General features: G+C 66.7%; 122 protein-coding genes, 5 tRNA genes and 1 riboswitch (1 of these 128 only partly in view). Of the genes, 58 read left to right on the top strand and 69 right to left on the bottom strand.

Annotated elements, in window-relative coordinates; translation table 11 throughout:
- Positions 1–5 precede the first annotated feature (5 nt).
- Complete coding sequence (locus CEX87_RS19300) at positions 6–458, top strand: hypothetical protein (RefSeq protein WP_416171921.1); 453 nt, start codon at positions 6–8, stop codon at positions 456–458.
- Between the two features lie 18 nt (positions 459–476).
- On the opposite strand, the gene CEX87_RS19305 is transcribed toward CEX87_RS19300, so the two are convergent.
- A complete protein-coding gene (locus CEX87_RS19305) occupies positions 477–1,469 on the bottom strand; it encodes an LLM class F420-dependent oxidoreductase (RefSeq protein WP_066810141.1) in 993 nt (330 codons plus the stop codon).
- A gap of 313 nt (positions 1,470–1,782) precedes the next feature.
- On the opposite strand from CEX87_RS19305, the gene CEX87_RS19310 reads away from it, so the two are divergent.
- On the top strand, positions 1,783–1,992 hold the full coding sequence (locus tag CEX87_RS19310; RefSeq protein WP_064417948.1) for a hypothetical protein: 210 nt from the start codon (positions 1,783–1,785) through the stop codon (positions 1,990–1,992).
- A 45-nt stretch (positions 1,993–2,037) separates the two neighbouring features.
- On the top strand, positions 2,038–2,463 hold the full coding sequence (locus CEX87_RS19315) for a pyridoxamine 5'-phosphate oxidase family protein (RefSeq protein ID WP_064397498.1): 426 nt from the start codon (positions 2,038–2,040) through the stop codon (positions 2,461–2,463).
- Here CEX87_RS19315 and CEX87_RS19320 read toward each other — a convergent pair.
- From CEX87_RS19320 to CEX87_RS19330, 3 genes are all read right to left on the bottom strand, one after another.
- Positions 2,460–3,941, bottom strand: a complete 1,482-nt coding sequence (locus tag CEX87_RS19320; RefSeq protein ID WP_094288800.1) for a class I adenylate-forming enzyme family protein — start codon at positions 3,939–3,941, stop codon at positions 2,460–2,462. The genes CEX87_RS19315 and CEX87_RS19320 overlap by 4 nt on opposite strands.
- A 102-nt stretch (positions 3,942–4,043) precedes the next feature.
- On the bottom strand, positions 4,044–6,188 hold the full coding sequence (locus CEX87_RS19325; RefSeq protein WP_094288716.1) for a 3-hydroxyacyl-CoA dehydrogenase NAD-binding domain-containing protein: 2,145 nt from the start codon (positions 6,186–6,188) through the stop codon (positions 4,044–4,046).
- A gap of 27 nt (positions 6,189–6,215) precedes the next feature.
- On the bottom strand, positions 6,216–7,427 hold the full coding sequence (locus tag CEX87_RS19330; RefSeq protein ID WP_064425002.1) for an acetyl-CoA C-acetyltransferase: 1,212 nt from the start codon (positions 7,425–7,427) through the stop codon (positions 6,216–6,218).
- Between the two features lie 196 nt (positions 7,428–7,623).
- On the opposite strand from CEX87_RS19330, the gene CEX87_RS19335 reads away from it, so the two are divergent.
- Positions 7,624–8,820 carry a pyridoxal phosphate-dependent aminotransferase gene (locus tag CEX87_RS19335; RefSeq protein WP_094288717.1) on the top strand — a complete coding sequence of 399 codons (1,197 nt, stop codon included), beginning with the start codon at positions 7,624–7,626 and terminating at the stop codon, positions 8,818–8,820.
- Here the strand turns inward: CEX87_RS19335 and CEX87_RS19340 are convergent.
- Genes CEX87_RS19340 through CEX87_RS19355 form a run of 4 tightly spaced genes read right to left on the bottom strand, consistent with a single transcriptional unit; the run spans position 8,813 to position 11,324 of the window.
- The gene (locus CEX87_RS19340; protein ID WP_064397507.1) at positions 8,813–9,253 is read right to left on the bottom strand and encodes an SRPBCC family protein; all 441 of its coding nucleotides are present in this window, start codon (positions 9,251–9,253) and stop codon (positions 8,813–8,815) included. The genes CEX87_RS19335 and CEX87_RS19340 overlap by 8 nt on opposite strands.
- Before the next feature lie 58 nt (positions 9,254–9,311).
- Positions 9,312–10,391: a CaiB/BaiF CoA transferase family protein gene (locus CEX87_RS19345; protein WP_082694226.1), complete on the bottom strand. Its 1,080-nt coding sequence runs from the start codon at positions 10,389–10,391 to the stop codon at positions 9,312–9,314.
- Between the two features lie 10 nt (positions 10,392–10,401).
- Positions 10,402–10,845, bottom strand: coding sequence for an SRPBCC family protein (locus CEX87_RS19350; protein WP_094288718.1), 444 nt, complete (start codon positions 10,843–10,845; stop codon positions 10,402–10,404).
- Between the two features lie 38 nt (positions 10,846–10,883).
- Positions 10,884–11,324 (bottom strand): SRPBCC family protein, encoded by a 441-nt coding sequence (locus CEX87_RS19355; protein WP_094288719.1) that lies wholly within the window; start codon positions 11,322–11,324, stop codon positions 10,884–10,886.
- 32 nt (positions 11,325–11,356) lie between these two features.
- On the opposite strand from CEX87_RS19355, the gene CEX87_RS19360 reads away from it, so the two are divergent.
- Both CEX87_RS19360 and CEX87_RS19365 read left to right on the top strand, forming a co-directional pair.
- Positions 11,357–11,800, top strand: coding sequence for a nuclear transport factor 2 family protein (locus CEX87_RS19360; RefSeq protein WP_094288720.1), 444 nt, complete (start codon positions 11,357–11,359; stop codon positions 11,798–11,800).
- 247 nt (positions 11,801–12,047) lie between these two features.
- Positions 12,048–12,236, top strand: coding sequence for a hypothetical protein (locus tag CEX87_RS19365; RefSeq protein WP_064397517.1), 189 nt, complete (start codon positions 12,048–12,050; stop codon positions 12,234–12,236).
- 1 nt (position 12,237) lies between these two features.
- Here the strand turns inward: CEX87_RS19365 and CEX87_RS19370 are convergent, their stop codons facing one another.
- From CEX87_RS19370 to CEX87_RS19380, 3 genes are read right to left on the bottom strand one after another with little or no spacing between them, the layout of a single operon-like run.
- Complete coding sequence (locus CEX87_RS19370; protein WP_094288721.1) at positions 12,238–13,224, bottom strand: NAD-dependent epimerase/dehydratase family protein; 987 nt, start codon at positions 13,222–13,224, stop codon at positions 12,238–12,240.
- A gap of 39 nt (positions 13,225–13,263) precedes the next feature.
- Positions 13,264–14,826 carry a phytoene desaturase family protein gene (locus tag CEX87_RS19375; RefSeq protein ID WP_094288722.1) on the bottom strand — a complete coding sequence of 521 codons (1,563 nt, stop codon included), beginning with the start codon at positions 14,824–14,826 and terminating at the stop codon, positions 13,264–13,266.
- A gap of 48 nt (positions 14,827–14,874) precedes the next feature.
- Complete coding sequence (locus CEX87_RS19380) at positions 14,875–15,471, bottom strand: TetR/AcrR family transcriptional regulator (RefSeq protein WP_094288723.1); 597 nt, start codon at positions 15,469–15,471, stop codon at positions 14,875–14,877.
- 71 nt (positions 15,472–15,542) lie between these two features.
- Here CEX87_RS19380 and CEX87_RS19385 point away from each other — a divergent pair, with 71 nt between their 5' ends.
- The 3 genes from CEX87_RS19385 to CEX87_RS19395 are packed head-to-tail and all read left to right on the top strand — an operon-like array spanning position 15,543 to position 17,306.
- Positions 15,543–16,037: a DUF2834 domain-containing protein gene (locus CEX87_RS19385; RefSeq protein WP_064397526.1), complete on the top strand. Its 495-nt coding sequence runs from the start codon at positions 15,543–15,545 to the stop codon at positions 16,035–16,037.
- A gap of 25 nt (positions 16,038–16,062) precedes the next feature.
- Positions 16,063–16,521 carry an ester cyclase gene (locus CEX87_RS19390; RefSeq protein ID WP_064397528.1) on the top strand — a complete coding sequence of 153 codons (459 nt, stop codon included), beginning with the start codon at positions 16,063–16,065 and terminating at the stop codon, positions 16,519–16,521.
- On the top strand, positions 16,518–17,306 hold the full coding sequence (locus tag CEX87_RS19395; protein WP_094288724.1) for an MBL fold metallo-hydrolase: 789 nt from the start codon (positions 16,518–16,520) through the stop codon (positions 17,304–17,306). Before CEX87_RS19390 ends, CEX87_RS19395 begins: the two co-directional genes overlap by 4 nt.
- On the opposite strand, the gene CEX87_RS19400 is transcribed toward CEX87_RS19395, so the two are convergent.
- From CEX87_RS19400 to CEX87_RS19415, 4 genes are all read right to left on the bottom strand, one after another.
- On the bottom strand, positions 17,307–18,146 hold the full coding sequence (locus tag CEX87_RS19400; RefSeq protein ID WP_094288726.1) for an SDR family NAD(P)-dependent oxidoreductase: 840 nt from the start codon (positions 18,144–18,146) through the stop codon (positions 17,307–17,309).
- A 723-nt stretch (positions 18,147–18,869) separates the two neighbouring features.
- Positions 18,870–18,943: transfer RNA gene (locus CEX87_RS19405), tRNA-Phe, on the bottom strand.
- Positions 18,944–18,985: 42 nt separating this feature from the next.
- Positions 18,986–19,062 (bottom strand) — tRNA-Asp (locus tag CEX87_RS19410).
- A 33-nt stretch (positions 19,063–19,095) separates the two neighbouring features.
- Positions 19,096–19,168 (bottom strand) — tRNA-Glu (locus tag CEX87_RS19415).
- 122 nt (positions 19,169–19,290) lie between these two features.
- Between CEX87_RS19415 and CEX87_RS19420 the strand changes: the two genes are divergently transcribed.
- Positions 19,291–19,363, top strand: a tRNA-Lys gene (locus tag CEX87_RS19420).
- A 155-nt stretch (positions 19,364–19,518) separates the two neighbouring features.
- Here the strand turns inward: CEX87_RS19420 and CEX87_RS19425 are convergent.
- Together CEX87_RS19425 and CEX87_RS19430 are read right to left on the bottom strand one after the other, a co-directional pair.
- Positions 19,519–19,779: a hypothetical protein gene (locus tag CEX87_RS19425; protein WP_064397532.1), complete on the bottom strand. Its 261-nt coding sequence runs from the start codon at positions 19,777–19,779 to the stop codon at positions 19,519–19,521.
- A 46-nt stretch (positions 19,780–19,825) separates the two neighbouring features.
- The gene (locus CEX87_RS19430) at positions 19,826–20,860 is read right to left on the bottom strand and encodes an oxygenase MpaB family protein (protein WP_064428253.1); all 1,035 of its coding nucleotides are present in this window, start codon (positions 20,858–20,860) and stop codon (positions 19,826–19,828) included.
- Positions 20,861–20,930: 70 nt separating this feature from the next.
- Between CEX87_RS19430 and CEX87_RS19435 the strand changes: the two genes are divergently transcribed.
- A complete protein-coding gene (locus tag CEX87_RS19435; RefSeq protein ID WP_064397536.1) occupies positions 20,931–21,515 on the top strand; it encodes a TetR/AcrR family transcriptional regulator in 585 nt (194 codons plus the stop codon).
- Positions 21,516–21,521: 6 nt separating this feature from the next.
- Here the strand turns inward: CEX87_RS19435 and CEX87_RS19440 are convergent, their stop codons facing one another.
- Positions 21,522–21,938, bottom strand: coding sequence for a hypothetical protein (locus tag CEX87_RS19440; RefSeq protein ID WP_094288730.1), 417 nt, complete (start codon positions 21,936–21,938; stop codon positions 21,522–21,524).
- Positions 21,939–22,095: 157 nt separating this feature from the next.
- Entirely contained in the window at positions 22,096–22,413 is a 318-nt protein-coding gene (locus CEX87_RS19445) for a hypothetical protein (protein ID WP_332888966.1), read from the bottom strand.
- On the opposite strand from CEX87_RS19445, the gene CEX87_RS27685 reads away from it, so the two are divergent.
- Positions 22,412–22,558 carry a hypothetical protein gene (locus CEX87_RS27685; RefSeq protein WP_233151452.1) on the top strand — a complete coding sequence of 49 codons (147 nt, stop codon included), beginning with the start codon at positions 22,412–22,414 and terminating at the stop codon, positions 22,556–22,558. The genes CEX87_RS19445 and CEX87_RS27685 overlap by 2 nt on opposite strands.
- 82 nt (positions 22,559–22,640) lie before the next feature.
- Here CEX87_RS27685 and CEX87_RS19450 read toward each other — a convergent pair whose 3' ends face one another.
- Entirely contained in the window at positions 22,641–23,099 is a 459-nt protein-coding gene (locus tag CEX87_RS19450; protein WP_233151447.1) for a PASTA domain-containing protein, read from the bottom strand.
- A 212-nt stretch (positions 23,100–23,311) separates the two neighbouring features.
- Between CEX87_RS19450 and CEX87_RS19455 the strand changes: the two genes are divergently transcribed.
- The 4 genes from CEX87_RS19455 (at position 23,312) to phoU (ending at position 28,533) form a co-directional block, all read left to right on the top strand.
- A complete protein-coding gene (locus CEX87_RS19455; RefSeq protein WP_064348081.1) occupies positions 23,312–24,310 on the top strand; it encodes an acyl-ACP desaturase in 999 nt (332 codons plus the stop codon).
- Positions 24,307–25,467 (top strand): tRNA dihydrouridine synthase DusB, encoded by a 1,161-nt coding sequence (dusB, locus tag CEX87_RS19460; RefSeq protein ID WP_068198442.1) that lies wholly within the window; start codon positions 24,307–24,309, stop codon positions 25,465–25,467. The genes CEX87_RS19455 and dusB overlap by 4 nt, the downstream gene beginning before the upstream one ends.
- 185 nt (positions 25,468–25,652) lie before the next feature.
- Entirely contained in the window at positions 25,653–27,770 is a 2,118-nt protein-coding gene (locus CEX87_RS19465; protein WP_064424991.1) for an LCP family protein, read from the top strand.
- Between the two features lie 94 nt (positions 27,771–27,864).
- The gene (phoU, locus tag CEX87_RS19470) at positions 27,865–28,533 is read left to right on the top strand and encodes a phosphate signaling complex protein PhoU (RefSeq protein ID WP_064397546.1); all 669 of its coding nucleotides are present in this window, start codon (positions 27,865–27,867) and stop codon (positions 28,531–28,533) included.
- An 18-nt stretch (positions 28,534–28,551) separates the two neighbouring features.
- Here the strand turns inward: phoU and pstB are convergent, their stop codons facing one another.
- From pstB to CEX87_RS19500, 6 genes are all read right to left on the bottom strand, one after another.
- Positions 28,552–29,328, bottom strand: coding sequence for a phosphate ABC transporter ATP-binding protein PstB (pstB, locus tag CEX87_RS27690; protein WP_064397548.1), 777 nt, complete (start codon positions 29,326–29,328; stop codon positions 28,552–28,554).
- A gap of 9 nt (positions 29,329–29,337) precedes the next feature.
- A complete protein-coding gene (pstA, locus tag CEX87_RS27695) occupies positions 29,338–30,252 on the bottom strand; it encodes a phosphate ABC transporter permease PstA (protein ID WP_064397551.1) in 915 nt (304 codons plus the stop codon).
- A complete protein-coding gene (gene pstC, locus CEX87_RS19485; protein ID WP_094288734.1) occupies positions 30,249–31,292 on the bottom strand; it encodes a phosphate ABC transporter permease subunit PstC in 1,044 nt (347 codons plus the stop codon). The genes pstA and pstC overlap by 4 nt, the downstream gene beginning before the upstream one ends.
- A gap of 48 nt (positions 31,293–31,340) precedes the next feature.
- Positions 31,341–32,474, bottom strand: a complete 1,134-nt coding sequence (gene pstS / locus CEX87_RS19490) for a phosphate ABC transporter substrate-binding protein PstS (protein ID WP_198957260.1) — start codon at positions 32,472–32,474, stop codon at positions 31,341–31,343.
- 124 nt (positions 32,475–32,598) lie between these two features.
- A complete protein-coding gene (mshD, locus tag CEX87_RS19495) occupies positions 32,599–33,492 on the bottom strand; it encodes a mycothiol synthase (protein ID WP_094288736.1) in 894 nt (297 codons plus the stop codon).
- Positions 33,489–34,268, bottom strand: a complete 780-nt coding sequence (locus tag CEX87_RS19500) for a winged helix-turn-helix transcriptional regulator (protein WP_064397570.1) — start codon at positions 34,266–34,268, stop codon at positions 33,489–33,491. The genes mshD and CEX87_RS19500 overlap by 4 nt, the downstream gene beginning before the upstream one ends.
- Positions 34,269–34,428: 160 nt before the next feature.
- On the opposite strand from CEX87_RS19500, the gene lmeA reads away from it, so the two are divergent.
- From lmeA to CEX87_RS19540, 8 genes are all read left to right on the top strand, one after another.
- Entirely contained in the window at positions 34,429–35,244 is an 816-nt protein-coding gene (gene lmeA / locus CEX87_RS19505) for a mannan chain length control protein LmeA (protein ID WP_233151448.1), read from the top strand.
- Positions 35,241–35,663: a thioredoxin family protein gene (locus CEX87_RS19510; protein WP_094288738.1), complete on the top strand. Its 423-nt coding sequence runs from the start codon at positions 35,241–35,243 to the stop codon at positions 35,661–35,663. The genes lmeA and CEX87_RS19510 overlap by 4 nt, the downstream gene beginning before the upstream one ends.
- Positions 35,664–35,692: 29 nt before the next feature.
- Positions 35,693–35,785, top strand: coding sequence for an Ms5788A family Cys-rich leader peptide (locus CEX87_RS27995; RefSeq protein WP_353612127.1), 93 nt, complete (start codon positions 35,693–35,695; stop codon positions 35,783–35,785).
- A gap of 92 nt (positions 35,786–35,877) precedes the next feature.
- Positions 35,878–36,369, top strand: a complete 492-nt coding sequence (locus tag CEX87_RS19515; protein WP_064397559.1) for a DUF4395 domain-containing protein — start codon at positions 35,878–35,880, stop codon at positions 36,367–36,369.
- Positions 36,370–36,405: 36 nt separating this feature from the next.
- Positions 36,406–37,239, top strand: coding sequence for a sulfurtransferase (locus CEX87_RS19520; RefSeq protein WP_064397561.1), 834 nt, complete (start codon positions 36,406–36,408; stop codon positions 37,237–37,239).
- Between the two features lies 1 nt (position 37,240).
- Entirely contained in the window at positions 37,241–37,543 is a 303-nt protein-coding gene (locus CEX87_RS19525) for a DUF1416 domain-containing protein (RefSeq protein WP_059098314.1), read from the top strand.
- Positions 37,544–37,823: 280 nt separating this feature from the next.
- Positions 37,824–38,453 carry a heme-binding beta-barrel domain-containing protein gene (locus tag CEX87_RS19535; protein WP_064395230.1) on the top strand — a complete coding sequence of 210 codons (630 nt, stop codon included), beginning with the start codon at positions 37,824–37,826 and terminating at the stop codon, positions 38,451–38,453.
- Positions 38,453–38,761 carry a hypothetical protein gene (locus tag CEX87_RS19540; protein ID WP_064417924.1) on the top strand — a complete coding sequence of 103 codons (309 nt, stop codon included), beginning with the start codon at positions 38,453–38,455 and terminating at the stop codon, positions 38,759–38,761. Before CEX87_RS19535 ends, CEX87_RS19540 begins: the two co-directional genes overlap by 1 nt.
- Here CEX87_RS19540 and CEX87_RS19545 read toward each other — a convergent pair.
- Positions 38,758–39,603, bottom strand: a complete 846-nt coding sequence (locus tag CEX87_RS19545; RefSeq protein WP_094288804.1) for an ABC transporter substrate-binding protein — start codon at positions 39,601–39,603, stop codon at positions 38,758–38,760. The genes CEX87_RS19540 and CEX87_RS19545 overlap by 4 nt on opposite strands.
- Positions 39,604–39,934: 331 nt before the next feature.
- Positions 39,935–40,822, bottom strand: coding sequence for an aminodeoxychorismate lyase (locus CEX87_RS19550; RefSeq protein WP_094288742.1), 888 nt, complete (start codon positions 40,820–40,822; stop codon positions 39,935–39,937).
- Between the two features lie 51 nt (positions 40,823–40,873).
- Between CEX87_RS19550 and ygfZ the strand changes: the two genes are divergently transcribed.
- Together ygfZ and CEX87_RS19560 are read left to right on the top strand one after the other, a co-directional pair.
- On the top strand, positions 40,874–41,953 hold the full coding sequence (gene ygfZ / locus CEX87_RS19555; RefSeq protein ID WP_064395226.1) for a CAF17-like 4Fe-4S cluster assembly/insertion protein YgfZ: 1,080 nt from the start codon (positions 40,874–40,876) through the stop codon (positions 41,951–41,953).
- A gap of 122 nt (positions 41,954–42,075) precedes the next feature.
- A complete protein-coding gene (locus tag CEX87_RS19560; RefSeq protein WP_064395225.1) occupies positions 42,076–42,255 on the top strand; it encodes a DUF3073 domain-containing protein in 180 nt (59 codons plus the stop codon).
- A gap of 3 nt (positions 42,256–42,258) precedes the next feature.
- Here the strand turns inward: CEX87_RS19560 and purM are convergent, their stop codons facing one another.
- The gene (gene purM, locus CEX87_RS19565) at positions 42,259–43,332 is read right to left on the bottom strand and encodes a phosphoribosylformylglycinamidine cyclo-ligase (protein ID WP_064348066.1); all 1,074 of its coding nucleotides are present in this window, start codon (positions 43,330–43,332) and stop codon (positions 42,259–42,261) included.
- Between the two features lie 108 nt (positions 43,333–43,440).
- Between purM and CEX87_RS19570 the strand changes: the two genes are divergently transcribed.
- Positions 43,441–43,884 carry a cupin domain-containing protein gene (locus CEX87_RS19570; protein WP_064395224.1) on the top strand — a complete coding sequence of 148 codons (444 nt, stop codon included), beginning with the start codon at positions 43,441–43,443 and terminating at the stop codon, positions 43,882–43,884.
- Positions 43,885–43,909: 25 nt separating this feature from the next.
- Positions 43,910–44,866 (top strand): NAD(P)H-binding protein, encoded by a 957-nt coding sequence (locus tag CEX87_RS19575; RefSeq protein ID WP_094288806.1) that lies wholly within the window; start codon positions 43,910–43,912, stop codon positions 44,864–44,866.
- Positions 44,867–44,892: 26 nt separating this feature from the next.
- Here the strand turns inward: CEX87_RS19575 and purF are convergent, their stop codons facing one another.
- The gene (gene purF, locus CEX87_RS19580) at positions 44,893–46,422 is read right to left on the bottom strand and encodes an amidophosphoribosyltransferase (protein ID WP_064417921.1); all 1,530 of its coding nucleotides are present in this window, start codon (positions 46,420–46,422) and stop codon (positions 44,893–44,895) included.
- Positions 46,423–46,959: 537 nt separating this feature from the next.
- Complete coding sequence (locus CEX87_RS19585) at positions 46,960–47,346, bottom strand: sterol carrier family protein (protein ID WP_094288744.1); 387 nt, start codon at positions 47,344–47,346, stop codon at positions 46,960–46,962.
- 16 nt (positions 47,347–47,362) lie between these two features.
- On the opposite strand from CEX87_RS19585, the gene CEX87_RS19590 reads away from it, so the two are divergent.
- Positions 47,363–48,571, top strand: a complete 1,209-nt coding sequence (locus tag CEX87_RS19590; protein WP_094288746.1) for an MCE family protein — start codon at positions 47,363–47,365, stop codon at positions 48,569–48,571.
- 5 nt (positions 48,572–48,576) lie between these two features.
- On the opposite strand, the gene CEX87_RS19595 is transcribed toward CEX87_RS19590, so the two are convergent.
- The 7 genes from CEX87_RS19595 to CEX87_RS19625 form a co-directional block, all read right to left on the bottom strand.
- Entirely contained in the window at positions 48,577–49,368 is a 792-nt protein-coding gene (locus CEX87_RS19595) for an SDR family NAD(P)-dependent oxidoreductase (protein ID WP_064424985.1), read from the bottom strand.
- Positions 49,365–49,988 carry an Rv0804 family intramembrane glutamic endopeptidase gene (locus tag CEX87_RS19600; protein ID WP_094288748.1) on the bottom strand — a complete coding sequence of 208 codons (624 nt, stop codon included), beginning with the start codon at positions 49,986–49,988 and terminating at the stop codon, positions 49,365–49,367. The genes CEX87_RS19595 and CEX87_RS19600 overlap by 4 nt, the downstream gene beginning before the upstream one ends.
- Complete coding sequence (locus CEX87_RS19605; protein ID WP_198957261.1) at positions 49,988–51,712, bottom strand: alpha/beta hydrolase; 1,725 nt, start codon at positions 51,710–51,712, stop codon at positions 49,988–49,990. The genes CEX87_RS19600 and CEX87_RS19605 overlap by 1 nt, the downstream gene beginning before the upstream one ends.
- Positions 51,709–53,991, bottom strand: a complete 2,283-nt coding sequence (gene purL, locus CEX87_RS19610) for a phosphoribosylformylglycinamidine synthase subunit PurL (protein ID WP_198957264.1) — start codon at positions 53,989–53,991, stop codon at positions 51,709–51,711. Before purL ends, CEX87_RS19605 begins: the two co-directional genes overlap by 4 nt.
- Before the next feature lie 69 nt (positions 53,992–54,060).
- Positions 54,061–55,095: a serine hydrolase domain-containing protein gene (locus CEX87_RS19615; protein WP_094288810.1), complete on the bottom strand. Its 1,035-nt coding sequence runs from the start codon at positions 55,093–55,095 to the stop codon at positions 54,061–54,063.
- A gap of 123 nt (positions 55,096–55,218) precedes the next feature.
- The gene (locus CEX87_RS19620; protein ID WP_094288752.1) at positions 55,219–55,575 is read right to left on the bottom strand and encodes a VOC family protein; all 357 of its coding nucleotides are present in this window, start codon (positions 55,573–55,575) and stop codon (positions 55,219–55,221) included.
- 15 nt (positions 55,576–55,590) lie between these two features.
- Positions 55,591–56,862, bottom strand: a complete 1,272-nt coding sequence (locus CEX87_RS19625) for a M18 family aminopeptidase (RefSeq protein WP_064395214.1) — start codon at positions 56,860–56,862, stop codon at positions 55,591–55,593.
- Positions 56,863–56,911: 49 nt separating this feature from the next.
- On the opposite strand from CEX87_RS19625, the gene CEX87_RS19630 reads away from it, so the two are divergent.
- Both CEX87_RS19630 and CEX87_RS19635 read left to right on the top strand, forming a co-directional pair.
- On the top strand, positions 56,912–57,946 hold the full coding sequence (locus CEX87_RS19630; RefSeq protein ID WP_094288754.1) for a Dyp-type peroxidase: 1,035 nt from the start codon (positions 56,912–56,914) through the stop codon (positions 57,944–57,946).
- Positions 57,946–58,743, top strand: coding sequence for a family 1 encapsulin nanocompartment shell protein (locus tag CEX87_RS19635; RefSeq protein WP_094288756.1), 798 nt, complete (start codon positions 57,946–57,948; stop codon positions 58,741–58,743). Before CEX87_RS19630 ends, CEX87_RS19635 begins: the two co-directional genes overlap by 1 nt.
- 13 nt (positions 58,744–58,756) lie before the next feature.
- Here the strand turns inward: CEX87_RS19635 and purQ are convergent, their stop codons facing one another.
- From purQ to CEX87_RS19650, 3 genes are read right to left on the bottom strand one after another with little or no spacing between them, the layout of a single operon-like run.
- Complete coding sequence (purQ, locus tag CEX87_RS19640; RefSeq protein ID WP_064395211.1) at positions 58,757–59,431, bottom strand: phosphoribosylformylglycinamidine synthase subunit PurQ; 675 nt, start codon at positions 59,429–59,431, stop codon at positions 58,757–58,759.
- Positions 59,428–59,667 carry a phosphoribosylformylglycinamidine synthase subunit PurS gene (gene purS / locus CEX87_RS19645; RefSeq protein ID WP_064395210.1) on the bottom strand — a complete coding sequence of 80 codons (240 nt, stop codon included), beginning with the start codon at positions 59,665–59,667 and terminating at the stop codon, positions 59,428–59,430. Before purS ends, purQ begins: the two co-directional genes overlap by 4 nt.
- Positions 59,668–59,702: 35 nt before the next feature.
- The gene (locus CEX87_RS19650; protein ID WP_064395209.1) at positions 59,703–60,380 is read right to left on the bottom strand and encodes a hypothetical protein; all 678 of its coding nucleotides are present in this window, start codon (positions 60,378–60,380) and stop codon (positions 59,703–59,705) included.
- 46 nt (positions 60,381–60,426) lie between these two features.
- Here CEX87_RS19650 and CEX87_RS19655 point away from each other — a divergent pair, with 46 nt between their 5' ends.
- Positions 60,427–61,080 carry an MBL fold metallo-hydrolase gene (locus tag CEX87_RS19655; RefSeq protein WP_064395208.1) on the top strand — a complete coding sequence of 218 codons (654 nt, stop codon included), beginning with the start codon at positions 60,427–60,429 and terminating at the stop codon, positions 61,078–61,080.
- A 17-nt stretch (positions 61,081–61,097) separates the two neighbouring features.
- Here CEX87_RS19655 and CEX87_RS19660 read toward each other — a convergent pair whose 3' ends face one another.
- The 4 genes from CEX87_RS19660 to CEX87_RS19675 form a co-directional block, all read right to left on the bottom strand.
- The gene (locus tag CEX87_RS19660; protein WP_064425029.1) at positions 61,098–62,735 is read right to left on the bottom strand and encodes an FAD-binding dehydrogenase; all 1,638 of its coding nucleotides are present in this window, start codon (positions 62,733–62,735) and stop codon (positions 61,098–61,100) included.
- A gap of 24 nt (positions 62,736–62,759) precedes the next feature.
- The gene (locus tag CEX87_RS19665; RefSeq protein WP_094288758.1) at positions 62,760–63,464 is read right to left on the bottom strand and encodes a DUF2334 domain-containing protein; all 705 of its coding nucleotides are present in this window, start codon (positions 63,462–63,464) and stop codon (positions 62,760–62,762) included.
- A 69-nt stretch (positions 63,465–63,533) separates the two neighbouring features.
- Positions 63,534–64,031, bottom strand: a complete 498-nt coding sequence (locus CEX87_RS19670) for a glutathione peroxidase (RefSeq protein WP_064395206.1) — start codon at positions 64,029–64,031, stop codon at positions 63,534–63,536.
- Between the two features lie 9 nt (positions 64,032–64,040).
- Positions 64,041–64,598 (bottom strand): TetR/AcrR family transcriptional regulator, encoded by a 558-nt coding sequence (locus CEX87_RS19675; RefSeq protein WP_064395205.1) that lies wholly within the window; start codon positions 64,596–64,598, stop codon positions 64,041–64,043.
- Positions 64,599–64,681: 83 nt separating this feature from the next.
- Here CEX87_RS19675 and CEX87_RS19680 point away from each other — a divergent pair, with 83 nt between their 5' ends.
- Positions 64,682–65,131: a DoxX family protein gene (locus CEX87_RS19680; protein ID WP_064395239.1), complete on the top strand. Its 450-nt coding sequence runs from the start codon at positions 64,682–64,684 to the stop codon at positions 65,129–65,131.
- On the opposite strand, the gene CEX87_RS19685 is transcribed toward CEX87_RS19680, so the two are convergent.
- Positions 65,090–67,195, bottom strand: a complete 2,106-nt coding sequence (locus tag CEX87_RS19685) for a S9 family peptidase (RefSeq protein WP_094288812.1) — start codon at positions 67,193–67,195, stop codon at positions 65,090–65,092. The genes CEX87_RS19680 and CEX87_RS19685 overlap by 42 nt on opposite strands.
- Positions 67,196–67,224: 29 nt before the next feature.
- Positions 67,225–68,124 (bottom strand): phosphoribosylaminoimidazolesuccinocarboxamide synthase, encoded by a 900-nt coding sequence (locus CEX87_RS19690; protein ID WP_064395204.1) that lies wholly within the window; start codon positions 68,122–68,124, stop codon positions 67,225–67,227.
- Positions 68,125–68,155: 31 nt separating this feature from the next.
- Between CEX87_RS19690 and CEX87_RS19695 the strand changes: the two genes are divergently transcribed.
- Together CEX87_RS19695 and CEX87_RS19700 are read left to right on the top strand one after the other, a co-directional pair.
- Positions 68,156–68,773, top strand: coding sequence for a hypothetical protein (locus CEX87_RS19695; RefSeq protein ID WP_064395203.1), 618 nt, complete (start codon positions 68,156–68,158; stop codon positions 68,771–68,773).
- Between the two features lie 110 nt (positions 68,774–68,883).
- Complete coding sequence (locus tag CEX87_RS19700) at positions 68,884–69,741, top strand: type IV toxin-antitoxin system AbiEi family antitoxin domain-containing protein (protein ID WP_094288760.1); 858 nt, start codon at positions 68,884–68,886, stop codon at positions 69,739–69,741.
- 3 nt (positions 69,742–69,744) lie between these two features.
- On the opposite strand, the gene CEX87_RS19705 is transcribed toward CEX87_RS19700, so the two are convergent.
- From CEX87_RS19705 to purB, 4 genes are read right to left on the bottom strand one after another with little or no spacing between them, the layout of a single operon-like run.
- The gene (locus CEX87_RS19705; RefSeq protein ID WP_094288762.1) at positions 69,745–70,320 is read right to left on the bottom strand and encodes a DUF1707 SHOCT-like domain-containing protein; all 576 of its coding nucleotides are present in this window, start codon (positions 70,318–70,320) and stop codon (positions 69,745–69,747) included.
- Entirely contained in the window at positions 70,307–71,269 is a 963-nt protein-coding gene (locus CEX87_RS19710) for a tellurite resistance/C4-dicarboxylate transporter family protein (RefSeq protein WP_269845551.1), read from the bottom strand. The genes CEX87_RS19705 and CEX87_RS19710 overlap by 14 nt, the downstream gene beginning before the upstream one ends.
- Before the next feature lie 10 nt (positions 71,270–71,279).
- Complete coding sequence (locus CEX87_RS19715; RefSeq protein ID WP_198957262.1) at positions 71,280–72,497, bottom strand: cytochrome P450; 1,218 nt, start codon at positions 72,495–72,497, stop codon at positions 71,280–71,282.
- Positions 72,494–73,912 carry an adenylosuccinate lyase gene (purB, locus tag CEX87_RS19720; protein WP_094288766.1) on the bottom strand — a complete coding sequence of 473 codons (1,419 nt, stop codon included), beginning with the start codon at positions 73,910–73,912 and terminating at the stop codon, positions 72,494–72,496. The genes CEX87_RS19715 and purB overlap by 4 nt, the downstream gene beginning before the upstream one ends.
- Positions 73,913–73,952: 40 nt before the next feature.
- On the opposite strand from purB, the gene CEX87_RS19725 reads away from it, so the two are divergent.
- Positions 73,953–74,816, top strand: a complete 864-nt coding sequence (locus CEX87_RS19725) for a DUF429 domain-containing protein (RefSeq protein ID WP_094288768.1) — start codon at positions 73,953–73,955, stop codon at positions 74,814–74,816.
- On the opposite strand, the gene CEX87_RS19730 is transcribed toward CEX87_RS19725, so the two are convergent.
- The gene (locus CEX87_RS19730; protein WP_094288770.1) at positions 74,813–76,231 is read right to left on the bottom strand and encodes an APC family permease; all 1,419 of its coding nucleotides are present in this window, start codon (positions 76,229–76,231) and stop codon (positions 74,813–74,815) included. The two genes, CEX87_RS19725 and CEX87_RS19730, sit on opposite strands and share 4 nt — an antisense overlap.
- Positions 76,232–76,278: 47 nt before the next feature.
- Positions 76,279–76,908 (bottom strand): TetR/AcrR family transcriptional regulator, encoded by a 630-nt coding sequence (locus CEX87_RS19735; protein WP_064417903.1) that lies wholly within the window; start codon positions 76,906–76,908, stop codon positions 76,279–76,281.
- Between the two features lie 127 nt (positions 76,909–77,035).
- Between CEX87_RS19735 and CEX87_RS19740 the strand changes: the two genes are divergently transcribed.
- Positions 77,036–77,860 carry an alpha/beta hydrolase gene (locus CEX87_RS19740; RefSeq protein ID WP_174523643.1) on the top strand — a complete coding sequence of 275 codons (825 nt, stop codon included), beginning with the start codon at positions 77,036–77,038 and terminating at the stop codon, positions 77,858–77,860.
- On the opposite strand, the gene purD is transcribed toward CEX87_RS19740, so the two are convergent.
- Positions 77,857–79,125, bottom strand: a complete 1,269-nt coding sequence (gene purD / locus CEX87_RS19745; protein WP_064417901.1) for a phosphoribosylamine--glycine ligase — start codon at positions 79,123–79,125, stop codon at positions 77,857–77,859. The two genes, CEX87_RS19740 and purD, sit on opposite strands and share 4 nt — an antisense overlap.
- Before the next feature lie 91 nt (positions 79,126–79,216).
- Between purD and CEX87_RS19750 the strand changes: the two genes are divergently transcribed.
- Genes CEX87_RS19750 through CEX87_RS19760 form a run of 3 tightly spaced genes read left to right on the top strand, consistent with a single transcriptional unit; the run spans position 79,217 to position 81,635 of the window.
- Positions 79,217–80,446: a cytochrome P450 gene (locus tag CEX87_RS19750; RefSeq protein WP_064417952.1), complete on the top strand. Its 1,230-nt coding sequence runs from the start codon at positions 79,217–79,219 to the stop codon at positions 80,444–80,446.
- Between the two features lie 27 nt (positions 80,447–80,473).
- Positions 80,474–81,082: a TetR/AcrR family transcriptional regulator gene (locus CEX87_RS19755; protein WP_064395193.1), complete on the top strand. Its 609-nt coding sequence runs from the start codon at positions 80,474–80,476 to the stop codon at positions 81,080–81,082.
- A 52-nt stretch (positions 81,083–81,134) separates the two neighbouring features.
- Complete coding sequence (locus tag CEX87_RS19760; RefSeq protein ID WP_064417900.1) at positions 81,135–81,635, top strand: EspA/EspE family type VII secretion system effector; 501 nt, start codon at positions 81,135–81,137, stop codon at positions 81,633–81,635.
- A gap of 31 nt (positions 81,636–81,666) precedes the next feature.
- On the opposite strand, the gene CEX87_RS19765 is transcribed toward CEX87_RS19760, so the two are convergent.
- The 5 genes from CEX87_RS19765 to CEX87_RS19785 all read right to left on the bottom strand — a co-directional run bounded on the left by CEX87_RS19765 (position 81,667) and on the right by CEX87_RS19785 (position 86,478).
- Complete coding sequence (locus CEX87_RS19765) at positions 81,667–82,893, bottom strand: hypothetical protein (RefSeq protein ID WP_064417899.1); 1,227 nt, start codon at positions 82,891–82,893, stop codon at positions 81,667–81,669.
- Positions 82,883–83,314, bottom strand: a complete 432-nt coding sequence (locus CEX87_RS19770) for a carboxymuconolactone decarboxylase family protein (protein ID WP_064395190.1) — start codon at positions 83,312–83,314, stop codon at positions 82,883–82,885. The genes CEX87_RS19765 and CEX87_RS19770 overlap by 11 nt, the downstream gene beginning before the upstream one ends.
- A gap of 2 nt (positions 83,315–83,316) precedes the next feature.
- A complete protein-coding gene (locus CEX87_RS19775) occupies positions 83,317–84,168 on the bottom strand; it encodes an NAD(P)-dependent oxidoreductase (RefSeq protein ID WP_082694225.1) in 852 nt (283 codons plus the stop codon).
- Positions 84,165–84,926: an SDR family oxidoreductase gene (locus tag CEX87_RS19780; RefSeq protein WP_064417898.1), complete on the bottom strand. Its 762-nt coding sequence runs from the start codon at positions 84,924–84,926 to the stop codon at positions 84,165–84,167. The genes CEX87_RS19775 and CEX87_RS19780 overlap by 4 nt, the downstream gene beginning before the upstream one ends.
- 85 nt (positions 84,927–85,011) lie before the next feature.
- On the bottom strand, positions 85,012–86,478 hold the full coding sequence (locus CEX87_RS19785; RefSeq protein ID WP_094288772.1) for an aldehyde dehydrogenase: 1,467 nt from the start codon (positions 86,476–86,478) through the stop codon (positions 85,012–85,014).
- A 154-nt stretch (positions 86,479–86,632) separates the two neighbouring features.
- Here CEX87_RS19785 and CEX87_RS19790 point away from each other — a divergent pair, with 154 nt between their 5' ends.
- The 10 genes from CEX87_RS19790 to CEX87_RS19835 all read left to right on the top strand — a co-directional run bounded on the left by CEX87_RS19790 (position 86,633) and on the right by CEX87_RS19835 (position 95,025).
- Positions 86,633–87,226, top strand: coding sequence for a TetR/AcrR family transcriptional regulator (locus CEX87_RS19790; protein ID WP_416171922.1), 594 nt, complete (start codon positions 86,633–86,635; stop codon positions 87,224–87,226).
- On the top strand, positions 87,223–88,431 hold the full coding sequence (locus CEX87_RS19795; RefSeq protein WP_094288776.1) for a cytochrome P450: 1,209 nt from the start codon (positions 87,223–87,225) through the stop codon (positions 88,429–88,431). The genes CEX87_RS19790 and CEX87_RS19795 overlap by 4 nt, the downstream gene beginning before the upstream one ends.
- Positions 88,431–89,258, top strand: a complete 828-nt coding sequence (locus CEX87_RS19800; protein WP_064395185.1) for an SDR family oxidoreductase — start codon at positions 88,431–88,433, stop codon at positions 89,256–89,258. Before CEX87_RS19795 ends, CEX87_RS19800 begins: the two co-directional genes overlap by 1 nt.
- Positions 89,255–90,607 carry a cytochrome P450 gene (locus tag CEX87_RS19805; protein ID WP_064395184.1) on the top strand — a complete coding sequence of 451 codons (1,353 nt, stop codon included), beginning with the start codon at positions 89,255–89,257 and terminating at the stop codon, positions 90,605–90,607. The genes CEX87_RS19800 and CEX87_RS19805 overlap by 4 nt, the downstream gene beginning before the upstream one ends.
- 8 nt (positions 90,608–90,615) lie before the next feature.
- A complete protein-coding gene (locus tag CEX87_RS19810) occupies positions 90,616–90,825 on the top strand; it encodes a ferredoxin (protein ID WP_064395183.1) in 210 nt (69 codons plus the stop codon).
- A gap of 2 nt (positions 90,826–90,827) precedes the next feature.
- On the top strand, positions 90,828–91,373 hold the full coding sequence (locus CEX87_RS19815; RefSeq protein WP_064395182.1) for a nuclear transport factor 2-like protein: 546 nt from the start codon (positions 90,828–90,830) through the stop codon (positions 91,371–91,373).
- 91 nt (positions 91,374–91,464) lie between these two features.
- A complete protein-coding gene (locus tag CEX87_RS19820; protein ID WP_064395181.1) occupies positions 91,465–92,592 on the top strand; it encodes an NDMA-dependent alcohol dehydrogenase in 1,128 nt (375 codons plus the stop codon).
- Positions 92,593–92,597: 5 nt separating this feature from the next.
- Positions 92,598–93,044, top strand: coding sequence for a nuclear transport factor 2 family protein (locus CEX87_RS19825; RefSeq protein ID WP_064417893.1), 447 nt, complete (start codon positions 92,598–92,600; stop codon positions 93,042–93,044).
- Positions 93,034–93,912 (top strand): SDR family NAD(P)-dependent oxidoreductase, encoded by an 879-nt coding sequence (locus tag CEX87_RS19830; protein ID WP_094288778.1) that lies wholly within the window; start codon positions 93,034–93,036, stop codon positions 93,910–93,912. The genes CEX87_RS19825 and CEX87_RS19830 overlap by 11 nt, the downstream gene beginning before the upstream one ends.
- A gap of 708 nt (positions 93,913–94,620) precedes the next feature.
- Positions 94,621–95,025, top strand: coding sequence for an HIT family protein (locus CEX87_RS19835; protein WP_198957263.1), 405 nt, complete (start codon positions 94,621–94,623; stop codon positions 95,023–95,025).
- Here CEX87_RS19835 and CEX87_RS19840 read toward each other — a convergent pair.
- Both CEX87_RS19840 and CEX87_RS19845 read right to left on the bottom strand, forming a co-directional pair.
- Positions 95,013–96,431 carry a sensor histidine kinase gene (locus tag CEX87_RS19840; protein WP_064395178.1) on the bottom strand — a complete coding sequence of 473 codons (1,419 nt, stop codon included), beginning with the start codon at positions 96,429–96,431 and terminating at the stop codon, positions 95,013–95,015. The genes CEX87_RS19835 and CEX87_RS19840 overlap by 13 nt on opposite strands.
- 66 nt (positions 96,432–96,497) lie before the next feature.
- On the bottom strand, positions 96,498–97,211 hold the full coding sequence (locus CEX87_RS19845; protein ID WP_174522706.1) for a response regulator transcription factor: 714 nt from the start codon (positions 97,209–97,211) through the stop codon (positions 96,498–96,500).
- Positions 97,212–97,311: 100 nt separating this feature from the next.
- Here CEX87_RS19845 and CEX87_RS19850 point away from each other — a divergent pair, with 100 nt between their 5' ends.
- Positions 97,312–98,133 (top strand): hypothetical protein, encoded by an 822-nt coding sequence (locus CEX87_RS19850; protein WP_094288782.1) that lies wholly within the window; start codon positions 97,312–97,314, stop codon positions 98,131–98,133.
- 2 nt (positions 98,134–98,135) lie between these two features.
- Here CEX87_RS19850 and CEX87_RS19855 read toward each other — a convergent pair whose 3' ends face one another.
- The 4 genes from CEX87_RS19855 to CEX87_RS19870 all read right to left on the bottom strand — a co-directional run bounded on the left by CEX87_RS19855 (position 98,136) and on the right by CEX87_RS19870 (position 99,933).
- Positions 98,136–98,462, bottom strand: coding sequence for a hypothetical protein (locus CEX87_RS19855; protein WP_064395175.1), 327 nt, complete (start codon positions 98,460–98,462; stop codon positions 98,136–98,138).
- A gap of 48 nt (positions 98,463–98,510) precedes the next feature.
- Positions 98,511–98,918 carry an HNH endonuclease gene (locus tag CEX87_RS19860; protein WP_082694940.1) on the bottom strand — a complete coding sequence of 136 codons (408 nt, stop codon included), beginning with the start codon at positions 98,916–98,918 and terminating at the stop codon, positions 98,511–98,513.
- A 33-nt stretch (positions 98,919–98,951) separates the two neighbouring features.
- Positions 98,952–99,024, bottom strand: a tRNA-Thr gene (locus tag CEX87_RS19865).
- Positions 99,025–99,147: 123 nt separating this feature from the next.
- Positions 99,148–99,933 (bottom strand): SigB/SigF/SigG family RNA polymerase sigma factor, encoded by a 786-nt coding sequence (locus CEX87_RS19870; protein WP_082693676.1) that lies wholly within the window; start codon positions 99,931–99,933, stop codon positions 99,148–99,150.
- Between the two features lie 149 nt (positions 99,934–100,082).
- On the opposite strand from CEX87_RS19870, the gene CEX87_RS19875 reads away from it, so the two are divergent.
- On the top strand, positions 100,083–100,883 hold the full coding sequence (locus tag CEX87_RS19875; RefSeq protein WP_094288784.1) for an alpha/beta fold hydrolase: 801 nt from the start codon (positions 100,083–100,085) through the stop codon (positions 100,881–100,883).
- Complete coding sequence (locus CEX87_RS19880) at positions 100,880–102,040, top strand: SpoIIE family protein phosphatase (RefSeq protein ID WP_094288786.1); 1,161 nt, start codon at positions 100,880–100,882, stop codon at positions 102,038–102,040. The genes CEX87_RS19875 and CEX87_RS19880 overlap by 4 nt, the downstream gene beginning before the upstream one ends.
- Here the strand turns inward: CEX87_RS19880 and CEX87_RS27405 are convergent, their stop codons facing one another.
- Positions 102,041–102,196, bottom strand: a complete 156-nt coding sequence (locus tag CEX87_RS27405) for a hypothetical protein (protein WP_165595971.1) — start codon at positions 102,194–102,196, stop codon at positions 102,041–102,043. It abuts the gene before it with no gap.
- Between the two features lie 91 nt (positions 102,197–102,287).
- Between CEX87_RS27405 and CEX87_RS19885 the strand changes: the two genes are divergently transcribed.
- Both CEX87_RS19885 and CEX87_RS19890 read left to right on the top strand, forming a co-directional pair.
- Positions 102,288–102,788: a MarR family winged helix-turn-helix transcriptional regulator gene (locus CEX87_RS19885; RefSeq protein ID WP_094288788.1), complete on the top strand. Its 501-nt coding sequence runs from the start codon at positions 102,288–102,290 to the stop codon at positions 102,786–102,788.
- Between the two features lie 17 nt (positions 102,789–102,805).
- The gene (locus CEX87_RS19890; protein WP_064395170.1) at positions 102,806–103,222 is read left to right on the top strand and encodes a DUF5313 domain-containing protein; all 417 of its coding nucleotides are present in this window, start codon (positions 102,806–102,808) and stop codon (positions 103,220–103,222) included.
- Between the two features lie 29 nt (positions 103,223–103,251).
- Here CEX87_RS19890 and metE read toward each other — a convergent pair whose 3' ends face one another.
- Both metE and CEX87_RS19900 read right to left on the bottom strand, forming a co-directional pair.
- Entirely contained in the window at positions 103,252–105,513 is a 2,262-nt protein-coding gene (metE, locus tag CEX87_RS19895; RefSeq protein WP_198957265.1) for a 5-methyltetrahydropteroyltriglutamate--homocysteine S-methyltransferase, read from the bottom strand.
- A 133-nt stretch (positions 105,514–105,646) separates the two neighbouring features.
- Positions 105,647–105,830: riboswitch (cobalamin riboswitch) on the bottom strand.
- Positions 105,831–105,894: 64 nt separating this feature from the next.
- Positions 105,895–106,539 carry a GntR family transcriptional regulator gene (locus CEX87_RS19900; protein ID WP_064395168.1) on the bottom strand — a complete coding sequence of 215 codons (645 nt, stop codon included), beginning with the start codon at positions 106,537–106,539 and terminating at the stop codon, positions 105,895–105,897.
- A 68-nt stretch (positions 106,540–106,607) separates the two neighbouring features.
- Between CEX87_RS19900 and CEX87_RS19905 the strand changes: the two genes are divergently transcribed.
- The 3 genes from CEX87_RS19905 to CEX87_RS19915 are packed head-to-tail and all read left to right on the top strand — an operon-like array spanning position 106,608 to position 110,072.
- Complete coding sequence (locus tag CEX87_RS19905) at positions 106,608–107,960, top strand: LLM class flavin-dependent oxidoreductase (RefSeq protein ID WP_064395167.1); 1,353 nt, start codon at positions 106,608–106,610, stop codon at positions 107,958–107,960.
- Complete coding sequence (locus CEX87_RS19910) at positions 107,960–109,144, top strand: CaiB/BaiF CoA transferase family protein (protein ID WP_064417881.1); 1,185 nt, start codon at positions 107,960–107,962, stop codon at positions 109,142–109,144. Before CEX87_RS19905 ends, CEX87_RS19910 begins: the two co-directional genes overlap by 1 nt.
- Before the next feature lie 16 nt (positions 109,145–109,160).
- On the top strand, positions 109,161–110,072 hold the full coding sequence (locus CEX87_RS19915) for an HpcH/HpaI aldolase/citrate lyase family protein (RefSeq protein WP_094288792.1): 912 nt from the start codon (positions 109,161–109,163) through the stop codon (positions 110,070–110,072).
- An 8-nt stretch (positions 110,073–110,080) separates the two neighbouring features.
- Here CEX87_RS19915 and CEX87_RS19920 read toward each other — a convergent pair whose 3' ends face one another.
- Positions 110,081–110,532: the 3' end of a Dyp-type peroxidase gene (locus CEX87_RS19920; RefSeq protein WP_094288794.1), read on the bottom strand. It continues 760 nt past the right edge of the window; 452 of the gene's 1,212 nt are visible here — the last part of the coding sequence; its start codon lies beyond the right edge, outside the window; it ends in the stop codon at positions 110,081–110,083.

The raw sequence follows: 110,532 nt of genomic DNA on the forward strand, positions 1-110,532 counted from the left end.
GACGGGTGGAGGCGCGGGCGCCGGGCCAGCCCTACGCTGCCCCTGTGGCCCCGGGCGACCCGCCGCCCGCGCCTCCACCCGTCGGCGCGCCACCGGTGCCCGAGATTGCGAACCCTCAGTACGGGCAGGGTTCGAGTCCGGGTCCGCTGGGCTTCCTCCGCGATGCATGGCGCCAGGCCCAGGACCCGTACGGGTTCGCCGCACTGCCGCCCGGCCAGGCACCGGTCGGGGCGCCGCCACCGCCCGGCGCGGGACCCGCGCCGCAGCTACCGCCGGGATACACCTCGTTGAACGCCCCCGAGTCCAACGGCCCGCCGGTTGCACCGCCTGCCGAAGGCGGTCCACCGCTGCCGCCCGGGTACTACCCGCTGGACGGCCCCCCGCCGCCCGGGTATTACGACGCTCCCCCGCCGGGTCCGGCGATTCCCCCGGAGGGCCCGATTCCACCGACGCCGTGATCAGGTGTTCGCCGCGCCCTAGCTGAGGGCGGGAATGACCTGCTGCTCGAACATCTCGATACCCGAGCGGTCGTACGCGGCTTCCGGGAAGTAGAGGATGGCGTACTCGCAGCCCAGCTGCCGCATCTTGTCCAGCTTCTCGACGACCTGTTCGGGTGTGCCACTTGCTGCTTCGGGAGCGGACGCGGAGTTCAGCATCGCGTCGACCGCCGCCTCGTCGGCCTTGGCGACCTGTCGTGCGCGCAGCCGCGCCACGCGTTCCTTGACGTCGGACTCCGAATCGCCGATCACCGCGTTGAAGTTGGCCGAACGAACGATCGCGTCGTAGTCGGTGCCGACCTCACCGCAGTGGTCGGCCAGCACCTGTGACTTGTGGGTGAAACCTCCTGGCTCAGAGGTGAAGTTGGTGTACTGGGCGTATTTCGCCGCGATGCGCAGCGTCACCTTCTCCCCACCGCCGGCGATCCACAGTGGAATCCCGTTCTCCTGCAAGGGTTTCGGCTGTACAATCGCCCCGGCGACCTGGTAGTGCTCGCCGTCGAAACTCACCTTCCCGTCGCGCCATGCGTCGCGCATGATCTGCACACCCTCGTCGAGGCGCCCCAGCCGCACCCCGGCAGACGGGAATCCGTAACCGTAGGCACGCCATTCGTGTTCGTACCAGCCGCCACCGATACCCATCTGGATGCGACCACCGGAGATGATGTCGGCGGTGGCGGCGACCTTGGCCAGATAGACCGGGTTGCGGTAGCTCATCGCCGTGCACATCTGGCCGAGCTTGATGCGCGACGTCGTCGCGGCGTAGGCGGCCATCAAGGTCCACGCCTCGTGGGTGGCCTCCGTGGTGGGCACCGGCACGGTGTGGAAGTGGTCGTAGACCCACAGCGAGTCCCACGCGTCGCTGCCGTCGGCATACGCGGCGAGGTCGCGCATCACCGCCCACTGCTCGGCGGGAGGAATGTCGATCAAGTCGAGTCGCCAGCCCTGCGGGATGAACAGTCCGAAGCGCATGGAACCCGACTCTAGGCCTACCGGGCCGCCCGGGGTCAGCAGGTCGCAGAGCGCGTCGATTCGTAGCGTGCGGACCCCAGACGCGACGTCGTTACCGCATTGCCGCCGCGGCGCGAAAGGTATCAGTTAGCTCCGCTCACCATGAGTCCCGTACTGGGCGTTAGCCTCTCGCGCCGGAGAACGCGCGGTGCGCGGCATCGACAGAGGGACTCGAGAAGCTCGACACGCTTCGCTGACCGGCGTTTTCTGTTGTATGGTGTGGCTCACACGGAGCTGATCGTGTGATGTGAGACACAGCAATGAGGAGGCGGTCGTGGGTCGTGACCCGATTGACGGGTTCAAGGCGCATCCCGTGCGTCCCGGCGGCGCGGTGCATGTTCGGTGGTTCACTGTCCTGCTGCTGGCGGTCATCGCGATCGCTGCGGTGGCGGGAATCGTCAGCACGGCGGCGATGGGACAGACTCCAGTCGCGATCGCCATCGGCATCGTCACAATGGCGTTCTTCTCCAGAGTCGGGGCCTGAGCCGCGATTCCGAATTTCGTCGGTGGCCGGCGTTAGCCTGACGTCATGGCCCTGTCGAAGGACGAACGCGAACGATTTCTGGCTGAGCCCCACGTCGCCGCGTTGTCGGTCGGTGCGGGTGACAAGCGTGGCCCGCTGACCGTTCCCGTCTGGTACCAGTACGCGCCCGGTGGTGAACCGTGGGTGCTCACCGGGGACGGCTCACGCAAGCACCGACTCATCGAGAGCCAGGGCGAGTTCACGCTGATGGTCCAGCGCCTCGAGCCGACGGTCCGGTACGTGGCGGTCGACGGCCCGGTCAGCCGCATCGAGCCCGGCACCGACGAGCGACTCGTCGAGGTCACCAAACGCTATCTGCCGCCCGAAAAGGTCGATGCGTACCTCGAATACGCCCGCCGCGAGCACGGCGCCAGCGTGGTGGTTTTCATGAAGCCGCAACACTGGTTGTCGGCTGACCTCGGGGCGTTCTAGCGCGGCTCGAACAGCGCGGCGACGGCGGGCAGGCTCACCTTCAGCGCCGGGTTGCGCGGTAGTTCGTCGACGACCGTGAACGCCACCGGCACGTTGTACACGGGCAGCGAGCGCCGCACCAGGTCGGCAAGTTCGTCGTCAGAGGGCACCGGCATTCCCGGCGACACCTCGACGGCCGCGACCGGCACCTCGCCCAGGCGCGCGTCGCGCACGCCGACCACGCAGGCGTCGCGGACGGCGGGATGTGAGATCAGCACGCGCCGAACGGTTTCCGGCAGAACCTTGAAGCCACCGCGGTTGATCGCCCCGTCGGCCCTTCCATGCAGCGTGACGAACCCGTCGTCGTCCATCGAGGCAATGTCGGTGGTGCGGATCCAGTCCGGCCCGATCGGTGCGACCTTGGCCTCCAGCAGGCCTTGCTCGCCTGCCGCAAGCTTGCCTCCGGTGTCCGGGTCGACGATGCGCAACTCGACGTCGGGCAGGGCCCTGCCGACGCTATTGCGCTTGGCCGAACCGAAGTCGCGTTGCATCTCCGGAGTCCATGCGCACAGTGACCCCGCGAATTCCGTTGCGCCGTAGGCAAGCACGATTGGAATGCCGTATTTCGCCTCGAACTCGTCGCGGATCTCTGGGTCCAGCGGGCCGGACGCGCTGATCAGGAAGTCCAGCGACGCCAGATCTTCCTTCGCGACGTCGGCGTCCAGCAGCATCCGGATGACGGCGGGCTGCACACCCGAACGGGTGATGCGATGCCGTTTCACGAGGTCCACGTAGTCCTCGACGTTGAATCGCTCGAGCATCGCGATCCGCCTGCCGTTGTACACACCGGCGATCAGTTGGCAGACACCGATTCCGCCGAACTGCCAGTAGGCGAGTTCGGGCGGGGCGTCGGCCGGTGCGGTCTCGCCGCTGGTGACGCTGAACACCGTACGCTCGAGCACCGGGGTCTTGATCGACTGGCGCTTCGGCGGTCCCGTCGTGCCACTCGTCAGAATCTGCAGTGCGACACCGGGTTCGGGCTCAGCATGGGCGCGTCGCGGGTCCCGGCGTTCCAGCCCGGGCACCGCAGCGACGACCGGTTGGCGCGCCGATATCTCCACGCCCGCGCTGCCTGCCCGCCGAGCCGCGTCGATGACCGGCGGGGTCCAGTCCTCACCGTCGGCGACGACGGCCGAGAGTCCGAGCGCCTCGATGTCGCGGCCGACGGCCTCGGGCGACTGGAACGAGTAGATCATCGACACCGTGCGCCCCGCGGCGAGGAAGCCGATGATCGCCGCGGCGTGCGGGAACCGGTTCCTGACCACCAAACCGACCGGGGCATCGTCGGGCACACCCGCAGCCCGCAGCGCCTGCGCGATGGCATGGCCGTATGCCGTCACCTCGTCGCCGCTGTACCAGCGCCCCTCGAACTCGATACAGGGATTACCGCCGTAGCGGGCCAACCCGGCCGCGAACTCGTCGGTGAAGCTTTCCGGCACGGCGTCAATGTAGCGAATCACCCGACCCGTCAAAGCGGCGAGCGCTCACCGTTGAAACGAAATCCGTACAACGGTGAGCGCTCGGCCCGATGGAGTTGGACGTCAGGTCAGCGACGCCGGCGGGTTGAACCGCTCGCCGTACTTGGCCGCGAGTTCCTTGGCGCGGGCCACGAAGGCCTCCTTGCCGACGCCGCCAGGCCCCTGGTAGCCGACGATGAACTGCGCCGAACCACCGGTGTAGGGCGGGAAGCCGATACCCATGATCGAGCCGATGTTTGCGTCGGCGGTCGAGGTGAGCACGCCCTCGTCGAGGCACTTCTGGGTTTCCAGCGCCTCGGCGAACAGCATGCGATCGATCATGTCCTGCAACGGGATCGAGGTGCTGCCCGAGTTGAACGTGTCGGCCAGACCTGGCCACAGCCCGACGCGTTTGCCGTCGGCGTACTCGTAGAAGCCCGCGCCCTTCAGCCGCGACGGCCGTCCGATCTCGATCATCTTCTCGACGACCGCCTCGGCCGGGTGCGGCTCGTATGTGCCGCCCGTGCTCTCGACGCCCTTGCGGGTGGCGACGGCGATCTTGTGCATCAGCTCGAGGTTGAGCTCGTCGGACAGCTGCAGCGGCGGCGCCGGGTAGCCCGCCTGCGAGCCGGCCTGCTCGATGCTCGCCGCCGCAATGCCCTCACCGAGCATCGCCAGCGCCTCGTTGACGAACGTGCCGATGACGCGGCTGGTGAAGAAGCCGCGGCTGTCGTTCACCACGATCGGGGTCTTGCCGATGGCCAGCGTGTAGTCGAACACCCGGGCCAACGCCTCGTCAGAGGTCTTCTCGCCCTTGATGATCTCCACCAGTGGCATCTTGTCGACCGGCGAGAAGAAGTGGATGCCGATGAAGTCCTCCTGGCGCTTCACGCCGGTCGCCAAACCGGTGATCGGCAGCGTCGAGGTGTTCGATCCCAGCAGCGCATTGGGCTCGACGATGTCCTCGATCTCCTGGAACACCTTGTGCTTGAGGTCCTGATCTTCGAACACCGCCTCGACGACGAAGTCCACGCCCTTGAGGTCCTGCGGGTCCGCCGTCGGGGTGATCCGGGCCAGCAGCGCGTCGGAGCGCTCCTGGGTGGTCTTGCCCCGCTCGAGCGCCTTGGCCTCGAGCTTCTCCGAATAGCCCTTACCCTTCTGGGCGGCTTCGAGGCTGACGTCCTTGAGCACCACGTCGAACCCGGCCTTGGCCGATACATAGGCGATGCCGGCGCCCATCATGCCCGCGCCCAGCACGCCGATCTTGTTGATCTTGACGGGCTCGATGCCGTCGGGCCGCGACGCGCCGCCATTGATGGCCTGCAGGTCGAAGAAGAACGCCTGGATCATGTTCTTGGCCGTCTGGCCGGTGACCAGCTGGGTGAAGTAGCGGCTCTCGATGCGGCTGGCGGTGTCGAAGTCGACCTGCGCACCCTCGACGGCCGCGTTGAGGATCGCCCGCGGCGCCGGCATCGGCGCACCCTTGAGCTGCTTTTTCAGCAGCGCAGGGAACGAGGGCAGGATGCTGGCCAAGCCAGGCGATGTCGGCGTGCCGCCGGGCATCTTGTACCCCTTGGCATCCCAGGGCTGGGTGTGCGCGTCGGGGTTGGCTTTGATCCACGCCTTGGCTGCGGGCACCAACTCCTCCACCGTCGGCAGCACCTCGTCGACTAGGCCGAGCTCCTTGGCCTTACCCGGCTTGAACCGGGTGCCCTGGCTCAGCACCTCCATGAAGGCCTTCTGGATGCCGAACATCCGCACGCTGCGGGCGACACCGCCGCCGCCGGGCAGCAGACCCAGCGTCACCTCGGGGAAGCCGACGACGGCGCCCTTCACATCGGCGATGATCCGGTGGTGGCAGGCCAGCGCGATCTCCAGGCCGCCACCGAGCGCCGCGCCGTTGATGGCGGCAACGACCGGCTTGCCCAGCGTCTCGAGCTTGCGCAGGTCGGCTTTGATCGCCTCCGGGGTGGCGAACGCCTCCGCGGCGTCATCGGGGCCGAGGTTGATCATTCCCTTGAGGTCACCACCGGCGAAGAAGGTCTTCTTCGCGCTGGTGATGACGACGCCGGTGATCGAATCCTTCTCGGCGACAAGGCGTTCGACCGCATTGTGCATGGACTCGGTGTAGTGCTCGTTCATCACGTTGGCCGAACCGGTCGGATCATCGAGCGTCAGGGTGACGATGCCGTCGGCATCCTTGTCCCACTGAATGGTGTTCTCTGCCATGTTGTTTCCTTAAACCTCAGACTCGTGCTAGACGCGCTCGATGATGGTGGCCACGCCCATGCCGCCGCCGATGCACAGCGTGATCAGGGCACGCCGCGCGTTGCGACGCTCGAGCTCGTCGACCATGGTTCCGGTGATCATGGCGCCGGTGGCGCCCAGCGGGTGGCCCATCGCGATGGCGCCACCGTTGACGTTGAGCTTCTCGTCGGGGATGTCGAGGTCCTTCTGGAACTTCAGCACCACCGAGGCGAACGCCTCGTTCAGCTCGAACAGGTCGATGTCGTCGACCGTGAGGCCGGCACGGTCGAGCACCTTGCGAGTGGCCGGCGTCGGACCGGTGAGCATGATGACCGGATCGGCGCCACTGGTGGCGGTGGCCACGATGCGTGCCCGCGGGGTCAGGCCCTGCGACTGGCCCGCCTTCTCACTGCCGACGAGCACCAGCGCGGCGCCGTCGACGATGCCGGAGCTGTTGCCGCCGGTGTGAACGTGGTTGATCTTCTCGACGAAGTGATACTTCTGCAGCGCCACGTCGTCGAACCCGCCCATCGCGCCGACGCCGTCGAACGCGGTCTTGAGCTGACCGAGGCCCTCCAGCGTGGTGTCGGGGCGCATGTGCTCATCGTGATCGAGAATCACGAGGCCGTTCTGGTCGCGCACCGGCACGACGGACTTGGCGAAGTAGCCGCCCGACCAGGCCGCGGCGGCCTTCTCCTGGCTGCGCAGCGCGTAGCGGTCGACGTCCTCGCGGGAGAAGCCTTCGATCGTCGCGATCAGGTCGGCGCCGATGCCCTGCGGGACGAAGCCGATGCGATAGTTCGTCTCCGGATCCGAAGCCCATGCGCCGCCGTCGGAGCCCATCGGCACACGGCTCATCGACTCGACACCGCCGGCGAGCACCAGGTCATCCCAGCCGGACCGCACCTTCTGGGCGGCGGTGTTGACGGCCTCGAGACCCGAGGCGCAGAACCGGTTGAGCTGGAACCCGCCGGTGGTCTCGGGCAGCTTGGCCACCAGCGCCGCGGTCCGGGCGATGTCGCCGCCCTGGTCGCCGACGGGGGACACACAACCGAGGATGACGTCGCTGATCAGCGTCTCGTCGAGGTCGGGGTAGCGGCTGCGGATCTCCTCGATCAGGCCGACGACCAGGTTGACGGGCTTGACCTCGTTGAGCGCACCGTTCTTGTTCTTGCCGCGAGGCGTACGAATCGCCTCGTAGATGAAGGCTTCTTCAGACATGAAGATAATTCCTGTTCAGATTGGGTTGCGGGATGCCTGTCCATCCGGACGGTAGTCCTCTGTCCCGCAGCCTAACAGCCTCGGCCAACCTGTTGGTTGGGCAACCTGGTTCCGCCGAACGTGGGTTACCCGCACACCGAACTCGAAAATTGTGTGTCGGTAACGCACGTTCGCGCCGGCATTACGCTCGACAACCGTGACCGTCGAACGCCTCCAGCCGTACGCGGTGACGATCTTCGCCGAGATGTCGGCGCTCGCTGCGCGCATCGGCGCGGTCAACCTCGGGCAGGGCTTTCCCGACGAGGACGGCCCGCCAGCGATGCTCGAGATCGCCCAGCGCGCGATCGCCGACGGCACCAACCAGTATCCGCCCGGCCTCGGTATCGCACCGTTGCGTGAAGCGATCGCCGCCCAGCGCAAGCGCGCGTACGGAACCGAATACGACCCCGACACCGAGGTCCTGGTGACCGTCGGCGCCACCGAGGCGATCGCGGCCGCGGTCCTCGGGCTCGTCGAACCCGGTTCCGAGGTGCTGCTGATCGAGCCGTTCTACGACTCCTACTCCCCCGTCATCGCGATGGCGAGCTGCCAACGACGGGCCGTGCCGATGGTTCAGGACGGCCGCGGCTTCCGCATCGATGTCGATGGGCTGCGAAAGGCCGTCACATCCAACACCAAAGCGCTGATCGTCAACTCGCCGCACAACCCCACCGGAATGGTGGCCGGCGACAACGAAATGCGCACGCTGGCCGAACTGGCCGTCGAGGCCGACCTGCTCGTGATCACCGACGAGGTCTACGAGCACCTGGTGTACTCCGACTTCCCCGGCCGACAGCATCTGCCGCTGGCCAACTACCCCGGCATGGCCGAGCGCACGATCACGATCTCGAGCGCGGCCAAAATGTTCAACGTCACCGGCTGGAAGATCGGATGGGCATGCGGCCCAGCCGATCTCATCGCCGGTGTGCGCGCAGCCAAGCAGTATCTGTCCTACGTCGGCGGCGCACCGTTCCAGCCCGCGGTGGCACACGCCCTGAACAACGAGGACGCGTGGGTCGATTCGCTGCGGGAGTCCTTGCAGCGCAAACGGGACCGATTGGGTGGGGCGCTGTCCGACCTCGGCTTCGAGGTGCACGAGAGCTTCGGCACCTACTTCCTGTGCGCCGACCCGCGTCCGCTCGGATTCAGCGACAGCGCCGCGTTCTGCGCCGACCTGCCCCATCGTGCGGGTGTGGCGGCGATTCCGATGTCGGCGTTCTGCGACCCGGGCGCCGAGCACGCCGGTGCATGGAACCACCTGGTGCGCTTCGCCTTCTGCAAACGCGACGAGACCCTCGACGAGGCGATCCGTCGGCTCGAGGTGCTGCGAACGGACGGCCGAGAAACTACGTAACTGCGGCCATCACCCGACGCCGCAGATTCTCGGTCGCGACGTCGAGCACCATCTTTTTGGCGCGGCGAAGCAGGAACTCCGGAATCGGCGCCGCCAGGTCGATGATGATGTCGAAGCGAACCCGGGTGCGGTCCTCGCCGATGGGGGTGAGGTTGTACTCCCCGTGCTGCCCGCGTTGCTGCATCGTCGCCTTGGCGTCCCAGACCACCCAGTCCTCACCCCAGTGGTACTCGAGGAACTCCTTGTCGGTGACGCCCATGATTTTGAACGTCGCCTTGACGTGATGCGGGCGGCCGTCGGGATGACGGTCGAGCACCTCGGCGTGCTTGTGGACGGGCGACCACGTGGGCACGGCATCGATATCGGCGAGCGCGTCCATGATCGCGTCTTTGGGCGCCTCGAAGACCACTTCCCTCGATGCCTGCACAGCCATGCGGCAAATCGTAGCTAACTCCACTGCCTAGCGCATAGGCTTTTCCAGCAAATTAGTATTACCAGTCAATATCAATTAGGTCAGTGGCGTCCTGCGGAGGTGCCCCGACGGGACCGGCCGGGGTTCGCGAAAACCGAGGCGCCGGCGCGGCCTGGTCTACCCCGTTGGCCTGCACCAACGTTGACCGCGCACGCAAATGGTCGCTGCGCGCTGCCTCGGTCCACGTCAGCACCGGCGTGACGCACGCGTCGGTACCCGAAAAGATCGCCGTCCACTCGTCGCGGGTCTTGCGCGCAAAGCGCTCAGCGAACAGCCTGTGCATTTCTGGAAACGACTCGCGGTCCATTTGCGGTGGGAGCTCGTCGGCGCCGAGCCCGAGCCCGGTCAACAGTTGCGCGTAGAACTGCGGTTCGATCGCGCCGACTGCCATGTGCTTACCGTCGGCGGTCTCGTAGGTGCGGTAGAACGGGGCGCTGCCATCGAGCAGGAACGACTCACGTTCGTCGTCCAGCGCGCCGGTCGACTTCATCGTCCACGCGACCTGCGTCAGCACGGCCACGCCGTCGACCATCGCCGCGTCGACCACCTGACCCACACCGGAGTGCTCCCGTTCGTACAGCGCGGCCACGATGCCCACCAGCGCGAGCATGGAGCCGCCGCCGAAGTCGGCGACCAGGTTCAGCGGCACGACCGGCGGCCGGTCGCGGTATCCGATCGCCGACAGCGCACCGCTCTGCGACAGGTAATTGATGTCGTGACCCGCGGTCTGGGCCAGCGGTCCGTGCTGACCCCAACCCGTGATCCTGGCGAAGATCAGCCGAGGGTTGACCGCCGCGCAGTCGTGGGGTCCGATGCCGAGCCGCTCACACGTCCCGGGGCGAAACGCATCGATGAGGACGTCGGCCTTGGCGACGAGCTTCAGCAGCGTGGCCGGGTCCGCCTTCACATCCAGGTCGACGACACGCTTGCCGCGGTGCAACAGGTCGACGTTCTCCGGCGGCATCTGCAGCCCGCCGGGTCGGCGCACGCGCACCACGTCGGCGCCGAGATCGGCGAGCACCATTCCGGCGTGGGGTCCGGGGCCGATGCCGCCCAGTTCGATGACCTTCACTCCCGCAAGGGGTCCCGCAGTCGCCATGCGGGGCAGACTATCCGCGACTCTTGACCTGACGTACTCGTTTGCGCAGCCCGTCGGTGGCCGTCTCCATCAATCCTCTGGCGCCCTTCTTGATCAGGAAGCCGGGCAGCGGCACCAGCGGGTCGACCATGAGCTCGAAGTGAACCTTCGTCGTATCGCCGTCAGGGGTGAGCGTGTACCGACCTTGCTGCGCGCGTTGCTGTTTGGAACTCTCCAGACTCCAGCTGACGCCGTCGTCGTGGACGGTGTAGTTGAGCACCTGCTCATCGGAGACGCCGACGATCTTGACGACCTGACGTGACTTGCGGGGGCGGCCCTCGTCGTCGCGTTCGAGGACCTCGACCTTCTGATGCGCTGAGGACCACTCGGTCAGCGACTCGAGGTCGGTCAGAACGTCGAGGATCTCCTGCGGTGTCGCGTCGATGACGACCTCGCGAGTTTCGGTGACAGCCATGCCGGTTTCATTGCCAACCCGGCCGGCGTCGAAACCGGTCAGCTCCGCTTGAGCTTGAGGACCTGCTTGCGCAGACCGTCGGTCGCAGCCTCCAGACCGCCCTTCATCGCACGCTTCATCACGAACCCGGGAATCGGCACCGCGGGGTCGACGGTGATTTCGAAGCGGACCTTCGTCTTGTCGCCGTCGGGTGTGAGCGTGTACGTCGCGCTTTGCGTTTTCAGCTGGCTGGATTCCAGCAGTGTCCAGCCCGCCGTGTTCTCACCCCACGTGTACTGCACGACCTGCTCGTCGGAGATGCCCATGGTCTTCAACTTCAGCCGTACGCGGCCGGGCCGCCCGTCGGCGTCCCTGTCGAGAACCTCGGCGCCCTGGTGCTGGGGAGACCAGTCCGGCGCGGACTCGACGTCGGCGATGACGTCGAGAATTTCGGCCGGGCTCGCGTCGATCACGACCTCACGGGAATCGCTGGTAGCCATGGCGCGAGATTAGCCCCGTTACGGTTGACCGCATGGAACTTTGGGAGCTTTGCGCACGGGAACGCATCAGGGACACCCTGGCCCAGTACAACTGGTCGGGCGACGCACTGCGTCTGCCCGAACTTGCCGCCGCCTTCTGCGATGACGGTGTCCTCGAGGTGCGGGGCACCGAGCCTGCGCGGGGCCGTAGCGCGATCGTGGACTATCTGGGCGGTGCCGTCGCGGCGCCGAACGCGGCGGCATCCAAGTCGGACGTCAAGCGCATCGTGCGCCACAACGTAACAAACATCCGCTTCACCGAAGTGACGGTCGAAGAGGCGCGGGTCTCCTGTTATTTCACGGTGTTCACCGAGATCGGCCTCGACCACTACGGGCGCTACCGCGATGTGTTCGCTCCGGTCGGCGACGACTGGTTGATCCGCCACCGATTCGTCTCCACCGACTGGAGCGCACCGAATTCCACGATGGCGCGCTAGCCCGGCGGCGCCACCGCCCCACCGGCGGGGCGCGAAATCTGCAACAGGGCTGTAAAAGTTCGCCGATCACGACCCTGCCGCAGAAATCGACGTGCCTAAGAATTTCAACCCGACGGCACCGCTTTAGCACGCGAAATCTGCGGCGCGGCTGCGTATTCGCGCCGACCACTACCGCGGCGCAGAAATCGACGGGCTCGCCGCGCGCAAGCAGGGACTGAAACACCGGCTCGGCGGGTATATAGCGCCGGTGAGCGATGACAAGAAGGACAATCCCGGCACCGTCGAGACCGACGCCGGGCCCTCAAACGCCGACGACGACGTGCAGAGCGACCCGGCACGGGGCACCGACGCCACTGACGAGGAAGGCGTCGACTGGTCGGACGAAGGTGGTGCGACACCGACCGGCCCGGCCGACACCGGCGACCACACGCAGTGACTCAGCGCAGCGCGTCGGCCAACTCCGTGAGCGTCTGCGCGGAGGTGTATTTCGGCTCCCAGCCGAGCTGAGCCTTCGCCTTGCTCGTATCCATGACCACCGATGTGCGGCCGATGTGCAACCACTCCAGCGCCGACGGCACGAACGGCAGCCGGGCGACGACACCGGCCGCCGCGGTCACCGTGACCTTGGGCACCGGTATCGGTCGGGCACCCAGTTCGCGGGCGACGTCGGACACCGTGATCAGGCCGTCGCCCGCGATGTTGTAAGCGCCCGGCGGCGCCGACGTGGTGGTGGCCGCGGCGGCGATGGCGGCCGCGACATCGTCGTGATGCACCAGCTGCAACGGTATGCCGGGATCGGGCACCGGCACCTTGAGTAGTGGAAGCGCGTCGGACATGCGCTTGACCGGGCGGGGCAGATGCGTCCACGGCATGGCGTCGGCCAGCGCCGGCGCCTTGGGACCGGCGACGATGCAGGGCCGCAGCACGTACACCTCCAGCGATGTCCCGCCGACGATGTCGGCGAGCGCCGCTTCGCACTCGGCCTTCTGCGCGGAGTAGTAGTGCTCGGGTGACCCCCGCGGCGGCACGTCTTCGGTGAGCGGTACCGGGTTGTCGCTGTGATAGCCGTAAGCGGCGACCGACGACGTGTACACCAGCCGCCGCGTGCGGGCCGCGGCGACCGTCGCCTCGAAGACGTTGCGGGTGCCGGCCAGGTTGATGCGGGCGCTCTCCTCCCGCGAGCCCATGATGATGAACGCGAGATGGACCACGACGTCGGCGCGTCCGACGAGCGCGTCGACGGCCTCGCGGTCGAGGATGTCGCCCTGGAGATAGGTCGTCTTCGACCAGCCGTGCTCGGCCGGGTCGAAGGGGCGACGAGCCATTCCGATGATCTCGTCGACGTCCGCGATGCGTTCGAGCGCTTCTACTGCCGATTTGCCGATTTCCCCCGTGGGCCCTGTGACGGCCACCGTGATTCCCATGCAGGCCGCATTCCCGGTGCGGACCGGTGAGAAACGGGCTCAGCGCACATCGGCCAGCGCCTGCTTGGCCGCGTTGTAGCCGGGGACGAACGTGATGCCTGGGCCGCCGTGGCAACCGGCGCTGCCGAGGTACAGCCCATCGATCGGAATCGGTTGATCGACATAGCCTTTGGGGCCCGGCCGATTCGGCCCCATCTGGTCGGGGTGGATCAGCCCGTGGCAGTAGTCCCCACCCGGAGCGCCGAACATGGTGCCCATGTGTTTGGGCGTGAACGTCGTGTGCCGGATGATGAGGCTCTCGAAGTTCGGCGCCAGCCGAGTGATCTTGTCGATCACCCGCCGGCCCATTTCGACCTTCATCTCGCCGTAGCCGTGTTCGCCCTCTTGGATGGGGAACCACAGCGAGAACGCGGAGGCCGCATGCTTGCCCGGCGGCGCCAGCCCGGGGTCGTTCACCGACGGGATCTGCAACGCGATCGCCGGGTCCGCGGGCACGACGCCTCGCCTGGCGTCCTCCCACTGTTGTTGGAGTTCCTCAGGGGTGCTGAAGATTCCGATGTTGGACTGCATGGCGGGGTCGTTCAGCAGCTCGTAGGGCGGCGCGAACTCCGGAATGCCGTCGAGCGCGAAGTGCATCTGCAGATAGCTGCCCCGGTGGTCCAGCCGTGAGAAGCGGTCCCGCACATCTGCGGGTACCGCGTTGGGGTCGACGAGGCCGTTGACCGTCAAATCGGGCGCGACGCCGGAGATGACGATCGGGGCCGACAGCGATGTGCCGTCCTCGAGCCGCACCCCGGTGACCTTGCCGTCGGCGACGGTGACCTCCGCGACTTTGCTTCGCAACCGGAGTTCTCCGCCGTTGGCAGTGAACACCTCGCACAGATGCGACGTGAGGGCTCCGATGCCGCCTCGCAGCTTCTTGACCAACAACGCGTTCTCGTCGGGCACGGCGAAGCCGTAGGCGAGTGCGGCAGCCGTGCCCGGTGTGGCCGGCCCCCGGTAGGTGGTGTTGCATGCCAGCAGCGACAGCATGCCGCGCAACGCACCGTTCTTCTCCTTGTCCGGCAGGTAGCGGTCGAGTACGTCGGTGACCGAACCGAACAGCAGGTCGGTGATCGTCGATCGCTCGAATTCGTTTGTCGCGCAGGCATACATCTCGTCTAGTGACTTCGGGGGCTGGCCCGCGTCGAACCGGCCCAACGCCCGAGTGGGCGCCTGACACCACGCCATCAACCCGGCCATGCCGTTGACGGCTTCTGCGCCGTGCACCTCGTTGATGTGTGTCAGAAGCTTCACCGGGTCGGTGTAGTAGACCAACGGTTCGTCGCCCACGCCTCGCAGCGACACCGACATCACGTCGAGGTCGACTGTGGGCAGCGAGTCGAGTCCGAGTTCTCGGCTGACCACCGCCGAGGTCGGGATCTGGACCGAGCCGGCGATTTCGAACTTGAAGCCGTCGAACAACTCGACCGTGGACGCCATGCCTCCGGCGTAGAGCTTCGCGTCCAGGCAGAGCGTGCGCATACCGGCCTTCTGAAGCACGGTGGCCGCGGTCAATCCGTTGTGTCCCGCACCGATGACGATGGCGTCGAAGTCGCTCATGGGCTGAGGCTGACAGCTGTCCCAAGTTTTGTCAATAATGACAAAACGTCATCCGGTGATGCCTTCGGCCAGCGCGCGAAGGGCTTCGCCGGTGAGCCGGGACAGCTCGGGAAGCGAGCGCTCGTCACCGAGCATCCACACCTCCATCGCGCCGAACACCGCGGCGGCAATGCACCGGGCGGTGACCGTGATCCGCATCCGCTCGTCGGTCTTGGCGCCGGATGGAAGGGCCTCGGCGAGGTGTTCGGCGATCACCTCGGCGAAGTCGGCCTCCACCTGACGCATGTGCCGCACCACCCGCCCGGGTTCGAGCTCCTGCGCGCGCAGCGCGGCGGTTTGCGCAACAGCCCAGTCGTCGTACGGGCGGGCCATGATCGCGCTGTGCACCGCATCGACGATCGGCTCCTGGGGATCGCGGGCGGCCAGCGCCGAACGGAACCAGTCCAGTCCGGCGTAGTCGGCAAACAGCAGATCGTGTTTGGAGGCGAAGTGGCGATAGAAGGTCCGCAAGGACACACCGGCGTCGGCCGCGATCTGTTCGGCCGACGTGTCCTCGACTCCCTGCGCGAGGAACCGTACGACCGCCGCTTTCCGCAGCGCTTCGCGGGTGCGCTCGCTGCGCGCGGTCTGGGCCGGACGGGGCATGTGCTGAAAGTACCCGAAACAAGTTATGTCAATATTGACAAAACTTCGCCTTGGGGTGAGAAACTCCGATCATGGTTTCGTTGATCATTCACCTTGTCCTCGGGTTCGCGACGCTGGCCGTCATCGTCAAGGCGAATCCTGCGATCTTCGCGCGCTACGCCTCTGGTCCGCGCGTCACGAAGCTCGAGTTGTTTTACTACGTCGCCGGAATTGCCTCGGTCATCCTCGGCTACTACTTCAACAACCAGTTCGTGGCCGAGTACGCGCCGGCGGGTGGGCTGCACAACTTCGTATGGGGTCCGGGCAGCTGGTCGGAGTTCATCGCGCTCGGCTACGACAACCCGGCCGCCAGTTCCGCCAGCCAGGACTACACGATCATGAGCTTGCTGTTGTTCCCCGCGTGGTTGCTCGTCGACGGCCGCAGGCGCGACGTCAAACACGCCTGGCTGTACCTGGGCTTCATCCTGTTCGCCAGTTCGGCATTCGCCTGGGCGTTCTATCTCGCGACGATCGAGCGGCAGCACCGGCATCAGTCGATCGCCGCGGAGGTCACGTCACCGGCCTGACAACGCCCGGTCGTACAGTGCGTTCATGACCACCGACGCGCTGCGCAAACGCCGACTCGAGGTGATCCGTGTGCACATGGACACCGAGGTCACCAAGGAGTTCGACGCCACCCTCGCGACGTTCAAGAACGAGTCCGGGGGACGGCCTCACTACGAGATCATGGCCACCGGCCAAGTCTTCGACGGCGACGACGAGGTCATGGCCTACTACCGGAGCACGCGCACCGCGTTCCCCGATCAGCGCCACGACAACGTCCGGTTCCACGTCGCCGATGACGCCGTGATCGTCGAATTCGACTTGCTGGGAACGAATCTGGGCGAGTTCTACGGACTGCCGCCGACAGGTAGGGCCTTCCGCGTACCGGTGGCCGCGGTGTTCTTCTTCGAGGACGACCGCATCGTCAACGAGCGGATCTACTTCGACTCCGCGAGCCTCGTGACACAGATCGGCCGCACCGAGTTGCTCACCGGAGCCGCCCCATGAAGGTTCACCATCTCAACTGCGGATCGATGCATCCGTGGGGCGTCCCCGTCCTGGTCTGCCATGTGCTTCTCGTTGAGACCGACAACGGGCTGGTGCTCGTCGACAGTGGATACGGGTTGGCCGACTGTGCGGAGCCGGCGCGGCGCACCGGCCTCACCCGCCGCTTCTTCCGGCCGTTCTTCGACCCCGACGAGACCGCCGTGCGGCAGGTCGAACGGTTGGGCTTTCGCCGCGAAGACGTCCGCCACATCGTGGTCACGCATTTCGACATCGACCACATCGGCGGAATCTCCGACTTCCCTCACGCCGAAATCCACTGCACCGCCGCGGAAGTGCTCGGGGCAATGCACCCGCCGACTCGGGGTGAACGCTTCCGGTTCCGATCGGCCCAGTGGGAGCACGGTCCCAAGATCGTCGAGCACACTCCCACCGGCGAGAGATGGCGCGGGTTCGCCGCGGCCAAGGAGCTGACCGAAGTCTCGCCGGGCATCGTGCTGATGTCGTTGCCCGGCCACACCCGCGGGCATGCCTGCGTGGCCGTCGACGCGGGCCATCGCTGGCTTCTGCACTGTGGGGACGCCTTCTACCATCCCGACACCATCGGCGGCCCGCCGCGGATCCCACCGGCGCTCGGCGCGTTCGAGAAGGTTGCCGCGTTCGATCGTAAACAGGTGCGCGACAACCACGCTCGACTCGCCGAGTTGTACCGACGCGGCGAACCCGATCTGCTTTTGCTGTGCTCACATGATCCGGGGCTGCTGCAGTACGCGAAGGAGACCGCGTAACTACTTCGCGGCGCGCTTGCGCAGCGCGGCCTCCATGCGCTCGAGCACGTCGAAGTAGCGCGTCGGCGCGATCCGGGCCAGGGCGTCGAACATGTAAGCGTCCGGGCCGACGAGGATTCGGGACTTGCCCGCCTCTACGCCGCGATGGATGATCTCGGCCGCCTTGTCCGGCTGGGTTCTGGTCATCGCCGCGAACTCCGCGACCACCTGGTCCTTGGTGGGTCCGCCCGGCTCGTCGCGGAATCGACCGTTGCGCACGATGTTGGTGTTCACACCTCCGGGGTGCACGTTGACGGCGGACACGCCGGTCCCCCGCAACTCCTGGCGCAACGAGTCGGTGAACCCGCGGACCGCGAATTTCGCTGAGCAGTAGGCGCTTTGGCCCGGCATGCCGACCAAGCCGAAGACGCTCGAGGTATTGACAATCACGCCCTCGTCCTGCTCGACGAGAATGGGCAGGAACGCCCTGGTGCCGTTCACCACGCCGTGAAAGTTGATGTTCCACAACCAGTCGTCGTCGTCGACGACGGCGTCGAGCACCGTGGAGCCCAGCGCGACACCGGCGTTGTTGAACACCGCCCCGATCGGCCGGGGCGCCCACGCGCGCACCTCGGCGGCGAAGTCGCGTTGCGCCGAGCCATCGCTCACATCCAGGACCTTCAGCAGCGCCGGGCCCCGCAGCGACGCCTCGGTCTCCTTGAGCCCCTGTTCGTTGACGTCGGCGATGGCCACCGGGCAGCTGTACGACGAGAGCCGCTGCGCCAGTGCGCGTCCTATGCCGGATGCCGCGCCGGTGATGACCGCGGTACGACCGCTGATCGTCCTACGCTGCTTGCTCATGGCGACTCCCGCTCTGGTGGTACACGAAGGTACCGATACGGTACGCGTAGGTACCGCGGATGACAAGGGCTATTCAGTCCGCGCGCCTACATGCTGGGCGGCGTGCAGTACGCGGAAGGCCACGCGCTGCGCGGAGGCCCCGACGCGACGGTAAAGGTCGTGGAGACGGCGAGGAAGTTGTGGCTTCACGACCGACATTGCCGCCTTCGACTCAGCCGTTCATTCGCAAGATCGTCAACCGGGTGCGTATCCGGAGCCGAGTAACCCCAAGTTGCAGCGGTATTTCGACGGCCGGAACTGACCTCGGGCACCCCGCCTCGAGTAACCACGGGGTCGCCTCCGATCTGCGCCTTGCGCCGAGGTCGATGCGGAGTGTTGCCGGCGACGTCAGATTTTGTGTGGCGGGGATGGGTTTGTGGGTAGCCGACTGAGGGTGGCGGGTACGGGATCGGCTGCGTCGGGGGCCCGTCGCAAGGTGGTCGTCGGCGCAGCCGGGGCGTTGAGAACACAGCCCTCTGCCGATGATCGCCGGTTCCAGCCCGTCGGATTCCGTCTGGGTAAGAAAATCCCTCGGGGAGGGGCGTTTTCTCATCCGTCCCGACACCTCAGCTCGGAACCGGGCGAGATTCTGACTAAAGGCTTCAGCCCATGATCGTGAATCGTGGCCGAGTGCTCACCGAAGTAGCCGAGGCATTGGATCGAAGGCAGAAATAACCTCTGAGGTGGCCAGGGCCGGGATCGAACCGGCGACCTTCCGCTTTTCAGGCGGACGCTCGTACCAACTGAGCTACCTGGCCCGGAAGGCACCGCTCGGGCGTAACCCAGATGCCTCGCCGCAATGGCGACCCTGACGGGACTCGAACCCGCGACCTCCGCCGTGACAGGGCGGCGCGCTAACCAACTGCGCCACAGGGCCTTGCTTGCGTCCCATCGTACGGGTCGCTGCGTGTACCCCCTACGGGATTCGAACCCGCGCTACCGCCTTGAAAGGGCGGCGTCCTAGGCCGCTAGACGAAGGGGGCCCAGCCGAATCTCTCCGGGGTACTCGCAACGCGATGACGTTGGGAGCTTCGATAGCTTAGGTTATCGGCACCCGAATCCTCAAACGAGGCCGACGCGGGTCACCCAGTATCCTGTCCATCGCGCCCCTATAGCTCAGTTGGTAGAGCTACGGACTTTTAATCCGCAGGTCCCAGGTTCGAGCCCTGGTGGGGGCACTGTTGTCGGGTACTGAAGGTAGAACCGTAGCGTGACATCCAGCCGCTGTCCGCGCTGCCGCCAGGATCGCCCCGCGTTCAATGGCACGTATTGTCCCGACTGCCGACGCGAGTACAACCGGGCGTACTACCGGCGAACACCTGAAAAGAATCCGTCACGCCGCGACGGCAAACAGAAGGCGATCGCAGGCGCCAAGGCATACGTTCTGCAGTACTTGCTGACCCACCCGTGCGTCGATTGCGGTGAAGATGACGTCGTGGTGCTCGAGTTCGACCACGTGACAGGAAACAAGCTCCGTGACGTCGGAGCGATGGCGCGCGCCGGCTGGAACCTGGCCGCCATACAAGCCGAGATCGCGAAGTGTGAAGTTCGCTGCGCGAATTGCCATCGACGAATCACCGCGCGGCGTCGACATAACCGACCGGCCTGATCGGCAGCACTTCTCGCGCCTAATCGCCGAATCAGACCTGCGGGCAATAGAACTGCGGCTGACCCCGGTACTCGACTGGCGGGAGGTTGCGCGCCGGCGTCTCGACCAGCGGCGCGTCTGCAGGCAGCCGACCCGTGGCACGGTCCATCGCGGAACGCTTGCGCGGATGCATCAGCCACCGCTTGGGCAACACCTTGGTCGCCAGCGTCACAACATCGCAGAAGCGCCGGTGCAACCACTCCTGTCGAGGTGACCAGGTGTAACCCATCAGCTCCCGAACCGGCGGATCGTAGAGGGCGACGGTCATGAACGTCAGAAAGCGCTGCATCACTTTGAGGTTCAGCCGCCACAACGGATCCGGAACCCACTCCAGCGAAGGGTGTTTGGGCATCGTCGAGAGATCCATCACCTCGCGGGCGGCCCAGTTGTTCTCCAAGACGTTGTTGCACATGTGATCCCAGTACTCCTGGAATTCTTCCCACGTCTTGGGCACGGGCCGCATGCTCATCCCGTACATCCGGTACCAGGTGATGTGTTCGTCGAACAGCTGCCGCTTCTGGTCCTCGGTCAGCCCGCCGCCGAACTTCTCGGCGGCCAGCAGGGTCGACTTGAAGAACGTCGCGTGCGCCCAGTAGAAGACGTCGGGGTTGAGCGCGCTGTACCTTCGGCCGCGCTCGTCGGTGCCCTTGATGCCGATGTGGTAGTCGCGGACCTCCGCGCCTGTCCTCGGTGCGCGATCACCGTCGAACACCACGCCGCCGATGGGGTAGATCGAACGCAGCAGCCGCGGAATCCGCTCAAGGAAGAAGATCGAGTGCTCCTGCACCGCGGCGCCCAACTGCGGGTGCATGTTCTGCATAGAGCCCGCCCAGGTGCCCTGGAACAGGCCGGTCCACTGACCGAAGTACCGCCACGTCAGCGAGTCGGGGCCCAGCGGCAGCGGTGGCGCGTCGTAGCCGCCGGAGGTCACCGGACAGCCCGCAGCCAGCGAGGAAGAACCCTCCTGCCCTCCCGACGGGCGGCGCTCCCGGGACACGGGGCACGTTTCAGACGTATCTTGAGTCACTGGTGTACTTCCGTCCGGAGGTAGCAGGATTTCTGACTACGGGCGTTGTCATACCGAGCTTAGGAGGGATGTGCCTTCGGGTCAAAGACGGGGCCGATGGTCGGGCGTGCCCTTGCAGGACCGTCAGGTGCTTCGCCGCGACGAACTCATCGCCGCGGGAGTGGAGCTTCTCGGTGCCGCCGAGGGCCCGTCCCTCACCGTCCGCGCCGTATGCCGCGCGGCCGGGTTGACCGAGCGCTACTTCTACGAAAGTTTCACCGACCGCGACGAATTCGTCCGCGCCGTGTACGACGACGTCTGCGCAAAGGCCATGTCCACATTGACCTCGGCCGAAACCCCGCGCGACGCCGTCGAGCGGTTCGTCGCCTTGATGGTCGACGACCCGACCCGGGGCCGGGTGCTGCTGCTCGCGCCGGCAAGCGAACCGGTGCTGACGCGGTCGGGCGCCGAGTGGATGCCCAGCTTCATCGAGCTGCTGCAGCGCAAACTCACCCGCATCACCGATCCCGAACGGGCGGCGATGACCGCCACCGGGCTGATCGGGGCCCTGACCGCGCTGTTCACCGCCTACCTCAACGGCAGGCTGGCCGCCACGCGAGAGCACTTCATCGACTACTGCGTCGAGATGCTGCTCGGCCGGGTGTCGAGCTACTAGACCGGCCTACGCGTCGGGGGTGACCGGCGCTTCCAGCTCTTCCTGCTCCTCGTTGGCGGCTTCCTCTTCGGCCTTGGACTTGGCCTCCCGACCGAGCGGATTGGCAACCGACGCGCCGGGATTCGTCGCCGTCGCATAACCACCCGCGCAGTTCAGCGCGAGGTGAACCTGGCTGCCCGAGGCGTCGATGCGAAGAAACGACGCGTCCCAGGCGTTGGTGACGATGCACTCGCCTTGATCGAGTTTGTCCCCCACGCGGGCGGCGACCACCGCCGTGCCGCCCTTCTCCTCGATCGCCGAAACCGCGTCGGAGTAGGTCTGGCCCACGACGTCCGGGGCGGCTGCCGCCGTCGCCGTGCCGAACAGCGCCATCGCCGACACCGCCGCACCGACCGCGCTGATCCCCAACATTCGCATTCGCATCGTCTGCTCGCCTCCGTGAGTGTGCTCCGGAGCGGCGCTGACGGGTGCCGTCCACCCCGGGGCGTGGATTCCACGCCACCCTCACGGGGCGGTGTGAACGTCGCGATGCGTCGAGGTTGACGGCGGGTGAAAACAGTTGAGCTTTGTGAAGCCCGCGTTACTCGTCAGGCGTGACGGGCGCTTCCAGTTCGCTCAGTTCCTGCTTGGCAGCTTCCTGCTCGGCCTTGGACTTGGCCGCGCGTCCGAGCGGATTAGCAACGGAGGCACCGGGATTGGTGGCAGTCGCGTATTCGCCGGCGCAGTTCAACGCGACAGACATCTCGTTCGAGTCGGCCTGGCTGATCCGCAGGAACGACGAGTCCCAGATGTTGGTGACGATGCAATCGCCGAGGTCGAGCTTGTCGCCGACCCGGGAGGCGACCACTGCCGTCCCGCCGGCGTTCTCGATCTGTTGCTGAGCGTCGGAGTACTTCATGCCCACGACGCTGGGAGCGGCCGAGGCGGTGCCCGAGCCCAAAACGACAGCCGACGCCGCAACGCTCATCGCCGACATGAAGCCGATGGAGAGGATCTTCTTCACGTGCCCCAACCTCCGTGTCCGGGCGATGACCGCCGAGTAAACGCTGGTGGCAGTCTATTGCGGTTCGGTATACACCGCCACCGGAGCGAAGCGCCGGTTGTGGAGGTCAGACGGGCGAGAACTCAGTTGTCCGGCGTGACGGGAGCGGCCAGTTCCTGCTCTTCCAACCTCGCCGCCTCGCGCGCGGCTTTCGCCTGCTGACGTTGCTGCTCGGCCTTGGCGTCGCGGCCGACGGGGCTCATCGCGGAGTTGCCCGGCGCGCCGGGCGCGGCGACCGCGGCATTGCAGTTCAGGGCCACCATGACATCGCTGTTGGAGACCGGGCGCCCCCGCGAGTTCGGGCGGCGGACAGCGGCATCCCACGCGTTCGTCACCAGGCAGTTGCCTTCGTCGGCGCTGCTCCCCACCCGCGTCGCGACCACGGCGTTGCCGCCGTACTGCTGGATGATCTTCTTGGCGTCTTTATATGGCCGGTCGACGACGTCGGGAACCGCGTGGGCCTGGCCCGCTCCGACGAGCGCGGTACCCGCCGCTACCGCGGCGATGGCCGCGCCTGTCCACAGATGCCGCAACTTGAGCAACGCCCGCCCTCCGAGTCTCCTGTGATGCCGCATTCAGGGCGTAAGTGTTTGCCCGACGGGGATACTACATCGACGGATGGGTCTGGAGAGGCGGTTGTGAAACTGTTGCCAGGAACTTGATGTCACCGGGGGACACAGATATATTGAGTGCAACCAACGGGTACAGATATTTAATGGGTGGGGCTCTCGCACGCGAGAAGGAGCAAGGATCAATGCACGAGAATTTGACTGACCTACATCTGCTGCATGAGCTCGAACCTGTCGTCGAGAAGTACCTCAACCGGCACTTGTCGATGCGCAAGGACTGGAATCCGCACGACTACATCCCGTGGTCGGATGGCAAGAACTACTACGCACTGGGCGGCCAGGATTGGGATCCCGAGCAGTCGCAACTGTCGGAAGTCGCCCAGGTGGCGATGATCCAGAACCTGCTGACCGAGGACAACCTGCCGTCGTATCACCGCGAGATCGCGATGAACATGGGCATGGACGGCGCATGGGGCCAGTGGGTCAACCGGTGGACCGCCGAGGAGAACCGGCACGGCATCGCGCTGCGCGACTACCTCGTCGTCACCCGTTCGGTCGACCCCGTGCAGCTGGAGCAGCTGCGCGTCGAGCAGGTCACCCGCGGCTTCTCCCCCGGCCAGAACCAGCAGGGCGACCTCTTCGCGGAGAGCCTCTTCGACTCGGTCATCTACGTGACCTTCCAGGAGCTGGCGACCCGTGTCTCGCACCGCAACACCGGCAAGGCGTGCAACGAGACCGTGGCTGACCAGCTGCTGGCTCGGGTGTCGGCCGATGAGAATCTGCACATGATCTTCTACCGGGACGTTTCCGAAGCCGGCTTCGACATCGCGCCCGACCAGGCGATGCACTGTCTGCACCGCGTGCTGCGCAACTTCAAGATGCCCGGTTACACGGTTCCCGAGTTCCGCCGCAAGGCCGTCATCATCGCCGTCGGCGGTGTCTACGATCCGCGTATCCACCTCGACGATGTGGTGATGCCGGTGCTCAAGAAGTGGCGGATCTTCGAACGCGAAGACTTCACCGGTGAGGCCGCGCGCATGCGCGACGACCTCGGTGTGCTCGTCGAGGAGCTGGAGGAGGCCTCGCAGAAGTTCGAGGAATCCAAGCAGCGTCGCCTCGAGCGCGAGGCGCGCAAGGCCGAGAAGCTCTCCGCGAAGAAGGTTCTGGCCTCCTCGCCCTCATGACGGTCCTGGCCGACGAGCGCGAACTGCTGATCGGCCCGATACGACTCCGCAGCCCCGTCGTACTGGCGCCGATGGCCGGTGTGACCAACGTTGCGTTTCGCACCCTGTGCCGCGAACTCGAGCTGGCCAAAGCGGGCACGGTCAGCGGCTTATACGTGTGTGAGATGGTCACCGCGCGAGCTCTGGTCGAGCGGCATCCCGGGACCATGCACATGGTGACGTTTGCGCCCGACGAGACCCCGCGTTCGCTGCAGCTGTACTCGGTCGACCCTCAGAACACCTACGCCGCGGCGAAGATGATCGTCGACGAAGGTCTGGCCGACCACATCGACATGAACTTCGGCTGCCCGGTCCCCAAGGTCACCCGGCGCGGCGGGGGTGCTGCCCTGCCGTACAAGCGCAGGCTGTTCGGGCAGATCGTCGCCGCGGCGGTCCGCGCGACCGAGGGCACCGAGATCCCCGTGACGGTGAAGTTCCGCATCGGGATCGACGACGGGCACCGCACCCATCTGGACGCAGGCAGGATCGCCGCCGAGGAGGGCGCCGCAGCGGTGGCTCTGCACGCGCGGACCGCGGCTCAGCGTTATTCCGGCAAGGCGGACTGGGACCAGATCGCGGCGCTCAAAGCGCACGTCACGGGCGTACCCGTGCTGGGCAACGGGGACATCTTCGAAGCCTCCGACGCGTTGGCGATGATGTCGGCCACCGGATGCGACGGTGTGGTGATCGGTCGCGGCTGTCTGGGCAGACCCTGGTTGTTCGCCGAACTGTCGGCCGCGTTCACGGGGCGTCCCGCGCCCGCACCGCCCACGCTCGGCGAGGTGGCGTCGATCATCGTGCGTCACGGCGAACTGTTGGCAGCCCATTTCGGTGAGGACAAGGGCATGCGCGACATCCGCAAGCATGTCGCCTGGTATTTGCACGGTTTTCCCGCCGGCGCCGACCTGCGACGGGCGTTGGCGCTGGTCAAATCCCTTTCCGAGCTCGAGGAACTGCTCAGCAGGCTCGATGCCGACGTGCCCTTCCCCGACGCCGCGACCGGTCCACGCGGCCGCCAGGGGTCTGCTGCCTCGGTGGCACTGCCCGAGGGCTGGCTGGCCGATCCCGACGACTGCACGGTGCCCGCCGGTGCCGAGGTCATGCACTCCGGTGGGTAGCCGTCTCCCAGTCGTCTCCGTCCTGAGACGACTCTGACATCACATCTCTCAGGATGTCTCAGTACGATATGAGTCTCGTTCGTAATGCGCTCCCGTCGCGGAGTCACCCAGGTGTCGTTGCAATGGCGCGCGGTGCCGTGTTCGCCCCTGAGCTGCACATGTCGAGAGTCGGAGGCCGGTAGGACATGAGTGACGGCGATAACGCCACTCCTGGCCCTCCCGACCCCACCGACGGGGACAACCGGTGGCTGACCCGCAGCCAACGGCCCGCACCGGGCGCCGCGCCCTGGGAGCGTGCGGACCTCCCTCGCAGGCAGGAGCCGTCGGAGGCCGAAGCCGCCGAACCCGAGTCCACGGGTAACCACACCGACGGCGTGACCGTCGCCGACCTCATCGCCAAGTTGTCCGGTGACGGCGCGGTGCCCCCCGAACTGCGGCGTCGGCGCCGCCGCGCACCCGAACCTCCCGACCCGCCGGCACCGCCCACCGAGATCATCGCGGCGGTGCCCGACGCACCGGCGGGGCAGGACTCACCGGCTGACCTCGACGAACCAGCCGGACCGTACAAACCGGAGCCGCCCGCTTCCAGCGAGGACAACGACTGCGACACCGAAATCCTGCCGGTCATCCGCGCCGATGCGGAGCTGCCCGATCTGGCGCTCATTCGCAGGCCCAGCCGGGTGCCCGCGGCGCATGCGGCCACCGCGAGCAGGCCGGCGAAGCCCCGCAAGCGTCGGCGCCGCACGCTCATCGCCGGCCGCGCGATCGCCGCGCTCATCGCCGTGCTCGCACTCGCGATGACCGGCGGGGCGTGGCAGTGGCAGTCGGCGAAGAACAACATGATGAACCGGATCTCCGCGCTGGACCCCGACTCCCGCGACATCCTGGACCCCAACGCGCAATTCGGTGACGAGAACTTCCTGATCGTCGGCGTCGACAGCCGGCTCGGCGAGAACAGCGACATGGGCGCGGGCACCACCGAGGACGCCGCGGGCGCGCGCTCGGACACCGTCATGCTGGTGAACATTCCGGCGAACCGGGAACGTGTTGTGGCGGTGTCGTTTCCGCGGGACCTCGCGATCGAGCCGATGAAGTGCGAGCCGTGGGATCCCAAGACCGGCAACTACGGTCCGATCACCGACCCCGACTCGCCGATGTATGGCGCCGAGGAGGTTTACACCGAGTACAAGCTGAACTCGGCGTACGCCGTCGGTGGGCCCAAGTGTCTGGTCAAGGTCATCCAGAAGATGTCCGGCCTCTCGATAAACCGTTTCATGGCAGTGGATTTCGCGGGCTTCTCCAAAATGGTGGACGCCCTCGGCGGAGTCGAAGTGTGTAGCACAACGCCACTCGAGGACTACGAACTCGGAACGGTGCTCCCCCACGCCGGCCGGCAGATCGTCGACGGACACACGGCTCTTCAATACGTGCGCGCCCGCCAGGTGACCACCGAGACCAACGGCGACTACGGGCGGATCAAACGCCAGCAGCTGTTCTTGTCGTCGCTGATGCGCTCGATGATCTCCAAAGAGGTGTTCTTCTCGCTGTCCAAGCTCAACAACGTGGTCAACATGTTCATCAACGACAGCTATGTCGACAACATGGACACCAAGGATCTCGTCACGCTCGGCCAATCGATCCAGGGCATCGCCGCGGGCCGGATCACGTTCCTGACCGTCCCGACGACGGGCTACATGGACGAGTACGGCAACGAGCACCTGCGCGAGGAAGACACCCGGGCGATCTTCGACGCGATCATCAACGACGATCCGCTGCCTGAGGAGAAGAACGCCGACAACACCCCGGTGCCCGGGACGCCCGAGTCGTCGACCATCGCCCAGCCCGAGTCGGCCGCGCCGACCCATGACGCCGCGCCGTCGGGTGAGCTCGTGGACGCGATCACCACCGATCCGGCCGACATCACGGTCCAGGTATCGAACTCCACCGGGGAGAACGGTCTCGCCGCGACCGCGGCCAGCGAACTGCAGACCCACGGTTTCAACGTCACCTCCCCCGACGACTACCCGGGTCCGCTGGATTCGACGACGGTGTTCTTCTCACCGGGCAACGAAGAGGCGGCGGCGACGGTGGCGTCCTCGTTCGCCAACGCCAAGGTGGAGCGAACGACGGGGATGGGCGACACCGTGCGTGTGGTGTTGGGCAGCGACTTCCACACCGTGACCCCGCCGTCACCGAGCGGCTCCCCGGTCCAGGTGCACGTAGTGCGCGGATCCAGGAGCACCCCGACCCAGCTCCCGGAGGATCTCGCAGTCACGAACGCAGCCGACACCAGCTGCGAGTAATCGCGCCGGTCACAGCGTTTCAGCAGGTGGGGTTCACCTTTCGTTCACCGCTCGCTTCATGCCGTTTCGGTGGCGATGCCCGTAGGGTGGAGACATGCGTACTGCGTATCACGAGCAGTTGGAGGCTCTGACCACCCAGCTCGGAGAGATGTGCGGGCTGGCGGGCGCGGCGATGGAGCGCGCCACCCAGGCCCTGCTGCAAGCCGATCTCGTGCTGGCCGAACAGGTCATCACCGACCACGAACAGATCGCCGCGATGAGCGCACGGGCCGAGGAGTCGGCGTTCGTACTGCTCGCGCTGCAGGCGCCGGTGGCGGGCGACCTTCGGGCCATCGTCGGCTCGATCCAGATCGTCGCCGACGTGGACCGTATGGGTGCGCTCGCGCTGCACGTCGCCAAGATCGCCCGTCGCCGTCACCCCCAGCATGCGCTGCCCGAAGAGGTGAACGGATACTTCGCCGAAATGGGCCGTCTCGCTGTGGAATTGGGCAACAGCGCCCAGGAGGTGCTGGTAACCCGCGATCCGGAGAAAGCGGCCCGGATCAGCGAAGACGACGACGCGATGGACGATCTCCATCGGCATTTGTTCACGGTGCTGATGGACAAGGAATGGAAGCACGGTGTTGCCGCCGCGGTGGACGTGACCCTGCTCGGCCGCTTCTATGAGCGGTTCGCCGACCACGCCGTCGAGGTCGCTCGCCGGGTGATCTTCCAGGTCACCGGTAAGCACCCCACCGAAGTGGATATGCCCGCGTCGCGGTGAAGCGGGCGTTCGGGCGGCTCAGCCGAAGCGCCCCGAGATGTAGTCCTCGGTCGCCTTCTGGGACGGGTTCGAGAAGATCTTCTCGGTGTCGTCGATCTCGATGAGCCGGCCGGGTTTACCTGTGGCCTCGAGGTTGAAGAACGCGGTCTGATCGCTCACCCGTGCCGCCTGTTGCATGTTGTGCGTGACGATGACGATCGTGAACTCCTGTTTGAGGTTGGAGATCAGATCCTCGATCGCCAGCGTCGAGATCGGGTCGAGCGCCGAGCATGGCTCGTCCATCAGCAGCACGTCAGGCTCAACGGCGATCGCGCGAGCGATGCAGAGCCGCTGCTGCTGCCCACCGGACAGTCCGCCGCCGGGCTTGTCCAACCGGTCCTTGACCTCGTTCCACAGGTTGGCGCCGCGCAGCGACCGCTCGGCCACCTCGTCCAGTGTCTTCTTGTTACGCACCCCTTGAAGCTTGAGTCCGGCGACCACGTTGTCGCGAATCGACATGGTGGGGAAGGGGTTTGGTCGCTGGAACACCATACCGATGGTCTTGCGCACACCGACCGGGTCGACTCCCGCGCCGTAGATGTTCTCACCGTCGAGCAGCACCGAGCCCTCGACGCGCGCGCCCGGGATGACCTCGTGCATGCGATTCAGTGTTCGCAGCACAGTGGATTTACCGCAGCCCGACGGGCCGATGAAGGCGGTCACGTTGCGGGGCGGGACCGCCAGCGAGACATCGGCCACGGCGTGAAACGCACCGTAGAAGATGTTGACGTCCTTGAGATCTAAGCGCTTGGCCATCGAAATCTCCTAAACCTTTTTGGGGGCGAAGACCTTCGCGAGGAATCGCGCCCCGACGTTGAGTAAGGCGATCAGCAGGATCAAGGTCAGGGCGGCGCCCCACAACCGATCCGTGGGAACGGGATTCGCGCCCGCACCCGCCGAGGTCTGGTCGTACATCATGCCGGGCAGCGAGCCCATGAAGCCGTCGAACATGTCGAAGTTCATCGCCTGCGAGTAGCCGACGAGGACCAGCAGCGGTGCGGTCTCACCCATCACACGCGCCAGCGCCAACATGACTCCCGTGACGATTCCCGATAGTGCGGTTGGAATCACAATGCGGACAATGGTTTTCCACTTCGGCACGCCGAGGGCATAGCTAGCCTCACGCAGGTCCATCGGCACGATGCGCAGCATCTCCTCGGTCGCGCGCACGATGACCGGAATCATCAGCAGCACCAGGGACAGCGACACCGCGAAGCCGGACCGCGGGAAGCCGAACGTCGCCACCCACAGCGCGTAGATGAACAGCGCTGCGACGATCGACGGTACGCCGGTGAGGATGTCGACCATAAACGTGGTCACTTTGCCGAATCGTGTTCCGCCGCCGTACTCGACGAGATAAATCCCGACAAACACACCGATCGGAATAGAGATGGCTGCACACACCAAACCCTGCAGCAGCGTGCCCACGATGGCGTGGTACGCCCCTCCGCCCGCCTGGAACGCCGTCATACCCGCTTGTGAGTGCCAGAACCACTGCGGCGAGGTCAGTGAGTTGAAACCCTTGACGACCACCGAGTACAGCACCCACAGCAGGGGAACCAGGGCGATCAGAACGCTCAGTGTGACCAGAATCGTCGCGACGTTGTTGGTCATCTTGCGGCGAAGGCTGACCCCTTGGAAGGTGGTCGCCTTGACCGGCCGGTCCAGCGTCGACGTCACTTTTCACCCTTCCCGCCGACCGCCGCACGTGCCAGTGAGTTCACCACGAACGTCAGCACGAACAGCACCAGGCCGGCAGCGATGTAGGCGCCCGCCTTGTACTGGTCGTTGAATTCGCTTGCGGTGGCCGCGATCAGGCTCGCAAAGGTGTAGCCACCGTCGAACAGCGACCACCCGAACGCCTGCTGCGTCCCGCGCAGAATGATCAACAGCGCGATGGTCTCGCCCAGCGCCCGACCAAGGCCGAGCATGGCACCGCTGATGTAACCGGACATGCCGAACGGCAGTACGGTCGTGCGCACCACTTCCCAGCGGGTGGCACCGAGCGCCAGTGCGGCCTCGATCTGACCCCGCGGCGTCTGAATGAACACCTCGCGCGTGACCGCGGTAATGATCGGAAGGATCATCACCGCCAGCACGATTCCCGCCGTGAAGATCGTCCCGCCGCCTGCCACCGACGCCGTCCCGGTCTTGAAGAGGAACAGCCAGCCGAGGTTCTCGTTCAGCCACAACGCAACCGGTTTCAGCACCGGGGCCAAGACGTAAAGCCCCCACACGCCGTAGATGATCGACGGCACCGCGGCCAACAGGTCGACCATGTACGCCAGCGGACCCGCGACCCGGCGCGGCGCGTACTGGGTCAGAAAGATCGCGATGCCAAGGGCCACAGGCATCGCCAGAACGAGCGCGAACACCGACACGAATACCGTCACCTGCAGCAGATCGAGGATGCCGAAATGCATCGCCGACGTGTCGGTGGTCTTCCAGGTGCCGCCGTAGAGGAAGAAGTTCTCCTCGTTGCGCGCCAACGCCGGGATCGCCCGCCACAGCAGGAACGCCCCGATGGCCGCGATCAGTGCGACGATGAAGGCGCCCGAGCCCTCCGCCAGCCCGCGGAAGATCCGGTCGCCGACACGCTCTTTGGCGTTCCTCGACGGGTTGCTGCTTATCGGGGTCGGCTCGGAAAAGGGTGAAGCGAGCGCTTCACCCGATCCCGCGTCGGACGGATTAGGGATTGTCACCTCGAGCCTATCGGTCATCGGTCCCAGGACCCATCCTCACCGTATCCTCGGCAGCGCGCCACGAAACTAGGCAATCGCTTCGATGGATGTCAGGAGTCGTTCCTTGAAGCGGTCCGGCAGCGGCACATAGCCCGCGGGCGAGAGGTTCTGCTGGCCGTCGTTGGCGGAGATGGTGAGGAACGACTTGACCGCCGCGGCGGTTTCGGGGTCGTAGCCCTTCGAGCAGACGATCTCGTAAGTGGCGAGCACCAACGGGTAGGCGCCGGGCTCCTTCGTCCCGTACAACGAGTTCAAGTCGAGCGTCAGGTCGTTGCCTTCCGCGGCGAACGTCGCAACGTCGATCGCCTTCCTCGCGGACTCGTCGGTCAGCTCGACTGCGCCTGCGCCACTGTCGATTTGGGCGAACGGCACACCACCCTGTTCGGCGAAGCCCTTCTCCACGTAGCCGATCGATCCGCCGGTCGCCTGCACGGCCTGCACGACGCCTGCCGACTTCTGGGCGCCTTCGCCGGCACCGCCCTGGAACTCGCTGCCCTCGCCCCTGGTCCAACTCTGGGGAGCGGCGGCGGCGAGGTACTTCTGGAAGTTGTCGGTGGTACCGGAGGAGTCCGACCGGTAGATCGGCGTGATGTCGGTGTCCGGCAAGTTTGTCCCGCCGTTGAGCGCAGCGATCGCGGGATCGTTCCACTTGGTGATCTGTCCCTGGAAGATCTTCGCGAGCAGGTCGGCGTTGAGAACCAGCTTTTCGACACCATCGATGTTGTAGGCCAACGCGACTGGGCCGAAGACCAGCGGAAGGTTCCATGCCGGGTTGCCGTCGCAGCGCTGCGCGGCCTGCTGGACCTGAGGACCCGACAGAGCCGAATCCGATCCGGCGAAATCGACCTGACCGGCGATGAACTGCTCGCGTCCGGCGCCAGATCCGGTGGGGTTGTACGACAGGTTCTTACCCGCGCAGTGCTGACCCCAGACCTTGTTGAACTCGGCGATCGCGTTCTGTTGAGCCGTCGAACCCTCGGCCGTGACGGAGTTCTTGCCGCCACACTCGGCCGACGACGCCGCCCCGTCACCGCCCGTGGTCGCGGTGGTGCCGGCGTTGTTGTCGCTGCCACACGCGGACAGGGTCAACGCCGCGATCGCGGCCACCGAGAAGGTTGTCAGCAGCGGGCTGCAGGTGGTGTTGCCAAGGTTGAGCTTCACGAATCCCACTTTCGAATTGGACGGCTTGAACTCCCTGGCAACGTATGCGGCGCCGGTGGACGGATCGCGGATGAGAAGTGAACGGGCGGTGAACACGTTCAGTTAGTTGGCCGTGGTTTCCCAGCTAGCGGTCGGAACGCTGCGCATAAGCGGCATCGACGGAGAACACCGTGAAGCCGAGCTTTCGGTAGGTGTTCACCGCCGCGGAGTTATCTGCTTCCACGTAGAGCATCACGGCGGAATCCGCACTCCCCGACAGTCGCTCGGCGAGGTGATGGAGACCGGTCAAGGTCAGCACTGCGCCGAGGCCGCGACCCTGGGCCGCTGGATCGACGCCGAGGACATAGACCTCGCCGAGGTCGGCGCCGTGGATTTTCGTCCAGTGAAATCCGAGCAACTCATCGGTGTCCTCATCGACGGCCAGGAACAAACCCTCGGGGTCGAACCACGGTTCGCCGCGGCGCTCGTCGATGTCGGCCTCAGTCCATCCACCCTGCTCGGGATGCCATACGAAAGCGGCGTTGTTGACGCGCAGCAGCGCGGCATCGTCTGCCGGGCCCGAGTAGGTGGTGATGCGGACACCGTCGGGTGTCGGTGTCAGCGGCAGGTCGGTCAGCGGACGCCGCATCTGCAGGAGTTCGCGGACCACGGTCAGTCCGAGCGAGGCGGCCGTCGCGCGTGCCGCCTCCAGGTTGCCGTGCGCCCACACGCGGGCGTCGTGTCCGCCCTCGGTCAGGCCCGCCCGCACCAGCGCCGCGCCGATTCCGCGACGCCGGGAGCGCGGGTGCACGACCGCCTCTGCCATCGCGGAGTCGTCGTCCGCGGCAAGGTTCAGATAGCCGACGATGTCCTCATCGTCGCGGGCCACCAGGTGGCGGGTCCGATCGTGCGGCAGCTCCCGCAGCACCTGCTCGCCGACCGGGGCGACACCGTCCGCTGAGGCGGCGGCCTCGATCAGTTCATGAATGCGACGCTGCTCGTCGCCGGAGAGTTCGGTGCGCCAGAGAAGTTCCGTCACGGGCTTCGCAGCGGGTCGGCCAACGCTTCGGCGATACCGTCCGGCGTCTCGAGGTCCACTCCGTCGATGTCGTCGGGGATCGCGGCTTCGGGGGCGGACGCGCGTCCGCGCGCGGGTCGGACCGCCTTGTAGCCGACGTTGCGCACGGTGCCGATCAGCGATTCGTATTCGGGGCCGAGCTTGGCGCGCAACCGTCGCACGTGCACATCCACCGTCCGGGTGCCGCCGAAGAAGTCGTAACCCCAGACCTCCTGCAACAGCTGCGCGCGGGTGAAGACCCGGCCGGCGTGCTGGGCCAGGTACTTGAGCAACTCGAATTCCTTGTAGGTCAGGTCGAGGGGGCGACCGCGAAGGCGGGCGGTGTAGGTGCCCTCATCGATCACCAGTTCGCCAAGGCTGATCTTGCCGACGTTCTCCTGGTTGGCCACTCCGCCGCGGCGTCCGACGAGCAGCCGCAGCCGCGCGTCGATTTCGGCGGGCCCGGTGCTGGGCAGCAGGATCTCGTCAAGACCCCATTCGACGTTGACGGCCACCAGACCGCCTTCGTTGACGACGGCCACCACGGGCACCGAGGTGCCGGTCGTGCCCAGCAGCCTGCACAAGCCGCGAGCCGCGGCGAGGTCGGTGCGTGCGTCGACGATCGCGACGTCGGCGCTGCCGGCCTCCAGAAGCGACGACACCTCGGTCGGCGCGGTCCGCACCGTGTGAGCGAGAAGCGACAGCGACGGCAGCACAGACTCAGGGTGTGGGTCAACTGTCAGTAGCAGTAGATCCAACTGGCCCTCCAACAGCCATAGGGACCTCGCCTGGACATCTTTGTCGGTCGGTGACTTCCCAGATTCATGCTCGACATGCGCCCGTTACCGGGGCGATGGTTTTCTAACGATAGCGTGCAACCCGCTTATCAGCTGCGTCGAACGGAGCGTTGAGCCCGCCGTGAGCCAGAATGTGCGGGTGCGCAAGCTGCTGCTCGGGGTGTTGGCGACGGTGCTGGCGGTCGCCCTGTGCGCCGTCGGAGCCGATTTCGGCGCGGCGATCTACGCCGAATATCGGCTGGCCAGAAGCGTGCGCACCGCCGCTGACCTGCAACACGACCCGTCGGTGGCGATCCTCGGGTTCCCGTTCACCACCCAGGCGGCCGACCGTCACTACGACGAGGTCGAGATCAGGGCGAACGGCGTCGGCAACCGGGTGGTCGGCAAGGCGTCGTTGGAGGCGACGCTGCACGACATCGATCTGCCCGGCGATTCGTGGCTCGTCGAACCCGACGCCACGCTGCGGGTCGGCAAGGCCGAGAGCCGCATCATCATCGACTCGACGCATCTGGGCCGGTTCATGGACATCCCGGATCTGCTGGTCGAGGCGCCGACGGGAGAGAGCAACGACGCCACGGGCGGCACCACCGAATCGGGTATCTCCAGTAACAAGGGCGTGGTGTTCACGGGAACGCCGACGAAAGCCGACTTCCACGAGAGGGTGAGCATCGCAGTGGACCTCGAGGTCGCCGGCCCGGACCAGACGACGTTGGTGATGACGGCCACCGGCGTGCTGACCGGTCCCGGCACGGCCGATCAGGAGGTGCCCGACGACAAGGAGGACGCCGTGCTGGCCGCGTTCACCGCGAGCCTGCCCGGACAGAAGCTGCCGTTCGGGCTGGCGCCGACCGCGCAGGGTGCCCGAGGCTCCGACATCATCATCGAGGGCATCGCCGAGGGAGTATCCGTCGCGCTCACGGAGTTCCATCTGTCATGAGCTCTTCCTGGGTCTTGGCGATCACTGTGCTCATCGCGGCGCTCGGTGTCGCCTTCGTGATCGGGCGGCTGCTCACGCTTCGAGCGGGCTTGCGCGCGGCGAGCGAGGCCGCGGCCAACGTCGACACCAGCGATCTCGGCCTGTCGACGACCGGGCCGACCGTCGTGCACTTCTCCGCCGAGTGGTGCGGGCCGTGCGCCGCGGTGCGCAAGGTGGTCGACGAGGTCTGTGCGGAGCTACCCGCGGTCGCCCACCTCGAGATCGACATCGACGCCAACCCGGAGGCGGCGCGGCGTCTTTCGGTGCTCTCGCTTCCCACCACCATCCTGTTCGACAGGGACGGTCGGCCCCGTTATCGGACTCATGGTGTCCCCCAGGCCGCTGACCTGCGCTCGGCTCTGAAACCGCTGTTGGCTTGATCACCGTGTCGATTGGTAAGCTGTCCGGCGTGTCCGCCCGCCTCGAGCCGATGCTCACCAAGCGCCGCGCAGTCGATCTGTGCCGCGTTGCGGGTTCTTGCTGTTGTTGTTGCAGCTGCTGAGTAGCCGCGCCGTTCTTCGCGCCGCACTCGGGAGCGACCCCTGTGGTCCTTCCCAGCCCAGCCCAGCCCATGACCGCAACAGGAGCGCACGAATGCCAACGACAGATATGTCGACAACGCGAAGCCGGACACCTGACCAGGTGGACGTGCGCGGGCCGCGGTTCGCCGCGTGGCTCACGACCGTCGTGCTCGTGGCAACCCTGCTGCTGTGGCCGGTGAGCCCGGCGGCGTCGGCAATCGTGCTGGGCCTGCAAGCGGCCGTGTTCGCCCTCGGGGCATGGCGCGGGCCGCGTTCACATCCGTACGGCCTGATCTTCGCCCGGCTTATCGCCCCGCGGCTGGGGCCCGTCAGCGAGAAGGAGTCGGTGGCGCCGCTGAAGTTCGCGCAGTTCGTCGGGCTCGTCTTCGCGGTGGCCGGCGTCGCCGGGTTCGCGACCGGTTTCGGGCTGCTCGGTCTGATCGCCATCGGCCTCGCGCTGGTGGCGGTGTTCGTCAATGCGGCCTTCGGCATCTGCCTGGGCTGCCAGCTCTACCCGCTCGTCGCGCGCGTTCGAAGGAACACGAGCGCACCGTCACCCGCATAGAACTTCAAACCTGAAGCAACCGAAAGGATCTCCTCTATGGCACGCTCCGACGTCCTGGTCACGGCTGACTGGGCCGAGAGCAATCTCAACGCACCGAACATCGTGTTCGTCGAGGTCGACGAAGACACCAGCGCCTACGACGACGGCCACATCGAGGGCGCGGTCAAGATCGACTGGAAGACCGACCTCCAAGACCCGGTGCGCCGCGATTTCGTTGACCAGGAACAGTTTTCGAAGCTGCTGAGCGAGCGCGGCATCTCGAACGACGACACCGTGGTCCTGTACGGCGGCAACAACAACTGGTTCGCCGCGTACGCCTACTGGTACTTCAAGCTGTACGGGCACCAGGACGTCAAGCTGCTCGACGGCGGCCGCAAGAAGTGGGAGCTCGACGGACGTCCGCTGTCCACCGAGGTGGTCAAGCGACCCGCGACCAGCTATACGGCCAAGGCGCCCGACAACAGCATCCGGGCCTTCCGCGACGAGGTGATCGCGGCGATCGACAACAAGAACCTCGTCGACGTGCGCTCCCCCGACGAGTTCTCCGGCAAGATCCTGGCTCCTGCGCACCTGCCCCAGGAGCAGAGCCAGCGGCCCGGGCATATCCCCGGCGCCATCAACGTTCCGTGGAGCAAGGCGGCCAATGACGACGGCACCTTCAAATCCGATGAGGCGCTGGAGAAGCTGTACGCCGAGGCTGGGCTGGACGGTGAGAAGGAGACCATCGCTTACTGCCGAATCGGTGAGCGCTCGTCGCACACCTGGTTCGTGCTGCAGGAACTGCTCGGACACAAGAACGTCAAGAACTACGACGGCAGTTGGACCGAATACGGCTCCCTGGTGGGGGCCCCGATCGAGTTGGGAAATTGATATGTGCTCTGCCCCGAAACAAGGCCTGACATTGCCCGCCAGCGTCGACTTGGAGAAGGAGACGGTGATCACCGGCCGCGTCGTTGACGGGTCCGGACAGGCCGTCGGCGGTGCGTTCGTGCGCCTGCTGGACAGCTCTGACGAGTTCACCGCCGAGGTGGTTGCGTCGGCCACCGGTGACTTCCGGTTCTTCGCCGCGCCCGGCACGTGGACGCTGCGCGCACTGTCGAAGGTCGGCAACGGTGACGCCGTCGTCGCGCCCTCCGGCGCGGGCATCCACGAGGTCGACGTCAAGGTCGCCTGACGACGAGCGAGGCGAGGGACGAGCCGAGTAGGAGTCAGGCAATCGGGGTCGCCTGCGCGATTCAGCTCGAAACTGAACTTGTGTGCGATGATCCGCGCGGACTCGCACACAAGTTCAGTTTCGGCGCACGAGGCCATGCAGAGGCTGACGCACTCTGCCTTCGGCGGCCGACTAGACTCTTGCCCGTGGTGCTGTTCTTCGAACTTTTGCTCGTAGCCGCGACCCTGGTGATCACCTGGTTCGCGTTGTACGCGGTGTACCGGCTGATCACCGACGAGTCGTGACGTCCGGAGACGACGCAGTAGCGGCCGCCGCAGAACGAGCGAAAACGACCGCCGCGCGCAACATCCCGGCTTTCGGCGATCTTCCCGCACCTGCCGACACGGCCAATCTCCGCGAGGGCGCGAACCTCAACGACGCGCTGCTGGCGCTGCTGCCACTCGTCGGTGTCTGGCGCGGCGAAGGCGAGGGCCGCGGCGCCGACGGTGACTACCGGTTCGGCCAACAGATCGTGGCCTCCCACGACGGCGGCGACTACCTGATCTGGGAAGCGCGCTCGTGGCGGCTCAGCGAGTCCGGCGACTTCGAGGCGCACACGCTGCGCGAGTCCGGCTTCTGGCGTTTCGTCAACGACCCGGCCGACCCTTCTGAATCCCAGGCCATCGAACTGCTGCTGGCCCATTCCGCGGGCTATATCGAGTTGTTCTACGGCCGCCCTCTTTCCCAGTCGTCGTGGGAACTGGTCACCGATGCGTTGGCGCGCAGCAAGTCCGGGATGCTGGTCGGTGGCGCCAAACGGCTGTACGGCATCGTCGAGGGCGGTGATCTGGCCTACGTCGAGGAGCGTGTCGACGCCGACGGCGGCCTTGTCCCCCACCTATCGGCCCGGCTGTCGAGGTTCGCAGGCTGATGCGCGCGATCATGTTCGTCGCCGGCATCGCCGCGGCCGCAGCGCTGGCAGGTTGTGCGTCCGAACCACCGGACGAGCAGCAGCCCACCACCTCACAGGCCCCGGCCCAGACCACCACGTCCGAAGCCCCCGCCCAAACCACCGCGTCCCAGACCCCAGCCGGTCACGGTTCACTGGCGCAGTGTCTGAGCGACCACGGCGTACCCGCTGCGCCTGGACCTGCCGGCCCGCCACCCGGTGTCGACGCCGAGGCCTGGAACGAGGCCATGCAGGCGTGCGCCACGTTCGCGCCCGGGCCCGCCGGCTAAGCCAGTTGCGGGGCCTTACCCGCCTCGGCCAACCATTCACCGCGCAACTGCGCCAGCGTGCCGTCGTCGCGTAGCGAGTCCACGACCGAAGAGATGCAGGCGGTCAACCCGCTGCGTTTGGCGAGCACCAGGCCGAACTGCTCCGCGGCCTGGTCGCCTGCGGGCAGCTGGCCGACCATCATCCCGTCACGTAACTCGCCGACGATCGCGAACGCGGTCGGCAGATCGGCGATCAGCGCGTCGATCTCGCCGTCGGAGAGCGCCAGCTTCGCGTCGCCGTTGGTGTTGTACACCTCGACCGCGTCACGTTGGCCGACCGCCAGCGCGGCGGTGTGGCTGGTGCTGCCGACCTGGGCGCCCAGCCGCAGCTCTCTGAGGTCGCCGAGACTTTTCACGCCGGCCGCAGGCGAACCCTTGACGGTGACGACGGCTTGGTTCACGTCGAAGTACGGCGTCGAGAAGTCGACGGCGGCCCTGCGCTGTTCGGTGATGGAGAACTGGGTCAGGTTGGCGTCGAACGATTTCGCGCCCGCGGCGATGGCTTCTCCGAACGGCACCCGCACCCACCGCACGTCGGTGGCGGCGTATCCGAGCCGGTTCGCGATGGCGTACGCGAGCGCCGATTCGAAGCCTTCCCCGTTGGCCGGGTTGTCCCCCATGTACCACGGCGGGTACACCGGCCGATCGGTTCCGAAGGTGAAGATGCCCTTGTACAGGGTCGCCAGCTTGTCTTTGTGACAGTCCCGCGGGTCCGGCGAGCTGTAGGGCTCAGCGGTGGGCGCACAGGCCGTCACGGCCGCGAGGGCGGTCAGCAGCACGCCGAGCTTCTTGACGATGCGCATGGGCCGCATCATCGCCCGGCGCACGTCAGAACCGCGAGTCCAGGCGTGCAACGGTTCGCTACCGATTCGGCCATCAGATATGGGGCGGCCCCCGAGCCGTGTGTTCCTGGCGGACAAGACCGAGGGGCTCGGGGGCCGGGTGACTGCGGGGAATTCGCCAGCGCGCGCAGGACGCGAAGAGCCGTTAGCTCATTCCCCTGGCGCTGCTAGCTCGCAGCCACCTCACAAGTCCATAAGTCACTCAAAATTCCGGACCACCTCCTCTCCTGTGTACGAGCGACGCTACCCGCGCGCACAAGAGGCGACAACCGGATTACGGGCCATTCAGCGTTCAGCGATCGCACACGATCGCGGCGTCGACGAGTTCGGCGAACTCGGCCGCCAGCGGGCTTGGCGTCAGCGGCGTCCCGTCCAGGGTGTGCACCCGCGCGGTCAACGTGATGCTCGACACCAGCCAAACACCCTGTGCGGTATGCAGATCCGCTGGTCGCAGCAAGCGGTAGTCGCAGTCGTAACCCTTGTCACGGGCGACGTCGAACAGCGCCTGCTGCGTGGTGCCGCGCAGGATCGGGAACCACGGCGGTGGTGTGAACAACGCGATATCGCCCGCACCGGGCTCGGACTCCGCGGCGATCACGACCGTCGAGCGCGGACCCTCGAGGATGAATCCGTCGGTGCCGACGAAGATCACGTCGCCCGCGCCGCTGCGTTCGGCATGTCGCAACGCGGCCATGTTCACCACGTACGACAGCGTCTTGGCACCGGCGAGCAGCCACGGCATCTCATCCGCGCCGTCGGAGGCGAGTCCGCGCGCCAGCGTCAGCGCGGCAAGGCCGTCACGGCGCACATCGGTCACTCGCGCGGGTAACGACCCGACCGTCGCGAACGCCGTCGGGGGCGAACCGCCTTCCCGTCCCCTGCTGTACACCAACCGCAGCACGCCCTCCTCGCCCGTCTGCGACGTCCATTGGGCCACGGCGGCGGACACCGCGGAGCGCCAGCGCGGCAGGTCGGGGTCGGGCAGATCGATCATCCGCGCCGACTGGGTGAGCCGGGACAGGTGGGCTTCGAGCAGGCATGGCCGACCGTCGCGGATCAGCAGTGTCTCGAAGACGCCGTCGCCGCGCACTGCCGCGAGGTCGTCGGCGTGCAGCAGCGGCGCCGCGGGGTCGTGCAGTCGCCCGTCAAGGGTCACCACGACCCCGGGTTCGCCAGCCATGGGCCCACAGCGTAGCCGTGGGCCGTCGCGCGCCGAACGTAGAGTTGACCTGTGACAACTTCTGGACCCGCCGTCCCTGCTCCCGACACCGGACCCGATGCAGGCGCCGTATGGCATTACGGCGATCCGCTGGGTGAACAACGGGCCGCCGCCGACGCCGCCGTCGTGGTGGACCGCTCGAACCGCGCCGTGCTCACGCTCACGGGCGCTGACCGCAAGGCGTGGCTGCACAACCTCACCACCCAGCACGTCAGCGAGCTGGCCGACGGCGCGGTCACCGAGAATCTCAGCCTCGACGGGCAGGGCCGTGTCGAAGATCACTGGGTGCAGACCGAACTCGGCGACATCACCTATCTCGACACCGAACCGACGCGCGGCGAGCCGCTGCTGGGCTACCTGCGCAAGATGGTGTTCTGGTCCGACGTCGCCGTCGAAGCTGCCGATCTGGCGGTGTTGTCGCTGCTCGGCCCGCGATTGGGCGATGGTGGGGTGCTCGGCGCGCTGGGTGTCGATTCGCTTCCGGCGCAGCAGACGGCTGTCGCGCTCACCGAGGGCGGCTTTCTGCGTCGTCTCGGCGGTGACGGAGTCGAACTCGACCTGGTCGTCCCCCGTGACCAGGTGCAGCCGTGGCTGCGGCGGCTCACCGACGCCGGGGTCCGGCCCGCCGGGGTCTGGGCGTACGAGGCACACCGTGTCGCCGCGCTGCGGGCACGCCTGGGGGTGGACACCGATGAGCGCACGATCCCGCACGAGGTGGGCTGGATCGGCTCCGCCGTGCATTTGGACAAGGGCTGCTACCGCGGACAGGAGACGGTCGCGCGGGTGCACAACCTGGGTAAACCGCCCCGAATGCTGGTCCGGCTGCACCTCGACGGTTCCAGCGACCGACCGGCCACCGGCGACCCGGTGCTGGCCGGCGGCCGGACCGTCGGGCGTCTCGGCACCGTCGTCGACCACGTCGACGAGGGGCCGGTGGCGCTGGCGCTGCTCAAGCGCGGCCTGCCCGCGGACACCGAATTGACCGTCGACGGCGTGCCGGCCGTCATCGACGCGGACTCGCTTCCGCCACCCGACGTCGCAGGTGCCGGGCGGCGCGCGGTCGAGCAGCTGCGCGGCGGGGCGCGGCCGTGACGAGGCCCTGCCAGCGCCGCGAGGCCAAGCACGCTAAAGTGTTGGCAGGACGATAAAAAACAGATCAGATCGGAGCCGCCTACCAATTGGGCCGCTCCGTTATTGCGCGAGGGGGTCCCCCCATGGGCCGCGGCCGGGCGAAGGCAAAGCAGACCAAGGTTGCTCGTGAGCTTAAATACAGCTCACCACAGACCGACTTAAAGCGGCTTCAGCAAGAGCTGTCGGGCGCTTCCGAGAACGACCTGAACGGCACCGATCCGGTGGCCGACGAGTGGGTCGACGAGGACGACTGGCGTCGCTGACCCCTAAAAGCGCGGGTGCTGACCCACGAGTTCGGCTCGTGGGCCGTCCTTACCGCCCTTTTTGACCGTTCCCAGCGTCCAGCAGTTCAGGTGGCGCGCGGTCAGAATCGCCAGGGCGCGGTCGGTGTCTTCGGGCGCGACGATCGCGACCATGCCGACGCCCATGTTGAAGGTCCGCTCCATCTCGACGCGCTCGACCCGTCCGCGCTGCCCGATCATCGCGAACACCGGTGCCGGCGTCCACGTGCCACGGTCGATTTCGGCGACCAGACCGTGCGGGATCACGCGCTCGAGGTTGCCGGCCAACCCGCCGCCTGTGACATGGCAGAACGTGCGAACCTGGGTTTCGGCGGCCAGCGCCAGACAGTCCTTGGCATAGATCCGGGTCGGCTCCAGAAGCTCCTCGCCCAGAGTGCGGCCGAACTCTTCGACATGGCCTGCCAGGTTCATCCGGTCGATCTCGAGCAGCACCTTGCGCGCCAACGAGTATCCGTTTGAGTGCAAGCCCGTCGAGGCCATCGCGATCAGCACGTCGCCGGGCTTGACCCGGTCAGGGCCGAGCACGTCATCGGCCTCGACCACGCCCACCCCGGTCGCCGAGATGTCGTAATGGTCGGGCGCCATCAGACCGGGATGTTCGGCCGTCTCACCGCCGAGCAGTGCGCAACCGGCCTGCAGGCAGCCGTTGGCGATGCCTGCCACCAGTTCGCTGATCCGCTCGGGGACCGTGCGGCCCACCGCGATGTAGTCCTGTAGGAACAGCGGTTCGGCACCGCAGACGACCAGATCGTCGACGACCATCGCGACCAGGTCGATTCCGACGGTGTCGTGCTTGTCCATGGCCTGGGCCACCGCCAGCTTGGTGCCGACTCCGTCGGTGGAGGAGGCCAGCACCGGCTCCCGGTAGCCGCCGCGCAGCGCGAACAGTCCGGCAAAGCCGCCGATACCGCCGCGCACCTCGGGTCGGGTCGCTTTCTCGGCGAGCGGTTTGAGGAGTTCGACGGCGCGGTCACCGGCTTCGATGTCGACCCCGGCCGACGCGTAGGAGATGCCGGCAGGTTCGGCGCGTTCGGTCATCGCGGTAAAGGCTACCGGTGTTCGCCGCGCTGCGGTAACCGCCTACGGCCGTCCCCACTCCGGCCGAGATGCCGCGCGATTGCCCACGGTGTGCCAATCTGACCGCTCATGACAACAGTTCGCTGGTCGGCCTCTGCCCTGTGCGCGTCGGTGATGGTCGCCGTGGCGTTGTTCGGCCAGGCCGAAGCGGCCGCGACACCGTCGTCCGGCGTACAAGCCAGGACGCTCTCGGAGGCGACGGTCGACGGAATCGACTACGTCACCCGCGAGATCACCATCGCGCCCGGCGGCAGCACCGGTTGGCACTATCACGACGGCCGGGTGTACGGCGTGATCCGCGAGGGCACGCTCACCCACGACGCCGCGGCCAACTGCGCGCCCGACGGCGTCTATCCGCCGGGCGCACCGATCACGGAGGCCACCGGCCCTGGCAATGTGCACATCGGCCGCAACCTGGGCCCGGCGCCGCTGGTGATGTGGGTGCTTTACATCAAGCCCGCGGGCACACCGCTGTCGGTTGACATGCCCGATCCCGGTTGCGGGTTTGCCTGACGCCGAAACCGGCGATCCCGGCGAGGTGACTGACGACATCCGTTGCTTGGTGACCGGAGCGACCGGCTACATCGGTGGCCGGTTGGTGCCCGCGTTACTCGACCGCGGCCACACGGTACGTGCGCTGGCGCGCAACCCCGACAAACTCGACGCCGTGCCGTGGCGCGACCGGGTCGAGGTGGCGCGTGGGGACCTCGGGGACGTCGACTCGCTGCGAGAAGCGTTCGCCGGCAGCGACGTCGTCTACTACCTGGTGCATTCGATGGGCAGCTCGTCCGATTTCGTCGAGGAGGAGGCTCGCTCGGCCCGCAACGTCGTGGCCGCCGCCCGCGATGCGGGCGTCAAGCGACTGGTGTACCTGAGCGGACTGCACCCCGCGGGAGCCGACCTCTCCCCGCATCTACAGTCGCGGACCGACGTCGGCGAGATCCTACTCGAGTCCGGAATCGAGACCGTCGTCTTGCAGGCCGGCATCGTGATCGGTGCGGGTTCGGCGTCGTTCGAGATGATCCGCCACCTGACCAACCGGCTGCCGCTGATGACCACTCCGAAGTGGGTGCACAACAAGATCCAGCCCATCGCGATCGACGATGCGTTGCATTATCTGGCGGAGGCCGCCACGGCGCCGGTGCCCACGTCGCGCACGTGGGACATCGGCGGGCCCGACGTCTTCGAGTACGGCGAAGCGATGCAGGTGTACGCCGACGTATCGGGACGGCGACGCCGCGTGATGGTCGTATTGCCTTGGCTCACACCGACAATCGCGAGCTGGTGGATCGGGTTGGTGACCCCGCTCCCCGGCGGGCTGGCGCGGCCGCTTGTGGAGTCGCTGGAGTGTGACGCGGTGATGGCCGACCACGATATCGACGACATCATCGCGCCGCCCGAGGGTGGTCTCACCGGTTACCGGGAGGCGGTGGCCAAAGCCCTGGAGAGGGGACCGCTACCGACCGATCCGCACTGGGCGCACGTGGGGACGTAGTCACGGGCGACGGTTACAGACGGCAGCTACGGACGACGCAGCGCCGAGACGTTGTCGTTGCCGGGCTGCAGCGGGATACCGCTCTTGGCGGCGGTCGAAAGCATGTGTTCGATCACGTTCTTGCCCAACGCCGATTCGCCCGGCAACTCGATCGGGTACTTGCCGTCGAAGCATGCGCTGCACAACCGCGATGCGGGCTGCTCGGTGGCCGCGATCATGCCCTGCTTGGAGATGTAGCCGAGCGTGTCGGCGCCGATCGCGTGGCGCACCGCCTCGAGCATCTCGTTCTCGTCGTCGACGGCGTTGGCGATGAGCTCGGCCGGGGTGGCGAAATCGATGCCGTAGAAGCACGGCCACTTCACGGGCGGGGATGCAATGCGCACGTGCACCTCGACCGCCCCCGCCTCCCGCAGCATCCGGATCAGGGCGCGCTGGGTGTTGCCGCGGACGATCGAATCGTCGACGACGATCAGGCGCCGCCCGCGGATCACTTCCTTGAGCGGGTTGAGCTTGAGCCGGATGCCGAGTTGGCGGATGGTCTGGGACGGCTGGATGAAGGTGCGTCCGACATAGGCGTTCTTCATCAGGCCTTGGCCGTACGGGATTCCGGACTCCTGCGCATAGCCCACCGCGGCGGGTGTGCCCGACTCCGGCACGCCGATCACCAGGTCGGCCTCGACCGGCATCTCCCTGGCCAGCCGGCGCCCGATGTCGACGCGCGTCGCGTGCACCGATCGCCCGGCCAGCGTGCTGTCGGGCCGCGCGAGATAGACGTATTCGAAGACGCAGCCCTTGGGCTCCGGGCTGGCGAACCGGGTGGATCGCACCCCGTCGGCGTCGATCGCCAGCAGCTCGCCCGGTTCGATGTCGCGGACGAAGGAGGCGCCGACGATATCGAGCGCCGCGGTCTCCGACGCGACGACCCAGCCGCGGTCCAACCGCCCCAGCGCCAGCGGCCGCACTCCGTACGGGTCGCGGGCCGCATACAGGGTGTTCTCGTCCATCCACGTCAGACAGAACGCGCCGCGCACCGTGGGCAGCAGTTCGAGGGCGGCCTGCTCGAGCGTCGAATCGGCCGCACCGTGGGCCAGCAGGGCGCCGAGGATGTCGGAGTCGGTGGTCGCCACCGGAGCGCCCCTGGTGTCGAGCAGCCCGGCCTCACGGGCCCGGGCCGCCAACTCGGCGGCGTTCACGAGGTTGCCGTTGTGTCCCAGGGCCACGCCGGTACCGGCCGAGGTGTTCCGGAACACCGGCTGGGCGTTCTCCCACGTCGTCGACCCGGTGGTGGAATAGCGACAGTGCCCGATCGCGACGTGGCCCTCCATCGCGGCCAGCGTCTGCTCGTCGAACACCTGGCTCACCAGGCCCAGATCCTTGAAGACCAGCACCTGCGAGCCGTCGGCGACGGCGATGCCCGCCGCCTCCTGCCCGCGGTGCTGTAGGGCGTACAAGCCGTAGTACGTGAGCTTGGCGACCTCTTCACCCGGCGCCCAGACGCCGAATACGCCGCACTCTTCGCGGGGTTCGTTATCCGTATCCGTCTGCTCGCCGGTCACGATAGGGCTGCTCCGAGGGGAGGGTGGCTGATGCTACGAGTCTACGGGCATTCATGTACAGCTTGGCATCTGCGGGGCGTGTCGTGGGACACGTCCACGACGGCAGTCGATAGTCACCTTCCACGTCCGCGCCCACGCCTACCCCTGAACATCCGGGCCGACGACTGGTGGAAGAGACCGTGACCGCTTCTGCTTCGTGTACTTCGGGTCGGTCGGCACGTGTCCGGGGTGGACGCGGGCTTGCACCTCGACTCGGGCAGCGGCGACCAAGCGGCCATCTGGGTACTGCTGTACCGCGGGCTTGTCGTCTCCGTCGTCGCCACGGTGGGTCGTATGGCGGCGGACCCGCCAAGCACGACGCGTACGGTAACACCGCATAGACAGCGAGTTGGTCTCGGCGCCTGCGCTTTTCGACGACACAGCGGGCGCGCTCGAGTGCCCGGCCCGGCCACACGAACGGTCGAGCGGCTCACCCGCTGTGCACCCGCGGCTTCAGCTGGGTTCAGGACTATCCGTACTTCCAGTGACCGTCGCCGGTCAGAGTCGCAGTATCGGTAGCCAGTCGGCGATCTCAGCTGCGCGTGAGCCCGACATGACCAGCGTGCCGTCTGCTACGGCGTCGGCCATGGTGGCCAGGCCGGTCGCCAACAGCAGCCACGTTCGCGGATCGGTTTCGACCACGTTGGGCGGATTACCGCGCCGGTGCGACGGGCCTTCGATGCACTGCACCGCGACGAACGGTGGCACGCGAACCTCGACGCTGGAACCCGGCGCCGACGCCGCGAGCGTGCGCGCCGTCAACCGGACCGCCTCGCCGAGTTGGGTGCGCGACGGTGCCGCCTGCGAGTCATCGCGCAGCCAGTCGGCGAGCGCTTCCACCGCGGCGCGGGTCTTCGCCGGATCGGCTGTATGACGGGCGGCCATAACCTACTGTCTCAAAGTGTTTGTCGACCGTCACAAGCCGCCGTACAAGGTGGCCGGTGCGGTGCTGTTGATCGTCGCGACCGTTGCGGCGAGCCTGCTCTACCTCCAGTTCCGCGGCGACCTGAGCCGCAAGGCGCAGCTGACCGTGCTGTCGCCGCGCGCGGGTCTGGTGGTCGAACGGGGAGCCAAGGTGACCTACAACGGAGTCGAGATCGGCCGGGTCAGCGCTATCTTGCATGTCGACAATGCCGCCGGGAGGCCGGCGGAGTTGTCGTTGAACGTCAATCCGCGCTATCTGGAACGCATTCCGGCGAACGTGACCGCCGAGATTCGCGCCACCACCGTGTTCGGCAACAAGTACATCTCGCTGGAGTCTCCCGACGATGCTTCGGCACAACATATCTCGGCCGGGGCTGTGATCGAGGCATCCGCGGTGACGACCGAGTTCAACACCGTCTTCGAGACGGTCATCGCGCTCGCCGAGAAGGTCGACCCGATCAAGCTGAACCAGACGTTGGCGGCGACGGCCGAAGCGCTCAGCGGCCTCGGCGGCAGCGGTTTCGGCGACTCGCTGGTGAACGGCGACCGGATCCTCGACGACCTCAACGCGCGGATGCCGGCCATCCGCACCGACACCCGCCTGCTGGCCGATCTCGTCGAGGTCTACGCCGACGCGTCGGTGGATCTCTGGGACGGATTGCGGGACGCCGCGGACTCCGCCCGCACGTTCAACGAGCACCGCACCGACATCGACACCGCCCTGATGGCCGCGCTCGGCTTCGCCGACGTGGCGGCCGACACCATCGAACGCGGCGGCCCCTATCTCGTGCGCGGCGCCGCCGACCTGGTGCCGACGGCCCAGCTGTTCGACCACCACAGCCCCGCAATCGTGTGCACCATCCGTAAGTACGCCGAAGTGCAGCCCAGAGTGGCGAAGACGTTGGGCGGGAACGGATATTCGCTGACAGGCGGCGGCGGCATCCTGGCCGGCGCAGGCAACCCGTACATCTACCCGGACAACCTGCCGCGGGTCAACGCGAGGGGCGGGCCGGAAGGCCGTCCGGGCTGCTGGCAGGACATCACCCGCGACCTGTATCCCACGCCGTACCTGGTGATGGACACCGGCGCCAGCATCGCCCCGTACAACCACCTCGAGCTCGGCCAGCCGATGTTCATCGAGTACGTGTGGGGACGCCAGATCGGCGAGCTGACCATCAATCCCTGAGTGCCTCAGTCGGGCAAACCGAACAGTTTCACCACGCCGTGGTCGCGCCCGGCGGTGTAACCGCCGTCGACCGCGATCGCCTGACCGGTGACGAATGATGCATCGGGTGAGACGAGAAACGCTGCGACCGAAGCGATCTCGTCGGGTCTACCGCGCCTCTGCAACGCATGCTCTTCGGTGATGGACTGCAGCGGGCCCTCCATACCCTCCAGTCCCATCACGCTTTCCAGCATCGGGGTGTCGATGAAACCGGGGCAGATGGCGTTGGCGCGGATACCGCTGGGGCCGTAGTCGAGTGCGACGTTCTTGGTCAGGATCACGACACCCCCTTTGGCGGCGTTGTAGCTGCTGCCACCTGCCGTGCCCTCCAACCCTTCGACGCTGGCCAGCGTGACGATCGACCCGCGCTCACCGTCTACCCGCGGTTGTTCGATCATCTTCGCCAGGGCGGCCTTGACCACCAGGAACGTCCCGGTGAGGTTGACCGCGATGACGCGGTCCCACTCGGTGCGGTCGAGCAGGTGTACCGGCCCGCCGCCTGCCACCCCCGCGGCGTGCACGACACCGTCGAGGCGACCACTCACCGCGGCGAAGACGGAGGCGACCGCGGTCTCATCGGTGACGTCGGCGACGACGAACTCGAAACCGTCGCCCGGGTTCTCACGTGGCTCGACCACGTCCGCGCCGATCACGGTGCCGCCCTCGGCGAGCAGGCGCCTCGCGGTGGCCAGACCGATACCCGATGCCGCACCGGTCACGACGAAGGTGCGGCGACGGGCTCGCCCTGCTGTGCTCATGACCGTGACTCTATGCGCCGCTGCACGGCCAGCGCCGCCAATGCCCCGGCTTCGTTGGCGGCCAGATGGGCCAGCATCGGCGCCACGACGCTGCCCGACCGCGCATGCAACCACCCGAAGAACCAGCCCGCGACGCCGGTGAACAGGACGGTGCCCAGCACCGGGTTGCGCGTGATGCGGGCGTCCATGATGTGCCAGAGACCGAACGCCGCCGCCTGCAGTAGGCGCCCGCCGGCAGGCCGGAACGCGGTCTCGGCGGTGTTGCCCAACGTGGCTCGGTAGGCTACCTCCTCGGGCCAGACGGTGCCGATCGGGATCTCGAGCGCCATCCACCGCACGGGATGGCCGGGCAGTTCTCGGGCGGCCATTGCGCGCCGCACCGACGGGATCGCGGTGCCGACGGTGACTCCCAACGCGATCGGCGCGGCGGCGGCCGATCCGTAGCGCAGGCCCGACCACAGCGCCGGTGGGCGCAACCCGAGCGGAGGACGCGCGAGCGCGTAGACGCCTGCGCCCAACGCGGCATTCCACATCGGGTGGAACCGCACCCGAGGCGCGATGAAGCTCCATCCCACCAGCGCGACCGCAACGGCAACAGCCCGAAACTTTCCCGCTCCCATCAGTATTCGGGTCCATCTTCGGATTCGGTCTTGCTCAGGGCGGTGCGAATCCGTTCGGTGTCCTCGGGAGTCCACCCTGGCGGCGGCGCGACCGCGGCCCACCCGTCGAGCACCAGATCACCGTAGTTGTGGCCGTGGCCCCCAGGCACCGAACTCGCATTCGTCATATCGGCGGCGACCTGTCCGAAGGTGACGATCGGATACCACCGCATCGATGCGGTGCGGTCGATGCCGGGCGGTTCGCGCAACCAGTCCGGCCGGGTGAACAGAAGGTCGGTCGACCACCACACGATCGGATCGGAGGGGTGCTGCAGGAACAACACGCGCGTGCCCTCCCACGGCGTGGCGGCCACCTTCGCGATCTGCGCGGGATCGGTGGCCTGCGAGAAGCGCACGGTGCGGCCGTTGTCGTAGCGAGGCTCGACTTCGGGGGTGCGGGGATCACGCCGCGCGGTGATTGCGCTCCACAGCGGGCTCGCGTTCGGCGGGCCCACCCACAGCACCGACGAGAAGCCCATCCGTGAGATGTCGGGCAGCCAGTCGAACGCGCCCTGGCCGGCCATCGAACCGAGGCTCTCCCCGTAGAGCACGAGCTTGGGTCGCCGGTCCTGCGGAAGTTGTTCCCAGCGTTGATGAATGGCGTCGATCATCATGCGCCCGGAGTTCATCGACTTCTGCTGGTCGCCGAGGAAGGAGATCCAGCTCGGCAGGAAGGAGTACTGCGAACCCACCAGAGCGGTGTCGCCGTTGTACATCATTTCCAGCGATCGCGCCGCCACGGGGTTGATCCAGCCGGTACCGGTGGTGGGGACGATCACCAGCAGCTCGCGTTCGAACGCGCCGGTGCGCTCGAGTTCGCTGAGCAACACCGCCATCCGCTGCTCGTCGGTGTCGGCGGTCTGCAGGCCGACATACACGCGGATGGGCTCCTTGGCGGGTGTGCCGTTCAGCTCGGTGAGCTCCTCGGCGTCCGGCCCTGTCGCCACGAAGTTGCGGCCCTGATACCCCAGGGTGTCCCAGGCCGCGAATGACTCTGGGCTGCCCGACTTCTCGGGTTCGAGCGGTTGCACGACGCCTGCCCTGGTCGTGGTGTTCTGCGGCTGGAACACGCGGTTGGCGCCGGCGAGGAATCCGCGAACCAGCACACCGTTGATCAGCATGATGGTGAGCACCACGACGATCGCGGTGCCGATGAACAACGCCACTTCGTCGTGTAGGCGCCACCGGCGGATGAAGAAGCGGGCCATCGTCTTGATCACGTCGAGCAGCACGCGGGTGGTGGCCACACACGACGCGCCGACAAGCGCCGCGAGCACCAGCGTGCGCAGATATCCGAAGGTCGTGGGGCCTTCCATGCCCATCACCGCCGACACCTGCCGCTGCCATGCGGCGGCCGGGATGACCATGAGGATGCTGGCCCCGAGCGCCAGCACGACCGTGGCACTCTTGGCCACCCAAAGCACCCGCTTCGGCGGGGGCCACCAGCTGACGCGTCGTAACACGAACCGGCGCAGCATCTTTGCGATGAAGACGCCAATGCCGTAGCCGATGGCGGCGTTGATGCCGCCGATCAGGCCCGCGAACAGCCAGTCCCGGGGTAACAGTGAAGGGGTCAGCGAGAGGCAGAAGAACAGTGCGCTGAACGCGATTCCGATGAAGTCGAGGCGGAGCAGGCGCCACGCCCAGACGTATATGGGGTGTTGTTGTCGGGTGGTCTCCCTCACCCGAACAACCTGGGCAGCACGCTCTCCGACGTGCTGCGCAGGTCCTCCAGAGTGACGGTGAACAAGCCCTGAACCTCGATCGCCTCGCTGGCCTGGTCCACCACGCCGATGCGCGTGGCCGGCAGTCCGCGAGCCTCGCACATCGCGCGGAAGCGACTCTCCTCGGTGCGCGGCACTGCGACGAGGACGCGTCCCGCCGATTCGGAGAACAACGCGACGAATGGGTCCGCGCTCTCGGGAAGAACGATGCGGCAACCGGTTTCGCCGCGGAGCGCGGACTCTACGACGGCCTGGATCAGGCCGCCCTCGGACAGGTCGTGCGCCGCGGAGACCAGGCCGTCGCGCGACGCGGCCGTAAGCACCTCGGCGAGCAGTTTCTCGCGCGCGAGGTCCACCCTCGGCGGCAGCCCGCCCAGGTGATCGGCGGTGACCTGCGCCCAGATCGATCCGTCGAACTCGTCGCGGGTGTCGCCCAGGAGCATCAACGTCTCGCCGGGTTCATCGCCGAAGCCGGTCGGAATGCGACGTTTGACGTCGTCGATCACCCCGAGCACACCGACCACCGGGGTGGGCAGGACCGCGGTGGTGCCGGTCTGGTTGTAGAAGCTCACGTTGCCGCCGGTCACCGGAATCCCCAGCGCCGCAGCGCCGTCGGCCAACCCGCGCACGGCCTGGCTGAACTGCCACATGACGCCGGGATCCTCCGGTGAGCCGAAGTTCAGGCAGTTGGTCACCGCGACCGGTGTCGCGCCGGTGACCGCGACGTTGCGGTAGGCCTCGGCCAGCGCCAGCTGCGCGCCGGTGTAGGGGTCGAGCGCGGTGTAGCGACCCGACGCGTCGGTCGAGATCGCGATGCCGCGGCCCGTGGTCTCGTCGACACGCAGCAGGCCGCCGTCGGCGTCTTCGGCCAGCACGGTGTTGCCCCGCACGTAGCGGTCGTACTGCTCGGTGATGAACGCGCGGCTGCACAGGTGTGGACTGCCAACCAGCGAAAGCAGAGTCGCCTTGAGCTCCTCACCCGTCGACGGCCGCGGCAGCTTGGCGGTGGTGTCGGCGTTGAGCGCGTCCTGTGTCTCGGGCCGCTGCACCGGCCGCTCGTAGACCGGGCCCTCGTGCGCGACGGTGCGCGGCGGTACGTCGACGACAGTCTCGCCGTGCCAGGTGATCTGCAGGCGATCGCCGTCGGTGACCTCGCCGATGACTGTGGCCAGCACCTCCCACTTACGGCAGACAGCCATGAACTTCTCGACGTTCTCGGGCGTGACGACAGCGCACATGCGCTCCTGCGACTCGCTCGACAGGATCTCGGCGGGCGTCATGTTCGCCGCGCGCAAGGGCACCGCATCCAGCTCGATGCGCATACCACCGTCGCCGGCCGATGCGAGTTCAGATGTGGCGCAGGAGAGTCCGGCTCCACCGAGGTCCTGGATGCCGACCACGAGACCGCCTGCGTACAGCTCGAGACAGCACTCGATGAGCACCTTCTCCATGAACGGGTCGCCCACCTGGACACTGGGCAGCTTCTTTCGTCCCGCAGCACCGCTCTCGTCGCCGCCGAACGTCTCTGACGCCAGCACGCTCACACCGCCGATGCCGTCGAGGCCGGTGCGGGCACCGAACAGGATGATCTTGTTGCCGGTGCCGGACGCGAACGCCAGGTGCAGGTCCTCCTTGCGCAGCACCCCCACACACAGCGCGTTGACCAACGGGTTGCCGCCGTAGGACGCGTCGAACACGGTCTCGCCGCCGATGTTGGGCAGTCCCAACGAGTTGCCGTAGCCGCCGATTCCGCGTACCACCCCGTCGACGACGCGGCGGGTGTCGGGTGCGTCGGGCGCACCGAAGCGCAACTGGTCCATCACCGCGACCGGGCGCGCGCCCATGGCCATGATGTCGCGGACGATGCCGCCGACGCCGGTGGCGGCGCCCTGGTAGGGCTCGATGTAGGACGGGTGGTTGTGTGACTCGACCTTGAAGGTGGCGGCCCAGCCGTCACCAATGTCGACGACGCCGGCGTTCTCGCCGATGCCGGCCAGCATTGTCTTGCGCATGTCGTCGGTGGTGGTCTCGCCGAAGTAGCGCAGGTGCACCTTCGACGACTTGTACGAACAGTGTTCGCTCCACATCACCGAGTACATCGCCAGTTCGGCGTCGGTCGGCCTGCGGCCCAAGATTTCGCGGATCCGCTGATACTCGTCGTCTTTGAGGCCGAGTTCGCGGAAGGGCTGGGGATGGTCGGGGGTGGCGGCGGCTCTGTCGACGGTGTCTACAGTGTTCAAGGCATGGGTTAGCTCCGACGTCACGAGGCCATTCTAGGTTGTCCGCCGTCTCAGGCACCCGACACGCGCTCAGCCCCAGATCCGAGCGAGCGCGTCGGCGAGAGCGCTCGGGTCTTGCGTGTCGCTGTTGCAGCTCACCGCCACCGACGTACGCCGGTCGCGATCGATCCGGAAATCGGTGACGAAGCCGCCCCAGGCCCCGTCGTGGCCGAGCGCGCCGTCGGCGTACTCGTAGATGCCGGCACCGTACCGGTCGCCGTCCCCGGTCTCGACCGCCCCGGCGAGCTGCGCGTCGAGCAACGTCCGGCCGCCGACTTCGCCGGTGCGGTAGTTGTCCGCCCAGCGCACCAGCTGGCTCGGCGCGGTCTGGATCGAACCATCTCCGACCTGCTGCCATGCGGTGCGCGCTGGCGTGAATTCGCCGTCGGCGCCCGTATAAGGGACCGCGGCGACGGGGACCGGAGCGGCGGGGTCGAGGACCATGTCCAGCTCGAGCGGCAAGAAGATCCGCGTCGACAGAAATGCCGAGAGCGGTTGCCGCGCCGTCCGTTCGACGATTTCGGCCAGCAGCACGTAGTTCGAGTTCGAGTACTCGAACGCCGTGCCGGGCTCGAAATCGAGTTCGGTCACGGCCCCCAGTGCCTTCAGAGCGTCGGCGTTTGTGGTGCGGTCGGTCAATGTGAAACCGGTGTCTTCGAGCAGCCCCATGTAATCGGGGATCCCGCTGGTCTGATGCATCAGCTGCCCGATGGTGACGCCGGCGGCCCACGGCGGTAGTCCCGCCACGTGTGTCGCCAAGGTGTCGTCGAGCGCGAGCTGGTGCCGGTCCACCAGCAGCAGGACAGCGGTCGCTGTGAACTGTTTGGAGACCGAGGCGATGTCGAACGCGCTGTCAGTGGTCAGCTCGGCGCCGGTGGCGATGTCCGCGACACCCCGGGCCCCGACCCAGACCACGGCGCCCTCGACCCCAACCGCCGCGGAGCAACCCGGAGCGCCGTCTTCAAGACCGTCGACCAGCACTCCCTGGCTGCGGGCGGGGCGATCGTCGGATTCGACCGCTGTCTCGGCGAGGGGTGCGGTCGCTTCGGCTGCACAGGCGCTCATCAGCAGCGCGGCCGCGAGAGCCGCCGTCGCCGCACGGACCGGTCGCGTCACAGGATCGACGTTAAGGGGCACGCCTGGTTTACACCCGAAAAACGTTCAGCGGCCCGCGTACCGCACGTGCGATCAGGGGTGGTCGGCCGAGCCGATGCAGAACTGGTTACCGTCCGGATCGGCCAGCACCACCCATCCGAAATCACCCATGCTGTGCCGCCCGAGTTCGGTGGCCCCGAGGTCGACGAGCCGCTTGACCTCCGGCTCGATGTCGTCGGCGCCGAGGTCGAGATGGAGACGATTCTTACCCGGGGTGGGATCGTCGACCTTCTGGAAGCCGAGGCCGGTGGCGCTGCCCGGCTGCGAGACCGTCACGAAAAAGCCTGGCGCCATTGGGTTGACCTCGCCGCCCAGCGCACGGGCCCACCACTCGGCGAGCCGGTCGGGGCCGGTGCTGTCGAAGGTGACGTTGAACACGGCGAGCGTCATAACGCCGAGACTAAATCACCGCGGTGACAGAAATGCCGTCAACGCCGCGGCATAGGCGGTGACGTCGCCGGCGCCCATCACCTCCCGAGCGGAATGCATAGCCAGCTGCGGAGCACCGACGTCGACGGTCGGGATGCCGGTGCGCGCCGCGGTCATCGGCCCGACCGTCGACCCGCACGGCAGGTCGGCCCGGTGTTCGTAGCGCTGCAGCGGCACCCCGGCTTGCGCGCACGCCAGCGCGAACGCCGCGGCGGTGCGCCCGTCGGTGGCGTACCGCAGGTTCGGCTGCACCTTGAGCACCGGTCCCGCATTGACCTCGATCAGGTGTCCCGGTTCGTGACGCTCCGGGTAGTTCGGGTGCGTGGCATGCGCCATGTCGCCGGACGCCACCATCGAGCCGGGCAGGCGCCGCAGGAAGTCCTCGCGCCCGCCGCCCGCGCTGAGCGTGATCCGCTCGAGCACGGTCAGCAGCAGGTCGGACTGGGCGCCGTGGTCGGACTGCGAGCCGACCTCCTCGTGGTCGAAGAGCACCAGCACCGGCGAATATCCGTTCGGCTCGGCCGCGAGGAACGCCTCCAGCCCCGCGTAGCAGGTCGCCTGGTTGTCCAGCCGGGGGGCGCTCACCAGGTCGCGGTCGGCGCCGACGAGCCGCGACGGGGCCAAGTCGTGGGTCATCAGGTCGGCGCCCAGCACGTCGTCGGCCGCCACCTCGGCATGCTCGGCCACGTGATCGAGGAAGGACCGTGGTCCCTTCTGGCCGGCAGGGTCCGCGCCCCATACCGCGTTGACGTGGCGCTGCGGGTTCAGCTCGACGGCCTTGCGGTCCTCGGCGAGGTGGATCGCCAGCTGCGGCACCCGCAGGATCGGCTCGTCGATCCGGATGAGCCGGTGCACCAGTCCACTGCTGGTGCGCACCGACAGCCGGCCGCTGATCCCCAGATCGCGGTCGAGCCACGAGTTCAGCCACGCGCCGCCGTACGGCTGCAGCGCGACCACCCGCCAACCGGCGACGAACCGGTCAGGGTGCTGTTTGACCCGAAGGTTGGGGCTGTCGGTGTGGGCGCCGACGATCCGAAACGGGGCGTTACGGCTGCCGCCGTCGGACCGCCAGGCGATCAGCGATCCGGCCCGCACGACGAAGAAGTCGCCGTGGGTGGGCCAGGCGTCGGCTTCGGACAGTTCGCGAAAGCCAGCCTCGCGCAGGCGCGACGCAGCCGTCTCGCAGACGTGGTACGGCGACGGCGACGCGTCGATGAACTCGCAGAGGCTCTGGGGGCTAGCTGCCATTCCTTCATCTTTACCGGTGAATCAAGATCAATGACGCTAGGGTCCTGATGTGCCCGAGATCCAGCCACAACCGGTGCTCGAACCGTTGACGCCTGCCGCCGTCTTCCTGGTGGCGACCATCGTCGACGGCGGGGAGGCGACCGTGCACGACACGTTGCCCGAGGTCTCGGGGCTGGTGCGGGCCATAGGTTTCCGCGAGCCGGCAAAGCGGCTATCGGCGGTCACCTCGATCGGCTCAAAGGCCTGGGACCGGCTGTTCGCCGGCCCTCGACCGGCCGAACTGCACCCCTTCACCGAGATCCGCGGCGACCGCCACCACGCCCCGGCCACCGAGGGCGACGTGTTGTTCCATATCCGGGCGGAGTCGATGGACGTCTGCTTCGAGCTGGCCACCAAGCTGGTCGAGGCGATGGACGGCGCGATCGCGATCGTCGACGAGACGCACGGCTTCAGGTTCTTCGACAACCGCGACCTGATGGGTTTCGTCGACGGCACCGAGAACCCCGACGGTCCGCTCGCGCGCTCGGCCACCCAGATCGGCGACGAGGACCCCGATTTCGCGGGCGGCTGTTACGTGCACGTGCAGAAGTACGTGCACGACATGGCCGCGTGGAACTCGCTGTCGGTGGAGGAGCAGGAGCGGGTGATCGGGCGCACGAAGCTCGACGACATCGAACTCGACGACGAGATCAAGCCAGCCAATTCGCATGTCGCGCTCAACGTGATCACCGACGACGACGGCAACGAACTGAAGATCGTGCGACACAATATGCCGTTCGGCGAGATCGGTAAGGGCGAGTTCGGCACCTACTACATCGGCTATTCGCGGACGCCGGCCGTCACCGAGCAGATGCTCGACAACATGTTCCTCGGCGACCCGCCCGGCAACACCGATCGCATCCTGGACTTCTCGACCGCGTTGACGGGCGGCTTGTTCTTCACCCCGACCCTCGACTTCCTCGACGATCCTCCCCCACTGCCCAATTCGGTCGGCGCCGGTCAGGACGAACCGGCGCCGCCCGTGGCCCCCTCCACCGAATACGAGGGCTCGCTGGCCATCGGCAGCCTGAAAGGAACCCGCTGATGAACAACCTGTACCGCGACCTGGCGCCAATCACCAAAGAGGCCTGGGCCGAGATCGAGCTCGAGGCGACACGAACGTTCAAGCGCCACATCGCCGGTCGTCGCGTGGTGGACGTCAGCGAACCGGGCGGGCCCGTCAAGGCCGCGATCAGCACCGGCCACCTGCGCGACGTACCGCCTCCGGGCGACGGCGTGGTCGCGCACCTGCGGGAGGCCAAACCGCTGGTGCGGCTGCGCGTGCCGTTCACGGTGTCGCGCACCGCGATCGACGATGTCGAGCGGGGTTCGCAGGACTCGGACTGGGATCCGGTCAAGGACGCCGCCATGAAACTGGCGTTCGCCGAGGACCGGGCGATCTTCGAGGGCTATGAGGCGGCGTCGATCGAAGGCATCCGGGCGTGCAGTTCCAACACCGCGCTCGCGCTGCCCGACGACGAGCGCGATATCCCCGACGTCATCTCCCAGGCGCTTTCCGAGTTGCGGCTCTCCGGCGTGGACGGGCCGTATTCGGTACTGCTCTCGGCGGAGGTGTACACCAAGGTCAGCGAAACCACGCAGCACGGCTATCCGATCCGCGAGCACCTCAACCGGCTGGTCGACGGCGAGATCATCTGGGCGCCGGCCATCGACGGTGCGTTCGTGTTGTCAACGCGCGGGGGCGATTTCGATCTCCAGCTGGGCACCGACGTGTCGATCGGCTACCTGTCGCACGACGCGGGAACCGTGCAGTTGTATCTGGAGGAGACGCTGACGTTCCTGTGCTACACCGCCGAGGCCTCGGTGGCCCTGACCCCGTGACCTTCGCCGCGTCCTACGCGCTGAGGACGCCGTCGAGTGCGCTGTAGAAAAGGCCCAGCCCGTCGTCGGACGGTCCGGTCAGCGCCTCGGTGGCGTGTTCGGGGTGCGGCATCAGACCCACGACGCGTCCGTTGGCCGAGCTGATGCCTGCGATGTTGCGCTGTGAGCCGTTGGGGTTTTCGCGGTACCGGAACACCACGCGGCCTTCGCCCTCGAGCTCGTCGAGCACCTTGTCGCTGGCCACGTACCGGCCCTCGCCGGACTTCAGCGGAATCAGCACGTCGGCGCCGGCCTCGTACCGCGATGTCCACGCCGAGGAGTTCGACGCCACTTCCAACCAGATGTCGCGGCAGACGAAGTGCAGCCCGACGTTGCGGGTCAACGCGCCCGGCAACAGGCCGGACTCGCACAGCACCTGAAAACCGTTGCAGATCCCCAGAACCGGCATGCCGCCATCGGCGGCCCGGATGACCTCGCCCATCACCGGTGCGAACTTCGCGATCGCTCCGGCGCGCAGATAGTCCCCGTAGGAGAACCCGCCGGGCACCACCACGGCGTCAACGCCCTTCAAATCGGCGTCGGCGTGCCACAGCGAAACGGGCTCTGCGCCTGCCAACCGAACGGCGCGTGCGGCGTCGACGTCGTCGAGGGTGCCCGGAAATGTGATGACGCCCACACGTGCCGTCATGATTGCTCCCTGCTGACCGACCAGTCCTCGATCACGGTGTTCGCCAGCAGCGATTCCGCGATCTCGGCCAGGGTCCCGTCGTCGATACTGTCGTCGACCTCGAGCTCAAAACGCTTGCCCTGCCGAACATCTGAGACGCCGTTGAACCCCAGCCGGCCCAATGCGCCGACGATCGCCTGCCCCTGCGGGTCGAGGATCTCGGCCTTGGGCATCACGTGCACCACCACCCTTGCCACGCGTCAACTGTACCGGCGGTTCCGCCGCGCGCGACTCACCGGCACGAACCGAGATACGCCTCGCACAACGGGGCGGCCAGCGCGTCGAGCACTTGCGCGTCGGGCACCGGTGGCCATGGCACCTGCAGGGGCAACGTCGACCACAGTGCGAGTTCGACGAGGCTGCCGCTGGTGGGATGGGCCAGCAGGTACTGGTGCACCACCTTCTGCCCCGAGACGCTGATCACCGCGGCGAGCCGCTCAGGATCGGCGGTGGTGATCGACGGCGACACCAGAGGCGCCGTCAACTGGCAGGTCCGCAGCCGCAACTGCGCCGAGCCGAGCACCGAGCGGGTGAGGGGTCCGTTGTGCGCGACGTCCCCGCGCCAGTGCAGCACCTGCGCCCGCAACTGCCACTGACCAGCGGGATTGGTCACTTGCGCCCTGGCAGCCACGACGTAGTCGCGCGGGTCGGCAGGCACGGGCGGGCTGGCGCAGAGTTCCTCGAACAGAAATCGCGGCGCGGGCGCGGTGACCGCCAGCCCGGCCAGCCCCGGCCACCGGTACACCGAGGCCAGCGGCAGCGCGCTGGGGACGGGCCATGCCACATCCGGGATCGCATCGCAGATCGGCGGGCACACGCCGGGGACCGCCCGCGCGGGTGGACCGGGCACAGGGGCGACCGTCAACGCCACGCCGAACGCGGCGAGGGCCACTGCAAGCAGCAATCGCACGACTCAACTACCCCCTGAACACGGCCGGCGCCGCCACAATATAGGCATGCAATTGACCCACTTCGGACATTCATGCTTACTGGCCAATTTCAAGAGCGATTCCGGCGACGAAGCGACGATCCTGTTCGACCCCGGCGTCTTTTCGCACGGATTCGAGGGCATCACCGGCCTGTCGGCGATCCTGGTCACCCATCAGCATCCCGACCACGCCGACACCGAGCGGCTGCCGGCCCTGCTCGACGCCAACCCGCAGGCCGCCTTGTACGCCGATCCGCAGACCGCCGCGCAACTCGGCGACCCCTGGCGCGCGGTCAACGTCGGCGACGTCCTTTCCATCGACCACCTGACCGTGCGGGGCGTCGGCGGCAAGCACGCGGTGATCCACCCGGAGTTGCCGGTCATCGACAACATCTCCTACCTCGTCGACGACGGGACCCATCGCGCCCGGCTCATGCATCCCGGTGACGCCTTGTACGCGCCAGGCGAACCGGTCGACGTGCTCGCCACCCCCGCGGCCGCGCCCTGGATGAAGATCTCCGAAGCGGTCGATTACCTGCGCGAGGTGGCGCCGACGCATGCGGTGCCCATCCATCAAGGCATCATCGATCCGAGCGCCCGCGGGATCTTCTACAGCCGGCTCACCGAGATGACCGACACCGATTTCCAGGTGCTCGAACCCGAGGACGGCACGCAATTCTGAGTCGCGGTTCTTCGAAGTCAGGCCGTGTCGCGTGCGGCCGCGCGGCCGGCCGCACGCCCGGAGAACACACAGCCGCCGAGAAACGTGCCCTCCAGCGACCGATAACCGTGCACCCCGCCACCGCCGAAGCCCGCCGCCTCTCCGGCGGCGAACAGGCCGTCGAACACGTTGCCGTCGGGCTTGAGCACGCGCGCGTCGAGATCGGTTTCCAATCCGCCCAACGACTTTCGCGTGAGGATGTGCAACTTCACCGCGATCAGCGGCCCCGCCTTGGGATCGGTCAACCGGTGCGGTGCCACGACGCGGCTGACGCGGTCGCCGAGGTAGTTGCGTGCCACGCGGATCGAGGCGATCTGCGTGTCCTTGGTGAACTTGTTGGCCACCTCGCGGTCGCGGGCGGTGACCTCGGCCTCGACGGTCGCGTAGTCCAGCGGCAGCACATCGGGGACGTCGTTCATCGCCGACACCAGACCGCGCAGCGAGTCGGCGCTGACGAAGTCGACGCCACGGTCGACGAACGCCTGCACCGGCGCGGGCGCCCCGGCACGGACCCGCGCCAACACGTCGCGGATGCTGCGGCCGGTGAGGTCGGGGTTCTGTTCCTGACCCGACAGCGCGAACTCCTTGGCGATGATGCGGGCGTTGAGGATGAACCAGGTGTAGTCCTGGCCGGTCTGCGCGATGTGTTCGAGCGTGCCGAGCGTGTCGAAGCCGGGATACAACGGCGACGGCAGCCGGTTGCCGTTGGCGTCCAACCACAGTGACGACGGCCCGGGCAGGATACGGATCCCGTGCAGCGGCCAGATCGGGTCGTAGTTGGTGATGCCCTCGGTGTAGTGCCACATGCGGTCGCTGTTGATCACCCGCGCCCCGGCCGCCCTGGTGATCCCGATCATGCGCCCGTCGACGTGTGCGGGCACACCGGACAGCAGTTGTTCGGGTACGCGGCCCATCCGCTTGGGCCAGTTCTGCCGCACCAGGTCGTGGTTGCCGCCGATACCGCCGCTGGCGACGATCACCGCTTGGGCACGAAATTCGAACTGTCCGACCGGTTCTCGGGAGCTGGCCACGCCGCGGGGCGCGTCGGAGGGTTCGAGCACCGTTCCGCGAACGCCGACGACGGCACCGTGGGAGACGATGAGCTCGTCGACTTTGTGCCGGTGCGCGTACCGGACCCGCCCGGTCAGCCGACGAGCGAAGATGTCGACGATCGCGGGGCCGGTGCCCCAGGTGATGTGGAATCGCGGCACCGAGTTGCCGTGTCCGCGCGCGTCATATCCGCCGCGCTCGGCCCACCCGACGAGCGGGAACGTCTGCAGGCCACGTTCGCGCAGCCAGCCGCGTTTCTCGCCGGCGGCGAAATCGACGTAGGCGTGCGCCCATTGGCGCGGCCAGTGGTCCTCCGGCCGGTCGAAGCCCGCCGAGCCGAGCCAGTCTTGAAGCGCCAACTCGTGGCTGTCGCGGATACCCAGCCGCCGCTGCTCCGGGCTGTCGACGAAGAACAGCCCGCCGAACGACCAGTACGCCTGGCCGCCGATGTTGTTGGCGTTCTCCTGGTCGACGATCAGTACGCGGCGGCCACGCTCGACCAACTCGCAGGCCGCCACCAGACCCGCCAGCCCGGCTCCGACGACGATGACGTCAGCATCTGCCATGGCCGCCACGTTAGCGGGCGGGTGCTAAGCGGCGGCAGTCATTGCGGCGTCCGGACGCCACTTGTAGACATCGGGCGCGCATCGGTGCATGAGTGCGAGGTCGACGGCGTCGAGCATCGCGTGTCTGATGCCCGGCCTGCGCAAGTGCCGGGCGGTGACGGCGACTCGAACGATTCCGCCTCGCCGGGCCGTCCGCTCGGCCGACAGCACCAGCGTGCGGCACCACCATGGTTCGCGCAGGAAGCCTTCACCGATACCGAGCACGCGCGACCGCACGGCCGTCCCGCGGACCAGGTCGGCGATGTCGGTCAGCCCGGCGAGAAGTCGAAATCCCTTGCGCAGCAGCATTAGCGCGGTGCCATCGGATACGGTCCATCCCGGCGCCGCGAACAGCCGGGTACGCAAACCCATATGCTCCATCACGCGGTCGGCGGCCATCAGCCGCAGGCCGGCCTCGTGTGCGGGCAGCGTCGCGAACTCGCCGCGGCGCTTCTTGGTTGCGGCCTCGTCGAAGCCGTGCAACACGATGGCGTCACCGGAGTCCCGCCGGGCGGCGAGCCAGTCCACCGTGGCGGCGTCCTCTTCAAGCCGGTAGCCGCCCTTGATCCTGGGCGCCACCAGCAACGAGACCGGCACGCCCCGGGCGTCCAGTTGGGCGCAGAAGTCCGCGACGTCGGGGATCGTACGATCGCTGATACCGGAGAGGGAGACGATCAGCTGTCCTGCCACGCCGCCAGTGTGGCAACCTCAGGTGTCGCAACGGTTTACCACACGCTGACGGCAGGTGACCATCGGGCGCTATCGCGGCAGGACATCCTCGATCGCCGTGATGACCTCGGGGGCGTCGGGTTCGGTGCGCGGCCGGAACCGCTTGACGACCGTTCCGCCCGGCGCCAGCAGAAACTTCTCGAAGTTCCACTGGATGTCGCCGGCCTCACCGCTGTCGTCGGGCGTCTTCGTCAGCTCGGCGTACAGCGGGTGCCGGTCGGCGCCGTTGACGTCGGTCTTGGCCAGCAAGGGGAACGTCACGCCGTACGTCGTCGAGCAGAACTGCTGAATTTCCTCGGCCGAACCGGGCTCCTGGCCCATGAACTGGTTGCACGGCACGCCGATCACGGTCAGCCCGCGGTCGCGGTAGTCCTTGGCCAACTGTTCGAGCGCGGTGTACTGCGGAGTCAGACCGCATTTGGAGGCGACGTTGACCACCAGCGCGGCGCCGTCGGCCAATTCGCCGAGCGTGGTGTCGCGGCCGTCGAGGGTGGTCACAGCGATATCGGTCAGCGGTGTCTGGGGCATGCCCGCACGTTACCCGGTCTCGAACAGCATGCCCGCGACCCGGTGCACGGTCGCTATCGGATCACCCTCGGCGTCGATCGCCTTGTTGAGCCACAACAGCGAAAAGCCGTGCACCAGTGACCAGGCCGCGAGCGCCGCCGCCGCAGGGTCCTCTGCGGCGCGCGGATCGTCGAGAGTGCCGACACCCTGCCTCAGTTGCGCACCCGCCGCGTCCCGGGCCGATTTCAACTCCGCGTCGCCCGGGTCGACGAGCGAGCGGTCGAACATCACCGCGTAGTGCCCGGGATGGTCGAGTGCGAACTGCACGTACGCCAGTGCGGCATCGATGAATTCCGGCTCTGCCTCACCGAGCGCAACGGCCAGCTTGCGCCAGCCCTGTGCGGCCAGCGCGGTGAACAGGCCGCGCCGGTCGGTGAAGTGGTGCGCCGGCGCGGCATGCGACACCCCCGCGACCCGTGCGAGCTCTCGCAGCGAGATTCCGTCGGCGCCGCGCTCGGCGACCAGGCTCGCCGCCTCGGCGAGGATGACCGCCTTCAGATCGCCGTGGTGGTAGGACGCCCTGCTCATGCGGCCATCATAACCGAAATCTTGACACTGGCTAGATTGTTACCTACGTTCGCAACTAGTCACTGTCAAGATTGGAGTTCGTCATGGCTGTACTCGTCACGCTGATACTCGGGACGCTCGGCGCCCGGCTGGTCGGCTTGTCGGGCGTGGACTACGTCGACGGCTGGCCATCGGCGATCGCCGTCGGATTGGCCGCGATGTTCGCGCTCACCGGGGTCGCGCACTTCGTCAACCCGCTGCGCCGCGACATGATCGCGATCGTTCCGCCGCGGCTGCCCGCCCCGGCGCTGCTGGTCACTGTCACCGGTGTGCTCGAACTCGTCGGCGCGGTGGGTCTGCTCTACCCGCCCACCCGCGCCGCCGCAGCGGTCGGCCTTTTCGTGCTGATGATCGCGATGTTCCCGGCCAACGTCCACGCGGCACGGATGCCCGACCCGCCGAAGTCGATGACGACGCGGCTGGACCTGCGCACCGCCGAGCAGATCGTGTTTCTAGGGGCGGCGCTCGTGATCGGCCTGGGCAGCGTCCAGTAGCCACGCGTACTGGAAGGCGGTTTCCTTCCAGCGTTCGTATCGCCCGCTGATACCGCCATGGCCGGCATTCATCTCCGTCTTCAGCAGCACGGGATGACTGTCGGTCTTGGCATGGCGAAGCGCGGCAACCCATTTCGCCGGTTCGACGTAGTACACCCGGGTGTCGTTGAGCGACGTCATGGCAAGTATGCGCGGGTAGTTCCTCGCCTCGATGTTCTCGTAGGGCGAGTAGGACTTCATGTACTCGTAGACGTCCTTGTTCTCCAACGGGTTTCCCCACTCGTCCCACTCGGTGACCGTCAGCGGCAGCGACGGGTCGAGGATCGTGGTGAGCGGGTCGACGAACGGCACCACCGCGAGGACGCCCGCGAACAGCTGCGGAGCCATGTTGGCCACGGCGCCGACGAGTAGACCGCCCGCGCTGCCCCCGTAGGCCACCAGGTTCTGCGGCCGGGTGACATCGGTCTGCACGAGATGCTGCGCGGCGGCGATGAAGTCGGTGAAGCTGTTCTTCTTCTCGAGCATCTTGCCGTGCTCATACCATGGCCGGCCGAGTTCGCCGCCACCTCGGACATGCGCGACCGCGAACACCATCCCGCGGTCCAGCAACGACAGTCGCGCGATGGAGAACCGCGGATCTTCGCAGGCCTCATAGGCGCCGTAGCCGTACAGCAGCGTGGGCGCCGGATACTGCAGGCCGATCTTGTGCACGATCGAGATCGGTATCCGCACACCGTCCGGCGCGGTCGCCCAATCACGCCGCTCCACATAGTCTTCGGGCCGGTAGTCGCCGAGCACGGGCTGTTCGCGCAGCAGTGTCCGTTCGCCGGTGGCCAGGTCGACGTCGTAGATGCGCACCGGGGTGGTGTAGGAGGTGGAACCGATGCGCAGTTTGGGTGCGCTCCAATTGGGGTTGGCGCTCAGTCCCGCCGACGTCAGCTCGGATTCGAAGGTGAAGTCTTCGGGACTGCCGTATTCGCCGCCGGGATGGAGGGGCCAGAGCTGAATCCTCGGCAGCGCCTCACTGCGGTAACTGACGACGAGGTGCTTTTCGAAGGCGTCCACGGAGTCGAGGCGGACGTCGGCGCGGTGTTCGATCAGGGTACGCACCGCAGTGGGGTCGCCGACTGGCACCTCGACCAGGGTGAAGTTCTCGGCACCGTCGTTGTGCAGGATGAGAAACCGGTCCTCGCCGCCCACGACGGCGTGCTCGACGGAGTACTCGACGAAGTCGCGGCGCGGCCACACGATCGTGAATTCGGCCTCCGGGTCGGTCGCGTCGGCGTAGCGCACCTCGGAGGTGACGGCGCTGCCGGCGGCGATGATGACGTATTTGTCGCTGCGGGTGCGCCCGACACCGAGCCAGTACCGTTCGTCGGGTTCGTTGTAGACCTTCTGCGCGGGCCGGCCCGAGCCGAGGCGGTGTCGCCAGATGGTGTCCGGGCGCCATGCCTCGTCGAGGGTCGAGTAGTAGAGCGTGCGGTTGTCGGCCGCCCACGTCGCCCCCGGACCGATACCGGCGATGGTGTCCTCATAGAGTTCACCGGTGCGTAAGTCCTTGAACCGCAGCGTGTACCGCTCGTCGCCTTTGAGGTCGACCGAATAGGCGAGGATGTTGCCGTCCAGGCTCACCGAGGCGGCGCCGAGCGAGAAGAACTCGTGGCCTTCGGCCTCGACGTTCTCGTCCAGCAGTACCTGTTCGCCGGGGATCTCGGTGTTCTCGTCGAGCACCGGAGGTGTCCAGTCGTCGAGATCGGCGACTGGGCAACGGCAGTGCACGCTGTACTGCTTGCCCTCGAAGCTGCGGCCGTAGTACCACCACGCGTCGCGCCTGGTCGGCACAGAGAGGTCGGTCTCCTTGGTGCGGGCCTTGATCTCGTCGAAGATGGCCTGTCGCAGGGGCGCAAGGTGCTCGGTGACATGCTCGGTGTAGGCGTTCTCCGCCTCCAGATGCGCGATCACCTCGGGGCTGGTCTTGTCGCGCAGCCACTCGTAGCGATCGAGGAACACGTCGCCGTGATGCTCACGCCGGGTGTCGACGCGCTTGGCCACCGGCGGCTTCATCATCTGTTGATTCGCTCCGCAAGCGTCGCTCATGCACCGATCCAGTCGTCGAACTTCAGACCCGAAATGCGTTCGTAGGCCTCGATGTAGCGGGCGCGAGTGGATTCGACGACGTCCGGCGGCAGTGGCGGCGGAGGTGTATCACCGCTGCGGTCCCACCCCGACTCTTCAGAGGTGAGCCAGTTGCGGACGAACTGCTTGTCGAAGCTGTTCTGCACGACGCCTTCTTTCCAGTCATCGGCTCGCCAGTACCTGCTCGAGTCGGGGGTGAACACCTCGTCGGCCAGTCGCAGTTCACCGTCCTCGTCCACGCCGAACTCGAACTTGGTGTCGGCGACGATGATTCCCGTGGTCAAGGCATGCTCGGCGCCGCGGCGGTATGTCTCCAATGTCCGATCGCGCAGTTGTTCGGCCCGCTGCTGACCGATCAGCTTGACCACGTCGTCGAACGAGATGTTCTCGTCATGTTGTCCCAGTTCGGCTTTGGTCGCAGGGGTGAACAGCGGCTCGTCGAACCTGCTGGCCTCGACCAGCCCGGCGGGAAGCGGGATACCGCATACCGCCCCCGTCTTCTGATAGTCGATGAGCCCGGAGCCGGTGAGGTAGCCGCGGGCCACCGCCTCCACCGGCAACATCTCGAGCTCCTGTACGACCAGCGCGCGGCCGAGCACGTCGGCGGGAATGCGCTCGTCGTCGGGTGGACCGGCGAGGTGATTGGGCGTGCCAGCGGTCCGGCTCAGCAGGTCGAAGAAGAACACGCTCATCGCCGTCAGGATGCGGCCCTTGTCGGGGATCAGCGAGTCGAGGACGTAGTCGTAGGCGGAGATGCGGTCGCTGGCCACGAAGAGCAGCGTCTCGTCGTCCACGCGATACAGTTCGCGAACCTTGCCGCTGGCCAGATGTTCGTAGTCGGACAGAGCGGGGCGCATCGGGCCAGCCTATCGGGCAGCATCTAGTTCCATGACTTCGCGGTTTATCCCCTATGCCACCACGCCGACGCGGATCTTGGCCCAGCTCGTCAGTGACTTCGTGGTGGTCGCCTGGACCACGGTGTGGGTGCTGGTCGGCATGGCCGTGCATTCGGCGGTCTCCACGATCGCGGCGGTGGGTCGCCAGGTCGAGACCGGCGCCAACGGCGTCGCCGACAACCTCGACGCGGCCGGCGAGCGCACCGACGACTTCCCGCTGATCGGCGACGCGCTCAGCAAGCCGTTGCGCGCGGCCAGCGAGGCAGCACTCGACATCGCAGGCGCCGGTCACAGCCTCGACACCACGGCGTCGTGGTTGGCGTGGGTACTGGCGCTGGCGGTGGCCGCACCGCCGATCCTGTTCGTCGCGATGCCGTGGCTGTACCTTCGGCTGCGTTTCTTCCGCCGCAAGTGGACCGCGATCACGCTGGCCCGCACCCCCGCCGGTGAGCAGCTGTTGGCGCTGCGAGCGCTGGCCAACCGGCCGCTGGCCAAGCTGGTCGCCGTGCACGCCGATCCCGTCGAGGCGTGGCGCCTGCACGACGCAGACGCGATCCGCGGCCTCGCGGCGCTGGAGTTGCGCTCGTCAGGCGTCGCCCGCCACCTCTAACCGGCTCCGCCGCCGCGATTTGTGCACATCGAGGAGCGCTCACCGCTCCCGGATGTGCACAAATCGTTCCGAGGGAACCGTCCGGAGCCGCCGACGCGTCGAACTGGAACATGCTCGACGACCATCTTCGGCAGCACGACGGTGTGATCACGCTGGCGCAGGCTCGACAGTGCGGCCTCAGCAGGCACGCGGTAAATCGGCGTGTGCGATCGGGCCATTGGCTTCGGTGTTCGCCCGGGGTGTTCTTCGCCAATGACCGAACCTTCACCGACTCCGCACGTATCAGGGCTGCGGTGTGGTCTCTCGGTCCGCGAGCGACAGCCAGCGGATTGGCGGCGGCATGGTGGCACGGGATCACCCGGTTCGCCCCAGACAAAGTCGAGATCACGGTTCCGCGGGTGAGCAACTACCGACCGAGGTCCGGCACGCGGCTGCGGCGGCGCGATCTGTCGCCCCGTGACGTCGTCGAGCGGGCGGGGCTGCGGGTCACCGCGATGCCGCTGACCGTGATCGAAGCCGCGGTCCGACGCGGCGGCGGACCGAAACTGATGGACGCCGCCCTGCAGCGTCACCTCGAGCTCGCCCAACTGTGGCGCGCGCATCTGCGCAACAAGGGCAGACACGGTTCACCGGCAGCACGGCGACTGCTTCGTGCGGCCGAAGACGGTGCGCGTTCCGAAGCCGAACGACTCCTGGTGAAGCTCCTGCGCGACGCCGGATTCACCGGATGGAGGACGAACTATCCCGTCGGCGGCTACAAGGTCGACGTGGCATTCATCCGAGCGAAGTTGGCGATCGAGGTCGACGGTTGGGCGTTCCACACCGACAGCGAGGCATTCCAGATCGACCGCAATCGGCAGAACGTGATCGCGCTCTTGGACTGGAAAGTGTTGCGTTTCACCTGGCTTGACTTGACGGCTTATCCCGAGCGGGTGATCGCCGAGGTGGCCGCCGCGACCGGTCAATGACCCTCATCCCAACATGCGCCGTAACGTGTGACCGAACGGATAGCGCGCAGTCACAGACCCGAATCGCACCCGGCCGCGCGCCACGAGATGCAGCCTTTGCGAGGGCGGACCGTGCGGCACCTTGAGAGTGGTGCTGCCTGCGAATGTCTCGACGCCGTTGAGGTCGGCGGTGGCGCCGTCGGGCAGGATCAACTCGGTCGAGCTGAAGTAGTCGTCGATGTCCAGGACGACGGTCGGGCTCTGCAATGTCGCGGCGGTGAAGTCGAGCGTGGTGTCGCACATTCGGGTGTTGAGGTCGACGCGCGCAGGTACAGTCCACGGTCCGCGTCGCGAGATCGACGACATCCGGCCGCGCAGCTGTTCGCCTCCGCCCGCAACGGGCTGCATCGCATCCGTCGAGGGCAGGTCGGCGATCACCTTGCGCAGCTCTCCGCGGGTCCGCGCGGCAAGCACGGCGTCGATCCGCTCGCTGAACTCATCGAGCGTGAGCATGCCTTGGCCGACTGCCCGTTCGAGCAATTGCCTCACATGATCGCGGTCGGCGTCGGAAATCCGCACGTTCGCGTCATCGATGTCCATGCCCCGAGGGTAGGGGGCGGAACCGCGCGCTCACTCGCAGCACTCCGGCGATCGAGACAGCGATCCACGCAGCAAACGCTATCCAGAAGAACACCAGCGAAATCGTCGGTAGGCCATGCCATCCGGTCTCTACCGCCATGGCGTGGCTGGCCGCCGAGTACATGCCCAGCGGGAAGACCATCGCCCACCACACGCCGGCGAATCGCCGGGCATCCGGCCGTCCGAGGTGCCGCACAGCGAAGTACACGAGCGGCGGGATCCATGCCGACGCCAGACACCACGTCGCGACGGTCACCCCAAGAACGGCGTCGATGCCTGCGCGATGGATGTGGTCGCCCGCCAACGTCGCGATCGCGAGCCCACCCATCAATATCCACGCGTCGGGCTCGAATCCACCGGGATCCAGACGCGCAGCGAACGCACGCGCCAGGATCAGCGCGGTCATGACCCCGTAAATCGCGAGGGCAACGATCCATATCGCGACGGCGATCAGCAGTAAGGCATGCCACCCCGTGTCGTGCGCAAGGGCGACCGCGACGATCGCCAAACCGGACGAGCCGACGCTGCACAGTTCCCACGCCCCACGCGCTCGTCCCTGCAGTTCCGTCCAAGACCGACTCGCGAAGTTGCGCGCTGTCAAGACGACCAAGACCGACCACACCAGCGCGGCGGGGACGGCCAGAGCCCACATGATCGCCGAGTTCGCCATCAACCGGTTGTCGAGCACCGCACACGCCGCGACGAACGTGAACAAGCCGATCGTCACATCGAGGTCAGACAAATCGGGCGGCTGCCGAAGCCACGAAACCACGGCTGCCGCAACCAGAACCAGCAACGCAAGAACGGCCAGCACGGCCAGAGCGCCACTGACGTATGTCAAACCGTGGTCGACCGCGGCGATGGAGACGATACCGGTCGCCATCACGAACGCGAACGCGTCGGGCCTCACCGCCAGCCGCTCACCGCAACTCGACTACCAGATGGCGGATACCGGTGTGCCGATTGCTCCGCGTCCATTCGACGGGTTTGACCAGACGAGCTTCGGAGAAGCGGGGCAGCAACTCCTCGAACAACACGCGTAGCTCGAGCCGCGCCAGGTTCGCGCCCAGACAGTAGTGCACACCCTGGCCGAAGCCCAGGTGCGGATTGGGCTTACGGGCGATGTCGAACACGTCGGGTTCGGTGAACACCGCATCGTCGCGATTGGCCGAACCCTCCCAGATCTGCACCTTCTGCCCGGCTGCGATCTCGCATCCGCCCAACGTCACGTCGCGAGCTGCGGTGCGCCGCTTGGACGGTGAGGGCGACGACCAGCGCACCATCTCCTCGACCGCCGAACCCAGCAACGCGGAATCGTCGCGCAGCGCTGCCAGCGAGTCGGGGTTCTCGATCAACGCCAGCAGGCCGCCCGCCACCGCGTTGCGTGTCGTCTCGGCACCCGCACTGAACAACAGGCTGAAGAACAGATAAAGTTCCAGGTCGGATAGCGCACCGTCGTCCACCGACGCGTTCGCGACCACCGACAACATGTCGTCGGTCGGCGAGGCGCGCTTGGCGGCGATCAACTCCTGTCCGTAGGTGTACATCCGCGAACCCGCTTCTTCGGCGGTCAACTGTCCGACAGAAGCTTTCCGCGATCCTCCGAAGTCGAACTGCGGCTCGATGGCGTGAAACAGCCAATGTCGTTCAGACTCCGGCACTCCCAGCAGGATGCAGATCATCTGCATCGGCAACTCGGCCGCCACGTCGACCAGGAAGTCAAAGGGCTCGCCAGGCGAGACGCAATCCAGCAGGCGTCGCGCCCGCGAGCGAAGATCGTCTTCGACCCTGCGGATCATCCGCGGCGTCAGGCCGGAGCTGACCAGCCGCCGGATCTGCGAATGCCGCGGGTCGTCCATCATGTTGAGCACCTGACCGGCGATCGCCAGATCCTGCAGCAGCGTGCCGCCGTAGGGCCGGGAGCCGCCGGTCACCGACGAGAAGGTCTGCGGATCACGAAACACCGCAAGCGTTTCGGCGTAGGTGGCCACGGACCAGAATCCCTCGCCGTCGGGCGTGTGCTCGGTCGGCTCGTGCCAGTACACCGGGGCCTCGCGCCGATGCAACGCGAACAGTTCGTGCGGAAAACCGTTCGCGAAGTTGTCCAGATCGGTGAAGTCGATCCCTCCCAGGGTCACAAGATGGCACCCGAAGTGTATTTGGCCGCTTCGGGATAGCGGCTCACCAACTCGTCGACGGCCGCAACCACACGGTCCACCTGATCGCCTGCCGCGCCGGTGAACACCTGCTTGTCGGCCAGCGCCGCATCGAGCGCCGGCCGGTCCAGCGGCAGCCGCGAATCGGCCGCCAACCGATCCAGCAGATCGGGTTCCTGACCCTTCTCCCGCATGGCCAACGCCACCGCGACGGCGTGCTCCTTGATGACCTCGTGCGCGGTTTCGCGGCCCACCCCGGCCCGGACGGCGGCGATGAGGATCCGCGTCGTCGCCAGGAACGGCAGGTAGCGATCCAGTTCGCGCTGAATCACCGCGGGATAGGCGCCGAACTCGTCGAGCACCGTCAGGAACGTCTCGATCTGTCCGTCGACAGCGAAGAACGCATCCGGCAGCGCCACGCGGCGCACCACCGAGCAGAACACGTCGCCCTCATTCCATTGCGCGCCAGCCAGTTCGGCCGCCATGGAGCCGTAGCCGCGCAGCACCACCTGCAATCCGTTCACCCGTTCACACGAGCGCGTGTTCATCTTGTGCGGCATCGCCGAGGAACCCACCTGTCCGGGTGCGAAGCCCTCGGTGACCAGTTCGTGGCCGGCCATCAGCCGAATGGTCTGCGCCAGCGACGACGGTCCGGCGCCCACCTGCACCAGCGCGGAGACGACGTCGTGGTCCAGCGAGCGCGGATACACCTGCCCGACACTGGTGAAAATCTCGGTGAAGCCCAGGAATTCGGCGACGCGCCGCTCGAGCTCGGCCAGCCGCGAGGCGTCGCCGCCGAACAGGTCGAGCATGTCCTGGGCGGTGCCCATCGGACCCTTCACACCGCGCAGCGGGTAGCGGTCGATCAACGAGCGCAGGCGCTGCAGTGCGATCAGCAGCTCCTCTGCCCCGGAGGCAAACCGCTTGCCCAGTGTGGTGGCTTGTGCCGCAACGTTGTGGCTGCGGCCGGCCATCACCAGGTCGCGGTACAGCACGGCGCGCTCGGCCAGCCGGGCCACCACCGCCACTCCGTGGGAATGCACCAGTTCCAGCGAGCGCCGGATCTGGAGTTGCTCGACGTTCTCGGTCAAGTCGCGACTTGTCATGCCCTTGTGCACGTGCTCGTGGCCGGCCAGCGCGTTGAACTCCTCGATGCGCGCCTTGACGTCGTGGCGCAAAACGCGCTCGCGGGCGGCGATCGATCCGAGATCGACCTGTTCGAGCACCCGCTCGTAGTCGTCGACCACGCCGGAGGGCACATCGACGCCCAGTTCGGCCTGGGCGCGAAGCACCGCCAGCCACAGCCGGCGCTCCGCGACGACCTTGGCTTGCGGTGACCAGATCGCCACCATGTCCTCGCTGGCGTACCGATTGGCCAGCACGTTGGGGATCGTCACAAACACTCAGCTTACGACCCGGGTAGTGCAGGCTGGTCCCATGTACTTCGTTGGGCTCGATCTCGCGTGGGCGGAGGGAAACCAATCCGGGGTGGCAGTCCTCGACGACGACGGACGGCTTGTGCAGGTGGGCGCGGCGGTCAGCGACGACGACATCGAAGCGGCTCTCGCGCCGTTTGTCGACGGCCCATGCATCGTGGGCATCGACGCGCCTCTCATCGTGAACAACCCCAGCGGGTATCGGCTCGGCGAGTCGCTCTACAACCGGGACTTCGCGCCGTTCGAGGCGACCGCACAGCCGGCGAACACGGGCAACCGTCTCTTCGATCCGCCCCGCGCCGAGGTGCTCTGCCAACGCCTCGGTCTGGACCCCGACCCGCTGTCGCGCGGCGACCGTCGCGCGATCGAGGTCTATCCGCACGCGGCGACGATCCCACTGTTCAAACTCGGCAAGACGCTCAAGTACAAACGGCGCGCCAAGGATGTCGCCAAGCGCAAGGACGAGTTGCTGAGGATGGTGGGGCTGATCGAGGGGTTGAACGACGCGACGCCGCGGCTTCGCGTGCGCAGCAGCCCCGCCTGGCTCGAACTTCGCAAGAGGATCGAGGCCAGTGATCGAGCCTTCCAGCTGAACGCTTGTGAGGATCCCGTCGACGCGGTGCTCTGCGCTTATGTCGCGCTGTTTTTCGAGCGGCGGCGCGAGGACGTCACGATCTACGGCGACCGCGAAGGCGGCTACATAGTCACACCCGCACTCCCGCCAGGGCTGACGCCCGCTCCCCGAGCCCGTGCGGCGGCCAACCACGAGCGCGGCGACGTGTTACCACGCCTGGAGCAGGTTCAACAACTGATCGAGCGAGCCCAACGCGAACTCACCGAGATCCGCAGGCAGTTGGGCGGTTAGTCCGGGGACTGCGCGAGCTGAGTCGGATCGTTGATGCCCGCGTCCTTGATGCCGAGTCGCCTGTTGATCACCATGGTGATGAGGAAGAGCACGATTCCGGTCACCACCAGGATCCCGCCCAGCAGATACTGCGTGCCCGGGCGGCCCGACAGGGGCGTCACCAAATACACCGACGTGATGAATCCGATGATGGGCAGGACCGTGGGTGTTCGGAAGTGCCTGTCGTCTCTGGGGACATCGCGACGCAGGACCAACACCGCGACGTTGACCGTCGCGAACACCGCCAACAGCAGCAGCGATGTGGTGCCGCCGAGCACCGAGAGCGCCTTACTGCTCGCGAACGCCGAGACGTAGAAGATCAGCCCGAACGCGATGATGGTGGTGAAAATGATTGCCACCCAGGGGGTGTGCCGGGTCCGGTGCACCGAGCCCAGAACCGGCGGCAGTACATGCTGGCGTGCCATGCCGTAGATCAACCGGCTGGCCATCAGCATGTTGATCAAGGCGGTGTTCGAGACTGCGAACATCGTGATGAACGGGAACAACTCGTCGATCGGAAGGCCCGGTGCAGCGGCTTCGACCACGCTCACCAGTGGGGTGCTGCTCGCCCTCAATTCGCCGATCGGCACCATCGCCACCGCGATGATCGACACCAGGATGTACACGACACCCGCGATGCTCAGGCCGGTCAACAAGACCTTCGGGAAAATCCGGACGGGGTCTTTGGTCTCCTCGGCCATATTGACCGAGTCCTCGAACCCGACCATGGCGAAGAAAGCAAGCGATGTCGCCGCGGTGATCGCGACGAATGTGCTTCGGTCCTCGCTGTTTTCGAACATCACGATGCGCGAGAAGTCGTGGTCGCCGGCCTGGGTGAAGGCCCACAGACCTACGAAGATCACCAGCAGCAGACCGCTGATCTCGATGATGGTCAGGCCGACGTTGAGCTTGACGCTCTCACTGACACCGCGCAGGTTGATCGCGGCGAGGACGGCCATGAAGCTCAGGGCGATGAGCGTGACGCCCGCCTTACCCCAATCCAGGCCGAAACCCTCGATCAGGTTGGCCGCGAAGGCCTGTGATGCGGTCGAGGCCGACGTGATACCGGAACACATCACCACGAACGCGACCAGGAATGTGAAGAACTGGATCCCGAATGCCTTGTGCGCGTACAACGCTGCGCCCGCCGCTTGCGGGTATTTGGTGACAAGCTCCAGATAGGAGAACGCTGTGACAGTGGCGATGGCGAACGCGAGCAGGAACGGCAACCACGCCGCCCCACCCACTTCCCCGGCAACCTGACCTGTCAGCGCGTAGACACCGGTACCGAGGATGTCGCCGACGATGAACAGCAGCAACAACCCCGGACCCATGACCCGCCGAAGCTCCGGTTGCGTGTCGGTCGGCGTACTCATCGCTGCCCTTTGCTCTTCGCGCAAGCGCTCATCGGCCTCCTACTACGTCACACCTGCGCCACTCGCTCGTCGATTGGTGCCAACACGTCTATCACGTCGATCAGCGTTGCGCGTGCTGATGCGCGAGGCCCGTCGCCCTCGGCGACGAGCGCCGCCACCACCGCACCGTCGACCGCGTTGACCAACGCGGTGAGGTACTCGGCGCGCACCGAGCGACCCGACCGCTCGATGACCTCGATGACGGCATCGGTGCGCTGGCGCATGATCCGCCGCTGGATGTCGCGCAGCATCGGGTGGCGCGCGCACGCGATGTAGCGCTCGTAGCGTGAGATCAGCTGCTCGCTGACCCGTTGCCCCGCCACGTCGTCGACCAACAGATCCACCAGGATGTCGGCGGTCGACTCCGCGCCTCGCCGGCGCCGCGACAACATCGCCACCCGGGCGCGCAACTGCTCGGCCTCACGCTCGCCGACGTATTCGACGGCCCTGGCGATCAGATCGTCCAGCGACGAGAAGTAGTAGGTCGTCGACGCCAGCGGCAGGCCGGCGCGACGGGCCACCGCACGATGTCGCACGGCGTCGAAGCCGCCCTCGCACAGCAGGTCGGCAGCGGCGCTGACCAGCGCAAAGCGTCGACGTTCTCCCTTGGGAGTGACCGCTGCCGTCACCTTTAGCATGCTGCCAGTCGGGCGGCCCTACCATCGCGCTTTCGCCTAATCGTCAGGGTTTCGAACCGAAGTCGGGGCTGGTGTTTCTGCTGCGACGGGCCAGCCGCCACTCGTGGGGCGGACAACCCGCGATGGCATCATGGCCGCCATGCCCGAACTGAGCCGCCGTTCGCTTCTGCGCCTCGGAGTCGGCGCGGCCGCCGGAGTGGCGGCGCTGCGGATGGCGCCCGCGGCCACGGCCACCCCCGCCGCACCCACCTACGTCGACGGGTCCTTCGTCTCGGCGGCCCGCGGCGGGCAGACGACCGACTGGGCGATCGCCCGTCCGCCCGGTCAAACCGCGCCGCTGCGTCCGGTCATCGCCTTGCACGGCAAGGGGCAGGACGCAGCGGGTGTGATGGCCGGCGGCGTGGAACAGGGCTTGGCCGAGGCGGTCGCCGCGGGGCTGCCGCCCTTCGCGGTCGTCGCCGTCGACGGCGGTGGAAGCTACTGGCACAAGCGGGCCTCCGGCGAGGACTCCGGGGCGATGGTGCTCGACGAGCTGATCCCGATGCTGGGCTCACAAGGTTTGGACACCTCACGAGTCGGCTTCCTGGGCTGGTCGATGGGCGGCTACGGGGCGCTGCTGCTTGGGGCGCGACTCGGCCCCGCCCGCACCGCCGCGATCTGCGCCGTCAGCCCCGCGCTGTGGACGTCCTCCGGTGCCGCCGCGCCCGGTGCGTTCGACAGCGCGGAAGACTATGCCGCCAACAGTGTTTGGGGCCTGCCCGCGCTGGCATCGATTCCGATCCGGATCGACTGCGGCACCGGTGATCCGTTCTACTCGGCAACAAAGGAATTCATCGCGCAGCTGCCGAATCCGCCCGCGGGCGGCTTCTCGCCGGGTGGGCACGATGCCGGGTTCTGGAGCGCGCAGCTGCCCGCCGAGCTGTCCTGGATGGCCCCGTTGCTGACGGCCTAGACGCTGATGCGCCCCTCGGCCGCGGCGAGGGCGATGTCCCTGCGAAAGTGGCTGCCCGGCAGCCGAATCGACTCGATCACCTGATAGGCGGCCTCACGCGCTGCCGACAGATCCGCGCCGGTACCCACGATGGAGAGCACGCGGCCTCCCGAGGACACGACGGCACCGTCCTCGCGGCGACTCGTGCCCGCGTGCAGCACGCCCTCGACCTCGGCACCGGTGATCACGTCGCCGACACGCGGGCGAGACGGGTAGTTCTCCGCGGCCAACACCACGGTCACGGCGGCGCCGTCGCGCCACTGCAGCGGCGGCTCGTCGGCGAGCCTGCCCGTTGCGGCCGCGTACAGTAGCTGACCGAGCGGCGTCTCCAGCAGGGCCAGCACCGGCTGGGTCTCGGGATCGCCGAAGCGACAATTGAATTCGATCACCGCCGGGCCTCGTGAGGTGATCGACAGCCCGGCGTAGAGCAACCCCGAGAACGAACTGCCGCGCTTGACCAGTTCGGTGGCAACGGGTTTCACAATGTCGTCGACGATGTGGGTGACCATGTCCTCGGGCAGCCACGGCAGCGGCGCGTAGGCCCCCATACCGCCGGTGTTGGGGCCGGTGTCGTCGTCGCCGACCCGTTTGAAGTCCTGCGCGGGCAGCATAGGCACCACGGTCTCGCCGTCGACGACGCAGAACAGCGACACCTCCGGCCCGTCGAGGTACGACTCGAGCAGCACCGGGTGTCCCGCATCGAGCAGGCCCGCAGCATGAGCCCTGGCGGCCGCGCGATCGGCGGTGACCACCACACCCTTGCCCGCGGCCAGACCGTCGTCCTTGACCACCCATGCGGCCTCGCCGCTGTCGGGGCCGAAGCGGTCGAGCGCCGCGTCGAGGTGAGCGGGGTTGTCGACGACCTCGCTTCTGGCGGTGCGCACACCGGCGGCCGTCATCAGCTCCTTGCCGAACGCCTTCGAACCCTCGATGCGGGCCGCGTCCTTGCTCGGCCCGAAGCAGGCGATCCCGGCGCTGCGCACCGTATCGGCGACGCCGAGCACCAGCGGTACTTCCGGCCCGATGACGACGAGGTCGACCTCCAGCCGCTGCGCCAGCCTGGCGACGGCCTCGCCTGAGGTGATGTCGACGTCGTACTGGTCGGCGATCGCGGCGGTACCCGCATTGCCCGGCGCGATCGACAAATCTTCGACCCGCGGGTCACGCCGCAGCGCCAGCAGTAACGCATGTTCACGGGCACCGGATCCGATTACCAGGACTCGCACAACTGCTCACCCTAACCGCAGTCTCGATCTCGGTTCGGTCGACGACGCCAGTTAGGCCATACACTTGACTAACCAGTGTATGGTCGAGTGTATGACGCAGGCCACATGCCCGTTCGGACCGGGATATGACTTCACCGACCCCGAGGTGCTGCTGCGCGGTATCCCCGTCGCCGAGTTCGCTCAGCTGCGCAAGACGGCACCGGTGTGGTGGAACGAGCAGCCCGAGTCGATCTTCGACGACGGCGGCTACTGGGTGATCAGCCGCCACGAGGACATCAAGGCGATCTCGCGCAACGGCGAGCTGTGGTCGACCAACCGCAAGGGGGCGGTGATGCGCCTTCCCGAAGGCGTCACCTCGGATCAGCTCGAGCTCACCAAGGCGCTGCTGATCAACCACGACGCGCCCGAACACACGAGGTTGCGCAAACTCGTGTCGCGGTTGTTCACCCCGCGAGCAATCACCACGCTCGAGGAGCGGTTGGCGACCGCCGCACGCGAAATCGTCGCCGAGGCAAAGCAAAAGGGCAGTGGCAATTTCGTCGACGACATCGCGATGCGCCTGCCGCTGCTGGCCATCGCCGACCTGATCGGTGTGCCCGAGGCCGATCGCGAGAAGTTGTTTCACTGGACCAACGCGATCATGAACACCGACGACCCCGACTTCGACTCCGATCCGACCGCCGCCAATGCGGAGCTGATGGGGTACGCCTACGCGATGGCCGAGGAGCGCCGTCGGTGTCCGGCCGACGACATCGTGACCCGGCTGATCGAGGCCGACCTCGACGGCGAATCACTGGACGACGTCGAGTTCGCGTTCTTCGTGATCCTGCTGGCCGTAGCCGGCAACGAGACCACCCGAAATGCGATGACCCACGGCATGAACGCGTTCTTCGAGAATCCCGAGCAGTGGGAGCTGTTCAAGCGCGACAGGCCCGCGACCGCGGCCGACGAGATCGTGCGATGGGCCACCCCCGTGCACTGCTTCCAGCGGACCGCGCTGGCCGACACCGAACTGGCCGGCGTCACGATCCGCGAGGGCCAGCGGGTGGGCCTGTTCTACAGCTCGGCCAACTTCGACGAGGAGGTCTTCGACCAGCCGTTCCGGTTCGACATCTCGCGCGACCCCAATCCGCACCTCGGTTTCGGGGGCAACGGCGCCCACTACTGCATCGGCGCAAACCTGGCCCGCATGGAGATCAAGCTGATCTTCAACGAGATCGCCGACCAGATGCCCGGCATCGCCAAATCCGGTGAGCCTCAGCGCCTTCGGTCGGGCTGGATCAACGGCGTCAAGGATCTGCAGGTCTCTTACACCGGCTGACCGGGTGGGCTGAGTAGGATTTTCGCCGTGCGCACTCACGGTTGGTCCGGCTCGGCGCCGTCGACGGATGAGGAAGCGGTGGCCCGAATCCTCGACGCCGCGGGCAAAGCGATCGACGCGCGCGGTGCCGAGTTCTCGATCAGCGACGTCGCGCGCACACTCGGGGTGACGCGGCAGACGGTGTACCGGTACTTTCCCAGCACCGACGCGCTGCTTCAGGCCTCAGCACAGCGTGCGGCCACCGGCTTTCTAGACCGGCTCGCCGACCACCTGCAGGGGTTGACCGACCCGCAGGAGGCGGTCGCCGAGGGCATTGCCACCGCGCTGGAGTGGCTGCCCCAGGACAAACACATGGGACTGTTGCTGATGCCCGCGCGGGCCAGTGAGTTCAGCCAGACGGTCACCTCGGACGTGGCGTTGGAGTTCGCCAATTCGATGCTGCGCCGCTTCGACGTCGACTGGGCCGCGCAGGGGTTCGACGACCACGACCTCGACGAACTGGCCGAACACCTGCTGCGGATCATCCAGTCGTTCATCATCGACCCGGGACGTCCCCCGCGCCGCGGCCCCGAGCTGCGGAGCTACCTGCGACGCTGGGTCGGCGCGTCCGTGGCCGTTCCGACCGCGGCCCGCTAGGCGCCGCAATTGGTGCTCGGCCAGCCGTCTGGCGGGCCGTAAACTCACGATCGTGAGTGTCGTCGATGCCTTCCTCTCGACGTGGGCGCGGGCGCGCGCGTCGTTCGGTGAGGGCATCCCGCAGGACGGCGGCGGGCTGGACCACAGCGCCCGCCTGGAGTCCCTGCGGGACGAGGTGGAGTCGGCGACACCGGGTTCGGATTGGACGGGCGCGGGCGCCGAGGGCTATCGAGACCGGAACGCCAGGCAGGCAAGGGCTCTGGGGGCATTGGCCGACCTGGATCGCCGCCTCGCAGCCGAGGTGGACAGGTCGGCCGCGGTCGTCGCGGCCGGCAGGCGTGAGCTCGACGCGGTCCGTCAGTGGGTGCTGGACGCGGCGGCGACGACGCCCGAAACCCCGGCCGGCCAACAGATGCTGTGGCCGGTGGTCAGCAAGGGCGCAGGCGAGGTCGCCGAGATCATCCAACGCTCACACAGCGATCTCGCTGCCATCGCGGCCAGGATGCGCGCGCTCGGTGCGGAGTACGAGGAACTCGGTAGATCCGCGCGCTGAACAGACGGGTGTGCCTCGCTGATCGCGAGGCTCAGAGCACGGTCAACGGCAATGACTTGCGGTCTTCGAACTCCCATGTCGAACCGCCGCTGACCCTGACAACCGACACCTCGGAGAATTCCTTGGCTTCGCTGTCCGTCTCGACGACCCGCGCGGTCCACTCCTGGGCGGTGCCGGTGACCTCGACATCGAGATGCTTGTCGATCGCAGTGACGGCGGCCTGCAACGGGCGCACCTCGTCGGGGGTCACCAGCGACACCCAGGCGCCGTCCTCGTGCGCCGCCGAACGCCGCACGTGCACCACATCCGGACCGAACTCGGCGTCCACATAGGCCGCCGGGTTGAGCATCGGATGCAACTGCAGTGTGCGCACGGCGCCTTCGATGCCGCCGGGCAGTTTCAGCGCGCGGTGGATGCGTTCGGCGGCGATGCCGGCGACGCCGATCAGCTGTTTGGTGCAGATCTCGGTCGCCAGTTCGGTGTTGGTGCCGGCGCGCTTGCCCACCGCGATCACGAACGACAAGTTCAGCAGGTGCATCTGCAGGGTCACCTCGTCGGCAATGCGCACCAGCGCCGAGTGTGAGAATGCCCCGAAGTCGAAGTCCGACACCAGCGGTCCCGAGTAGTCCGACTGGCCCTCGTCGTCGCGGTTGATCGGTTCGAATTCGGTTCTGGCGGCGCGGGTTCGGCGCATCACGTCCAACACCGGGTGATCGTCCACCTCGGGATAGGACTCGTCGATCACGACCGTCCACGCACAGTGCGGATGCCGGTCGGCCGGCGTGCGCGGAGGCCGGTGGATCGGACGGATCTGCGCGCGACGATTGGTGGCGGCCGCGGTCGCGTCGAACGTCGGGTCCTCGATGTCGTGGCACATGCCGCGCACGTAGTCTTCGCCCATCGGTTCCACGTCGAGCAGCGCGCCGCAGTGGTCGAGGTGGAACTCGCCGTGCCACCGGTCGTGCACGGTGTAGCGGAAGTCCATGAACTGCGGTGGGGCGCCGATGTCGAGCTGCATGCCTTTGAAGATCGTGATGACGTCGTCGCCCTCGAAATCCAGTGCACGCTGCATGCGTTTGGCGTAGATCGGGCTTGCGCCCATCCACTCCTCGATCGCGACCTGCAGCATCTCCTCGCGGCCGAAATTTGCGATGATCCAGGCCATTCCGGACCGGTCGATCAATTGACCGATCAGCAGCAGCTCGGGCAGCAGGACCGCGAGTTCTTCCCGCGACAGGGATGCATACCTACTCGTCATGGACCGTCCCGCCGGAATGCATCTTCACCGCGGCGTTGACATTGGCCTTCTTGTCTTCCGCCGGACGCTTCTTGCGGTTCTTGATCACCTTGCTGACCGCGCCGTCGAGCTTGGACCCGAGCGGGAAACCGAGGTAGTGGGTCAGGAAGACGGCCATCTCCTTGAGTTCGTCCTCGGTCATCTCACCGTTGGCCAGCGCTGCGTTGGCCTGGATTTCGGCGAGATCGGAGTTGCCGACGGCGGTCACGGCGGTCAGCGTCATGATCCGCTTGTCGCGCATCGACAGCCCGGGTCGCGTCCAGATGGTGCCGAAGAGGTGGTCGACGGTGAGGTCGAAATACGGATCGCCCTCGATGTTGGGCATCTCCCAGCCGTAGACCTCGTTCATCTTCTCGAGGCCCTTGCGACGCAACTCGTCCATCGTCACTCCTTCGTGTGCGGCACGCCGAGCCCGGCGGCCAGGTTCTGCAGCGCGATCTCGGCCAGCGGGAGTTCGGTCCCGGTGGCCTCGCCCAGCGCGAGCGCCAGGCTGAGGTCTTTCTCTGCGAGTCCACGCGTGTGCGTGAACATGTCGTACAGCCAGTGGTCCGGTGTGAGGTCACTCATGTCGTCGCGCACGATGATCGCGCCCGGCCCACCGCTCTGCGCATCGCTGTGCCGCACTACCCGACCGAGCTTCTGCAGGTCCAGCCCCGCCGCTTCGGCGAGCCGCATCGCCTCGCACGACGCCGCGAAACCGATGAAGGTCAACATATTGCGGGCCAGCTTCATTCGGGTTCCCGCCCCGGGCTCACCGGCCCGGACCACCAGCGACGCCCACTTTTTGAACACGGGCTTGACCTTGGCGAACGCCTCATCGTCGGCGCCGACCATCACGGCCAGCTCACCCTTGTCTGCCGCTCCGGCGCCACCGCTGACCGGTGCGTCGACGATGTGAATCCCCTTGTCGCGCAACCGCTCGGCGAGCTCACCGGCCGTGTCGGGCTCGATCGTCGAGTGGATCGCGATCACGGTGCCCGGCGCGGCGTGTTCGCCGAGTTGTCCCACCACGTCGCGCACCTGGGCGTCGTTGAGCACGGTGACGCTGATGATGTCGGCTTTCGCGACGTCGGCGACGCTATCGGCGAGATTGGCCCCCAGTTCGACCAGCGGGGTCATCGCCTCGGCGCGCACATCGAACACGACCAGCCCGCCGGGCCAGTCGACCAGGCGCTTGGCCATCGGCGCCCCCTGGTTGCCCAGGCCGATGTATCCCAGCTTGACGTCGTCGCTCACCTGATGATCTGCCCGCCGTCGACGTTGAAGATCTGACCGGTGATCCACTTGGCCTGATCCGACAGCAGGAAAAGGCACATGCCGACCAGGTCCTCCGGTTGCCCCATGCGCGACAACGGAATTCCCTTGACGATGTCGGCGACCATCTCCTGCGGCGTAGTGGTGCGGTTGGCCTCGGTGTCGATGGGGCCCGGTGCGATCGCGTTGACCCGAATGTTCTGCCCGCCGAGTTCGGTCGCCAACTGCTGGGTCAGCCCGTTGACCCCGACCTTGGCCAGACCGTAGAAATTCGAGTACAGCCACGCCGCCGTCGAGGACTGGTTGACGATCGCGCCGCCGCCGCGTTTGGCCATCTTCTTGTACACCGCCCGGGTGCAGATCAGCGCGCCGTCCATGTTCACGCTCATGAACTTCTTGTAGTAGTCCCAGTCCACGGTGATCAGGAAGTCCAACTTCATGCCGCCGAAGATGGCGGCGTTGTTCACCAGGTAGTCGATGCCGCCGAACTCCGAAAGCGTCTGCGCGGCCATCTCCTTCGCCGATTCCGGGTCGGAGACGTCGACGCGGACCGCGAGCGCGTTGCCGCCCTCGCCCTTGATCCCGTCGGCCACCTTCTGGGCGCCCTCGGTGTTGATGTCGGCAACCACCACTGCGGCGCCCTCGCGCGCCAGCGCCTCGGCATACGCTTGGCCGATACCGCCGCCGGCGCCGGTGACGATCGCCACCTTGTCCTTGAACTGGTCCTCGTAGAGCCCCATCGTGTTCCTTCCTCGTTGCCGAATGTGGGGTTGTGTCACGCCTCGCGACGTTTTGCGTGCGGGTAACCCACGTTCGGCGTGATCGTCACACCGCCGTAGCGATCGCCTTGATTTCCAGGTATTCCTCGAAGCCCGCCAGTCCCATCTCGCGACCGAGCCCGGACTGCTTGTATCCGCCGAACGGCATATCCGCCGAATACCAGACGCCGCCGTTGATGTTGACCGTGCCGACCCGCATCCGTGCCGCGACCCGGTTCGCGCGTTCTTCGTCGGCCGAGAACACCGTGCCTGAAAGGCCGTAGGCCGAATCGTTGGCGATGCGGACCGCGTCGTCGTCGCCGTCGTGGGCGATGACCGTCAGCACCGGTCCGAAGATCTCCTCGCGCGAGACCTTGGCATTGTTGTCCAGTCCGGCGATGACGGTGGGCTCGATGAAGAAGCCGGTATCGCGATCGGCGGGGCGGCCACCGCCGACGGCGAACTTGCCGCCCTCGTCGATCGCCGAGTCAAGGTAGCCCTGAACCCGGTCGCGCTGGCGCGCGGAAATGAGTGGGCCGCAGATCGTTCCGGCGTCCTGAGGGTCGCCCGGCTTGAGTCCGCCCATCGTCGCCGCCGCGGCTTCGACCGCCTCGTCGTAGCGAGCCCGCGGTACCACCAGTCGGGTGGTGATGGCGCATCCCTGTCCGGCGTGCATCGACGCGGTGAACGCCGACATCGAGCAGGCGGCGGCCAGGTCGGCGTCGTCGAGCACGAGGAATGCCGACTTGCCACCCAGCTCCAGGAACATCTTCTTGATCGTGGCGGCGCCGTCGGCCATCACGCTGCGGCCGGTCGCCGTCGACCCGGTGAACGAAACCATGTCCACCCGTGGGTCTTTGGACAGCAGCGCACCGACCCCGTGGTCGCTGGAGGTGACGATGTTGACGACGCCCGGCGGGATGTCGGTGTCCTCGGCGATCAACTCCCCGACCGCGGCAGCACACCACGGGGTGTCCGGGGCCGGCTTGAGCACGATGGTGTTGCCGGCGGCCAACGCCGGGCCGATCTTGGCCAGGTTGATCTGGTGCGGGAAGTTCCACGGCGTGATGGCGCCGACGACGCCGACGGCCTCGCGGGCGAGGCGGCGCCGGGTCTTGATGCCCATCGGCGACGCGACCCCGAGATCGGTGTTCCACTCGTAGGACTCGGCGGTGTCGGCGCAGAAGCTCAGGTCGTCGACCGGCCCCTCGAGCTGAGCCGCCGACGTCAACATCCGGGGCGCGCCCACCTCGCCGATCGTGATCTCGCGCAGTTCCTCGATGTGCTCCTTCAGGACGGCCTGCAACTGGCGAAGGCAACGCACCCGCAAGTCGGTGTCGGTCGACCAGTCGGTCTCGTCGAAGGCGCGCCTGGCCGCCTCGATGGCACGACCCATGTCGTCGGCGGTGGCGTCGGCCGCGACACCGAGCACTTCCTCGGTCGCGGGGTTGACTGTTTCGAACGACCCCCCGCTACCCGCGACGAGCTTGCCGTCGATGAGCAGCTGACTTTCCCGATTCGCCAGCACAGCCATGCCATCTCCGTTCACCAATGCTGGACAAGTGTCCGAATTGTTGGACCGAACGATAGCCCCCTCGAAGTGCGGCTGGCAAGCATAGCGTTTACTAGCTGCATACTTGCGGAGCCGAGCCCGCGTCCGATAACTTGGACAGGTGTCCAGCGAGCCCGTGGTAGCGGTCGCAGGCCCGGCGCCTGTCAGCACCGGCGAGACACCGCGGAACCGCCGCCAGGAGGAGACGTTCCGCAAGGTGCTCACCGCCGGCGTCGAGATGCTGCGCGAATCCTCCTACGCCGACCTGACGGTGCGCGCCGTCGCCGCCAGGGCCAAAGTCGCCCCGGCCACCGCCTACACCTACTTCTCGTCGAAGAACCACCTGATCGCCGAGGTGTACCTGGACCTGATGCGTCAGGTGCCGTACTTCACCGACGTCAACGACAGCCGGGTCACCCGCGTCGAGAAGACTCTGCGCGCGATGGCGCTGATGGTCGCCGATGAACCCGAGGTCGCGGCGGCGTGCACCACCGCGCTGCTCAGCGGAAGCGACTCCGCGGTGCGCGCGGTACGCGACCGCATCGGTGCCGAGATCCACCGCCGCATCCGCTCGGCCATGGGCCCGGACGCCGACCCGCGCGCATTGGCCGCCCTGGAGATGACGTTCTTCGGCGCGCTGGTCAACGCGGGTAGCGGCGTCTTCACCTACCACCAGATCGCCGACCGGCTCAGCTACGTCGTCGGCCTCATCTTGGGAGACGAGCAGTGACCATCAGCGAAATCGTGCTTGACCCATACGACTACGACTTCCACGAGGATCCGTATCCGTACTACAAGCGGCTGCGCGACGAGGCACCGCTGTATCGCAACGACGAACTCGGTTTCTGGGCACTGTCGCGGCACCAGGATGTCCTGCAGGGTTTCCGCAACAGCACCACGTTGTCGAACAAGTTCGGCGTATCGCTGGATCCCGCGTCGCGCGGACCGCACGCCTCCAAGACCATGTCCTTCCTGGCGATGGACGACCCCGACCACGTGCGACTGCGCACACTGGTGTCGAAAGGTTTCACGCCTCGGCGCATCCGCGAGTTGGAGCCGCGCGTCACCGAGATCGCCGTGCAGCATCTCGATGTCATGTTGGACAAGGCACGCTCGAACGAGACCGTCGACTACGTCGACGAATTCGCGGGCAAGCTGCCGATGGACGTCATCTCGGAGCTCATGGGTGTGCCGGAGCCCGATCGAGTCCAGGTGCGCGCGTGGGCCGACGGTGTCATGCACCGCGACGAGGGCGTCACCGACGTACCGCCCTCGGCCGTAGAGGCGTCGATCAACCTGATCGTCTACTACCAGGGCATGGTGGCCGAGCGCCGCAAGAAGCCGACCGACGACCTGACCACCGCGCTCCTTGAGGCCGAGATCGACGGCGACCGGCTCACCGACGACGAGATCATCGGCTTCATGTTCCTGATGGTGATCGCCGGTAATGAGACCACCACGAAACTGCTTGCCAATGCGGCATTCTGGGGCCACAGGAACCCCGACCAGCTGACTCCGGTCTACGCCGACCTGCAGCGGATTCCGCTCTGGGTCGAGGAATCGCTGCGATACGACACCTCGAGCCAGATCCTCGCGCGCACGGTCTCGGGCGAGCTGACGTTGTACGACACCACCATCCCCGACGGTGATGTCCTGCTCTTGCTGCCCGGGTCGGCTCACCGCGACGAGCGGGTCTTCGAGGACCCAGACCGTTTCCTCATCGGCCGCGAAATAGGGTCCAAGCTCATGAGTTTCGGCAGCGGTGCCCACTTCTGCCTTGGTGCGCACCTGGCGCGGATGGAGGCCAAGGTCGCGCTGACCGAGTTGTTCAAGCGAATCCGCCGATACGAGGTGGACGAGGCCAACGCCGTCCGCGTCCACTCGAGCAATGTCCGCGGATTCGCTCACCTTCCCATCACTGTGGAGACTGTCTGATGCCCCGGTTCGACCCCCTGCCCGAACGACGGCCCGTCATCGTCGCCGGCGCCTCATCCGGAATCGGCGAGGCGACGGCGATCGAGATGGCCGCGCGCGGCTTTCCGGTCGCGCTCGGCGCCCGGCGCGTCGAGAAACTCGAAGACATCGTCGGCAAGATCAACGCCGACGGCGGTGAAGCCGTCGGGTTCCATCTCGACGTCACCGACCCCAACTCGGTGAAAACGTTTGTCGCCCAATCGGTGGAGGCACTCGGCGAGATCGAGGTATTGGTGGCCGGTGCTGGTGACACCTACTTCGGCAAGCTGGCCGAGATCAGCACCGACGAGTTCGAGTCGCAGCTGCAGATCCACCTCGTCGGGGCCAACCGGCTGGCGTCGGCGGTGCTCCCGGGCATGCTCGCGCGCCAGCGCGGCGACCTGATCTTCGTGGGATCCGATGTGGCGCTGCGTCAGCGGCCGCACATGGGCGCCTACGGGGCGGCGAAGGCGGCGCTTCTGGCCATGGTCAACAACTTCCAGATGGAACTGGAGGGCACCGGTGTGCGCGCCTCGATCGTGCACCCCGGCCCGACGAAGACCAGCATGGGCTGGAGTCTGCCCGCCGAGAAGATCGGCCCGGCACTCGAGGATTGGGCGAAGTGGGGCCAGGCCCGGCACGACTACTTCCTGCGGGCAGCCGACCTGGCCAGGGCCATCACCTTCGTTGCGGAGACACCTCGCGGCGGGTTCATCGCCAACATGGAACTTCAGCCCGAGGCGCCGCTGGCCACCGCGCCGGCGGAACGCCAGCAACTCAAGTTGAACGAGGAGAACCTGAAGTCATGACGACCGCGATCGTGCCCCGGGTTTCCGGTGGGGAAGAAGAGCACGGACACCTCGAGGAGTTCCGCACCGACCCGATCGGCTTGATGCAACGGGTCCGCGACGAGTGCGGTGACGTCGGCTGGTTCCAGTTGGTGGACAAGCACGTCATTCTGCTGTCCGGCGCCGAGGCCAACGAGTTCTTCTTCCGTTCGGCCGACGAGGATCTCGACCAGGCCGAGGCCTATCCGTTCATGACGCCGATCTTCGGCAAGGGTGTGGTGTTCGACGCCAGCCCCGAGCGGCGCAAGGAGATGCTGCACAATTCGGCGCTGCGCGGTGAGCACATGAAGGGCCACGCGACCACCATCGAGGGCGAGGTCCGCAAGATGATCGCCGACTGGGGCGACGAAGGCGAAATCGAGCTGCTCGACTTCTTCGCCGAGCTGACGATCTACACCTCGACGGCCTGCCTGATCGGGCTGAAGTTCCGCAACGAACTCGACCACCGGTTCGCCGAGTACTACCACGATCTCGAGCGCGGCACCGACCCGCTCTGCTATGTCGACCCCTACCTGCCGATCGAGAGTTTCCAGCGCCGCGACGAGGCGCGCGTCAAACTTGTTGCGCTGGTTCAGGAGATCATGAACCACCGGTTGGCCAATCCGCCGACCGACAAGTCCGACCGTGACATGCTCGACGTGCTGGTGTCGATCAAGGACGAGGACGGCAACCCGCGGTTCTCGGCCGACGAGGTCACCGGCATGTTCATCTCGCTGATGTTCGCCGGGCACCACACCAGTTCCGGAACCTCGGCGTGGACCCTGATCGAGCTGATCCGCCACCCAGAGATCTACGCCAAGGTTCAGGCCGAGCTCGACGAGCTCTACGCCGACGGTCAGGAAGTCAGCTTCCATGCGCTGCGCCAGATTCCCCTGCTGGACAACGTCGTCAAGGAGACGCTGCGGCTGCACCCGCCACTGATCATCTTGATGCGGGTGGCCCAGGGCGAGTTCGAGGTAGCCGGCTTCCCCATTCACAAGGGCGACTTCGTGGCTGCCTCGCCGGCGATCAGCAACCGGATTCCCGAGGACTTCCCGGATCCCGACGGATTCAATCCGGACCGCTACAACAAGCCTGAACAGGCCGACATTGTGAACCGCTGGACGTGGATCCCGTTCGGCGCGGGCAGGCACCGTTGCGTCGGCGCGGCGTTCGCCCAGATGCAGATCAAGGCGATCTTCTCGGTCCTGTTGCGCGAGTACGAGTTCGAGATGGCGCAACCGGCTGACAGCTACCGCAACGACCACTCGAAGATGGTGGTGCAGCTACAACGACCCGCGAAGGCCCGCTACCGCAGGCGTGTCAAGTAGGGGATCGGATGGGCTGCTACAGAGTAGAAGTAGACCTGGACCTGTGTCAGGGGCACGCGATGTGCGAGCTCGAGGCGCCGGACTACTTCACCGTCCCCAAACGCGGCAAGGTCGAGATCCTCGACGCCGAGCCGCCCGACGACGCCCGCGACGAGATACAGAACGCGGTCGATATGTGCCCGACCCACGCACTGGCCATCAAAGAAACAGGAGAATGACAATGCCGTCACTGCCCCGCGAAGCGCTCGACAACTGGGTCGAGCAGTGGCTGGAGGCCAACCGAGACGCCGAACGCAACGGCGACTGGAAACCGTTGGCCGAGTTCTACACCGATGATGCCACCTACGGCTGGAACATCGGCCCCAAGGAAGACGTGATGTGTGTCGGCGTGGATCAGATACGCGAAATCGCCTTGGGTTTGGAGATGGAGGGCCTGGAGAACTGGGTTTACGAGTACCAGAAGGTGCTCGTAGACGACAAGCAGGGCGAGATCGTCGGCTTCTGGAAGCAGGTCGCGAACAAGTCCGACGGCACCACCGACGAGATCTACGGTATCGGGGGCAGCTGGTTTCGGCTCAATGCCGACCTGAAGATCGAATGGCAGCGCGACTTCTTCGATTTCGGCCACGTCGCCAAGGGGTACGCGAAACTGATCGAGTCCGGCGACCTGTCGCCCGGAATGCAGAAGCGCATCGAGCGCTCCCTGGCCGGCGAGAAGTTGCCCGGTTACTACCCCCTCGGTCAGGCCCCGGTACCGATCTGGTGACCCGGCCAAGCAGTTGATTGGGGGTGGGTGTGACCTACCTAACTACTGCCTCTAGTCTGAGGTCACCGGTACTAGCGGAAGGCACGTTCGAATGAAGACAAAAGGTGCTCTCATCTGGGAGTTCAACCAGCCGTGGTCGATCGAGGAGATCGAAATCGGGGACCCCGTCAAGGACGAGGTCAAGGTGCAGATGGAAGCGTCGGGGATGTGCCACTCCGACCATCACCTGGTGACCGGCGGCATCCCGATGGCCGGTTTCCCGGTACTCGGTGGCCACGAGGGCGCGGGCATCGTCACCGAGGTCGGTCCGGGCGTCGAAGACCTCAAGCCCGGCGATCACGTCGTGATGTCGTTCATCCCGTCCTGCGGCAACTGTCCGTCGTGCCAGGCCGGCATGCGCAACCTCTGCGACCTTGGCGCCGGCCTGCTCGGGGGCACCGCGGTCTCCGACGGCACCCACCGCATCCACGCCAAGGGACAACCCGTCTTCCCGATGACCCTGCTGGGCACGTTCTCGCCCTACATGGTCGTACACAAGAGTTCGGTGGTGAAGATCGACGAGTCGATCCCGTTCGAGGTTGCGTGCCTGGTCGGTTGCGGCATCACCACCGGGTACGGCTCGGCCGTCCGCAGCGGTGACATCCGGCCAGGTGAGGACGTCGCGATCGTCGGCGTCGGCGGCGTCGGCATGGGCGCCCTGCAGGGCGCAGTCACCGCGGGCGCACGTCGCATCTTCGCGATCGACCCGGTGGAGTGGAAGCGTGACCAGGCGCTCAAATTCGGTGCCACACATGCCTATCCGGACTGGGAGTCCGCGATGGCCGGTATCGGCGAGGTCACCTGGGGACTGATGGCCCACAAGGTGATCATCACCGTGGGCGAGCTGCACGGCAAGGACGTCGAGAACTACCTCAGCCTGACCGCCAAGGGCGGCACCTGCGTGGTCACCGCCATCGGCAGCCTGCTCGACACCGAGGTGAACCTCAACCTGGCGATGCTGACCCTGCTGCAGAAGAACCTGCAGGGCACCATCTTCGGTGGGGGCAACCCGCACTACGACATTCCGCAGCTGCTGTCGATGTACAAGGCAGGCAAGCTGAACCTCGACGACATGGTCACCCGGCAGTACAAGCTGGAACAGATCAACGACGGTTACTCCGACATGCTCGAGGGCAGGAACATCCGCGGCGTCATTCGCTATACCGACGACGACCGGTAGAGCTCATGGCTCAGGAAACCGTCGAGAAGACACCGGCTTTGGCGGCCTCCCACAATTCGTGGAGATGCGTGCACTCCCACGACAAAGAGGGCTGGTTGGCCCTGATGGCCGACGATGTCGTCATCGAGGATCCGATCGGGCAGTCTTTCACCAACCCCGACGGCACGGGAATTCGCGGGAAGGAGGCGGTGTCCGGCTTCTACGATGCCAACATCGCCTCCAACGATCTGCGGATCACCTGCGAGGAGACATTTCCGTCCAGTTCCCCGCACGAGGTGGCTCATATCCTGGTGCTGCGCAGCAAGTTCGACAACGGAATGACCAGCACGGTGCGCGGAGTGTTCACCTACAAGGTCAACGACGCCGGTCTGCTCACCAACCTTCGTGGCTACTGGAACATGGACATGATGCAGTTCGGTCAGGCGGCCAGCCAGTCAACGGATGCCAAGTAGCCCGTCACTGTCCGAGCGTGGCGCGGTCGTCGTCGGCGGATCGCGCGGCGTGGGGCTGGCGGTGGCTGAACTGCTCGCTGCCGATGGTGCCGGGGTGGTCGTCAACGGCCGTGACCGGGAGGCCGTAGCCCAAGCGACGCAACGGATTCCGGGCGCGCACGGAGTCCCCGGCTCGCCCGCCGATCCGGAGATCGCCGACCTCCTGATCGAGACGTGCGTTCAGGAGTTCGGTCGCATCGACATCCTGATCAACTGTGCGGGCACAGCCGAGCCCGTCGGATCGTCGATTCTCACGATCACGTCGGGCCAGTTCCGCGAGCTGATCGACGCACATCTCAATACGGCCTTCGAGACTTGCCGAGCCGCCGCGCCCAGGATGGTGGCCCAGGGTGGAGGCGCGATCGTGAACACGAGTTCGTTCGCGTTTCTCGGCGACTACGGCGGTACGGGGTATCCGGCGGGCAAGGGCGGCGTCAACGGGCTGACCCTGGCGATCGCCGCCGAACTCAAGGAGCACGGCGTGCGCGCGAACGTCGTCTGTCCCGGCGCCAGGACGCGGCTTTCGACCGGAGCGGATTACGAGGCGCACATCGCCGACCTGAACCGTCGCGGCCTGTTGGACGACGTGAGCATGCAGGGTGCCCTCGACGCCGCGCCGCCGGCGTACGTCGCCCCGACCTACGCTTATCTGGCGAGTGACCTGGCCAAGAACGTGACGGGGCAGATCTTCATCGCCGCCGGCGGGTTCGTCGGGCGCTTCGACAGGCCGACGCCGACGATTCTGGCCTACCGCGACCACCACGACACTCCGCCATGGTCCGTTGCCGAGCTTCACGACCACATTCAGCGGAATACCCGACACAGCTGACCGCTCAACGACAGCCTTGGTCCCGTGAGTTCGCTCGAAAATTACCCCCTTCGACCTGTGCGAGTTTCGAGCGAATATTGGGCAGACATCACTCGTCCGTCGAGTAGCAAACGTCATTCCTGATCGGGTCGACGTTCGCCTTTACGGCCAGCGCGCTACGGCGTGCAGAAGAACGGCGTGCAGTCGATGGTCACGGGGATTACACATCCCGATGTCAGCGTGACAATCAACGTCAAGATCAGAAAAAGGAAAAGTTTGGCGTTGCGATGTGACATGGCAGTACCCCCTTTGCTCAAGCGACGATCACGATGCGATTACTGTAAGCCGCAAACGGCAGAAATGAATTGAATTCAGGGAGAAAGTGTCGAATCTCTTTTACGCGGAATGCTGCGATCGTGCGCCTATTGAATGGTAAGCGACACAAGCAAAGCGCGCGAAATTAACTGCAATCTATTTCTGATCTTGAACATGGAATTCAGTTCGGCTTTTGCGATGTTGCTAGAAATGCATCCACGCGCCGAACGCGGCCGTCAATTATTGCGAGGACGCCTGCGGTCCGTTTTCCGCTCCTCGTTTGCAGGCGCACCCCGGGAACGACTCGCCTCGCTTGCTCGATCACACTCCCGCACGTCGCAACGCTTACCGCACCGGCGGCCGGTCAGCCGACGCGCCCTCGACCGCGGCGAGTCGCTCACTATGCTCGACGCCATGGCGAGCGTGTTCACGAAGATCATCAACGGGGAGCTACCAGGCCGGTTCGTCTACGAGGACGACGACATCGTCGCCTTCCTGACGATCGCCCCGATCACCCAGGGCCACACGCTCGTTGTGCCGCGAGCCGAGATCGACAACTGGCAGGACGTCGAGCCCACGGTCTTCGGCCGCGTCATGGAGGTGTCACAGCTGATCGGCAAGGCCGTGGTCAAGGCGTTCCCCGCCGAACGGGCCGGGGTGATCATCGCCGGGATGGAAGTGCCTCATCTGCACGTGCACGTCTTTCCCACCAACAATCTCGCCGATTTCGGATTCGCCAACGCCGACCAGAACCCGTCGCAGGAATCCCTCGACGAGGCCCAGACCAAAATCAAGGCGGCACTGGCTCAGCTGACCTGAGCCGCCACGTCGACGATGCGCGGCAGGCTGACCCGAAACGTGCACCCCTGCCCCGGCGCGGTGGTGACATCGACCGTTCCGCCGTGGGCCAGAACCAACGAGTCGACGATCGACAGTCCCAGCCCGGTGCCGCCGCTTGCCCGGGTGCGCGACGAGTCCGCGCGATAAAACCGTTCGAACACCCGTCGCGCGTCGTCTTCCGTCATACCCGGCCCCTCGTCGCACACCTCCAGCACCGCGCGGTCGCCCGCGGTGCCCACCCGCACCGTCACCCCGGCGGTTTCTGGAGTGTGCTGAAGCGCGTTGCCCATCAGGTTGCCCAGCACCTGGCGCAGTCGGGCTTCGTCGCCAAGCACTTCCGGGGTGCCGGGCCCATCGAGCACCTCCAACCTGATCGCTCGCTTGGGGGCGATGGAGCGCCCGTCGTGGACCGCGTCGGTGGCCAGGGTCAGCAGATCGACGCGCCGGCGCTCGAGTGGGCGTTGCGCGTCGAGGCGGGCGAGAAGCAGAAGGTCCTCCACGAGCAAGCCCATCCGGCCGGACTCGCTCTCGATGCGGCTCATCAGCATCTCGACGTCGCGTACCGCGCCCTGCCGGTACAACTCGGCGAATCCACGGATGGTGGTCAGCGGCGTGCGGAGCTCATGGCTGGCGTCGGTGATGAACCGTCGCATCCGCTCCTCGGAACTGCGGGCCTGCTCGGCGGAGGCCTCGGAGGCCGCCATGGCGGTCTGGATCTGGGCGAGCATGCCGTTGAGCGCTGACGACAGTCGGCCCACCTCGGTGCGCGGATCACGCTGGGGGACACGGCGATCGAATTCGCCTGCCGCGATCGCCGCCGCGGTCTGCTCGACTTCGACCAGCGGACGCAGGCTGCGGTGCACCACCGCATAGCCGACCACCCCGAGCACCACCAGCACCGCCAGCCCGATCCCCACCTGCGCGTAAATCAACTCGCGCACTGTGGTCTGCACAGCGGAGAAGTCGACGGCGACAGTGACCACCCCGTCGGGGCTGCGGACCGTCATCGCGCGCCACTGCACATCGGAGCCGTGCAGCGAGCCGATGGTGACCGGCTCCGAACCCACGTCGTTGTCGGCGGGCAGCGCCGGTTCCGCATCTCGGTCGTTGACGGCGATCCAGATGTGGCCGTCGGCTCCGACGCCGCGGACATAGAAATTCGTCGGCGGCCGTGCGGGGTTGGGACTTTCCAGCGCATCGTCGGACCCCTGGCGCGGCGCCTGGGCCCACCCTCGCGAAGCGTCGAGCAGTTCTTGGTCGACGCGGTTGCTCAGCGTGTGGCGCAGGATCGTGGTGACCGCCACGCCGGATGCGAGCAGACCGCACGCCACCAGCAGCAGGGTGGCCGCCACCAACGCCACCCTCAGCGGCACACGTGCGGTCATCTACTCATTGTCGGCGCGCCTGCGGTTCCGCTCATCACGGTTGTCTGTTCTTCGCGCAAGCGCTCATCACCGTGGCTCGCGGAGCACGTACCCCACGCCGCGCAACGTGTGCAACAGGCGCTTTTCGCCCGTGTCGACTTTTCGCCGCAGATAGGACACGTAGGACTCGACGACGTTGACGTCACCGCCGAAGTCGTAGCGCCAGACGTGGTCGAGGATCTTGGGCTTGGACAGCACCGTCCCCGCGTTGATGATGAAGTACCGCAGCAGCGTGAACTCCGTCGGCGACAACGACACCGGCTCCCCCGCCTTCCACACCTCATGGGTGTCCTCGTCGAGTTCGATGTCGGAGAAGGACAACCGCGAGTTGCGAGGCTCCTCGACACCACGGCCGGAGCGGCGCAGGATCACCCGCAACCGGGCCACCACCTCTTCGAGGCTGAACGGTTTGGTCACGTAGTCGTCGCCGCCGAGGGTGAGACCGGCGATCTTGTCCTGGAGCGAATCGCGGGCGGTGAGGAACAGCGCCGGGGCGTCGATACCGTCGGCGCGCAGTCGTCGCAGCAGCCCGAAACCGTCCATCCCGGGCATCATCACGTCAAGGATGACGGCGTCCGGGCGTACCTCACGCGCCTTGTCCAGCGCGGCGGGTCCGTTGGAGGCGGTGTAGACCTCGAACCCCTGGAACTTCAGGCTGACGGACAGGAGTTCGACGATGTTGGCCTCGTCGTCGACGACGAGGACCTTGGCCTCCGGTGTGTTCTCGGGTAGTGCAGGCATGGCCACCTATTCACTGTCCGTCTGTCGCCGGTGATGTTCCTGCCAGCAGGCTGTGTACTTCCTGTGAGTCTTCATCTTGCGCCGTCCATAGACTGAGGTGATGAACTTCGGCAAAGCGCTGACCGATATCGCGACCGCACCGGCGCGAGCCGCCCTGGCCGTCGCCGACGCGGGCCTGGCCATGGCGACCGGGGCGGTGAGCATGGCGCAGCGCACGCTCGGCGACGCCGTCGAGGGTGGGCCCGGATCGGCGTCGTTCGCCACAATACTCGGCCTGAACGACGCGGTCGAGCGGGCGAACCGACTGGCACGTCTGATGGACGACGACGCCCCGCTGGGCCGGGCGCTGGCACCCAACGGACCCCTGGACCGGCTGCTGCGACCGGGCGGACTGGTCGACCAGCTGACCATCGAGGGTGGCCTGCTGGATCGCGTGACCGCGGAGAACGGTGCGGTCGCCCGGGCGGTGGCTCCCGGCGGGCTGGTGGACCAGCTGATGGCCGAAGGCGGCCTGGTGGACCGCATGACCACCGACGACGGCGCACTGTCGCGGGTGATCGCCCCGGGCGGGCTGGCCGATCAGCTACTGGCCAACGATGGCCTCGTGGAGCGGGTGCTACGCGAGGACGGCGTGGCCGACCGCTTACTGGCCGAGGACGGCCTGTTGGACACGCTCACCGATCCCGACGGTCCCCTGCTCAAGCTGGCCGACGTCGCGGACACGCTGAACCGGTTGGCGCCCGGTCTAGAGGCGCTGGCGCCAACGATCGACGCCCTCCACGATGCCGTCGTGACGTTGAGCCAGGTCGTGAACCCGCTGAGCAATATCGCGGACCGGATCCCGTTGCCCGGTCGCCGGCCGCGCGCCCGTTCGACGTCGAGGACGGTGACCTCTCAACGCATCATCGACGTCGGGGAGTGAGCTCACGCGTCGGCTTCGACCGCCTCGATCGCCACTGACACGCTCTCCGGAGTCGGGGGCTGGTCTTCGGGCTGCCAACGCTGCAGCAGCAGCACGGTGGCACCCCGCAGCATCCGCACATAGTCGTCGACATCGGTTTGCTTGTAGGACTCGATGCGCGCGGCAAGCTCAGGAACCAGCGGCTTGATGGCGGTGGCGATGCTGAGCCCGAGGCCGCCTTCAGTGCTCGCGCTCTTGTCGAGCAGCGTGAGTAGCCGTTCGACCTCGGGCCGCTCGAGTGTGGGATACACGTGCGGGAAGTCGCTGAGCAGATCGTCCTTGACAGTCACGGGGAGCGGAGTTCCCCGAACGGGTGACCCGATAAACTCGGGCACCCGTCAATACGACTGGCCGTCGGCGTATCGCTGTCGCCGGTAGTGGCGGCCGCTACCGCGATTCCTTGCCTTATAAGTAGGCAGTTGACTGTCGCAGTTTGGACAAACCAGCCGCAGGTTTTCACGGCGGTTGTCGGTCGCGTCGCCATTTATGTGGTCGATTATCAGTGCGAGCGTTGAGCCATTCCACTCAGCCGTGATGCCACAGATTGCGCAACGGCTGGCCTGCTGTTCAAGCAGGTAGTCCCGAACAAAGTTGCCCTGGTAGGAAGTGCGGCCGCAGACGCCGGACTCAAGCCAAGCATTCAGAAGTACCCGCCGGCGATGTGACTGCTGACATGCACTGGAGCAGAAGACTTTCTGTTTACGGCCAACCAACTCGCGGCCGCACCCGAGACAGGCCTTCAACATAGAGCGACCCTAAGCAGGTCGGCCGACAAACGGAGCCGCGTGAGAGACTCGAACTCTCGACATTCGCCTTACAAGGGCGATGCTCTACCAACTGAGCTAACGCGGCCGACTCGGTGAGCCTCGGCCATTCTACGACGGCATAATCATGCGATCCGCGGGACGCCCGCGCCAGCGGTTAGTAGTGCACCCACTCCATGCCGATATACGTATCATTACAGACCTAAGCGCATCAGCTCGCAGCGGCGAGGAAAGATGCTTTGACCTGACTTCTCAACGTTTCCAACGCCTTTGCGAGCAGGCGCGACACATGCATCTGCGAACAGCCGATCTGCGCGGCGATCTGACTCTGCGTCATGTCCTCAAAGAAGCGCAGCGTCAGCACGTCGCGTTCGCGGCTCGGTAGGGCCGCGATCAACGGCCGCACGGTCTCGACGTCGAGTACCTTGTCGAAGCCGGCGTCGTCACCGCCGAAACTGTCCCCGATGGACGCCGAATCGTCATCGCGCATCGCCGGTATGTCGGTCGACAACGTCGAATAGTTCGACCCGGCGATCACCGCTTGCACCACCTGTTCGCGATCGACGCCGAGATCCTCGGCGATTTCGCTCGCGGTCGGTGCGCGCCCCAGGCCCTGCGCCAGCTTCGCGGTGGCCTTGTTCACCCGCATCTGGAGGTCTTTGACGGTGCGCGGGACCTTCACCGCCCACGCGTGGTCACGGAAGTGCCGACGGACCTCGCCCATCATCGTCGGTACGGCGAACGACAGGAATTCTGTTCCGTTGTCGACGTCGAATCGATTGAGCGCATTGACCAGCCCGACACGCGCTGCCTGCACAAGATCTTCGTGTGACTCACCGCGGTTGCGGTAACGACGTGCGATGTGATCGGCAAGCGGCAGGCAGCGCTCACAGATCAGATCGCGTTGCCGGTGGTAGGCACCCGACCCCTCATCCAGTGTTTTGAGGTGACGGAACATTTCCGTCACATCGGAATAATCGGAATTTGGTCCAGCCACGCGTACGTCCGTCCCTCGAAGAATTGCAATGCGGGCTCGCGGATCTGAACCTGATCGAGCACGTATACCCTCGTAATGACCAGCCCAAACGCCCTGACAGCCCGGGCGGGAGGCACAGTCGATCGGCGGTGGCTTTTAAGCTGCTGGTCATGGACGTTTGGACCCGGAATAACATCAAGATCGTTGGAAACCAGAGCGGTCCGACGCTGTTCCTAGCCCACGGTTTCGGGTGTGACCAAAACCTGTGGCGGCTCATCGTCGACCGGCTGCAGTCGGACTTTCGCATTGTGTTGATGGACCACGTCGGCTCCGGGGCCTCGGACCCCAAGGCGTGGGACGACACCAAGTACTCGTCGCTGGACGGCTACGCCGACGACGTCGTCGAGATTCTGCGCGACCTTGATCTGCGCGACGTGGTGTTCGTCGGCCACTCGGTGGCGGCGATCATCGGTGTCCTCGCGGTCATCACCGAGCCCGACCGGATCGCCAAACTCGTCATGGTCACTCCGTCGCCTCGCTACATCGACGACGACGGCTACCTCGGCGGGTTCTCGAGGGCTGACATCGACGAACTTCTGGAGTCCCTGGAACTGAATTACCTTGGCTGGTCGCGTGCCATGGCCCCGGTGATCATGGGTAATTCCGACCGGCCGGAGCTCGCCGAGGAACTCGAGGCGTCGTTCTGCCGAACCGATCCCGACTGCGCGCGGGTGTTCGCCCGCGCCACATTCCTGTCCGACAACCGCGCCGACCTGCCGCGGGTCTCGGTACCCACGCTGATCCTGGAGTGCTCCGAGGACGCGATCGCACCGGCATCCGTCGGAGCCTATGTGCACCAACATATTTCCGGCAGCCAGCTGGTCACGCTCGATGCGACCGGCCATTGCCCCCACGTCAGCGATCCGGACGCCACGGCCCAAGCGATCGCCGAGTTCGCCCTACCGGCATGACCGGGTTGGATCTCGACGATCACTGGGAGAACGCGCCCACCGGCAACGCGATCGCCCATCCCAACGGCCGCATCATCCGAGCCAACGCGACCCTGGCCAGCTGGCTCGGCTATGAGCGAAAACACCTGCACGGCAAGCTGATCACAGACCTGTTGACCGTCGGCGGGCGCTTGCACTACGACACCCATTTCCGGGCGATCCTGCGGATGAGCGGAAAACTCGATGGCGTGACGCTGGATTTCCTGACCGCCGACGGCACGCGGCTACCGATATTCCTCACCGCCAACATGGCCTACGACGCCGAAGGACATCCAGAGCTGTTGCGCGTCAGCGCGGTCGACGCCAAGGACCGGCGATCGTACGAGCGGGAGCTGCTGGCGCAGCGTGAGCGCGCCGAGACCGAGCGCAGCCGGGTGCAGGCGTTCGCCGAAACCCTGCGCCGCTCACTGCTTCCGCCGCTTCTCGCACCGCCGCCGGGACTGGACGCCGCCGCGTACTACCACACCGCGTCGGACGACGACGTCGGCGGCGACTTCTATGACCTGTTTCCGCTGTCACGCTCCACGTGGGGTTTCTTCCTCGGCGACGTCGCGGGAAAGGGCGTCGACGCCGCGGTGGTCGCCGGCCTGGCACGGTACGTGCTTCGCTCGGCCGCGGTCGCCGACCACGATCCGGTGAAGGCGCTTCACGTACTCAATTCGGTGCTGATGCAGGACGTCGAGATCGGCGGCAATCGGCTGTGCACGGTGATCGACGGAAGCCTCACCATGCGCGGCGACGGTTTCGACGTGTCCCTGGCCAGCGGCGGTCATCCCCCGCCGCTGCTTCTCAGCGCCGACGGATCGGCCTATTACGCCGACACCGTCGGTGGCCATGCCGCCGGGATCACCGATGACGCGCGGTTCGTCGCTCACAGATTTCACTTGGTGCCCGGGGACACCTTGGTGCTCTACACCGACGGTCTGACCGAGGCGAGCACCGGAATCGGCCATCAGCGCTACGACGACGAGGGTGCCCTGCTCGCGTTCGTCGACGCCCGCGCACCCGCCACCGCCGACACCATCGTCAACGCGTTGAAGGACCTGCTCACCAGCTTCGGGCCCGGAGTCAAGGACGACGCCGCGGTGCTCGCGCTAGGGGTGCCGGCGAACGCCTAGTCAGGTCTCGTCGGCGACGTCGTGGCGGTCCTGATGTCCACCCGGGGCCTCCGGATCGTCGTCGCGGTGGTCCAGGTCGTCCTGCAGTGCACGTTGTTCCTCGGTCGCCTTGGTGGCGTCCATCGGAGTAGCGGGCGGGTCATTCGGCGTTGACATCCGACAAGGATCGACCGCCCGCCCCCGGACAAAACCCCGTGTGACCAGAAGTACATTGCTAGGACACTAACTATTTGGCCACGATGGAGTTGTGTCCACATCAACTCCGGCGCGGGTCGACCCGCTCGCACTCGAGCAGCAAGTCTGCTTCGCGCTAGCGGTCACGAACCGAGCCGTGCGGGCGATATACCGCCCCCTGCTCGAACCGCTCGGCCTCACCCACCCCCAGTACCTCGTCATGCTGGCGCTGTGGGACCACTACAAGACCTCAGAGGCCGCAGAGCCGCCCACAAAACCACTGTCGGTCAAGGACATCGCGAGCGCTTTGCAACTCGACTCGGCGACACTGTCCCCGATGCTCAAACGCCTCGAGTCGCTCGGCTTCATCACCAGGGCACGCAGCGCCGTCGACGAACGGGCCACGGACGTGCGGCTCACCAAGGAAGGTGTGCGGTTACGGCGCCGTGCGCTCCAGATACCGCCTGCCGTCGTCGAGCGCCTGGGTGTGGACCTCGACGAACTCGAAACGCTTCGCAACGTCTTGAACCGTGTGAACACCGCCGCCCTCGCCGCGGGCGCACTCGACAACTGACCACTCAAGGAGGATTCGTGCCTGCCGCCCGCCCCAACATCGTCCAATACATCACCTATTCGTATGGACGCCGGCTTCCGGACTCCATGCGCGAGTGGGTGGCGCGCGACCTGGCCGGTCCTGGCGCGCTGCGCCGCCACATGATCCGGATGGCGATTCCACCTCTGTTCGTGCTGGCCCCGTTCTGGTTGCTTCCGGCATCGCTGTACGTACACCTGGAAATGACTGCGCCGATCTACATTTGGGCGATCCTCATGGCGCTCGCGCTCAACAAGATCTGGCGTCGGCACCGCCTGGCCCAGCACGGACTGGACCAGAACCTGGTCGACGAGATCAAGCGCAAGAAGGATGCGCGGATGCACGAGGACTACATCCGCCGCTTCGGCCCACGCCCCGAAGAGGCTCGCTGGCAGCAGAACAGCAGCCCCTTCTAGCCACGCGGAGTCGTCGGCTGCGCGTGCAGTCACCGAACCTCGTTCGCCGCGGCGACCAGGTTGCGCAACGAGGCGGTTACCTCGTCGGTCCTGCGCGTCTTCAGACCGCAGTCCGGGTTCACCCAAAGACGCTCGGCAGGAACGGAGTTCAACGCTTCTCGCAACGAAGAAGCCATCTCGCCGACGGCGGGTACCCGCGGCGAGTGGATGTCGTACACGCCGGGGCCGACGCTGTTGGCGAACCCGGCCGCGTTGAGGTCGCCGAGCACCTCCATGTGCGAACGCGCCGCCTCGAGGGACGTCACATCGGCATCGAGATCGGCGATTGCGCCGATCACCTCGCCGAACTCCGAGTAGCACAGGTGCGTGTGGATCTGTGTCGAGTCATCGACACCCGATGTCGACAACCGGAATGCGTCGACCGCCCAGCGCAGATAGGCATCCTTGTCCTTGGAGCGCAGAGGCAGCAGTTCGCGAAGCGCGGGCTCGTCGACCTGGATGATCGCGATACCCGCCTTCTGCAGATCGATGGTCTCCTCGCGAATCGCCAGCGCCACTTGGGCCGCCGTCTGGGCCAACGGCTGGTCGTCGCGCACGAACGACCACGCCAGGATCGTCACGGGCCCGGTCAGCATGCCCTTGACCGGCTTGTCAGTCAGTGACTGCGCATAGGTGATCCATTCGACCGTCATCGGGTCGGGTCGGCTGACGTCGCCGTACAGGATCGGCGGGCGAACGCACCGGCTGCCGTAGGACTGCACCCAGCCGCTCTGTGTGGCGAAGAATCCGTCGAGCTGCTCGGCGAAGTACTGCACCATGTCGTTGCGCTCGGGCTCGCCGTGCACCAGCACGTCCAGGCCGATCTCCTCTTGCAACCGGATTACGGCGGCGATCTCGGCCTGCATCCGGCGCTTGTATTCGGCGGCGTCGATCTTGCCCGCGCGCAGGTCCGCTCGGGCCAGGCGGATCGCCGATGTCTGCGGGTACGACCCGATGGTCGTCGTGGGCAGGACGGGCAGGTTCAGCCGCGCCTGCTGCGCTGCGCGGCGCCGGTCGGCGGGACCGCGTTCGGCGCCGGAGGCGGTGATGGCCGAGATCCGCTCTCGCACATCGTCGTTGTTCAACCGGGGATCGGCGCGCCGCGACGCGATGGCCGCGTTGGACGCCGCGATCTCACCGTCGATCGCCTCGCGTCCGCCCTTCAAGCCGCTGGCGAGCGCCACGACCTCGGTCACTTTCTCGAAGCCGAAGGCCAACCAGCTGCGCAAGGCGCCGTCGATAGAGGGCTCCGCATCGAGCGTGTACGGAACGTGCAGCGTCGAGCACGACGTCGAAACCGCGACGTGCTGCGCCGACCCCCGCAGTGTAGTCAGGGTGCCGAGAGCCGATTCCAGGTCGGTGCGCCAGATGTTGCGACCGTCCACGACGCCGGCGACGAGGAGTTTGTCGGCCAGTTCGGGCACCGCGGCGACCGCGGACACCCCGCCCGCGACGAGGTCGACACCGATCGCTTCGACCGGCGTTCGCGCCAGCGCGGGCAAGGCATCCGAGAGCTCGCCGAAGTAGGTGGCCACCAAGATCGCCGGCCGATTCGTCAGCCGACCGAGCTGTGCGTAGGTGCGCTCCGCGAGTTCGGCTGCGGTGTCGACAAAGTCGGTCACCAGAACGGGTTCGTCGATCTGCACCCACTCCACGCCCCGCTCAGCGAGAAGTGCCAGCAGCTCCCCGTATACCACGGTCAAGTCGGCGAGCCGGTCGATCGGGGGGCCCGCGCTGTGCACCGCCTTGCTCAAGGCAAGGAAAGTGATCGGCCCGATGACGACAGGGCGGGCCGGAATGCCCTGTGCGCGAGCTTCTTCGATTTCACCGAGGATCTTGGCCGGGTTCAGCGCGAAATGCGTGTCCGGAGCGAGTTCGGGCACGATGTAGTGGTAGTTGGTGTCGAACCACTTCGTCATCTCCAGGGGAGCGATGTCGTCGTTGCCGCGCGCGGCAGCGAAATAGCGGTCCAGTTCATCGGACACGTCCGCGACTCGCGGGGGCAACGCACCCACCATGGCGGCGGTGTCGAGCACCTGGTCGTAGTAGGAGAACGTGTTCACCGGAACGGAATCCAGCCCCGCGGCGACGAGCGCCTCCCAGGTGTCGCGGCGCAGTTCGGCGGCGACGGACTCGAGTTCGTCGCGTCCGACGGTGCCGGCCCAGTACTTCTCGACGGCTCGTTTGAGTTCACGGTTCGGGCCGATGCGCGGGGAACCGAGGATGGTGGCATAGAACGGTGTTGCGGTCATGACGACGTCCTCATCGGTACGGCGGATGTTCATCGCCGGAGGGTGTCGTACCGAGCGGTCACGCCATGAGCAACCCGCTTCGGCCACAGCCCATTCCGCGAGGCGATGAACCACCGGACGCGGCGCGCCCGGTACATCTGGCAGGTCTTCGGACTCGCAGGCTCGCACATGGTCGTGCACCTAATGGCCGTCGCTTCCCAGCCCGTGGGGCCAGTGCTGTTGACGGCGGTCGTTCCTGCATACCGCTGCGGGACAGTCCCGGATTCTCACCGGGTTCCCTCTCGCACCGCACCCGAATCGGCTGCGGCACTCGATGCCGACGGCCCTCCCCCGAATCCGAGATCGGTTCGCCCGCAAACCAGCTGCGCGACCAGCCTACCCCTACCGCCGGGCCAGCCACTCGGCCAGGGACCTGCCTGCCTCCAACACATGACGTTCGGCGATGTCCCGCGCGGCGTCGGCATCACGACGCTCGAGCGCATCCAGTAGCTCCTCGTGCTCGGACAGCGAGTGCTTCTCATGTTCGGGGAATACGGTGAGGAAATTCGTGGGCACCACCCGCGCGGCCTGCCGGATCTGCGTCAGCAACCGTGGTGAGTGGGCGGCACGGTGGATGGCCTGGTGGAACAGCCAGTTCGCTTCGCCGATCGTGTCGTCCCCCGACCGCGTGACGACATCGGCGGCCAGCTGCCGCAGCTGTGCGAGCTCGTCGGCGGCCACCCGCTCGGCCGCCCACGCGGCCGCCTGCCCGGTGAGCACACCGAGGATGGTGAAGCTGTCCTGCACATCGCGCGGACTGATTCCGATGACTGTGATGCCGCTGCGCGGCGCCACTTTCACCAAGCCCTCAAAGGACAGTTCGAGCAACGCTTCCCGCACGGGCGTACGGCTTGTCGAGAACTCCTCGGTGATCGCGTCGAGGTCGACGCGGGTGCCAGGAGGCAGCGCTCCGGTGAGGATGCGGTCCCGCAACTCCCGGGCGGCGCGTTCACGCACCGTGCCGGAGATGTCGACTGACCGGGTCATGTTCCGACTTTAGCAGGCAAAACATCCCACATTTGAAATCTGATATATCAAATGTTAACTTTCGGACCATGACCCGGACCGACCACATGGCGCTCGTCGCCTTCATGCAAGCCGGCAGCACCTCGGTGTACGCCGGATCGTGGCGTCACCCCGCCACCGAGCACGGCTACCTCGATGCCGGCTACTACGCCAAGATCGGCAGGCAACTCGAAGAGGGCTGCTTCGACCTGATGTTCTTCGACGATCGGCTCGCGATGCCGGGCATCTACGGCGGGTCGGTGGCCGAGGCCGCGCGGTACGGCGCCCGCCCGGTCAAGCTCGATCTTGGTGTCGTGCTCGGCGTGCTGGCCCATACGACGTCGCACATCGGGCTCGGCGCCACCTACTCGACCACCTACTACGCCCCGTTCCACGTCGCGCGCACGTTCGCCACGCTCGATCATCTGTCGGGCGGCCGCGCCGCGTGGAACGTGGTGACGTCGGTCAACGACAGTGAGGCGCAGAACTTCGGCGTCGACAGCCACCTCGGCCACGACGAACGGTACGACCGCGCCGACGAATTCCTGGACGTGGTGACCGGCTTGTGGGACACGTGGGAAGACGACGCGGTGCTGCACGACCGGACGTCAGGTCAATATGCGGATCCGGCGAAGGTGCACGAACTGGGTCACGTCGGCCAGTACTTCCGCGCGCGCGGACCGCTGACCGTCCCTAAAACACCGCAGGGACGTCCCGTCATCATCCAGGCCGGCTCGTCGGGCCGCGGACGCGAATTCGCCTCGCGCTGGGCCGAATTGATCTTCACCGGCGACCCCGGCCTTGAGGTGGCGCGTGAACACTACGCCGATCAGAAAGCGCGCATCGCCGCCGCTGGGCGCGACCCTGACGCGGTGCGCATCTGCCCGATGGCTTATGCGGTCGTCGGCGAGACGGAGTCGCACGCCAAAGAGCGCGAGGCGATGTTCCTCAACGATCTGGTGCACCCGATGGCCTCGCTAACCCTGCTGTCGGAGCTGATGAACTACGACTTCGCCCGACACGACCTCGACGACCCGGTGACCGACGAGATGATCGCATCGGTCTCCGGAATCCGCGGACTCGTACAGAACCTGCGCAATCACATCGGCGGCGACACCGTCACGGTGCGCGACCTCGCCGGCCACCGCGCCACTCTGCTGCAGGGACCACGATTCGTCGGCACCGGTGAACAGGTCGCCGACCAGATGGCCGAGTGGTTCACCGGTGACGCCTGCGACGGGTTCGTCCTGGCCGCAACGCATTTACCCGGCGCGTTCGAAGACGTGGTCCGCATGGTCGTTCCGCAGTTGCAGCGCCGCGGCCTGTTCCGCACCCGGTACGAGTCCTCGACGCTGCGTGGGCACCTTGGGCTGCAGCGCCCAACCGCCCGGGTTCCGGCGTGATGCTCGACGGCCTGCGGGTACTCGAGTTCGCGACGCTGGCTGCGGCCCCACTGGCGGCGACCTACCTCGGCGAGTTCGGCGCCGAGGTGATAAAGGTCGAGGACCCCAGATGCGGCGACCCCATCCGCACCTGGGGCCATCAGCGCAACGGCGTCGGTCTCATGTGGAAGTCCCTGTCGCGCAACAAGAGATCCATCACCTTGAACCTGCGCTGCGCCGACGGACAGGCCATCGCCCGCCGCCTAGCCGAACAGGCCGACGTCGTCGTCGTCAACACCCGACCGCAGACCCTGCAGAAGTGGGGCTTGGATTACGAGAGCCTGCGCGCGGTCAACGACCGGATCGTGATGCTGCACATCACCGGCTACGGGCTGACCGGGCCGAAGAGCGAGCGCCCCGGCTTCGGCACGCTCGGCGAGGCGATGAGCGGTTTCGCCCACATCACCGGAGAGGCCGACGGCCCGCCGACGCTGCCGCCGTTCATGCTCGCCGACGGGGTGGCGTCTCTGAACGCCGCGTACGCGGTGATGATGGCGCTCTACCACCGCGACGTGCACGGAGCGCCGGGACAGTTGATCGACATCAACCTGATCGACCCGCTGGCCAGGTTGTTGGAACAGACGCTGCTCGGCTACGACCAGCTGGGGTTGGTGCCCGAACGGGCCGGCAATCGGTGGGACATCTCCGCGCCGCGCAACACCTACCGCACCGCCGACGGCAAGTGGCTGGCGATGTCGGGCAGTTCACCGGCGTTGGCGCTGCGGGTCTTCCGCGCCATCGGTCGCGACGACCTGGTCGCCGACGCCGACTTCTCGGATCCGCAACGCCGCCTCGCCCGGGCCCGCGAAGTCGACGCGGTGGTCGCCGACTGGGTCGCCACCAAAACCCTTTCCGAGGCGATGGCGGTGTTCGAAGCCCAGGAGGTGGCGGCCGCACCCGTCTACGACATCACCGACCTGATCGCCGACGAACAACTTCGATATCGGGAGGTGTTCGTTCCGGTCGACGACGCGGAGTTGGGGGCGATGACCGTGCAAGCGCCGGTACCGCGGTTCTCGTCGGCCACGGGCCGAGTCGCCCACCTCGGGCCGCGCTTGGGCGAACACAACGCCGAGGTCTACGGCGAACTGCTCGACATGTCCGTCCCCGACATCGCACAACTGCGCGCCGACGGCGTGCTCTGACCACGAAAGAAAATCGATGACCAACCTGCTGCGGCGCTCCGAACTCGCCCTGCCCGCAAGTAACGACCACATGTTCGCCAAGGCCGCCGGGTGCGGTGCGGACCTGGTGTTCCTCGATCTGGAGGACGCGGTACCGCCCGCCTTCAAGGTGCAGTCACGCGCCAAGGCGATCACGGCGCTCAACGAGATCGACTGGGGCAGTACAGCACGTGCGATCCGCATCAACGGCCTCGACACACCGTGGTGTCACGACGATCTGATCGAGGTCGTCACCCATGCGGGCCGCAACCTCGACACCGTCGTGATTCCGAAGGCGCGTACGGCCCGCGATGTGTGGTGGGTCGACGTGCTGCTGACCCAGCTGGAGTCGAAGCTGGGTCTGGACAACCGGATTCGGCTGGAGGTGCTGATCGAAGAGGTCGAAGGCCTGGCCAACGCCGAAGCCATCGCCACGGCCAGTTCCCGTCTCGACGCGCTCATCTTCGGGGTCGGTGACTTCTCCCTGTCGCAGGGCGCGCGGGTGGACACCAACTTCGACCCGCTGGGCGAATACGTCGGCGACTTCTGGGCCTACGCCCGCAACAAAGTCATCGTCGCCGCTCGCATCGCCGGCATCGACGCGGTCGACTCGCCCTACCCCGACTTCGGCAACCTCGCCGGATACGAGCGCGACGCGCGCCGGTCGGCGCTGATGGGCTACACCGGCAAGTGGGCCATTCACCCCGACCAGGTGCCGATCGCCAACGACGTGTACGCACCGACGCCCGACCAGATCGCCCTGGCCGAACGCAACGTCGCCGCATACCGCGAAGCGGAGAACAACGGCCGCGGCGCGGTGGGCGTTGAAGGTGTGCTGGTCGACGCCGCGCACGTCAAGATGGCCGAAGAGACGCTGGCCCGTGCGGCGTTGATCGCGTCGAAATCCTGATCCGGCGCCTAGGACAACAGCGTCTGGCCCAGGTAGGCGCCCGACTCGACTCCCGGCAGGATCGCGAACGTCGCCGACCCGATCGTGGTGATCCACTCGTTCAGCGCATCGGCCGCGGCGAGCCGCCGCTGCACCGGTGTGAACTGCACGGCCGGATCACGTTGGTACGCAGCGAAGATGAGCCCGCTGTCCGTGATACGCCCGGCGGGCGGCGCGTCGTCATAGTTGTAGGGCCTGCGCAGAAACCGTTCGTCGTCGCTGTGCGGACGGGCCAGCGCGACATGCGCATTCGGCGGGATCACCGGTATGCCGTCTTCGGCCGCGTCGAAGTCCGGGACGTCGTCTTCCCGCCGCCCGGTCAACGGCGCGCCGCTGTCGAGGCGACGGCCGACGCTGAGTTCCTTGCTGGTCCGGTCGAGCTCGTCCCACGTGTCCAGCTCCGCGCGGATGCGGCGCAGCA

This window comes from Mycobacterium lehmannii, assembly GCF_002245535.1.
Classification (GTDB): Bacteria; Actinomycetota; Actinomycetes; order Mycobacteriales; family Mycobacteriaceae; genus Mycobacterium; species Mycobacterium lehmannii.

Bases quoted from the DNA above. Each gene is read 5' to 3' on its own strand.
- CEX87_RS19305 (WP_066810141.1), bottom strand. From the start codon at position 1,469: ATGCGCTTCGGACTGTTCATCCCGCAGGGCTGGCGACTCGACTTGATC.
- CEX87_RS19315 (WP_064397498.1), top strand. From the start codon at position 2,038: ATGGCCCTGTCGAAGGACGAACGCGAACGATTTCTGGCTGAGCCCCAC.
- CEX87_RS19325 (WP_094288716.1), bottom strand. From the start codon at position 6,188: ATGGCAGAGAACACCATTCAGTGGGACAAGGATGCCGACGGCATCGTC.
- CEX87_RS19330 (WP_064425002.1), bottom strand. From the start codon at position 7,427: ATGTCTGAAGAAGCCTTCATCTACGAGGCGATTCGTACGCCTCGCGGC.
- CEX87_RS19340 (WP_064397507.1), bottom strand. From the start codon at position 9,253: ATGGCTGTGCAGGCATCGAGGGAAGTGGTCTTCGAGGCGCCCAAAGAC.
- CEX87_RS19345 (WP_082694226.1), bottom strand. From the start codon at position 10,391: ATGGCGACTGCGGGACCCCTTGCGGGAGTGAAGGTCATCGAACTGGGC.
- CEX87_RS19350 (WP_094288718.1), bottom strand. From the start codon at position 10,845: ATGGCTGTCACCGAAACTCGCGAGGTCGTCATCGACGCGACACCGCAG.
- CEX87_RS19355 (WP_094288719.1), bottom strand. From the start codon at position 11,324: ATGGCTACCAGCGATTCCCGTGAGGTCGTGATCGACGCGAGCCCGGCC.
- CEX87_RS19360 (WP_094288720.1), top strand. From the start codon at position 11,357: ATGGAACTTTGGGAGCTTTGCGCACGGGAACGCATCAGGGACACCCTG.
- CEX87_RS19370 (WP_094288721.1), bottom strand. From the start codon at position 13,224: ATGGGAATCACGGTGGCCGTCACAGGGCCCACGGGGGAAATCGGCAAA.
- CEX87_RS19375 (WP_094288722.1), bottom strand. From the start codon at position 14,826: ATGAGCGACTTCGACGCCATCGTCATCGGTGCGGGACACAACGGATTG.
- CEX87_RS19380 (WP_094288723.1), bottom strand. From the start codon at position 15,471: ATGCCCCGTCCGGCCCAGACCGCGCGCAGCGAGCGCACCCGCGAAGCG.
- CEX87_RS19385 (WP_064397526.1), top strand. From the start codon at position 15,543: ATGGTTTCGTTGATCATTCACCTTGTCCTCGGGTTCGCGACGCTGGCC.
- CEX87_RS19390 (WP_064397528.1), top strand. From the start codon at position 16,063: ATGACCACCGACGCGCTGCGCAAACGCCGACTCGAGGTGATCCGTGTG.
- CEX87_RS19395 (WP_094288724.1), top strand. From the start codon at position 16,518: ATGAAGGTTCACCATCTCAACTGCGGATCGATGCATCCGTGGGGCGTC.
- CEX87_RS19400 (WP_094288726.1), bottom strand. From the start codon at position 18,146: ATGAGCAAGCAGCGTAGGACGATCAGCGGTCGTACCGCGGTCATCACC.
- CEX87_RS19425 (WP_064397532.1), bottom strand. From the start codon at position 19,779: ATGTCGACGCCGCGCGGTGATTCGTCGATGGCAATTCGCGCAGCGAAC.
- CEX87_RS19440 (WP_094288730.1), bottom strand. From the start codon at position 21,938: ATGCGAATGCGAATGTTGGGGATCAGCGCGGTCGGTGCGGCGGTGTCG.
- CEX87_RS27685 (WP_233151452.1), top strand. From the start codon at position 22,412: ATGCCCACGACGCTGGGAGCGGCCGAGGCGGTGCCCGAGCCCAAAACG.
- CEX87_RS19445 (WP_332888966.1), bottom strand. From the start codon at position 22,413: ATGAAGTACTCCGACGCTCAGCAACAGATCGAGAACGCCGGCGGGACG.
- CEX87_RS19455 (WP_064348081.1), top strand. From the start codon at position 23,312: ATGCACGAGAATTTGACTGACCTACATCTGCTGCATGAGCTCGAACCT.
- dusB (WP_068198442.1), top strand. From the start codon at position 24,307: ATGACGGTCCTGGCCGACGAGCGCGAACTGCTGATCGGCCCGATACGA.
- CEX87_RS19465 (WP_064424991.1), top strand. From the start codon at position 25,653: ATGAGTGACGGCGATAACGCCACTCCTGGCCCTCCCGACCCCACCGAC.
- phoU (WP_064397546.1), top strand. From the start codon at position 27,865: ATGCGTACTGCGTATCACGAGCAGTTGGAGGCTCTGACCACCCAGCTC.
- pstB (WP_064397548.1), bottom strand. From the start codon at position 29,328: ATGGCCAAGCGCTTAGATCTCAAGGACGTCAACATCTTCTACGGTGCG.
- pstC (WP_094288734.1), bottom strand. From the start codon at position 31,292: ATGACCGATAGGCTCGAGGTGACAATCCCTAATCCGTCCGACGCGGGA.
- CEX87_RS19510 (WP_094288738.1), top strand. From the start codon at position 35,241: ATGAGCTCTTCCTGGGTCTTGGCGATCACTGTGCTCATCGCGGCGCTC.
- CEX87_RS19515 (WP_064397559.1), top strand. From the start codon at position 35,878: ATGCCAACGACAGATATGTCGACAACGCGAAGCCGGACACCTGACCAG.
- CEX87_RS19520 (WP_064397561.1), top strand. From the start codon at position 36,406: ATGGCACGCTCCGACGTCCTGGTCACGGCTGACTGGGCCGAGAGCAAT.
- CEX87_RS19525 (WP_059098314.1), top strand. From the start codon at position 37,241: ATGTGCTCTGCCCCGAAACAAGGCCTGACATTGCCCGCCAGCGTCGAC.
- CEX87_RS19540 (WP_064417924.1), top strand. From the start codon at position 38,453: ATGCGCGCGATCATGTTCGTCGCCGGCATCGCCGCGGCCGCAGCGCTG.
- CEX87_RS19545 (WP_094288804.1), bottom strand. From the start codon at position 39,603: ATGCGCATCGTCAAGAAGCTCGGCGTGCTGCTGACCGCCCTCGCGGCC.
- CEX87_RS19550 (WP_094288742.1), bottom strand. From the start codon at position 40,822: ATGGCTGGCGAACCCGGGGTCGTGGTGACCCTTGACGGGCGACTGCAC.
- CEX87_RS19560 (WP_064395225.1), top strand. From the start codon at position 42,076: ATGGGCCGCGGCCGGGCGAAGGCAAAGCAGACCAAGGTTGCTCGTGAG.
- purM (WP_064348066.1), bottom strand. From the start codon at position 43,332: ATGACCGAACGCGCCGAACCTGCCGGCATCTCCTACGCGTCGGCCGGG.
- CEX87_RS19570 (WP_064395224.1), top strand. From the start codon at position 43,441: ATGACAACAGTTCGCTGGTCGGCCTCTGCCCTGTGCGCGTCGGTGATG.
- CEX87_RS19585 (WP_094288744.1), bottom strand. From the start codon at position 47,346: ATGGCCGCCCGTCATACAGCCGATCCGGCGAAGACCCGCGCCGCGGTG.
- CEX87_RS19595 (WP_064424985.1), bottom strand. From the start codon at position 49,368: ATGAGCACAGCAGGGCGAGCCCGTCGCCGCACCTTCGTCGTGACCGGT.
- CEX87_RS19600 (WP_094288748.1), bottom strand. From the start codon at position 49,988: ATGGGAGCGGGAAAGTTTCGGGCTGTTGCCGTTGCGGTCGCGCTGGTG.
- CEX87_RS19615 (WP_094288810.1), bottom strand. From the start codon at position 55,095: ATGAGCGCCTGTGCAGCCGAAGCGACCGCACCCCTCGCCGAGACAGCG.
- CEX87_RS19620 (WP_094288752.1), bottom strand. From the start codon at position 55,575: ATGACGCTCGCCGTGTTCAACGTCACCTTCGACAGCACCGGCCCCGAC.
- CEX87_RS19625 (WP_064395214.1), bottom strand. From the start codon at position 56,862: ATGGCAGCTAGCCCCCAGAGCCTCTGCGAGTTCATCGACGCGTCGCCG.
- CEX87_RS19635 (WP_094288756.1), top strand. From the start codon at position 57,946: ATGAACAACCTGTACCGCGACCTGGCGCCAATCACCAAAGAGGCCTGG.
- purQ (WP_064395211.1), bottom strand. From the start codon at position 59,431: ATGACGGCACGTGTGGGCGTCATCACATTTCCGGGCACCCTCGACGAC.
- CEX87_RS19655 (WP_064395208.1), top strand. From the start codon at position 60,427: ATGCAATTGACCCACTTCGGACATTCATGCTTACTGGCCAATTTCAAG.
- CEX87_RS19660 (WP_064425029.1), bottom strand. From the start codon at position 62,735: ATGGCAGATGCTGACGTCATCGTCGTCGGAGCCGGGCTGGCGGGTCTG.
- CEX87_RS19670 (WP_064395206.1), bottom strand. From the start codon at position 64,031: ATGCCCCAGACACCGCTGACCGATATCGCTGTGACCACCCTCGACGGC.
- CEX87_RS19675 (WP_064395205.1), bottom strand. From the start codon at position 64,598: ATGAGCAGGGCGTCCTACCACCACGGCGATCTGAAGGCGGTCATCCTC.
- CEX87_RS19680 (WP_064395239.1), top strand. From the start codon at position 64,682: ATGGCTGTACTCGTCACGCTGATACTCGGGACGCTCGGCGCCCGGCTG.
- CEX87_RS19685 (WP_094288812.1), bottom strand. From the start codon at position 67,195: ATGAAGCCGCCGGTGGCCAAGCGCGTCGACACCCGGCGTGAGCATCAC.
- CEX87_RS19690 (WP_064395204.1), bottom strand. From the start codon at position 68,124: ATGCGCCCCGCTCTGTCCGACTACGAACATCTGGCCAGCGGCAAGGTT.
- CEX87_RS19695 (WP_064395203.1), top strand. From the start codon at position 68,156: ATGACTTCGCGGTTTATCCCCTATGCCACCACGCCGACGCGGATCTTG.
- CEX87_RS19700 (WP_094288760.1), top strand. From the start codon at position 68,884: ATGCTCGACGACCATCTTCGGCAGCACGACGGTGTGATCACGCTGGCG.
- CEX87_RS19705 (WP_094288762.1), bottom strand. From the start codon at position 70,320: ATGGACATCGATGACGCGAACGTGCGGATTTCCGACGCCGACCGCGAT.
- CEX87_RS19725 (WP_094288768.1), top strand. From the start codon at position 73,953: ATGTACTTCGTTGGGCTCGATCTCGCGTGGGCGGAGGGAAACCAATCC.
- CEX87_RS19730 (WP_094288770.1), bottom strand. From the start codon at position 76,231: ATGAGTACGCCGACCGACACGCAACCGGAGCTTCGGCGGGTCATGGGT.
- CEX87_RS19735 (WP_064417903.1), bottom strand. From the start codon at position 76,908: ATGCTAAAGGTGACGGCAGCGGTCACTCCCAAGGGAGAACGTCGACGC.
- CEX87_RS19750 (WP_064417952.1), top strand. From the start codon at position 79,217: ATGACGCAGGCCACATGCCCGTTCGGACCGGGATATGACTTCACCGAC.
- CEX87_RS19765 (WP_064417899.1), bottom strand. From the start codon at position 82,893: ATGACGAGTAGGTATGCATCCCTGTCGCGGGAAGAACTCGCGGTCCTG.
- CEX87_RS19770 (WP_064395190.1), bottom strand. From the start codon at position 83,314: ATGGACGAGTTGCGTCGCAAGGGCCTCGAGAAGATGAACGAGGTCTAC.
- CEX87_RS19780 (WP_064417898.1), bottom strand. From the start codon at position 84,926: ATGGGGCTCTACGAGGACCAGTTCAAGGACAAGGTGGCGATCGTCACC.
- CEX87_RS19785 (WP_094288772.1), bottom strand. From the start codon at position 86,478: ATGGCTGTGCTGGCGAATCGGGAAAGTCAGCTGCTCATCGACGGCAAG.
- CEX87_RS19800 (WP_064395185.1), top strand. From the start codon at position 88,431: ATGCCCCGGTTCGACCCCCTGCCCGAACGACGGCCCGTCATCGTCGCC.
- CEX87_RS19805 (WP_064395184.1), top strand. From the start codon at position 89,255: ATGACGACCGCGATCGTGCCCCGGGTTTCCGGTGGGGAAGAAGAGCAC.
- CEX87_RS19810 (WP_064395183.1), top strand. From the start codon at position 90,616: ATGGGCTGCTACAGAGTAGAAGTAGACCTGGACCTGTGTCAGGGGCAC.
- CEX87_RS19815 (WP_064395182.1), top strand. From the start codon at position 90,828: ATGCCGTCACTGCCCCGCGAAGCGCTCGACAACTGGGTCGAGCAGTGG.
- CEX87_RS19820 (WP_064395181.1), top strand. From the start codon at position 91,465: ATGAAGACAAAAGGTGCTCTCATCTGGGAGTTCAACCAGCCGTGGTCG.
- CEX87_RS19825 (WP_064417893.1), top strand. From the start codon at position 92,598: ATGGCTCAGGAAACCGTCGAGAAGACACCGGCTTTGGCGGCCTCCCAC.
- CEX87_RS19830 (WP_094288778.1), top strand. From the start codon at position 93,034: ATGCCAAGTAGCCCGTCACTGTCCGAGCGTGGCGCGGTCGTCGTCGGC.
- CEX87_RS19835 (WP_198957263.1), top strand. From the start codon at position 94,621: ATGGCGAGCGTGTTCACGAAGATCATCAACGGGGAGCTACCAGGCCGG.
- CEX87_RS19840 (WP_064395178.1), bottom strand. From the start codon at position 96,431: ATGACCGCACGTGTGCCGCTGAGGGTGGCGTTGGTGGCGGCCACCCTG.
- CEX87_RS19845 (WP_174522706.1), bottom strand. From the start codon at position 97,211: ATGCCTGCACTACCCGAGAACACACCGGAGGCCAAGGTCCTCGTCGTC.
- CEX87_RS19850 (WP_094288782.1), top strand. From the start codon at position 97,312: ATGAACTTCGGCAAAGCGCTGACCGATATCGCGACCGCACCGGCGCGA.
- CEX87_RS19860 (WP_082694940.1), bottom strand. From the start codon at position 98,918: ATGTTGAAGGCCTGTCTCGGGTGCGGCCGCGAGTTGGTTGGCCGTAAA.
- CEX87_RS19875 (WP_094288784.1), top strand. From the start codon at position 100,083: ATGGACGTTTGGACCCGGAATAACATCAAGATCGTTGGAAACCAGAGC.
- CEX87_RS19880 (WP_094288786.1), top strand. From the start codon at position 100,880: ATGACCGGGTTGGATCTCGACGATCACTGGGAGAACGCGCCCACCGGC.
- CEX87_RS27405 (WP_165595971.1), bottom strand. From the start codon at position 102,196: ATGTCAACGCCGAATGACCCGCCCGCTACTCCGATGGACGCCACCAAG.
- metE (WP_198957265.1), bottom strand. From the start codon at position 105,513: ATGACCGCAACACCGTTCTATGCCACCATCCTCGGTTCCCCGCGCATC.
- CEX87_RS19900 (WP_064395168.1), bottom strand. From the start codon at position 106,539: ATGACCCGGTCAGTCGACATCTCCGGCACGGTGCGTGAACGCGCCGCC.
- CEX87_RS19905 (WP_064395167.1), top strand. From the start codon at position 106,608: ATGACCCGGACCGACCACATGGCGCTCGTCGCCTTCATGCAAGCCGGC.
- CEX87_RS19910 (WP_064417881.1), top strand. From the start codon at position 107,960: ATGCTCGACGGCCTGCGGGTACTCGAGTTCGCGACGCTGGCTGCGGCC.
- CEX87_RS19915 (WP_094288792.1), top strand. From the start codon at position 109,161: ATGACCAACCTGCTGCGGCGCTCCGAACTCGCCCTGCCCGCAAGTAAC.